The 115343-nt window shown below is 60.4% G+C and carries 73 protein-coding genes and 1 tRNA gene (2 of these 74 only partly in view); 42 read left to right on the top strand and 32 right to left on the bottom strand.

Annotated elements, in window-relative coordinates:
• The 3 genes from ACKPCU_RS17850 to ACKPCU_RS17840 form a co-directional block, all read left to right on the top strand.
• On the top strand, positions 1–497 hold the 3' portion of the coding sequence (locus tag ACKPCU_RS17850) for a putative bifunctional diguanylate cyclase/phosphodiesterase (protein ID WP_321348763.1). Its footprint begins 1780 nt before the window's first position; 497 of the gene's 2277 nt are visible here — the last part of the coding sequence; its start codon lies off the left edge, out of view; its stop codon occupies positions 495–497.
• Between the two features lie 118 nt (positions 498–615).
• Entirely contained in the window at positions 616–1257 is a 642-nt protein-coding gene (locus ACKPCU_RS17845; RefSeq protein WP_321348762.1) for an MBL fold metallo-hydrolase, read from the top strand.
• A gap of 66 nt (positions 1258–1323) precedes the next feature.
• On the top strand, positions 1324–1977 hold the full coding sequence (locus ACKPCU_RS17840) for an OmpA family protein (protein ID WP_104738890.1): 654 nt from the start codon (positions 1324–1326) through the stop codon (positions 1975–1977).
• A gap of 415 nt (positions 1978–2392) precedes the next feature.
• Here the strand turns inward: ACKPCU_RS17840 and ACKPCU_RS17835 are convergent, their stop codons facing one another.
• From ACKPCU_RS17835 to ACKPCU_RS17825, 3 genes are read right to left on the bottom strand one after another with little or no spacing between them, the layout of a single operon-like run.
• Positions 2393–3316: an acyltransferase gene (locus ACKPCU_RS17835; RefSeq protein WP_321348761.1), complete on the bottom strand. Its 924-nt coding sequence runs from the start codon at positions 3314–3316 to the stop codon at positions 2393–2395.
• A gap of 46 nt (positions 3317–3362) precedes the next feature.
• A complete protein-coding gene (gene pta, locus ACKPCU_RS17830; protein WP_321351888.1) occupies positions 3363–5498 on the bottom strand; it encodes a phosphate acetyltransferase in 2136 nt (711 codons plus the stop codon).
• Positions 5499–5500: 2 nt separating this feature from the next.
• Complete coding sequence (locus ACKPCU_RS17825) at positions 5501–6700, bottom strand: acetate/propionate family kinase (protein WP_104738888.1); 1200 nt, start codon at positions 6698–6700, stop codon at positions 5501–5503.
• A 164-nt stretch (positions 6701–6864) separates the two neighbouring features.
• Between ACKPCU_RS17825 and ACKPCU_RS17820 the strand changes: the two genes are divergently transcribed.
• The 3 genes from ACKPCU_RS17820 to ACKPCU_RS17810 all read left to right on the top strand — a co-directional run bounded on the left by ACKPCU_RS17820 (position 6865) and on the right by ACKPCU_RS17810 (position 9446).
• A complete protein-coding gene (locus ACKPCU_RS17820) occupies positions 6865–7350 on the top strand; it encodes an FKBP-type peptidyl-prolyl cis-trans isomerase (protein ID WP_321348758.1) in 486 nt (161 codons plus the stop codon).
• 316 nt (positions 7351–7666) lie between these two features.
• The gene (locus ACKPCU_RS17815) at positions 7667–8254 is read left to right on the top strand and encodes a TetR/AcrR family transcriptional regulator (RefSeq protein ID WP_104738946.1); all 588 of its coding nucleotides are present in this window, start codon (positions 7667–7669) and stop codon (positions 8252–8254) included.
• An 82-nt stretch (positions 8255–8336) separates the two neighbouring features.
• Positions 8337–9446: an NADH:flavin oxidoreductase gene (locus ACKPCU_RS17810; protein ID WP_321348756.1), complete on the top strand. Its 1110-nt coding sequence runs from the start codon at positions 8337–8339 to the stop codon at positions 9444–9446.
• 54 nt (positions 9447–9500) lie between these two features.
• Here ACKPCU_RS17810 and ACKPCU_RS17805 read toward each other — a convergent pair whose 3' ends face one another.
• Positions 9501–10697: a glycosyltransferase family 4 protein gene (locus tag ACKPCU_RS17805; protein ID WP_321348754.1), complete on the bottom strand. Its 1197-nt coding sequence runs from the start codon at positions 10695–10697 to the stop codon at positions 9501–9503.
• Between the two features lie 56 nt (positions 10698–10753).
• Positions 10754–11494, bottom strand: coding sequence for a sulfate transporter CysZ (gene cysZ / locus ACKPCU_RS17800; RefSeq protein WP_321348753.1), 741 nt, complete (start codon positions 11492–11494; stop codon positions 10754–10756).
• A 152-nt stretch (positions 11495–11646) separates the two neighbouring features.
• On the opposite strand from cysZ, the gene ACKPCU_RS17795 reads away from it, so the two are divergent.
• The 3 genes from ACKPCU_RS17795 (at position 11647) to ACKPCU_RS17785 (ending at position 14091) form a co-directional block, all read left to right on the top strand.
• Entirely contained in the window at positions 11647–12246 is a 600-nt protein-coding gene (locus ACKPCU_RS17795) for a peroxiredoxin (protein WP_321348751.1), read from the top strand.
• A 105-nt stretch (positions 12247–12351) separates the two neighbouring features.
• A complete protein-coding gene (trxB, locus tag ACKPCU_RS17790) occupies positions 12352–13299 on the top strand; it encodes a thioredoxin-disulfide reductase (RefSeq protein WP_104738882.1) in 948 nt (315 codons plus the stop codon).
• Between the two features lie 75 nt (positions 13300–13374).
• The gene (locus ACKPCU_RS17785) at positions 13375–14091 is read left to right on the top strand and encodes a ZIP family metal transporter (RefSeq protein WP_211287146.1); all 717 of its coding nucleotides are present in this window, start codon (positions 13375–13377) and stop codon (positions 14089–14091) included.
• A gap of 6 nt (positions 14092–14097) precedes the next feature.
• On the opposite strand, the gene ACKPCU_RS17780 is transcribed toward ACKPCU_RS17785, so the two are convergent.
• The 3 genes from ACKPCU_RS17780 to ACKPCU_RS17770 all read right to left on the bottom strand — a co-directional run bounded on the left by ACKPCU_RS17780 (position 14098) and on the right by ACKPCU_RS17770 (position 16816).
• Positions 14098–15924: an Lnb N-terminal periplasmic domain-containing protein gene (locus tag ACKPCU_RS17780; protein WP_321348746.1), complete on the bottom strand. Its 1827-nt coding sequence runs from the start codon at positions 15922–15924 to the stop codon at positions 14098–14100.
• A 134-nt stretch (positions 15925–16058) separates the two neighbouring features.
• The gene (locus tag ACKPCU_RS17775) at positions 16059–16559 is read right to left on the bottom strand and encodes a DUF3015 family protein (protein WP_104738880.1); all 501 of its coding nucleotides are present in this window, start codon (positions 16557–16559) and stop codon (positions 16059–16061) included.
• A gap of 170 nt (positions 16560–16729) precedes the next feature.
• A tRNA-Leu gene (locus ACKPCU_RS17770) sits at positions 16730–16816 on the bottom strand.
• 156 nt (positions 16817–16972) lie between these two features.
• Here ACKPCU_RS17770 and queA point away from each other — a divergent pair.
• The 5 genes from queA to secF all read left to right on the top strand — a co-directional run bounded on the left by queA (position 16973) and on the right by secF (position 22472).
• A complete protein-coding gene (queA, locus tag ACKPCU_RS17765; RefSeq protein WP_321348744.1) occupies positions 16973–18022 on the top strand; it encodes a tRNA preQ1(34) S-adenosylmethionine ribosyltransferase-isomerase QueA in 1050 nt (349 codons plus the stop codon).
• A 5-nt stretch (positions 18023–18027) separates the two neighbouring features.
• A complete protein-coding gene (gene tgt / locus ACKPCU_RS17760; RefSeq protein ID WP_321351887.1) occupies positions 18028–19149 on the top strand; it encodes a tRNA guanosine(34) transglycosylase Tgt in 1122 nt (373 codons plus the stop codon).
• Between the two features lie 135 nt (positions 19150–19284).
• Positions 19285–19617, top strand: a complete 333-nt coding sequence (yajC, locus tag ACKPCU_RS17755; RefSeq protein WP_104738877.1) for a preprotein translocase subunit YajC — start codon at positions 19285–19287, stop codon at positions 19615–19617.
• Between the two features lie 61 nt (positions 19618–19678).
• Positions 19679–21547, top strand: coding sequence for a protein translocase subunit SecD (gene secD, locus ACKPCU_RS17750; protein WP_104738876.1), 1869 nt, complete (start codon positions 19679–19681; stop codon positions 21545–21547).
• Between the two features lie 10 nt (positions 21548–21557).
• Entirely contained in the window at positions 21558–22472 is a 915-nt protein-coding gene (gene secF, locus ACKPCU_RS17745) for a protein translocase subunit SecF (RefSeq protein ID WP_170063069.1), read from the top strand.
• A gap of 250 nt (positions 22473–22722) precedes the next feature.
• On the opposite strand, the gene suhB is transcribed toward secF, so the two are convergent.
• Positions 22723–23538, bottom strand: coding sequence for a type III secretion system regulator SuhB (gene suhB / locus ACKPCU_RS17740; protein WP_104738875.1), 816 nt, complete (start codon positions 23536–23538; stop codon positions 22723–22725).
• A 135-nt stretch (positions 23539–23673) separates the two neighbouring features.
• Here suhB and trmJ point away from each other — a divergent pair, with 135 nt between their 5' ends.
• The 12 genes from trmJ (at position 23674) to der (ending at position 35649) form a co-directional block, all read left to right on the top strand.
• Positions 23674–24453, top strand: a complete 780-nt coding sequence (trmJ, locus tag ACKPCU_RS17735) for a tRNA (cytosine(32)/uridine(32)-2'-O)-methyltransferase TrmJ (RefSeq protein ID WP_104738874.1) — start codon at positions 23674–23676, stop codon at positions 24451–24453.
• A gap of 2 nt (positions 24454–24455) precedes the next feature.
• Entirely contained in the window at positions 24456–25271 is an 816-nt protein-coding gene (cysE, locus tag ACKPCU_RS17730; protein ID WP_321348738.1) for a serine O-acetyltransferase, read from the top strand.
• Between the two features lie 11 nt (positions 25272–25282).
• Positions 25283–26434, top strand: coding sequence for an IscS subfamily cysteine desulfurase (locus ACKPCU_RS17725; protein WP_104738872.1), 1152 nt, complete (start codon positions 25283–25285; stop codon positions 26432–26434).
• A gap of 112 nt (positions 26435–26546) precedes the next feature.
• Positions 26547–26972: a nucleoside-diphosphate kinase gene (gene ndk / locus ACKPCU_RS17720; RefSeq protein WP_104738871.1), complete on the top strand. Its 426-nt coding sequence runs from the start codon at positions 26547–26549 to the stop codon at positions 26970–26972.
• A gap of 39 nt (positions 26973–27011) precedes the next feature.
• Positions 27012–28169: a dual-specificity RNA methyltransferase RlmN gene (gene rlmN, locus ACKPCU_RS17715; RefSeq protein WP_104738870.1), complete on the top strand. Its 1158-nt coding sequence runs from the start codon at positions 27012–27014 to the stop codon at positions 28167–28169.
• Between the two features lie 26 nt (positions 28170–28195).
• Positions 28196–28951: a type IV pilus biogenesis/stability protein PilW gene (gene pilW / locus ACKPCU_RS17710; protein WP_104738869.1), complete on the top strand. Its 756-nt coding sequence runs from the start codon at positions 28196–28198 to the stop codon at positions 28949–28951.
• On the top strand, positions 28948–29877 hold the full coding sequence (locus tag ACKPCU_RS17705) for a RodZ domain-containing protein (RefSeq protein ID WP_321348733.1): 930 nt from the start codon (positions 28948–28950) through the stop codon (positions 29875–29877). The genes pilW and ACKPCU_RS17705 overlap by 4 nt, the downstream gene beginning before the upstream one ends.
• A gap of 14 nt (positions 29878–29891) precedes the next feature.
• Positions 29892–31004, top strand: coding sequence for a flavodoxin-dependent (E)-4-hydroxy-3-methylbut-2-enyl-diphosphate synthase (gene ispG / locus ACKPCU_RS17700; RefSeq protein WP_104738867.1), 1113 nt, complete (start codon positions 29892–29894; stop codon positions 31002–31004).
• Positions 31005–31056: 52 nt separating this feature from the next.
• Entirely contained in the window at positions 31057–32307 is a 1251-nt protein-coding gene (hisS, locus tag ACKPCU_RS17695) for a histidine--tRNA ligase (RefSeq protein ID WP_229744448.1), read from the top strand.
• A 39-nt stretch (positions 32308–32346) separates the two neighbouring features.
• On the top strand, positions 32347–32991 hold the full coding sequence (locus ACKPCU_RS17690; RefSeq protein WP_104738865.1) for a YfgM family protein: 645 nt from the start codon (positions 32347–32349) through the stop codon (positions 32989–32991).
• An 8-nt stretch (positions 32992–32999) separates the two neighbouring features.
• Positions 33000–34136: an outer membrane protein assembly factor BamB gene (gene bamB, locus ACKPCU_RS17685; protein WP_104738943.1), complete on the top strand. Its 1137-nt coding sequence runs from the start codon at positions 33000–33002 to the stop codon at positions 34134–34136.
• A gap of 91 nt (positions 34137–34227) precedes the next feature.
• Positions 34228–35649 carry a ribosome biogenesis GTPase Der gene (der, locus tag ACKPCU_RS17680; RefSeq protein ID WP_104738864.1) on the top strand — a complete coding sequence of 474 codons (1422 nt, stop codon included), beginning with the start codon at positions 34228–34230 and terminating at the stop codon, positions 35647–35649.
• Between the two features lie 52 nt (positions 35650–35701).
• Here der and ACKPCU_RS17675 read toward each other — a convergent pair whose 3' ends face one another.
• Positions 35702–36808: an alkene reductase gene (locus ACKPCU_RS17675; protein WP_321348730.1), complete on the bottom strand. Its 1107-nt coding sequence runs from the start codon at positions 36806–36808 to the stop codon at positions 35702–35704.
• Positions 36809–36925: 117 nt separating this feature from the next.
• Between ACKPCU_RS17675 and ACKPCU_RS17670 the strand changes: the two genes are divergently transcribed.
• Positions 36926–37306: a winged helix-turn-helix transcriptional regulator gene (locus ACKPCU_RS17670; protein ID WP_321348728.1), complete on the top strand. Its 381-nt coding sequence runs from the start codon at positions 36926–36928 to the stop codon at positions 37304–37306.
• 27 nt (positions 37307–37333) lie between these two features.
• Here ACKPCU_RS17670 and leuA read toward each other — a convergent pair whose 3' ends face one another.
• The 3 genes from leuA to xseA form a co-directional block, all read right to left on the bottom strand.
• Positions 37334–39004, bottom strand: coding sequence for a 2-isopropylmalate synthase (gene leuA / locus ACKPCU_RS17665; RefSeq protein WP_104738862.1), 1671 nt, complete (start codon positions 39002–39004; stop codon positions 37334–37336).
• A gap of 214 nt (positions 39005–39218) precedes the next feature.
• Entirely contained in the window at positions 39219–40061 is an 843-nt protein-coding gene (locus tag ACKPCU_RS17660; protein ID WP_321348726.1) for a peptidoglycan DD-metalloendopeptidase family protein, read from the bottom strand.
• 3 nt (positions 40062–40064) lie between these two features.
• Positions 40065–41450, bottom strand: a complete 1386-nt coding sequence (gene xseA, locus ACKPCU_RS17655) for an exodeoxyribonuclease VII large subunit (RefSeq protein WP_321348724.1) — start codon at positions 41448–41450, stop codon at positions 40065–40067.
• A 273-nt stretch (positions 41451–41723) separates the two neighbouring features.
• Here xseA and guaB point away from each other — a divergent pair, with 273 nt between their 5' ends.
• On the top strand, positions 41724–43196 hold the full coding sequence (guaB, locus tag ACKPCU_RS17650; RefSeq protein ID WP_104738859.1) for an IMP dehydrogenase: 1473 nt from the start codon (positions 41724–41726) through the stop codon (positions 43194–43196).
• A 112-nt stretch (positions 43197–43308) separates the two neighbouring features.
• The gene (gene guaA / locus ACKPCU_RS17645) at positions 43309–44889 is read left to right on the top strand and encodes a glutamine-hydrolyzing GMP synthase (protein WP_104738858.1); all 1581 of its coding nucleotides are present in this window, start codon (positions 43309–43311) and stop codon (positions 44887–44889) included.
• Positions 44890–45238: 349 nt separating this feature from the next.
• Here the strand turns inward: guaA and ACKPCU_RS17640 are convergent, their stop codons facing one another.
• From ACKPCU_RS17640 to ACKPCU_RS17615, 6 genes are all read right to left on the bottom strand, one after another.
• Positions 45239–45640: a hypothetical protein gene (locus tag ACKPCU_RS17640; RefSeq protein ID WP_104738856.1), complete on the bottom strand. Its 402-nt coding sequence runs from the start codon at positions 45638–45640 to the stop codon at positions 45239–45241.
• Positions 45621–46073 carry a hypothetical protein gene (locus tag ACKPCU_RS17635; RefSeq protein ID WP_321348718.1) on the bottom strand — a complete coding sequence of 151 codons (453 nt, stop codon included), beginning with the start codon at positions 46071–46073 and terminating at the stop codon, positions 45621–45623. Before ACKPCU_RS17635 ends, ACKPCU_RS17640 begins: the two co-directional genes overlap by 20 nt.
• A 73-nt stretch (positions 46074–46146) precedes the next feature.
• Entirely contained in the window at positions 46147–48375 is a 2229-nt protein-coding gene (locus tag ACKPCU_RS17630) for a TonB-dependent siderophore receptor (RefSeq protein ID WP_321351882.1), read from the bottom strand.
• A 390-nt stretch (positions 48376–48765) separates the two neighbouring features.
• On the bottom strand, positions 48766–49617 hold the full coding sequence (locus ACKPCU_RS17625; protein WP_321348715.1) for an AraC family transcriptional regulator: 852 nt from the start codon (positions 49615–49617) through the stop codon (positions 48766–48768).
• Between the two features lie 222 nt (positions 49618–49839).
• Complete coding sequence (locus ACKPCU_RS17620) at positions 49840–51132, bottom strand: MgtC/SapB family protein (RefSeq protein ID WP_321348713.1); 1293 nt, start codon at positions 51130–51132, stop codon at positions 49840–49842.
• A 37-nt stretch (positions 51133–51169) separates the two neighbouring features.
• Positions 51170–52447, bottom strand: a complete 1278-nt coding sequence (locus tag ACKPCU_RS17615) for an MFS transporter (RefSeq protein ID WP_321348710.1) — start codon at positions 52445–52447, stop codon at positions 51170–51172.
• Between the two features lie 107 nt (positions 52448–52554).
• Here ACKPCU_RS17615 and ACKPCU_RS17610 point away from each other — a divergent pair, with 107 nt between their 5' ends.
• On the top strand, positions 52555–53331 hold the full coding sequence (locus ACKPCU_RS17610; RefSeq protein ID WP_321348709.1) for an AraC family transcriptional regulator: 777 nt from the start codon (positions 52555–52557) through the stop codon (positions 53329–53331).
• A 112-nt stretch (positions 53332–53443) separates the two neighbouring features.
• Here ACKPCU_RS17610 and ACKPCU_RS17605 read toward each other — a convergent pair whose 3' ends face one another.
• From ACKPCU_RS17605 to ACKPCU_RS17560, 10 genes are all read right to left on the bottom strand, one after another.
• Entirely contained in the window at positions 53444–55735 is a 2292-nt protein-coding gene (locus ACKPCU_RS17605; RefSeq protein WP_321348707.1) for an excinuclease ABC subunit UvrA, read from the bottom strand.
• Positions 55728–56171, bottom strand: a complete 444-nt coding sequence (locus ACKPCU_RS17600) for a MarR family winged helix-turn-helix transcriptional regulator (protein ID WP_321348705.1) — start codon at positions 56169–56171, stop codon at positions 55728–55730. Before ACKPCU_RS17600 ends, ACKPCU_RS17605 begins: the two co-directional genes overlap by 8 nt.
• Positions 56172–56709: 538 nt before the next feature.
• Positions 56710–61707, bottom strand: coding sequence for a beta strand repeat-containing protein (locus ACKPCU_RS17595; protein ID WP_321348703.1), 4998 nt, complete (start codon positions 61705–61707; stop codon positions 56710–56712).
• A 78-nt stretch (positions 61708–61785) separates the two neighbouring features.
• The gene (locus ACKPCU_RS17590; RefSeq protein ID WP_321348701.1) at positions 61786–67410 is read right to left on the bottom strand and encodes a beta strand repeat-containing protein; all 5625 of its coding nucleotides are present in this window, start codon (positions 67408–67410) and stop codon (positions 61786–61788) included.
• A gap of 63 nt (positions 67411–67473) precedes the next feature.
• A complete protein-coding gene (locus tag ACKPCU_RS17585; protein WP_321348699.1) occupies positions 67474–72555 on the bottom strand; it encodes a beta strand repeat-containing protein in 5082 nt (1693 codons plus the stop codon).
• A gap of 80 nt (positions 72556–72635) precedes the next feature.
• Positions 72636–77978: a beta strand repeat-containing protein gene (locus ACKPCU_RS17580; RefSeq protein WP_321348697.1), complete on the bottom strand. Its 5343-nt coding sequence runs from the start codon at positions 77976–77978 to the stop codon at positions 72636–72638.
• A 78-nt stretch (positions 77979–78056) separates the two neighbouring features.
• Positions 78057–82898: a beta strand repeat-containing protein gene (locus ACKPCU_RS17575; protein ID WP_321348696.1), complete on the bottom strand. Its 4842-nt coding sequence runs from the start codon at positions 82896–82898 to the stop codon at positions 78057–78059.
• Between the two features lie 78 nt (positions 82899–82976).
• Positions 82977–87884, bottom strand: a complete 4908-nt coding sequence (locus ACKPCU_RS17570; RefSeq protein WP_321348694.1) for a beta strand repeat-containing protein — start codon at positions 87882–87884, stop codon at positions 82977–82979.
• A gap of 60 nt (positions 87885–87944) precedes the next feature.
• Positions 87945–89606: a ShlB/FhaC/HecB family hemolysin secretion/activation protein gene (locus ACKPCU_RS17565; RefSeq protein WP_321348692.1), complete on the bottom strand. Its 1662-nt coding sequence runs from the start codon at positions 89604–89606 to the stop codon at positions 87945–87947.
• Positions 89607–89717: 111 nt separating this feature from the next.
• Positions 89718–90701: a helix-turn-helix domain-containing protein gene (locus ACKPCU_RS17560; protein WP_321348690.1), complete on the bottom strand. Its 984-nt coding sequence runs from the start codon at positions 90699–90701 to the stop codon at positions 89718–89720.
• A gap of 358 nt (positions 90702–91059) precedes the next feature.
• Here ACKPCU_RS17560 and ACKPCU_RS17555 point away from each other — a divergent pair, with 358 nt between their 5' ends.
• The 12 genes from ACKPCU_RS17555 to ACKPCU_RS17500 all read left to right on the top strand — a co-directional run bounded on the left by ACKPCU_RS17555 (position 91060) and on the right by ACKPCU_RS17500 (position 110562).
• On the top strand, positions 91060–91581 hold the full coding sequence (locus tag ACKPCU_RS17555; RefSeq protein ID WP_321348688.1) for an RNA polymerase sigma factor: 522 nt from the start codon (positions 91060–91062) through the stop codon (positions 91579–91581).
• Between the two features lie 63 nt (positions 91582–91644).
• Positions 91645–92595: a FecR family protein gene (locus tag ACKPCU_RS17550; protein WP_321348686.1), complete on the top strand. Its 951-nt coding sequence runs from the start codon at positions 91645–91647 to the stop codon at positions 92593–92595.
• A gap of 279 nt (positions 92596–92874) precedes the next feature.
• Complete coding sequence (locus tag ACKPCU_RS17545) at positions 92875–95475, top strand: TonB-dependent receptor (protein ID WP_321348684.1); 2601 nt, start codon at positions 92875–92877, stop codon at positions 95473–95475.
• Between the two features lie 216 nt (positions 95476–95691).
• Positions 95692–96000, top strand: coding sequence for an iron uptake protein (locus tag ACKPCU_RS17540; protein ID WP_104737470.1), 309 nt, complete (start codon positions 95692–95694; stop codon positions 95998–96000).
• Positions 95994–97676: a PepSY-associated TM helix domain-containing protein gene (locus tag ACKPCU_RS17535; protein ID WP_321348682.1), complete on the top strand. Its 1683-nt coding sequence runs from the start codon at positions 95994–95996 to the stop codon at positions 97674–97676. The genes ACKPCU_RS17540 and ACKPCU_RS17535 overlap by 7 nt, the downstream gene beginning before the upstream one ends.
• On the top strand, positions 97669–97989 hold the full coding sequence (locus tag ACKPCU_RS17530) for a DUF3325 domain-containing protein (protein WP_321348681.1): 321 nt from the start codon (positions 97669–97671) through the stop codon (positions 97987–97989). The genes ACKPCU_RS17535 and ACKPCU_RS17530 overlap by 8 nt, the downstream gene beginning before the upstream one ends.
• 175 nt (positions 97990–98164) lie before the next feature.
• Positions 98165–99370: an efflux RND transporter periplasmic adaptor subunit gene (locus ACKPCU_RS17525; protein ID WP_321348679.1), complete on the top strand. Its 1206-nt coding sequence runs from the start codon at positions 98165–98167 to the stop codon at positions 99368–99370.
• A 9-nt stretch (positions 99371–99379) separates the two neighbouring features.
• A complete protein-coding gene (locus ACKPCU_RS17520) occupies positions 99380–102451 on the top strand; it encodes a multidrug efflux RND transporter permease subunit (protein WP_321348677.1) in 3072 nt (1023 codons plus the stop codon).
• A complete protein-coding gene (locus ACKPCU_RS17515) occupies positions 102448–105516 on the top strand; it encodes an efflux RND transporter permease subunit (RefSeq protein ID WP_321348676.1) in 3069 nt (1022 codons plus the stop codon). Before ACKPCU_RS17520 ends, ACKPCU_RS17515 begins: the two co-directional genes overlap by 4 nt.
• A 15-nt stretch (positions 105517–105531) precedes the next feature.
• Positions 105532–106953, top strand: a complete 1422-nt coding sequence (locus ACKPCU_RS17510) for an efflux transporter outer membrane subunit (RefSeq protein WP_321348675.1) — start codon at positions 105532–105534, stop codon at positions 106951–106953.
• A 134-nt stretch (positions 106954–107087) separates the two neighbouring features.
• Positions 107088–109889, top strand: coding sequence for an autotransporter family protein (locus ACKPCU_RS17505; protein WP_321348674.1), 2802 nt, complete (start codon positions 107088–107090; stop codon positions 109887–109889).
• A 58-nt stretch (positions 109890–109947) separates the two neighbouring features.
• Complete coding sequence (locus tag ACKPCU_RS17500; RefSeq protein WP_321348672.1) at positions 109948–110562, top strand: response regulator transcription factor; 615 nt, start codon at positions 109948–109950, stop codon at positions 110560–110562.
• Here the strand turns inward: ACKPCU_RS17500 and ACKPCU_RS17495 are convergent.
• From ACKPCU_RS17495 to metE, 3 genes are all read right to left on the bottom strand, one after another.
• Positions 110533–111825 carry a sensor histidine kinase gene (locus tag ACKPCU_RS17495; RefSeq protein ID WP_321348670.1) on the bottom strand — a complete coding sequence of 431 codons (1293 nt, stop codon included), beginning with the start codon at positions 111823–111825 and terminating at the stop codon, positions 110533–110535. The genes ACKPCU_RS17500 and ACKPCU_RS17495 overlap by 30 nt on opposite strands.
• A gap of 187 nt (positions 111826–112012) precedes the next feature.
• The gene (locus ACKPCU_RS17490) at positions 112013–113392 is read right to left on the bottom strand and encodes a class II fumarate hydratase (RefSeq protein ID WP_321348668.1); all 1380 of its coding nucleotides are present in this window, start codon (positions 113390–113392) and stop codon (positions 112013–112015) included.
• Between the two features lie 106 nt (positions 113393–113498).
• Positions 113499–115343 carry the 3' portion of a 5-methyltetrahydropteroyltriglutamate--homocysteine S-methyltransferase gene (gene metE, locus ACKPCU_RS17485; protein WP_321348666.1) on the bottom strand. The gene runs 438 nt beyond the window's last position, so 1845 of the gene's 2283 nt are visible here — the last part of the coding sequence; the start codon falls outside the window, past its right edge; its stop codon occupies positions 113499–113501.

The raw sequence follows: 115343 nt of genomic DNA, 5'->3' as shown, positions 1-115343 counted from the left end.
AGTTTGGGCGCGGCGACCTTGATCAGGTTCTTGCGCGCAGCCTCGCGGTCCATCAGGCACCGGCGAATCTGCTAGAGCTGGAGATCACCGAGTCGGCGCTGATCAACCAGCCTGAGCAGTTTGTCGACCTGCTGGCCCGCCTGCGCCGGCTGGGTGTGCGGCTGGCGATCGATGATTTTGGTACCGGTTATTCAAACCTGACCTATCTGCAGCGTTTTATGGTCGACAAGCTGAAGGTTGATCAGTCGTTTGTGCGGGATGTGGCACTCAACTCGCAGAACGCGGCCATCGTCCAGGCGGTGGTGCAGATGGCGTCCAGCCTGGGGCTGAAAACGACTGCTGAGGGGATTGAGGATAGCGAGACCTTCGATACCCTGCGCTCACTCGGGTGTGATCAGGCCCAGGGCTACCTGTTCTCGCCGCCGATGCCGGCGCCGGACTTTGACGGATGGGTGATGCGCAGGAGCGAAAATGGCCAGACAGGGGACTGCAGTTAGCCTAGGGTGATCCATCCGCGGCTGGCCTCCTGCGGCCTGCCTACCTATACTCTGGGTCTTGAACCCTAAGCTGGCACTGTCAGTGCAGCTTGGCCGATTTTTTGATGCTGGAAGCAAGATGACGCAAACACCCACCCTGATTCGCGAAACGTTCCCTGTTGGCCCATTGCAGTGTAACTGCACGCTGATTGGTGATCCGGTCAGCAAAAAGGCGATTGTGGTGGATCCGGGCGGGGACCATGAATTTATCGTCAAACGCCTCAATGAGCTTGGGCTCAAGCTGGTCAGCATCATTCATACCCATGCCCATCTGGACCACTTTCTGGCGTCCGGTGAACTGAAGAAGCTGACCGGTGCTACGCTGCACCTGCACAAGGAAGATCAGTTTCTCTGGGACGGTCTGGAGATGCAGTGCAAGATGTTCGGTATCCCCTACAAACCAGCCCCGGCGCCGGACCAGTGGTTGCAGGATGACGAGGAGCTGGCCTGCGGGTGTGGGGTTGCGTTGCACACGCCGGGTCATACGCCGGGTTCGATGAGTTTCTGGTTCCCCGAGGGCAAGCTGCTCATTGCTGGTGATACCCTGTTTCGCCGTGGTATCGGGCGCACCGATCTGTGGGGTGGGGACTATCGTCAGATTGAACGATCGATTCGCGAACGACTCTATACGCTTGATGAGGATGCGATTGTGGTGACCGGGCACGGGCCGGATACCCGCATCGGAGATGAGGTTCGCGAGAATCCATTTATTCGCGGCTGAGTGCCGCGTCTGGCTTGGCCTTGGGGTCGGGCGAGAGACAGAACCAACCAGAACAAGGGAATTACTATGAAAAGCCAAGGTTTGATTATTGCGGGTGCCTGTGCACTGATGATTGCCGGGTGTACCAACAACCCCTATACCGGCGAACAGCAGGCTGGCAAGTCTGCGGTTTACGGCGGGATTGGTGCACTGACTGGCGCGGCCATTGGCGCCGCCACCTCAAGCAGCGATGATCGTGCCAAGGGTGCGCTGATCGGTGCAGCCGTTGGCGGCGCAGCTGGTGGCGGTTATGGCTACTACGTCGACAAGCAGGAACAGCGCCTGCGCCAGGAGCTGACTGGCACTGGCGTGCAGGTCATCCGCAACGGCGATACCCTGCAGCTGGTCATGCCAGGCAACATTACCTTTGCATCAGGCTCGTCCGACATCTCCAGCAGCTTCTATCCGACGTTGAATTCGCTGGTCAAGGTGTTCAAGGAGTTCGACCAGAACGGCATCAACATCGTCGGTCATACCGACAGCACCGGTTCCATGGAGCTGAACATGCGCCTGTCGCGTGAGCGCGCAGCCAGTGTCGCGTCCTATCTTGCCGGCCAAGGCGTCAGTGGCGCACGCATCAGCAGCGCCGGTGTTGGCCCGAGCCAGCCGATCGCTAGCAACGAGACTGAAGCTGGTCGTGCGCAAAACCGCCGCGTCGAGATCACCCTGCGTCAGCTCTGATCACTGCAGGCGAGCCAAAAGGCCAACCGGGGTACCCGGTTGGCCTTTTTTGGTTTCTCATGGAGTCTCGCTGGGGCGGTGCGAGGTCGTTGCACCAAGAGCGTCTGCTGGATGTTCAGGACGTGGAGTGTGCACGTGTGGTTCGTCCCGTTTACGCGGGCGAGTAGCGCAGGGCTGGTGGGAAAAAGAGCGGCAGCATGTCTGAGGAGCGCAGTGACGAGTTCTGCCGCTCCCCGCCAGACCGAGCAACGCAGCGAACCCGCAGGGCCGCGTAGCCGGGTGCCCCTTGGCTCGCCGTGAAGGCGAAAGGCCTAGTGGAGACGATCACTGGAGTGGAGGCCATAGTCCGGTGACGGTGATGGAGTGTTTCTGCGCAAATTCTCGCGCAAGTGAAAGGGGCGAAAAGTTTCCTGGTTTATCGCTCCGTTGCCCGATCAGCCGGCGTCGGAAATTGCTGGTGCAGGCGCGCCAAGTGGGCATCCTTGTCGAGCCACAGCTGATTGACCCAAGCCTGGAACTCGCCGCGGAACGCTTCGTCCTCCTGGTAATTGCGGCCGAGGAATGCCGCCGGAATCGGCTTGAGTTCAAGATGCACGACCACGTGCCTGACCTTTCCGCACAGCAGGTCCCAGAAGCTCGGGTTGCCATCGGGATAGTGAATGGTGATATCCAGCAGTGAGCGCAGGTGCTCACCCATGGCATCCAGAACGAATGCGATGCCACCGGACTTGGGTTTGAGCAGGTACTTGAACGGTGACTGCTGTTGCTGGTGCTTGGCCGGCGTCAGGCGGGTGCCTTCGAGGAAGTTGAAGACCGCCACCGGGGTGGATTTGAACTTTTCGCAAGCCTTACGGGTGGTTGCCAGATCCTGTCCGGCTTTCTCCGGGTGCTTGGCCAGATAGGCCTTGCTGTAGCGTTTCATGAACGGGAAGTCGAGCGCCCACCAGCACAGGCCAATGACGGGTACCCAGATCAGCTCCTGCTTGAGGAAGAACTTGAGCATTGGCATGTGGCGGTTGAGTACGTGCTGCAGGGCCAGAATGTCGACCCAGCTCTGGTGGTTGCTGGTGACCAGGTACCAGCCGTTGTAGTCGAGCCGCTCCAGCCCCTCGATATCCCAGCGGGTGCGCCCACTGAGCGCCATCCAGCCGCTGTTACAGGTGATCCAGAATTCGGCGACGCGGATCATCACCCGGGTGCAGAAGGTGCGCAGCGCGGGTATCGGCAGCAGCTTGATCAGGGCGAAGACGAACAGAATCGGCGCGTGGATCAGGGTGTTCAGCACCAGCAGCAGGGTAGCAATGATACCGCGCACGGAAGCAGGCAGAAACGACAGCATGGGGTTGGCTCATCTAGGGGCCGCTCGCAGGCGGCCGTATTATTGGTTATTCGTTGTTGTAGGCCTGGATCGCGGTTAACGCAATGGTATAGACGATATCGTCGACCAGCGCGCCGCGTGACAGGTCGTTCACCGGTTTGCGCAGGCCTTGCAGCATAGGGCCGACGCTGACCACGTTGGCACTGCGTTGCACCGCCTTGTAGGTGGTGTTGCCGGTGTTCAGGTCAGGGAACACAAAGACCGTTGCCTGACCGGCCACCGGGCTGTCTGGCGCTTTCTGGCGACCGACGCTGGCGATGGCGGCCGCATCATACTGGAGCGGGCCGTCAAGCAACAGCCCGGGCTCGCGCTCGCGGGCCAGTCGGGTGGCTTCGCGAACCTTTTCCACCTCACTGCCACTGCCGGAGCGGCCGGTCGAGTAGCTGATCATTGCCACCCGCGCCGGGATGCCGAAGGCCTCTGCCGAGCGAGCACTCTGGATAGCGATCTCAGCCAGATCCTCAGCGCTGGGCTCCGGGTTGACTGCGCAGTCGCCGTAGACCAACACCTGCTCGGGCAGCAGCATGAAGAAGACCGACGACACCAGGTTGTAGCCGGGCGCGGTCTTGATCAACTGGAATGCCGGACGAATCGTATTGGCGGTGGTGTGGATGGCGCCGGAAACCAGTCCGTCCACTTCATCCAGTGCCAGCATCATGGTGCCGAGCACGACGTTGTCTTCCAACTGCTGCAGCGCCATCGGCTCGTTCAGGCCCTTGCCTTCGCGCAGTTTGACCATGGGCGCGACGTAACGCTCGCGCGCCTCGTCCGGGTCGATGATCTGCAGGCCTTCCGGCAGGCTGATGTGCTGGGCGCGGGCGACGGCTTCAACCGCCTCGCGCTTGGCGAGCAGGATGCAGTTGGCGATTCCGCGGCGTTGACAGATGGCGGCCGCCTGCACGGTGCGGGGCTCGTCGCCTTCGGGCAAGACGATGGTCTTGGCTGCGTGCTGGGCCTGGCGCACCAGTTCGTAGCGGAAGGCTGGCGGCGACATGCGCTTCTCACGCGGGGTATCACAGCGTTTGGCCAGCCACAGGTGGTCGATGTGGCTGGCAACAAAATCGGTCACCTTGTCGGCGCGCTCGCGGTCATCAATCGGGATCTCGCGGTTCATGCGGTCGAGTTGGGTCGCGGTGGCGAAGGTATCGGTCGGTACGCCCAGAATCGGCAGGCCCTGATCCAGCGCCGGTTGGCACAGCTGGATGACGCGCGGGTTGGGTTCAAAGCCACCGGTCAGCAGCAGGCCTGCCAGTGGCGTGCCAGACAGCGCCGCCAGTGAGCTGGCGATGATGATGTCGTCGCGGTCGCCGGGGGTGACGATCAGGGCGCCGGGGCGCAGCAGATGAATGATGTTGGGTACGGTGCGGGAGCATAGCGCCATCTCCATCACTCGGCGTTGCTGCATCTCGCCGGCGTGGAAAGTAGTGGCCTTGAGCAGGTCGGCGATGTCGGCAGTGCGTGGCGCGTTCAGTTCATCCTGCCAGGGCACACAGCCAATCAGGCGGAAGTCGTCGGTATCCAGTCGGCTGGAAGCATCGCGCAGGCTTTGGGCGAAGTCCTTCAGCGTGCTCTTCAGTGTAGGTCGATCTGGGATGTCCGCAGTCGTCTCTGGCGCCAGCGCCTTGACCTTGTTGATGATCACGCCAAGCACTTTCGGGTGTTTTGGGCCACCGAAGGTCTGGGCATTGATCTCGATACGGTCGGCCAGTGCGGTGAAGTCGTCGCCGTCGGGGGCCGTGACCAGAATGACGTCGGCGTCGAGGCTCTTAGCCAGTTGCTGATTGATCTGCGTGGCGTAGCTGCTTTGTCGGGTCGGCACCATGCCCTCGATCACGACCACATCGGCACCTTCGGCGGCCTGCTGATATCGACTGACTATTTCCTCCAGCACTTCATCGAACTCGCCCATGGCCAACTGGTGCTCGACCTGCGTCAACGAGATGGCGGGCGGCGGCGCGAGGCCGAGGGTGCGACTGATTAGCTCGGTCGAGCGCTCGGGGCCTTCGTCGCCCGGATGCGGCTGGGCAATAGGCTTGAGAAAGTGCACCTTCAGGCCGGTGCGCTCAAGCGCGCGAATCAGGCCCAGGCTGGTTGAGGTCAGGCCGACGCCGAAGCCGGTCGGGGCGACAAAAAAGGTATGCAGGCTCATGCCGTTTGGCTCCTTGGCTGTGTTTCCAGCAGGGCGAGGCTCTCGTCGGCGATCTGGCGCTCCTCATCGGTGGGGATCACCATTACTGCTGCAGAGCCTGCCGCCTCGATGCGGCCAGCTTCGCCGCGCGGCAGACTGCTGTTGCGATCCGGGTCGATCTGCAGGCCGAGAACAGCTAGGTGTTTGAGGGTCAGGGCGCGGGTCAGCGCGGAGTTCTCGCCAATGCCGCCGGTAAAGATCAGCCCGTCGATCCGCGGCAGAGCGACCGACAGGCCGGCCAGCGACCGTGCGAGGCGGTAGCAAAACACTTCGATCGCCAGCTGGGCGCCGCTGTGACCGTCGGCGCGCGCCTGCTCCAGTTCGCGCATGTCGTTCGACAGCCCGGACAGGCCCAGCAGTCCGCTCTCGCGGTTGAGCAACCGCTCAATGCGGCTCAGGTCCCAGCCGAGGGTACGGGCCAAGTGCGCGTGCAGATTGGGGTCAACGTCGCCGCTGCGGGTCCCCATGACCAGACCTTCAAGGGGGGTCAGGCCCATGCTCGTGTCCATGCTGCGTCCATCCAGCACAGCACAGCTGGAGCAGCCATTGCCGAGGTGAGCGGTCAGCCAGGCACCGTTGCCTTTGCCGAGACCGGTCAACAGACCGGCCTGATCACTGACATATTTGTGGCTGGTGCCGTGGAAGCCGTAACGGCGCACGCCATGCACGGCATACAGCTCATCGGGCAAGGCATAGCGGAAGGCATGCGGCGGCATGCTCTGATGAAACGCGGTATCAAATACGGCAACCTGCGGGGTCTGCGGCCGCAGTTGCATGGCGGCACGGATACCGGTCAGGTTGGCCGGGTTATGCAGCGGTGCCAGTGGGGCATTGGCTTCAATACCGGCGATAATCTCGTCATTCAGCAGCTGCGCAGAGGTGAAGCGCTCGCCGCCATGGACCACGCGGTGACCGATCGCGCTCAGGGGGTGGTCCAGGTGGCGCTCGAGCATTGGCAGTAGCGCGTTAAGGGCATCCAGGTGGGTTGCGTTTGGCAGCTCACCGCACTGACCGTCAGAGGTGGAATAGCAGGCCTGGGAGGTGTTCAGCCGCTCGGCGATGGCGTCGAACAGCGCGCCTGATGTGTTTTCACGGCGCAGTGCCAGTTTGATGGAGGAGCTGCCTCCATTGATGACCAGGACCAGTCGGTTTGTCATGGGATTGTGCGAGTTCCTTTCAGCCGGATGTCCTCTATGGACCGCCGGATATCGATTGCGTTCTGCTATCTTCCGGTGACCCACTGGTCGGGTCAAGCCGTGCGTTTCGTGGCTATAACGCGTACACTTGAGCCTCTTATACCCTCAATCACAGGAAAGAGATTATGCAGATTGCCGCCAACAAGGCCGTGTCCATCGACTACACCCTGACCAATGACGATGGCGAAGTGCTGGATTCGTCCGTCGGTGGCGCGCCGCTGGTCTACCTGCACGGTGCCGGCAATATCATTCCGGGTCTGGAAAAGGCGCTGGAAGGTAAAGCCGCTGGCGACGATGTCAAAGTGACTGTCGATCCGGAAGAAGCCTATGGCGAGTTCAACGCCGAGCTGATCGCCGTGCTGGGCCGCAACATGTTCGAAGGTGTCGATGAGCTGGAAGTGGGCATGCAGTTCCACGCCTCCGGCCCGGATGGCAGCATGCAGATTGTGACCATCAAGGCGCTGGAAGGTGATGAAGTCACCGTCGACGGCAACCACCCGCTGGCTGGCGAGCGCCTGACCTTCGACGTGAAGGTTGTTGCGGTACGTGACGCCAACGAAGAAGAAATCGCCCATGGTCATGTCCATGGCGAAGGCGGTCACGACCACTAAGTGGTTGGCAGCGCTGGAAGAACCGGGCCTTGGCCCGGTTTTTTTATGGCCTTTGCACTATTCGGCGGTGCGCGTCAGGGTAGCCGCAGTCGGTTCGGTTAGCTGAGATTGCCACCGGCCAGCCCCGGCGCTTGAGCGAGACCCACATCAGGTTGATAGCGAATACAGCCTGGCCGTATCCAGGCTCCCTTGAAAGGCAGAGAAGGCGAAACGTCGCGGCGCGGATCTGTTCGCGTCTGATCGGCCATTATCAGCATTATCTATAGTGGTGATTTTTGTCTATCAGGCAAAGTTGACCGGTCGTATAGTGCTCGCCATGAACACTATTCAAGACAAGCGCGCCCGTATTCTCGCCTCTGGCACCAGTGTGATGTTGCGTAAAGGCTATAACGGTACCGGCGTGCAGGAAATCACCCAGGGCGCTGGTGTACCCAAGGGGTCTTTCTATCACTACTTTGAGAGTAAGGAAGACTTTGCAATCCAGGCGCTGCACTACTACTACACCCCGCGCATTGAGCGCTTCGCCGATGCATTGAGCACGCCTCAGCTGTCGCCGCGCGAGCGGGTTTTGCGTTGCTACCGAGATCTGGTGGGGTATTTCGCCAATCAGGAGCAGCCAAGCCATCAGTGTTTCATTGGCAGCCTCTGTCATGAGATGGCGGAGGAAAGCCAGCCTATCGGCTACGCTGCCAGTGCCATTTTGCAGCGCTCGAACCAGGTTCTGGCCGACTGCCTGGCTGAAGCGCAGGCGGCGAGTGAGATTGCGTCTGATCAGAATCCGGCAGAACTGGCCGGATTTATCAGTGCCGCCTGGGAAGGTGCTCTGTTGCGCATGAAGGCGGATCGTCAGATCGGTCCCTTGCGCGTGTTCATTCAGCAGCTGGAGCGTTTGCTGCAGCCTTGAAAACCATTCAATAACGACAAGACGACTGGTCAGCTTGCAGGTTGGCAGTCGTTCTGGTCAGTCCCCGTTCAGGAGATTATGTATGTCCACAGCCGTAACCCCGCTGTTCAAGCCCTTCACGCTGGGCAACCTGGCACTGTCCAACCGCATCGTGATGGCGCCGATGACCCGTAACTTCTCGCCCAAGGGCGTGCCGAATCAGGCAGTGGTCGATTACTACCGTCGCCGTGCCGAATCCGGTGTGGGCCTGATCATTACCGAAGGCACCGTGGTTGATCACGTGGCGGCCAACGGCTATCCGAACGTGCCCCACTTCTATGGTGAAGACGCGTTGGCGGGTTGGAAGCAGGTTGTTGATGCAGTGCACGCCGCCGGTGGCAAGATTGCACCGCAGCTGTGGCACGTCGGCAACGTCCGTCGCCTCGGCACCGAGCCGAACGGTGATGTGCCCGGCTACGGCCCGATGGAAAAGCAGAAAGATGGCAAGGTGCTGGTCAAGGGTATGACTCAGCAGGATATCGATGACGTGGTTGCGGCCTTTGCGAAGGCAGCCAAGGATGCCAAGGACGTTGGCTTTGACGCCATTGAACTGCACGGTGCCCACGGTTATCTGATTGATCAGTTCTTCTGGGAAGGCACCAACCAGCGCGAAGATCAGTACGGCGGCAGCATGGAGAACCGTGGTCGCTTCGCTGTTGAGATCATCAAGGCCGTGCGTGCCGCTGTTGGTGCCGACTACCCGATCATCTTCCGCTTCTCCCAGTGGAAGCAGCAGGACTACACCGCACGTCTGGCGCCGACCCCTGAATTGCTGGAGCAGTTCCTGACACCGCTGTCTGACGCTGGCGTGGACATCTTCCATTGTTCACAGCGGCGCTTCTGGGAGCCGGAGTTCGAAAGCTCCGAGCTGAATCTGGCTGGCTGGACCCGCAAGATTACTGGCAAGCCCTGCATTACCGTTGGCAGCGTGGGCCTGGACGGCGAGTTCCTGCAATTCATGGTCAACACCGACAAGGTTGCTCAGACCGCCAACATCGACGGCCTGCTGGAGCGTCTGGATGCGGATGAGTTTGACCTGGTTGCTGTTGGCCGTGCGCTGCTGGTAGACCCGCAGTGGGCTGACAAGGTGCGCGAAGGTCGCTTTGAAGACATTGCCCCGTTCAGCCGCGACGCGCTCAAGACGCTGGTCTGAGTCGCTTAGGGTCAGGTGTCGCACTCGAAGCGGCACCTGATCCCGGGCGCCCGGCTACTTGCTCGGAACCGCTTGTACCAGCGCAGGCTGCCGTCCGGCGGCCTGCACCAGGTAACGCTCGAAACGCGCTACCACACTACTCCAGTCCAGCTGGCAGGCCCGATGACGGGCATGCAGACGAATGCTGCGGCGACCTTCCTGATCCGCCGTCAACCAGCGCAGGTTCTCGATAAACACCCGGTCGTGCGCGGGCGGCGCAAGGCTGCCGCTGTATCGGTCCTGAATATGCTGATGCGCCGCGGCAGTATCGAAGGCACATACCGCCAACCCCGATGCCATTGCCTCGGTGACGACATTGCCGAAGGTCTCGGTCAGGCTGGGGAAGACAAAAATATCGGCGCTGGCATAGGCGCGCGCCAGTGGGGCGCCAGTAAGTGGCCCGGTGAAAATGGCGTCGGGTAGCCGCTTGCGCAGGTCATCCTGGGCTGGGCCGTCACCGACAATGACCAGATGCAGCTGTGGTGAACCGCTGCTGGCCTTGAGCTGTTCCCAGGCCGCTACCAGCAGGTCCGGGTTCTTCTCAGGTGACAGTCGGCCAACGTGCAGCAGCACCAGATCATCCTTGCCCGCTCCCCATTCAGCGCGTAGCTCGCAGTCGCGGTGGGTTGGGTGAAAGCGCTCACAGTCCACCCCGCGACCGAGCAGGCCGAGGTTGTGCAAGCCAAGTCGGCTTAGCTCTCGCTGCTGGGTGGTGCTGGCTACCAGCGTTGTCAGCGTCTGATTGTGAAACCAGCGCAGGTAGCGCATGGCGGGCTCGTGCAACAGGCCGAGATGAAAGTGGTCGCTGTACTGCTGAAAGTTGGTGTGGAAGCCGCTGATAACGGGAATGCCCATGCGCCGGGCGGTGCGCAGAGCAGACCAGCCGAGCGGGCCCTCCGTCGCCAGATAGACCGCGTCCGGGCGCTCCTTGCGCCACAGACGAGCCAGCGCCCGGCCTGCGGGGAGCCCCCACTGCAGATTGCTATAACCTGGAATCGGCAGGCCGCGAACCCGGCGTTCGAGCAGGTTGTCCTGGTGGCTGCTGCCGGGTTGCTCGTCCCCCATCGCCGGGCGGATCAGTTGCAACTGGTGCTGGCGTGCCAGCAGGCCTCGGCACAGTTGGCCCAGGGTGTTGGCGACGCCGTTGATCTGTGGCGGGTAGGTTTCGGTGACCAGCGCGAAGCGGCGGCCAGGGGAAGGAAGAGTGATCATGTTCCGAGTATGGGGCTCGGGCATGATCGGCGTGTTACATCGTTGTGACGCTTTTGTTAACTGCGCTGCTGGCGTTCGCGCACCCACAGCAGGGTTGAGCCGGCAACCGCCGCCGGCATCACCAGCAGATTCAGCAGCGGTATCAGCATGCCGACGTAGACCGGCAGGCCGAAGCCTAGCGACAGGCTGCGGCGGCTCTGCATCCAGCGCAGCATGTCGCGGAAGCCAACCTTGTCATTGTCGGCCTGGTAGTCGACATACTGGACGGCCATCATCCAGACGCCAAAGGCGAGCAGCAGCGGCGATGCAACCAGGTTGACCACCGGGATCAGTGACAGTAGCAGCAATGCGGCCATGCGCGGCAGGTAATAGGCGAGTTTGCGCAGCTCGCGGCCGACACTGTGCGGAACGACAGCGATGATGTCCTTCCAGCCGGTCGATGGACTGACTTCACCGCGCTCCTGCTCAGCGACTTTCTCTGCCAGAAAGCCGTAGAACGGGGAGGCGATGATATTGGCCAGTACGCTGAAGCCGAAAAACAGGATCAGCAGCACCACCAGAGCGAACATCGGCCACAGCAACCACTCGACGAAGGCAGCCCAGTCGGGCAGCTGCGGCATGAGTCTTGCCATCAACAGGCTGAACTGCTGGATACCCCAGCCAATCAGCGCGGCGAACAGTAGCAGGTTGGCGATCAGCGGAATGACCACAAAGCGCCGCAGTCCTGGCCGCTTGATTGCCTGCCAGCCCTCCTTGAGGTAGTCGGGGCCGCGCAGTACATCCGTTACTTGCTTCATTGTTGCTGGTCCTGATGGAAGAGTTTCTTGCAGAAATGTGCAGTGCTTCGGCGGGTACTATAGAGGTAAACTATTTGGCTGATACAGTCTTTGCAATTTCCACTTGTTTCAGGTCGCTATAAGCTGCGGCCTGTATTGCTCTGGAGGGTTGGATGAGCGTTCTGGTCAATCGTTCCGCGCCGGATTTCGTTGCCCCGGCGGTATTGGCTGATGGCAGCATTGTTGATCACTTTGATTTCTCAACGCTGCGCGGCAAATACGTAGTGGTGTTTTTCTGGCCGCTGGATTTCACCTTCGTCTGCCCCTCGGAGATCATTGCCCATAATAATCGCATGGACAAGTTCCGGGCGCTGGGCGTCGAGGTTGTCGGCGTTTCGGTGGATTCGCAGTATACCCACTACGCTTGGCGCAACACGCCGGTTGAGAAGGGCGGGATTGGTCCCGTCGAGTTCACCATGGTGGCAGACGTCAAACACGAGATTACCCGGGCCTACGGCGTCGAGCACGATGAGGGTGTCGCACTGCGCGCCTCCTTCCTGATTGATCGCGATGGCGTTGTCCAGCATCAGGTGGTGAACAACCTGGCGCTAGGCCGCGAAGTTGATGAAATGATTCGTTTGATCGAAGCGCTGCAGTTCACCGAAGAGCACGGTGAAGTCTGCCCGGCGGGTTGGCGCAAGGGCCAGAAAGGCATGCAGGAAAGCGCCGAAGGTGTTGCCCGTTACCTGGCCGAGCACGCCGCCGAGCTTTGATCCGCTGACTGGTTTTGGGGCAGTCGCCGTTTTTCAGGGTTCCCCTTACCCTCGGCTGCCCGTTTTATTCTTGCCGCCAGCTTGCTGGCGAAACTGGAGGTTTACATGTCTGAAGTGCGTCACATTCGCCTGATCATCCTGGGCTCCGGCCCTGCGGGCTACAGCGCTGCCGTTTACGCTGCGCGCGCCAACCTCAACCCGGTGCTGATTACCGGTATGCAGATGGGCGGGCAACTGACCACCACGACAGAAGTGGACAACTGGCCGGGCGACGTTGCCGGGGTTCAGGGGCCGGAGCTGATGGAGCGTATGCGTCAGCATGCCGAGCGCTTTGAAACTGAGGTCGTGTTCGACCACATCAACAAGGTCGATCTAAGCCAGCGTCCGTTCACCCTCTGGGGCGACAGCGGAGAGTACAAGTGTGACGCGCTGATCATTGCCACTGGTGCCTCTGCCCGCTACATTGGTCTGCCTTCGGAAGAGGCCTTCATGGGCAAGGGTGTCTCCGCCTGTGCAACTTGTGACGGTTTCTTTTATCGTAATCAGGAAGTCGCCGTCATCGGTGGTGGCAATACCGCCGTTGAAGAAGCGCTGTATCTGGCTAACATCGCCAGCAAGGTGACCCTGGTACATCGCCGCGATACCTTCCGCGCCGAGAAAATCCTGATCGACAAGCTGATGGCCCGCGTTGCCGAGGGCAAGATCGAACTGAAGCTCAATGCCACGCTGGATGAAGTGTTGGGTGACGACAGCGGTGTGACCGGCATGCGCATCGCGCTGAACGCGGGCGGCACTGAAGATATCGCTCTGGCTGGTGTGTTTGTTGCTATCGGCCATACCCCGAACACCGGGCTGTTCGAAGGGCAGCTGGACATGAAAGATGGCTATCTGAAGATCAAGAGCGGCACCGAGGGTAATGCCACTCAAACCAACATTCCGGGCGTCTTTGCGGCGGGTGATGTGGCTGACCACATTTATCGTCAGGCCATCACCTCAGCCGGCGCTGGCTGTATGGCGGCGCTGGACGCAGAGCGCTTCCTCGACGAAATGTAACGACTCCGGCACTATGGAAACCCCGCTTCGGCGGGGTTTTTTATTGAGTGTCAGGTATCCGGCAGGGAGGCACGTTTGACAGATTGGCTGATGGTAATCGGGTTGACCTTGCTGGCTGGTATGGCAATGCCGGCAGGGGCGTTGCTGGCGGGGTTGGAGCGGGTGCGGCCCAACTGGCTGGATCGGGAGCTGCGTCACGGCATTATTGCCTTTGGTGGTGGCGCGCTGCTATCGGCAGTAGCGCTGGTGCTGGTGCCGGAGGGCATCGCGAAGGTGAATACCCTGGTCTCGGCCAGCTGTTTTGTCGCCGGCGGGCTCGCCTTTATGTGGTTGGATATCACCCTTTATCGCAACAAGACGCCAGCCAGCCAGATGGCAGCGATGCTCTCCGACTTTGTGCCTGAGTCCATTGCCTTGGGCGCGGCCTTTGCCGCTGGCGGTAATGGTGGGGTGCTGCTGGCCTGCCTGATGGCGCTGCAGAATCTGCCCGAAGGCTTCAATGCCAGCCGGGAGCTGCAGGCCAGTACTGACTACCGTACCCTGCGCATTGCCAAGGGCTTCGCTCTGGTGGCGTTGCTGGGGCCGTTATGTGGCCTGCTCGGTTTTGGCTGGCTGTCGGCTTATCCTGAAGCCGTGGCAGTGGTGATGCTGTTTGCCGCTGGAGGGATATGCTATTCGGTGTTTCAGGATATCGCCCCGCAGGCGAAGCTGGAACGCCGTTGGGGGCCGCCGATGGGCGCGGTGCTTGGGTTTGTATTGGGCATGATCGGGCACCAACTGACGATGGGTTAAGACCGACTACCAGTACCAGCCAAGGCCAATGCTCAGTTCCTCGCCGCGATTACGTGCGTAGCTTAAGCGCACATCCTGGGTTGCTGACAGTCGATTCCTCAGCTCCAGCCGTCCGGTGGTGTAATCTCCACTGCCGTTCACGAGGTATCGCTGTTCCAGTCGCAGCAGCGCTGAAAAGCTGGCGCGGTGGTAGGTGAATCTGCCAGCCAACCTGGCGAACGCGGGGCCTTCCCCTTGCACGCTTTCCTGCAGTGCGCCCCCTGCGTAAAAGGTGGCGGCGGTGTTATTGCCAAGCGGGAGGTTCAGGCCACGGTCGGCTTGCAGCCGTGTCGTCAGGCAGCTATTGCAGTCCAGTCGATTCTGTTCCCAGCCGAATTTCAGGTTCCACGCGACCCCCTTGTCTCCGGGTAAACCGGTGAGTCCGGGGCTGATGCTCTCAATGCTGATGGCGTCCAATTGTTGCAGCCGCACCTGTCCATTGCTTGCTGTGAGCTGCAAGTCGAACATGCTCAGTCCGCCACCGCGCACGTGGCCCGCTTCGTTATCCAGTGGGTCGTAGTAAGCGGGGCGAACGCGGATGCCTGCTTGGGCGTCCTGCTGGGTGCTGTGCTGCAGGCTCAACTGGAACCAGCCCGGTGGACGGCCTAGGTGGGGTGGGGTGTGGTCGGAGGGTTTGAACTCTGCGTTCCCGGGCGGCAATTGGTAGCGCATCGCCAGAGCCCGGCGATGCGCCGCGTTCGCCGGGTCTTCGGCGCCAGCTTCCGCATCACGAATGTACTGATAGTAGTCAAGGAGTGTGTCGAGGACGCGATGCTGGACATCAATCGGTTGGCCGGTAAACCGCGGGTCCTCAAGTGACACAGTCTCGACGGCGATGCGCTCGAACAGCTGCTGCTCGCTCGGGCTGAGCTGCTGATAGCGATCATACAAACGAGACTGCCGGGACGGCAGGTATCTGACGTCGGTGAGTACCGGCTGGCCATCGATTTCAGCCGTTGACAATGATTGCACCAGACTTTGCGGGATTGTCCAGGGACGCCACTGCTGCAGCAGCGGCGTGTCGCTGGATATGTCGACCAGCTCCGCCATCCTGAATGCGCAGTTTCGTCTGAAGAAGTAGTAGGTATAACGTTTTCCAAGCACTTCCCAGGCGTGCTTAACCACCATTTGGGTGGCATCCTCGGACAACGTCAGTTGGTACTCCCAGAGATCGCGAAGTTCGTTTTCGCCATAATTGTGGTTGTGGAAGTAGAAGTTGATGTGGCTGAAGCCACCATCGTAGCCGCCAAAGATGCCTTTGAATATGTAACTGACGGGATCGTCCCCGTCGCCGACGATGGCGCCGTAGTTGACGCTTTCATCCATCAGATCGCTGTGGGCTTCACTGTCTTTGAAGTTGAACTTGAGTAGCGTGTGGCCGTAGTAGGAGGCCGGGTTGGCCAGGTAACCGGTGGCGTAGATGATGCTTACCGACTCGACGGTATTATCGCGCGTCCATTGTTCCAGCGCCGGGCACTGTACCCCGGACGGTACGGTCAAGGCCGACCCAAGGCGCTGTTGTAGCCACCGAGTACGGGCCGGAAATCGACAGCTGGCATGTGTGTCAGGGCCCTTCGGCTGCATCTGCAGGGCGGTAACGGTGGCAGTCAGTTCGGCCAGTGGCGAGTCGTGGCCACTGGGCGACAGAAAAAACTCAGGGCTTTTTATTGCGCTGCGTGCGCTTGCTCCCGGCAGGTTGCCCGTTTCATAGTGAAGCAGCTTCAACCATTGGGGGTCGTTGGCCAGGCTCTGTAGCGAGGCGTTCCGGTCTTCGGTGCCGGCAAGAAGTTGCACACACCATCCAAGGCTCATGGCGATGAGCACTAGCCGCACTGATATCACGCGGACCTCGTTGAGGAAGCAGATTTCGGGGAGGGGGAAACAGGGTGCTGCCGTTCCTTTGGGGTTACGGCAGCAGGTGACTGGTGTTAGGCCGAGCAGCTCATGCTGACCGCGGAGTCCATTGCTTCGTAGAAGCCGGCGGCCTTCTCGGTGTGGCTGAGGGACTCGAAGCCCTCGGTGGCGACCTGGCCTGCCATGTTTGCACGGGTGCGTTGGATGGCGGCGGCCTGACGGCTGGAGTCGCACTCCATGATGCCCATCAGGGCTGTCAGGTGCTCACCTGAGCCCTTGGCGGTTTCTTCTGCCAGGGTTTCATAGGTGTCATTGATGAACAGCGCAGCTTTCATGTTCTTGCCTGAACAGGTTTCCGGGCTCATCGTTGCTGAGGTTACTGCTGTGGTACCAATATCCCAGATCACGTTGGAGGTGACGGCGGCCCAATGGGTTTCGGGGAATAGTGCAGCGCCAATGCCGCAGTCGACGAAGGGATTAGGGCCAGAACCCGGGGCTTTGTTTTGGGCCATGGACGGAGTGGTGGCGCCGCAGAGAGCCAGCAGGGCGATTGCAGCCAGAGCTTTTCTTTTCATTATCAAATCATCCTGATTTCAATTTTTATAGCGCGTGCGTATAAGCAGGCTGAATGAATATATTGAAATCACCTTGGCGGCGTAAAGCACTTTGATATCAGATCGCTAATATTTTGCTTTTGTCTAATAGGAGGGGAGGGGTCAGCCTGGCAGTGGGCTGAAGAAAAAGATGGTGCCCCGAGGGAGAATCGAACTCCCACTCTGTCACCAGAAACGGATTTTGAATCCGCCGCGTCTACCAATTCCGCCATCGGGGCAATGCAAGTGCGTACGAGCGTACGCTGGCTGGCGCGGAGTATACGGAGCACAGGTGGCCGAGGTCAATCCTGCAGACGGTTGTTGTGGATCGCGGCAGCGGCGGATTTCGGCTACTATAGCGGCCTTTCCCCTGCAACTCCGGACTTCCTTCCTGCATGCGTCTCAGTGATTTTCATTTTGAGCTGCCTGACGAGCTGATTGCGCGCCATCCGCTGGCGGAGCGTCGTGGCAGTCGTCTGCTTTGTCTTGATGGGCCGACCGGCCAACTGGCTCATCGCCAGTTCGTCGATCTGCTCGAGTACTTGCGCCCCGGCGATCTGATGGTATTCAACAATACCCGGGTTATTCCGGCGCGCCTGTTTGGCCGCAAGCAAACCGGCGGGGTGCTGGAGGTGCTGGTTGAGCGGGTGCTGGACGAGTATCGCGTGCTGGCACATATCCGCGCCAGCAAGTCGCCCAAGGCCGGCAGCCGGATTTTGATTGATGGCGGTGCCGAAGCCGAAATGGTCGCTCGCCATGATGCACTGTTTGAATTGCGCTTTGCCGAGCCTGTTTTGCCACTGTTGCAGCGGGTCGGCCATATGCCGCTGCCGCCTTATATTGACCGGCCGGACGATGAGGCCGACCGCGAGCGCTATCAGACCGTTTATGCCAAGCGCGAGGGGGCCGTTGCCGCACCGACCGCAGGGTTGCATTTTGATCGCGCGCTGCTGGATGCCATCGCTAAACTGGGTGTCGACACGGCGGAAGTTACCCTGCACGTTGGTGCCGGCACCTTCCAGCCAGTGCGGGTCGAGAAGATCGAAGAGCATGTCATGCATCAGGAGTGGCTGGAGGTCACGCCTGAGGTGGTGGCTGCCGTAGAGGCGTGCAAGGCGCGTGGTGAGCGGGTGATTGCGGTGGGTACTACCAGCGTGCGCTCGCTCGAATCGGCCGCTCGTGATGGTGTGCTCAAGCCGTTCAGCGGTGATACCGATATCTTTCTCTACCCGGGCAAGCCTTTCCACGTAGTCGACGCGTTGATCACCAACTTCCACCTGCCCGAATCAACCCTGCTGATGCTGGTGTCGGCCTTTGCCGGCTACCCGGAAACCATGGCGGCCTATCACGCCGCCGTGGCCGAAAAGTACCGTTTTTTCAGTTACGGTGATGCCATGTTCATCACCCGCAATCCGGCCCCAACCGGCCCTGAGGTATCGTCATGAGTCATATGTCCTTTGAACTGCTTGCCACCGACGGCAAGGCGCGTCGCGGGCGCCTGACTTTCCCGCGTGGGGTGGTCGAGACGCCTGCCTTTATGCCGGTCGGAACCTACGGCACGGTGAAGGGCATGTTGCCGCGTGATATCGAAGCCATCGGTGCCCAGATTATTCTCGGGAACACCTTCCACCTGTGGCTGCGTCCCGGTACCGAGGTCATTAGCAAGCACGGTGATCTGCACGACTTCATGCAATGGCAGGGGCCAATCCTGACCGACTCTGGCGGCTTCCAGGTTTTCAGTTTGGGGGCCATGCGCAAGATCAAGGAGGAGGGGGTCTACTTCTCTTCACCGGTCGATGGCGCCAAGGTGTTCATGGGGCCGGAAGAGTCCATGCAGGTGCAGCGCGCGCTGGGGTCGGATATCGTCATGATCTTTGACGAGTGCACGCCCTATCCGGCGGATCTGGATACCGCTCGCCGCTCGATGGAATTGTCGCTGCGTTGGGCCAAGCGCTCAAAACAGGCGCATGGCGACAACCCGGCGGCGCTGTTCGGGATTATTCAGGGCGGCATGCACGAGGAGCTGCGCCTGCGCTCACTGGAAGGGCTCAGTGAAATCGGCTTCGATGGTCTGGCCATCGGCGGCTTGTCGGTCGGTGAGCCGAAAGAGGAGATGATCCGTGTGCTGGATTTTCTGCCGGGTCACATGCCGCCGGAAAAACCCCGTTACCTGATGGGTGTAGGCAAGCCGGAAGATCTGGTGGAAGGTGTTCGCCGCGGCGTGGACATGTTCGATTGTGTGATGCCCAGCCGCAATGCGCGCAACGGCCATCTGTTTACCGAGACGGGCGTTATCAAGATCCGCAACGCGGTGCATCGTCACGACGAGTCACCGCTGGATCCGGCCTGTGACTGTTACACCTGTCAGCACTTTTCCCGCGCCTACCTGCATCATCTGGACAAGTGCGGCGAAATGCTTGGCAGTATGCTCAATACCATCCATAACCTGCGGCATTATCAGCGGCTTATGGCAGGTTTGCGCGGTGCCATCCAACAGGGTACATTGACCGCCTTTGTGGAAAACTTCTACGCCAAACTGGACCGGCCAGTACCGCCGCTAGAGGCCAGCTGACCGGTTTATTGATCGCTCTCGCTGGCTGTACAAGCAGAGGGCATGAAGTACTGATCGGCATGCCCCTTCAGTCTTGAACGATGGCCGAAGCGCCCCCATAACCGATTTTTCGCAGTTCAATAACAGGAGCGTCACATGAGCTTTTTCATTCCCGCCGCCATGGCACAGTCTGCAGGCGGAGCCGCACCGGCGGGTACCGGTTTTGAGTGGATCTTTCTGGTCGGGTTCGTGGTCATCTTCTATCTGATGATCTGGCGTCCGCAGGCCAAACGTGCCAAAGAGCACAAGAATCTGCTGGCGGGTCTGTCTACCGGTGATGAAGTGGTTACCGGCGGCGGCATTCTGGGCAAGGTCAAGAAAGTAACTGACGAGTTCGTTGTTCTGGAAGTTGGCGATAGCCAGGAGCTGAAATTCCAGAAAGGCTCTATCGTCGCAGTGCTGCCCAAGGGCACACTGAAAGCCATCTAAACTCCTCGCAGACCCCGTTCCGGGCGCCCATCAGGCGCCCGGACTGCTATCAGGCCCTGATATGCTCAATCGTTACCCCCTCTGGAAATACCTGCTGATCGTGACCGTGCTTGCACTGGGCCTGATCTATGCAATGCCTAACCTATACCCGGACGATCCTGCTATTCAGATCTCCGGCGCCAGTTCCACCCTGGTTATCGAACAGTCTGACCTTGATCGCATTGAACAGGCGCTGGCTGCGGCCAATCTGCCGACCAAGGGCACTGAGTTGGGCGCCAATGGTCGCTCTGGTCTGGTGCGTCTGGTTAATCGCAGCGATCAACTGAAGGCGCAGGATGTCGTCCGTGATGCGCTAGGTACGCGCTACGTTGTCGCGCAGAACCTGGCGCAGACCACACCGGACTGGCTGTCGGCTATTGGTGCTGGCCCCATGACGTTGGGTCTGGATCTGTCGGGCGGCGTGCACTTTCTGCTGCAGGTCGACATGGACAAGGCGATCGAGTCGCGCGTCAATGTCTACCAGAGTGAGCTTCGTGGCCTGATGCGCAGTGAGGGGATTCGTTATCGCAGTTTGCCGACGCAGGGCAATATGCTGCAGTTCGGCTTTGCTGACGAGGAGCAGCGCAGCGAAGCCCGTCGCCTGATCGTCGGCAAGTATAACCAGTTTGTGACTACCAACGCTGAGCTCAAGGATCAGGCCGTACTGCAACTGACACTGTCTGATGCCGAGATTGCGGCGATCCGTGACTATGCGGTACAGCAGAACCTGACCACGGTGCGTAACCGGGTCAATGAGCTGGGTGTTGCCGAGCCGCTGGTCCAGCGTCAGGGTGCCAATCGCATTGTGGTTGAGCTGCCGGGTGTGCAGGATACCGCAGAGGCCAAGCGGGTTTTGGGCAAGACTGCCAACCTTGAGTTCCGTCTGGCGGCAGAGCCGGACGCCCCGCGTGCGACCACAGAGACGTTCGCCTTCCGCAGTGCCGAAGGGCGCACCGCCGACGTCGAGCGCAGCATCATCATTACCGGTGACCAAGTCACCGACGCCCGTTCCAACTATGACGAGAACGGCCGCCCGCAGGTCAATATCAATCTCGACAGCCATGGCGGCGAGCTGATGAACCGTGCGACCCGCAGCAACATCGGTCGCGGTATGGCAGTGCTCTTTATCGAGCAGCGGCAGGTCAACCGCAAGGTTATGCAGGAAGTCGACGGTGTGATGCAGGAAGTCGAGATTCCGGCCTTTGTCGAAGAAAAGTCGATCATCAGTCTGGCTACCATCCAGAGTGCACTGGGCAACCAGTTCCGCATCACCGGTCTGGACTCGCCGGCTGAGGCTTCCGAGCTGGCGCTGCTGCTGCGCGCCGGTGGTCTGGCCGCGCCGATGCACTTCGTTGAAGAGCGCACCATCGGTCCGAGCCTGGGGGCAGAAAATATCGCCAAGGGTGTGACCGCGACTCAGGTCGGCTTTGCCCTGGTGCTGGTGTTTATGGTGCTGGTCTACCGTGCCTTTGGTGTCTTTGCCGGTATTGCTCTCAGCTTCAACCTGGTGCTGTTGCTGGCGCTGATGTCATTGCTGGGTGCGACGCTGACCCTGCCCGGCATCGCCGGTATTGTACTGACGCTCGGTATGGCGGTGGACGCCAATGTGCTGATTTTCTCCCGCATCAAGGAGGAGGTCGCCAATGGCATATCGCCCCAGCGCGCGGTGCACGAAGGTTTTGATAAGGCCTTCTCGGCGATCGTTGACGGTAACCTGACAACCTTGCTGGTGGGTGTGATTCTGTTTGCCATGGGTTCAGGCCCAATCAAGGGCTTCGCCGTCACGCTGTCGCTGGGGATTCTGACCTCCATGTTCAGTGCGATCATGGTGACTCGCGCAATGGTCAATTTGGCCGTTGGCGGTCGCGACATCAAAAAGCTGTGGCTGTGAGGAATCACCGATGAATATTCGTAAAACCATTAATTTCCTCCGCCTGCGCAAAATGTTCTTTGTTGTTGCTGTTGCGCTGATGCTGGCGTCGATCGGCAGTCTCGCGGTCAAGCAGTTGAACCTTGGTCTCGATTTCACCGGTGGTGCACTGGTGGAGCTGAACTACAGTGAGGCAGCTGATCTGGAGGCCATTCGCGCCACGCTGCGCGAGAACGGCTGGGGTGATGCGGTGGTGCAGAACTTCGGCGCCTCGACCGACGTGCTGATTCGCTTGCCCAGCGATGATCCGAACCTGGGTAACCAGGTTGCGCAGATGATCAAGACGGCCGATGGCAGCGATGTCTCGGTCAAGCGGGTTGAGTTTATCGGCCCGCAGGTCGGCGAAGAACTGCGCGATCAGGGCGGCCTGGGCATGCTGGTCGCCATTGGCGGCATCCTGCTCTACGTTTCGCTGCGGTTCCAGATGAAGTTTGCGGTGGCGGCGATCCTGGCGCTGGTGCACGACGTTATCTTTACGCTCGGGGTCTTCTCGTTCTTCAAGATTTCCTTCGATCTGACGGTGCTGGCGGCCGTGTTGGCGGTCATTGGCTACTCGTTGAACGACACCATCGTCGTGTTCGACCGGATTCGGGAGAACATGCGGCTGATGCGGCAGACTGAGCTGACCGACATCATCAACATTTCTACCACTCAGACGCTGGGCCGGACCCTCGCTACGTCGTTCTCGACCATTCTGGTGCTGCTGGCGCTGTTCTGGTTTGGGGGGGAGAACATTCACGGCTTTGCCACGGCGCTGCTGATCGGCGTCGGCGTGGGCACCTACTCTTCGATCTATATCGCGGGTGGTCTGCTGGTGACCATGAAGCTCACTCGGGATGACCTGATCCCGCCGCAGGTGGAAGAAGCGGTCGACGATCGGCCCTAGGCGTCGGCTTCGCCGGCGCAGCGGCAAGCCTCAAGAGGTAAGCTTCAAGCCGCAAGCTACAAGCTGCAAGAAAACCCGCGTCGGAACTGAATCCGGCGCGGGTTTTTTGGTTTTGGTTTTGGCTTGAAGCTTATGGCTTGTAGCTTGAAACGTAAAAAAAGAGGCCCACACCGGTCAGGATGTGGGCCTCTTTGGTTTGCCCTGCACGGCCAGCTTGCCGCTTGAGGCTTACAGCCTTGTCGCTTGCTGCTTACATCTTCATTGCGGGTGTCAAATGCGGCTGAATGGCAGTCAGTACGGCCTTGAAGCATTTCGGGTTGCCCGCGACGATATGGCCCTTGTCGAGGAAGTGGTGGCCGCCGCTGAAGTCGCTGACCAGGCCGCCGGCTTCCTGAATCAGTAGGGCGCCTGCCGCCATGTCCCATTCGGCCAGGCCGAACTCCCAGAAGGCATCGAAGCGGCCCGCGGCAACATAAGCCAGATCCAGGCTGGCTGCGCCGGCGCGGCGGATGCCTGCGGTCTGGCCGACCAGGCTGCGGAACATGCCCAGATAGTTGTCCAGTGAGTCGATCTGATTTGCCCGGAATGGGAAGCCGGTACCGAGCAGGGCGCCATCCAGCGACTTGCGGGTGCTGACGCGCAGGCGGCGGCCGTTCAGGGCTGCGCCACGGCCGCGGCTGGCGGTGAATTCTTCCTGGCGAATCGGGTCGAGGACGACGGCGTGCTCGATGCGTCCCTTGACGCGGCAGGCGATGCTGACTGCAAAGTGCGGCACACCACGAACGAAGTTGGTGGTGCCGTCCAGCGGGTCAATGATCCAGACGGTGTCGGCACCGTCGCCGTGGCCCGGCTGGAAGCCGCTTTCTTCGGCCTGGATGCTGTGATCGGGATAGGCCTTGCGCAGTTGGCTGATGATCGCCTGCTCGGCGGCGCGGTCGACTTCCGAAACATAATCGCGCGCGTCCTTTTCGTCCACGGCGAGCACATCGAGGCGTTCCATGGAACGGTAAATGAGCTCTCCTGCGCTGCGCGCGGCACGCAGGGCGATGTTCAGCATAGGCTGCATATGGGGTATGTCTCTGTCGGAAGATGAAAAGCCGGACATTGTAGCAGAGTTAAAAATGAACAGAAATGCATCATGGCTATCGCGTCTTAGCTTTTGTAAGATGCAGGGTCCCATTTTTGGCTTGAAGGTGTCGCTGTGTTGAAGAACGTGCGTGTGGTGTTGGTCAACACCAGTCATCCTGGCAACATCGGCGGCGCGGCGCGGGCCATGAAAAACATGGGGCTGACCCAGTTGGTGTTGGTCGACCCCGAGCGCTTCCCCGACCCGGATGCCGTCTCGCGCGCATCCGGTGCCGATGATGTGCTGACCGGCGCTCGAATTGTCGCGACCCTGGAAGAGGCTATCGCTGACTGCTCGCTGGTGCTCGGCACCAGCGCCCGGGATCGCCGTATTCCCTGGCCGGTGCTGGATCCGCGCGAGTCCGCTGACAAGGTGCTGGATCAACTGGCACAGCTGCCGGACGCGCAGGTCGCGCTGGTGTTCGGGCGCGAGGACTCGGGTCTGACCACCGACGAGCTGCAGCGCTGCCAGTATCACGTACACATCCCTTCTATGCCGGACTTCAGCTCGCTGAACCTGGCTGCTGCGGTGCAGGTGCTGGCCTATGAGCTGCGAATGCAAAGTCTGCAGCGCGAAGGTGCGCCGACCAAGATGCACAAGGTCGAAACCACGGCAGTGTTTAACGAGATTCCGGCGACGGCGGGGGAGCTGGAGCAGTTTTATCAGCATCTGGAGCAGGTGCTGGTTGAAATTGGCTTCCATGACCCTCAGAAACCACGGCAGTTGATGCCGCGTTTGCGTCGCCTTTACGGGCGGGTGCACCTCAACCGGATGGAAATGAACATCCTGCGCGGGATCCTGACCGAAACCCAGAAGGCCGTCGGCGTCAAAGCAGCCGGCGAGCGGAGAACCTAACCATGTTTGATCGCATGAAAGAAGATATCGCCAGTGTATTCCACCGTGATCCTGCCGCGCGCAACACGCGGGAAGTGCTGACCTGTTATCCCGGCTTGCATGCGGTCTGGTTGCATCGCGCTTCGCATGCGTTGTGGGTTCGGCGGGCTTTTCTGCTGGCCCGCATGTTGTCGCATTTTGCGCGCTGGCTGACGGGGATCGAGATTCACCCTGGTGCGAAGATTGGGCGTCGGTTCTTTATTGATCACGGTTTCGGTGTGGTGATTGGTGAAACCACCGAGATTGGCAACGACGTGACGCTGTATCAGGGCGTGACGCTGGGTGGTACCAGTTGGGATCAGGGTAAGCGCCATCCGACGCTGGAAGACGGCGTTGTGGTCGGTGCCGGCGCCAAGGTGCTGGGGCCGTTTACTGTGGGCGCCGGAGCAAAAATCGGCTCCAATGCTGTGGTGACCAAGGCAGTGCCTGCCGGCGCCACCGCGGTCGGTATTCCGGGGCGAATCATTCCGAAGGATCCGGAGCCGTCGGCTGAAAGCGAGCAGCAGGCTAACCGTCAGGCCATGGCGGAAAAACTCGGCTTTGATGCCTATGGTGTCAGCCGCGATATGCCGGACCCGGTGGCGCGTGCAATTGGGCAGATGCTGGACCACATGCACGCCGTGGATAGTCGTCTTGAGGGTATGTGCAAGGCGTTGAGCGAGTTGGGTAGTGACTATTGCGCCAAAGAGCTGCCCGCGCTCGGTGGTGAGGATTTTGAATTGCTCAAGGATGATGAAACTGACGCGGTGGCTACTGATGCTGCAGCTGAAAAGCCTTGATGGAGTTGTTGATGAATCAGCCGATTTACCTGGATTACGCCGCTACCACGCCGGTTGATCCGCAGGTCGCCGAAAAGATGGTTGCCTGTTTGACCATGGACGGCAACTTCGCCAACCCTGCTTCGCGCTCTCATGTTTACGGCTGGAAGGCGGAGGAGGCGGTTGAGCATGGCCGGCGTCAGGTGGCGGACCTGGTCGGTGCCGACCCGCGTGAGATTGTCTGGACTTCCGGCGCCACAGAATCGAACAACCTGGCGATCAAGGGAATGGCGCACGCCCTGCAAGATAAGGGGCGGCATCTGGTCACCTGCAAGATCGAGCACAAGGCGGTTATTGACTGCTTCAAGCAGCTCGAGCAAGAAGGGTTCGAGGTGACCTGGCTGGAGCCAGGTCCGGGCGGATTCATCGCGCCCGAGCAGTTGCAGGCGGCTTTGCGTGAAGACACCGTGCTGGTGTCGCTGATGCACGTCAATAACGAAATTGGCACGGTCAATGATATTCAGGCCCTGGGTGAGATTGCACATGCGGGCGGGGCGGTATTCCACGTTGACGCGGCCCAGTCGACAGGCAAGCTGGCAATTGACCTGAGGGTACTGCCGGTCGATCTGATGTCATTCAGCGCACACAAGACCTACGGCCCCAAGGGTGTTGGTGCACTGTTTGTGCGACGTACCCTGATGCCGAAGCCGCAGGCGCAGATGCATGGTGGTGGGCACGAGCGCGGCCTGCGTTCCGGCACCCTGGCGACTCACCAGATCGTTGGTATGGGTGAAGCCTTTGAGTTGGCTGGCAAGCTGATGAAAGGTGAGAATGCGCGGGTTTCCGCGTTGCGTGACGCGCTACTCAACGGCCTGGCCGGTCTGGACGGCGTCAGTCTCAATGGCAGTGCCGATCAGCGGGTACCGCACAACCTCAATCTGGCGTTCGCCGGTGTTGACGGCGAGCTGCTGTTGCTCGCGCTCAAGGATCTGGCGTTGTCGACGGGCTCCGCCTGCACCTCTGCCGCGGTCGAGCCCTCTTATGTGCTGCGCGGGATTGGCTTGAGCGACGAACTGGCACACAGCTCCATCCGTCTGTCGCTTGGCCGTTTTACCTCTGAACAGGATGTCCAGCGGGCGGCTGAGATCATCTGTCAGGTGGTAACCCGCCTGCGTGCTAGCTGACGGTATACCGTCAGCTACGCTGCTGTTATCTATTTGTCTTTAACCTGCGTATAATCCGCAGGTTAACCATCTTTTGTAATTTTATTCTGTAACTACCTCTCTGGAGAGTTTTATGGCCGTTGAACGTACCCTGTCCATCATCAAGCCCGATGCCGTTGCCAAAAATGTCATTGGTCAGATCCTGACCCGCTTCGAGCAGGCTGGTCTGCGCGTTGTTGCAGCCAAGATGGTTCAGCTGTCCCAGGCCGATGCCGAAGGTTTCTACGCCGAGCACAAAGAGCGTCCTTTCTTCAAGGATCTGGTTGGCTTCATGACCTCCGGCCCGGTTGTTGTTCAGGTTCTGGAAGGTGAAGGTGCGGTTCTGAAAAACCGTGAGCTGATGGGCGCTACCAACCCGAAAGAAGCCGATGCCGGTACTATCCGCGCAGACTTCGCCGAGTCCATCGATGCCAACGCTGTTCACGGCTCCGACTCCACCACTTCCGCTGCACGCGAAGTGGCTTACTTCTTCGCCGAAACCGAACTCTGCCCGCGCTAAGGCCGGGTCGGGTTTGCTCAACCTAGTGATGTGATCGCCATGACCGATACCACCAGCAAGACCAATCTGCTGGGTCTGACACAGCAGAAACTGGAAGCTTTCTTCGAAGGATTGGGAGAGAAGCGTTTTCGTGCCGGCCAGGTCATGAAATGGATGCATCACTATGGCGTGGACAACTTCGATGACATGACCAATATCGGCAAGGCCCTGCGCGAGAAGCTCAAGGCCACCGCCGAGATTCGTGGTCCCGAAGTAGTCAGCGAGGATATTTCCCGTGACGGCACACGCAAGTGGGTCGTCCGGGTTGCCTCGGGCAGTTGCGTTGAGACGGTGTACATTCCGCAGAACGGGCGCGGCACCCTGTGTGTCTCCTCTCAGGCGGGTTGTGCGCTGGACTGCAGCTTCTGTTCGACCGGCAAGCAGGGCTTCAACAGCGACCTGACCGTGGCCGAAATCATTGGCCAGGTGTGGATCGCCAGCAAGTCCTTTGGTTCTGTTCCTGCGACCGCCGATCGTGCCGTCACCAACGTGGTGATGATGGGCATGGGTGAGCCGCTGCTTAATTACGACAACGTTGTGGATGCCATGACGTTGATGATGGACGACCTGGGCTACGGCATTTCCAAACGCAAGGTGACCCTGTCCACCTCTGGCGTCGTGCCGATGATCAACAAGCTGGCGGAGCAGATGGATGTTGCCCTGGCACTATCGCTGCACGCGCCGAACAACGCGCTGCGCAATCAGTTGGTACCGCTGAACAAGAAGTACCCGCTGGAGGTGCTGTTGCCGGCCTGCAAGAACTACATCGCCGGCCTCGGCGAGAAACGCTCGCTGACGGTCGAGTACACCTTGCTCAAGGGCGTGAACGACCAGCCCGAGCATGCTGCCGAGATGATCGAGCTGCTGCGCGATATCCCGTGCAAAATCAACCTGATTCCGTTCAACCCGTTCCCGCACTCCGGTTACGAGCGGCCAAGCAATAACGCGATTCGCCGTTTTCAGGACATGTTGCATCAGGCAGGCTATAACGTCACGGTGCGAACGACACGCGGTGAAGATATTGACGCCGCCTGCGGGCAACTGGTCGGGCAGGTGATGGATCGCACCCGCCGCAGTGAACGCTATATCGCCGTACGCCAGCTCGCCGCTGACGCAACGGAAGCCGCTCCAGTATCAACGCGGCACAACGCAGGTTAACCACTCAGGCCGGAAAGGATGTTGACATGAGCAAGCCAAGCGCCGCGATTTTGATTCTTTGTCTGCTGCTGGCGGGCTGTGTCAGTACTGGCCAGACCGGCCGTAAAGTCGACCCCGAGGCCGCGCGCGACGCCTATGTTCAGTTGGCTATCGGCTACCTGCAAAAAGGTGAGACAGAGCGGGCCAAGCATCCGCTGAGTGAAGCACTGAAGCTGGATCCGCGCTCGGCGTCGGCGCATATGGTGCTGGCCCTGGTATTCCAGCAGGAAGGCGAGTTCTCCGCCGCCGAGCAGCACTTCCGCTCGGCGCTGTCCAGTGACCCGAACAACGCCAGGCTCCTTAACAACTACGGCGCTTTCCTGCTTGATCGTGAGCGTTATCAGGAGGCGCTGGAGTATTTCAACAAGGCTGCGGCCGATACGCTTTATAGCGAACGTTCCCGGGTGTTTGAAAACATGGGGATCGCGTATTTGCGGATGGGCAACACGGACGCCGCCCGGGAAAACCTGGAGCGGTCGCTGCGCCTGAATAACCGTCAGCCACGCGCCCTGCTTGAGCTGGCTCAGCTTGAGTTCAACAGTGGCGACTTCGTTCCAGCCTGGAATCACTTCCGCCGTTTTGATCAACTGTCAGAGCAGAATGCAACCAGTCTGTGGCTTGGTGTGCGGCTGGCACGCCGATTCGAAGATCACAGCAAGGCTGCCAGCTACGCGCTGCAGCTCAAACGTCTTTATCCCAACAGTCCTGAAGCCAAAGCGCTTATGGAGTCCGAAAAGTCATGAGTTCCGAGCGTCATGATGCTGCTGCAGACATGGCAGAACCCCGTGCCCTGCGTAATCCTGGTGAGTCCCTGCGTGAGGCGCGTGAAGCCCGCCAGCTGAGCACGGCTGAGGTGGGGTTGGAACTGAAGATATCGCGTCAAGCGGTAGAGCACATTGAGTCGGGCCAGTTTGACCGGCTGCCCGGTGACACCTTTACGCGCGGCTATATCCGGAGCTATGCGCGGCTGATGGGGCTCGACGCTAACCGGCTGGCGCTTGAGTTTGATCGCTATCGTGGTATCGAGGCGCGGGAGCGTCCGGTCAGTTCAATTGCGCGGGTGAATTTGCCGAGCGGGTCCGGCCGCTCCGTCATGCGCTGGTCCACGTTGCTGATGGTGGTAGCGTTGGTTGCTTCAGCGCTCTGGTGGTACGAGTCCAGCCGCCCGGAGTCTGAGCCGTTGACGCCGATGGAGGGCCTGGAGTCCGAACTGCTGCTTGATGACGTCGAGGTGGATGCCATGACGCTGCCAGAGGCCATTGCCGACCAGACTGACGGCATTCCGGCAGACCTGATGCCGCCGCAAGAGCAGGCGGACGCGGGCCCCGACGCAGACGCGGGTGAAGCCGACGTCGCAGCCGCCGACGCTGAGGCGCCGGCCGCAGCGCAGGCCGCTTCTGTTGTTGCTGAGCCCACTACTTCTGTCGGTGGCGGCCTGCAGTTGAGCGTTGCTGCGGACTGCTGGGTGCAGGTCAGTGCTGCTGGCGGTGGGGTGCTGCATAGCGGGCTACTGCGTGCAGGTCAGTCACTGGATATTCCCCATGAAGGCGCTTTGAGCCTGGTGATTGGCGACCGCAGCGCGGTGACGTCCATCCGATTTAAAGGCAATCCCGTAACACTGCCGCCGCAGAGCCAGTCAGGTGTCGTCCGACTGCGCCTGGGCGAGTAAGAGGTCAGACAGTTATGCAGCATGAGTCGCCGGTAAAACGTCGTGTCTCCCGGCAGATAAAGGTTGGTTCGGTACTGGTGGGTGGTGATGCCCCCATATCGGTACAGAGCATGACCAATACCGAAACCTGTGATGTTGCCGCTACCGTCGAGCAGATCCGTCGGCTGGAAGCGGTCGGAGCCGATATCGTGCGGGTCTCTGTGCCGAGCATGGAGGCTGCCGAGGCCTTCGGTGAAATCCGCAAGCAGGTTGGTATTGCACTGGTCGCCGATATTCACTTCGACTACAAGATTGCCCTGCGGGTTGCTGATCTTGGGGTCGACTGCCTACGCATCAACCCCGGCAATATTGGTCGTGAAGATCGTGTTAAAGCGGTGGTCGATGCAGCCCGCCACAATGGCATCCCGATTCGCATCGGGGTCAACGCCGGCTCGCTGGAAAAGGATCTGCAGAAGAAATACGGCGAGCCAACCCCGGCGGCGCTGGTCGAGTCGGCGCTGCGTCACGTTGAGCATCTTGACCGGCTCGACTTTCAGGATTTCAAGGTCAGCGTGAAGGCGTCCGACGTCTTCATGGCGGTTGACGCCTACCGGCTGCTGGCCAAGCAGATCGAGCAGCCGTTGCATCTGGGGATCACCGAGGCGGGCGGCCTGCGCTCGGGCACCGTCAAGTCGGCGGTAGGGCTTGGCATGTTGCTGGCCGAGGGCATTGGCGACACCATCCGTATCTCGCTGGCGGCTGACCCGGTCGAGGAGATTCGTGTCGGGTTCGATATTCTGAAGTCGCTGCGCCTGCGTTCGCGCGGTATCAACTTCATTGCCTGTCCGAGCTGCTCGCGCCAGAACTTCGATGTGGTCAAAACCATGAACGAGCTGGAGGCGCGCCTCGACGACGTGCTGACGCCGATGGATGTTGCGGTCATTGGCTGTGTCGTCAATGGACCGGGCGAAGCCAAGGAGGCCGATATCGGCCTGACGGGTGGTACGCCGAACAACCTGATCTATCAGGACGGCAAGCCGGATCAGAAAGTAGATAATGCCGAGCTGGTCGACCGACTGGAAAAAATGATTCGAGATAAAGTGGCTGCCAAACAAGCGCTGGATGCCAACACCATCGCCCGCGGTTGAGCGGCCAGGTAATAGGAAAGAGACTTTGAAGACCCTGCAAGCCGTTCGCGGCATGAACGACGTTCTGCCTGAAGACAGCGCCCTGTGGCAATACTTTGAACGCACCGTATCAGACCTGCTGACCAGCTACGGTTATCAGCAGGTGCGTATGCCGATTGTCGAACCGACCGAGCTGTTCAAACGCTCCATCGGTGAAGTGACCGACATCGTCGAAAAGGAAATGTACACCTTCGAGGATCGCAATGGTGACTCGCTTACCCTGCGTCCGGAAGGCACCGCAGGCTGCGTGCGCGCGATGCTGCAGCATGGCCTGCTCGGCGGCGGTGTTGCCCAAAAGGTCTGGTACAACGGCCCGATGTTCCGTCACGAGCGCCCGCAGAAGGGCCGCTACCGCCAATTTCATCAGATCGGCGTGGAAACCTTCAATCTTGCTGGCCCGGATATCGACGCTGAACTGATCGTACTGTCCTGGCGCCTCTGGCAGCGTCTGGGTATCAGCGATGCGGTCAAACTGGAGCTGAACAGCCTTGGCAGCTCGGAAGACCGTGCCCGCTATCGCGATGACCTGGTTGCCTATCTGCAGGCGCGCTTTGATCAGCTTGATGAAGACAGCCAGCGTCGCCTGGCCAGTAATCCGCTGCGTATCCTTGACAGTAAGGTGCCGGAGACGCAGGCGCTGCTGACGGACGCGCCGAAGCTGGCCGACTATCTGAACGACGAAGCGCGCGCTCACTTTGACGGGTTGCGTGCCTTGCTGGACGAAGTCGGCATTCCCTATGTAATCAATCCAAAGCTGGTGCGCGGGCTGGACTACTACGGCCTGACGGTGTTCGAATGGGTCACCGATCAGTTGGGTGCCCAGGGTACGGTCTGTGCCGGTGGCCGGTACGATGGGCTGGTTACCCAGCTTGGTGGTAAGCCTGCCCCGGCGGTTGGCTTTGCCATGGGCATTGAACGGCTATTGTTGCTGATCGAAACGCTCGAGCGCGTGCCCGCTGAACTGGCTCGTCAGGTGGATGTCTATCTGGTCACGCTGGGGGAGACGGCGGTAAAAGCCGGCTTGCGCTTGGCCGAGCAACTGCGTGACGCGCTGCCGTCGCTGCGGTTGGTCGTGCACGCCGGGGGTGGCAGCTTCAAGAGTCAGTTCAAGAAGGCTGACAAATCTGGTGCCCTTTACGCGCTGGTGTTGGGAGAAGACGAAGTGGCTGCGCAGCAGATTGGCTTCAAGCCGCTGCGCAGTGGCGAGGAACAGGAAACCTTGAGCTGGCAGGATGTGCCGGCTCGACTGGCAGAGATTATCTGAGCGGCACTGGCCGTCTCTGGTTTGGCTAAGGAGTGAAGGGTGGCTTACGAGACAGAAGAAGAACAGGTAGAGAAGCTGAAGGAACTCTGGCAGCGCCACGGTGTGCCGCTGCTGACCGGGGTGGCCATCGCTCTGGCAGGGGTATTCGGCTGGCAAGCCTGGCAGAACTACCAGCAGGGGCAGGCGCAGGGCGCCTCCACGCTCTATCAGACCATGCTGGAGTCGGTACTCGGTAGCGACTCCGAGGCTTCACGCGCACGCGCTGCGGAACTCGCAGCGCAGCTGCGCGAGGATTACCCCAGTTCCCGTTACGCCGACTATGCGGCGCTGATGCAAGCGCGGCTGGCCGTAGAGGCCCGCGATTATCCGGTTGCCGAAAAGAGTCTGCGAGAATTGGTTGATACCACCAAGGATGCGGCTCTGCAGGAAGTGGCGCGTCAGCGTCTGGCTCGCGTGTTGGCTCAGCAGGAGCGCGCCGAGGAAGGCTTGGCACTGTTTGCTGCGCCGGTTGAAGGTTCCGAGCTGAAGGCGAGCCGCGAAGAAGTGCGTGGTGATCTGTTACTTGGTCTGGGTCGCAAGTCCGAAGCCCGTGCTGCCTACCAGGCGGCGATCGAGGCGCTGGAGGATGCATCCTCACGCCCGCAGTTGCAATTGAAGTTGGACGATCTGGCGGAGGAAGCCTAGTGAAAGTGATGTCACGTTATCTGGTACTGGGGCTTACAGCCGCTCTGATGGTTGGTTGTGGCAGCTCCGGCAAGAAGGAACTGCCACCGGCCGAGCTGGAAAAATTCGACGCTGAAGTTCAACTGGACCGCGTCTGGAAGCGCAACATCGGTGTTGGTCAGGGCGAATTGTTCAACAACCTGACGCCCGCCCTTGATGGTCTTACGCTCTACGCGGCTGACGCCAAGGGGCGCGTTGTTGCGCTGAACCGCGAAGACGGCGACGAAAAGTGGGAAGTCAAACTGAAGGCGCCGCTTTCCGGTGCTGTTGGTGCCGGCGGTGGTCTGGTCATCGTCGGTACGCTCGACGGCCAGGTAATTGCGCTGGACGAGACTGACGGTAGCGAGAAGTGGCGCGCGCAGGCGTCCAGCGAAGTGCTGGCCCCGCCGCAGACCAATGGTGACGTCGTCGTCGTGCAGACGCAGGACGACAAGCTGGTTGCGCTGGACATCAGCAGCGGCGAACGCCGCTGGATTTACGAGTCGTCATTGCCGGTGTTGACCGTGCGTGGCCACAGCACTCCGATTGTCGATGTGCGTCAGGTGTTTGCTGGCCTGGCCAGCGGCAAGGTCGTTGCGCTGGCAGCCGATACCGGTATCCCGCTGTGGGAGCAGCGTATTGCTCAACCCAAGGGCCGCTCCGAACTTGAGCGCATGGTGGATATCGACGGTCAACTGGTGCTGGATGATGAGCGTCTTTACGTCGTCTCCTACCAGGGTAATGTCGCCGCACTGGACGCCCAGTCAGGTCGCCCGCTGTGGCAGCACCCGGCGTCCAGCTATGTTGGTCCGGGCGTTGGTTTCGGTAGCGTCTACGTCAGCGAGGCGGATGGCACCGTGCAGGCGCTGGACGCTGGCAGTGCCCGTGAGCTCTGGAGCAATGAGTCGCTGGCCCGCCGTCAGCTGACGGCGCCGGTAGCGTTCAGCAACTACGTTGCCGTCGGTGACTTCGCAGGTTACCTGCACCTGCTGGCTCAGACCGATGGCCGTATGGCCGGTCGCGTCAAGGTTGATGGCGACGGCTTGCGTGCCAGCCCGCTGGTGATTGGTGATCTGCTGTTCGTCTACGGTAACAGCGGCGATCTGGCAGCCTACAAGCTGAAGTAAGCCGAAAAGCGGTTATACTTTCCCGGCCGTTACACAGTCAGGTGTAACGGCCGTTTTGTTTTTTTGCACAGCATCTGTGCGCGGAGTAATCATGGTTCCTGTCATCGCTCTGGTGGGGCGGCCGAACGTCGGCAAATCCACCCTGTTCAATCGTCTGACCAAGAGTCGTGACGCCATCGTGGCCGATGTCTCCGGCCTGACCCGTGACCGTCAGTACGGTGAGGCGGTCTGGCAGGGCAAGCCTTATATTGTGGTCGATACCGGTGGTATCACCGGCGACGAGCAGGGTCTTGATCTGATGATGGCCGGTCAGTCATTGCAGGCCATCGAAGAGGCCGACGCCGTGCTGTTTCTGGTTGATGCGCGCGCTGGCCGTACCGCCGGTGATGAACAGATTGCCGAGCACCTGCGCAAACGCAACAAGCACACCTACCTGATCGCCAACAAGATCGACGGCGCTGACCCGGATGCGATCCTTGGCGAGTTTGCCACCTTGGGGCTCGGTCAGCCGCTGGGGATTGCCGCCGCGCACGGTCGTAATATCAACCCGATGCTGGATGCGGTGCTCAATGACGAGAGCCTGCAAGTCAGCGGCGAAGAAGGGCGCGTCGTTGAGCCAATCGGTACCAAGATTGCGATCATCGGTCGGCCGAACGTCGGCAAGTCGACGCTGGTCAACCGCATGCTCGGTGAAGACCGGGTGGTGGTATTTGATCAGGCCGGTACCACCCGCGACAGCATCTACATCCCCTACGAGCGTTTCGAAAAGCCCTACACGTTGATTGATACCGCCGGGGTGCGTCGCCGTGGCAAGGTGTTCGAGGCCATCGAGAAGTTCTCGGTGATCAAGACCCTGCAGGCAATCCAGGACGCCAACGTGGTGATCTTTGTCGTCGATGCCCGCGAGGGGATTGTCGAGCAGGATCTACACCTTTTGGGCTTCGTGCTGGAAGCCGGCCGTGCGCTGGTCATTGCTGTCAACAAGTGGGACGGCATGGCGCAGGAAGAGAAGGAATACGTCAAAACGGAACTGGAGCGCCGGTTGATTTTCGCCCAGTTCGCCGACATTCACTTTATTTCTGCGCTGCATGGCAGTGGCGTCGGTCTGCTCTACAAGTCAGTGGATCAGGCCTATCAGGCGGCGATGACCAAAATTCCGACCCGTCGGATGACCGAGATTCTGGAAGACGCGGTGAGCGAACACCAGCCGCCTATGGTCAATGGTCGCCGTATCAAGCTGCGCTATGCCCATCTCGGTGGGTCCAACCCGCCGATTATCGTGGTCCACGGCAATCAGGTCGATTCGGTGCCGCGCTCCTATACCCGTTATCTGGAGAACACCTTCCGCAAGGTGCTACGCCTGACCGGCACGCCGATCCGCGTTGAGTACAAGGGCAGTGATAACCCCTATGCCGATCGCAAGAACACGCTGACCGAGCGTCAGGTGAACAAGAAGCGTCGTCTGATGAGTCACAACAAGAAGATGAAGAAAAAGAGCAAGGACAAACGCTGATCCTGCTCAAACAAAAAAGCCGGCATCACGCCGGCTTTTTTGTGTCCGCTGCTCAGGCTTCCAATGCCGGGTAGTCGGTGTAGCCCTCGGCGCCGCCGCCGTACAGCGTGCGCGGGTTGACCTGATTGAGCGGCGCACCAGCCTGCAGCCGTGCGACCAGATCCGGGTTGGCGATATAGGGACGGCCGAATGCAGCAAACTGCGCCAGACCGCTCTCGAGCGCGCTGGAAGCGCTTTCGCCATCCAGACCGCCGGCGAGGATGAAGTCGCCTTTGTAGACCTTGCGCAGCGCGGCCAGCAGTTCGTCGAAGCCTTCGTAGCTGCCACCTGCCCAGTCCGGCTTGTTGACGTGAACATAGGCCAAACCACGGCTGTTCAGTTGCTCCAGCAGGTAGCTGAAGGTTTCCAGCGGGTTGGCGTCCTCAACACCGTTGAAGGTGCCGAGCGGAGAAATGCGGATGCCAACGATGCCGGCGTCGCCTGCCGCGGCGACCACTGCATCGACGACTTCGAGTACCAGGCGGGCGCGGTTTTCGACGCTGCCGCCATACGCATCGGTGCGCTGGTTGCTGTTGGAGCAGAGGAACTGGTCGAGCAGGTAGCCGTTGGCAGCGTGAATCTCTACGCCGTCAAAGCCGGCCTGCAGTGCGTTGCGGGTTGCCTGTGCGTAGGTTTCCACCACCTGCGGCAGCTCGGCGGTTTCCAGCGCGCGGGGGGTAGAGGCGGCTGCCTTGTGATGGCTGCCATCGGGTTCCTGCACGTAGACGTCCGCTTTGGCGGCAATGGCAGAGGGGGCGACCGGTGCCTGACCGTTGGGCTGAATCAGGGTGTGGGAGATGCGGCCGACGTGCCACAGCTGCAGGAAGATGCGGCCACCGGCGTTGTGCACAGACTCGGTGACAGCCTTCCAGCCTTCAATCTGTTCGGGGCTGTGAATGCCGGGCGTCCAGGCGTAGCCCTGTGCTTCGGGGCTGATTTGCACTCCTTCGCTGATGATCAGACCGGCGTTGGCGCGTTGGGTGTAGTACTCGACGTTCAGAGCGTGGGGTAGATTGCCGGGCTGAGCAGCGCGTTGGCGGGTCAGCGGGGCCATTACGACGCGGTTCGGCAGATCTAGGCTGCCGAGGCGAGCGGGTTGAAACAGGGTATCGCTGGACATGGGTGTCTCCCGGATTCAGTCATCGGTGAATTACCAATGCCGGTCATTATGGGGGTGGCATTCTTTTTCGCAAGTACGTACGATTTTGGCAGTCACTTACCAAAAGGTAATCATCAGATGACCGAAGAGCAGTTACGCATCGCCGAGAGCAAGCGATTGGTGCGCGGCGACAAGACCTACTCGACGCCCATCGAAGTCACGCTGGATGTGATCGGCGGCAAGTGGAAGGCTGTGTTGGCTTATCACATCATTCAGGGGCCGCAGCGGTTTTCGGAGTTAAAGCGTTTGGTGCCGGGTATTACCGAGAAGATGCTGACCCAGCAGTTGCGTGAGCTGGAGCGCGACGGAGTGGTGAGTCGCACGGTGTTTGCCGAGGTGCCGCCGCGGGTCGAGTACCGTATTACCGAGCACGGTGCGAGTTTGCAGCCGGTGCTGGCGGCGATGTGCAGTTGGGGCAGGGAGCACTGGCAGCAGAGCGCTGCCAGTGCAAATGACTAATCTGCGGGGCGGGCGCCCCGCAGGTCCTCAGGCGGCTTGCGCCTCGGCCTGACGCAGTGCTCGGTTGAGGGCGCTGAACAGGGCGCGGAAGCTGGCGGTAGTCAGGTTCTCGTCGATACCCAGACCGTGTACCGGGCGACCGCCGTCCAGGCGGACTTCAACGTAGGCTGCGGCCTTGGCATTGGTGCCGGAGCCGATGGCGTGCTCGTGGTAGTCCATGATTTCCAGACCCACTGGCAGGCCGGCTACCAGGGCTTCCAGCGGGCCTTTGCCCAGTCCGCGCCAATGCAGGGTGTTGCCCTGATTGAGCACTTCCACATCGACGGCGCTGGTGCCGTTCTCTTCCTGCAGGCGATGACGGATCAGCGCATACGGGCTGGTCGCCTGGAGGTATTCCTTCTCCAACAAGCCGTGAATCTGTGCAGCGGTCAGTTCCAGACCGAGGCGATCGGTTTCACCCTGAACCACCTGGCTGAACTCGATCTGCATGCGACGCGGCAGGCTGATGCCGTACTCCTGCTCCAGCAAATACGTAATGCCGCCCTTGCCTGACTGGCTGTTGACTCGGATGACCGCCTCGTAGCTACGGCCAATGTCCGCCGGGTCGATCGGCAGGTAGGGGACTTCCCAGATGCCGTTCGGATCTTGCTGGCTGAAACCCTTGCGGATTGCGTCCTGATGCGAACCGGAGAAGGCGGTATGGACCAGGTCGCCGACGTACGGGTGACGCGGATGCACCGGCAACTGGTTGCATTCTTCTACGACCTTGCGCACGGCGTCGATGTCGGAGAAGTCCAGCCCTGGATGCAGGCCCTGGGTGTACATATTCAGCGCCACGTTGACCAGGTCGACGTTACCAGTGCGCTCACCGTTGCCGAACAGGCAGCCTTCGACGCGGTCTGCACCAGCCATCAGGCCCAGCTCGGTCGCCGCGACGCCGGTGCCACGGTCGTTGTGAGTGTGCAGGCTGACCAGCACGCTGTCGCGGCGGCTGATATGGCGGCAGAACCACTCGATCTGGTCGGCATAAATGTTCGGGGTGGATACCTCTACGGTCGCCGGCAGATTGAGGATTACCTTGTTTTCAGGCGTCGGTTCCCAGACATCCAGCACCGCATCACAGACTTGCACCGCGAAGTCCAGCTCGGTGGAGGTGAAGATTTCCGGCGAGTACTGGAAGGTCCACTCGGTCTCGGGCTGCTTGGCAGCCAGCTCCTTGATCAGCTTGGCGGCGTTGACGGCAATGTCGGTCACGCCCTGCTTGTCTTGCTTGAAGACAATGCGACGGAAGCTCGGCGCGGTGGCGTTGTAGACGTGAATGATGGCCTTTTTGGCGCCTCGGACAGATTCGAAGGTGCGTTCGATCAGGTCGGCACGGGCCTGGGTCAGCACCTGAATGGTGACGTCATCCGGGATATGGCCATCCTCGATCAGCGTGCGCACGAAATCGAAATCAGTCTGGGAGGCAGAGGGGAAGGCCACCTCAATCTGCTTCAGGCCCACGGCGACCAGTGTCTTGAAGAAGCGCAGCTTGCGCGCCGGGTCCATTGGCTCGATCAGTGACTGGTTACCGTCGCGCAGATCAGAGCTGCACCAGACCGGTACTTCGGTGATGGTGCGGCTGGGCCACTGGCGATCAGGAATGTCGATCGGCTGGAATGCGCGGTACTTGCTTGACGGGTCTTTGAGCATGCTCATGGTGTTGATTTCCCTGGGCTGGCCGGCCTCTCGTGAAGGCCTGAGGCAGTAACAGATAAGAGTTCGTTGCAGTAAACGGTAATGGCTGCGATGTTGCGTTGCAACAAGTTGAAAAAAAATGGCAGGAATCACCTTTTTGGTGATAAATGTTGGGTTTTATTGCCCCTGCGGGGCGATTTCTGCCGAATGTTTGCGCAGCGGTTTCAGAGCGACATCAAGGTTGATAAGTGCCGATGAAAATCGCCGGGTCGACCCGGCTGCCATTCAGACTGACGTTCCAGTGCAGGTGAGGCCCAGTGGCGCGACCGGTCGACCCGACCTTGCCGAGCACGCCACCGCGAGGGATTTCCTGCCCCACGTCGACATCAATGGCAGAGAGGTGGCAGAACATGCTGATCAGCCCCTGGCCGTGGTCTACAAAAACGGTCTTGCCATTGAAGAAGTAGTCGCCTACCAGAATCACTTCGCCAGCGGCTGGGGCCTTGATCGGCGTGCCGGTGCTGGCGGCAAAGTCGAGTCCGGAGTGCGGGTTGCGTTCCTCGCCATTAAAGAACCGTCGCAGGCCGAAGGCACTGGACTGGCGACCGGGCACCGGGCGATCAAACAGCAGGTTGCTGGGCTGACGCGGGCTGAATCGGGCGTAGGCATCGGTTTGTTCTTGCAGTTCACGCTGGATGCGCGCCAGCTGCGCCGGATCCGGATTGACCTGGCTGCGGTTTTTCAGCGTGATGTGCTGCTGTGCGTACTCACGTGGGCCGACGGTGAAACCCAGTTGGCGTCCGTCTGCCAGTTCGATGTGCTGTTGGCCGGTTGGTACGTCCAGGCCAAGCCCGACGATGGCAATCCAGCGCTGACCGTCTTCGCGAATGGTCAGCAGCGGCTTGCCCTGAAAGGTTGCGCGCGGCGCGTCGGCTTGTTCTGGCAGGGCGACCACGGCAACGCCGCCGGGCACGGGTTTATTGAGCAGGCGGGTGATAAAACCGTCGGCCAGCGCCGGCAGGCTGAGTCCGGCCAGCAGCAGCGCTACCAGCGGGCGGCGTAGTTGATTCAGGAACATGGATCAATCCAGCAATGACAAGGTGTGGGGTTCGTCTTTCACTACTTCTACCGCCAGCGTGCCGTCGTGCAGTCGGGCGTTCAGGCGCTGGCCCGGGCGGGTATCGCTAGCACTGCGTACAGCCTTGCCCTGCTGGTCGAGCAGAATGCTGTAGCCGCGGCCAAGGGTGGCCAGCGGACTGACCAGATGCAGTGCCTGCACCTGCTGCTGCAGGCGCGTATGCGCGTGCTTAAGTTGTTGCTGCATGGCCCGCGGCAAGCGCTGGTCCAGCTGTTGCCATTGTTCGTGCAGGCGCTGCAATCGGCGGCCCGGGTGCTGGGTGTTGAGCCGCGTTTGCAGGTACTGCAGGCGATCGGCACGCTGACGAAGACGGTTGTCGACCGCGCGCCGCAGGCGCATTTCCAGTTCGTCCAGCCGCTGTGCCTGCTGGGCCAGACGTTCGCCAGGATGCCGCAGGCGTCGACGCAGCCCGTCCAGCTGCAGGCGTGCTCGGCTCAGGCGCTCGTTCAGCCGTTGTTGCAGGCGACGCTGCAGCTGCTCGATCTGGCGCAGCAGGGCCAGTCGATCCGGGCTGAGCAGTTCCGCCGCAGCAGACGGGGTGGGTGCGCGCACATTGGCAACAAAGTCGCTGATGGAAAAGTCGGTTTCGTGGCCGACCGCACTGATGGTTGGCGTCTGGCAGGCGGCGAGGGCGCGGGCGACGCTTTCCTCGTTGAACGGCCAGAGGTCTTCCAGTGACCCGCCGCCGCGGCTGAGGATGATGGCATCAAACCTGGCCCGGTCGGCGCGCTCCAGCGCCTTGACCAGTTGCGGTGCGGCTTCGCGCCCTTGTACCGCAGCCGGGACGATCACCAGTTCGATAAAAGGTGCTCGGCGGCCGAACACGCTGATGATGTCGCGCACGGCAGCACCACTCGGCGAGGTGATGACGCCAATGCGGGTGGGGTGGCCCGGCAGTGGGCGCTTGCGCTCGCTGTCGAACAGGCCCTCGGCCTGCAGCTTGGCTTTCAGCGCGTCGAATGCCTGACGCAGTGCGCCGTCACCGGCGGCCTCGACACTGTCGACGATCAACTGATAGTCGCCGCGGCCCTCGTACAGGCTGACCCGGCCACGGGCACGGACCTGCTGGCCGTCACGCATCGCCAATCGCACCCGGGCGGCGTTCTGACGGAACAGGGCACAGCGAATCTGTGCCCGGTCGTCCTTCAGGGTGAAGTACATGTGGCCGGAACTGGGGCGCGACAGATTGGATAGCTCGCCCTCGACCCAGATGCGTGGAAAAACGTCTTCCAACAGTTGCCGGGCGCGGGCATTGAGTTGGCTGACGCTGAGCACATCCGGCTCGGCGGTGAGCTTCTTAAATAGGTGATCGTCGTTCATGGGGGGCATTCTAGCAGGCTGTTGAACATCTAACTGCATTGCCATTGCTACCCTAAACGCAGTATCAGAATGCGCATTTACTTGATGGAGATTTTGCGTCGTCGTCTGCTTTTGCCTTGCATTGGCCGCTTCGCCTATGGTTTCCAGGCGTCTGCCAAGCCATCTGCCGGGCAGCGCGCCGCAGCTGATGTGTGCGGTGATTTAGCATGCTGAATCCAATTGAGTGTGACCGGGGGGATAGGTATAATGGCGCGCTTCCATTTTCCCGCTCGGGAGCCTGCTATGCTGCGTATTCGCCAAGAAGCACTTACCTTTGATGACGTTCTCCTGGTGCCCGGATACTCCGAGGTCCTGCCCAAGGACGTGAGTCTCAAGACCCGTCTGACCCGTCGTATCGAACTGAACATCCCGCTGCTGTCCGCCGCGATGGACACCGTCACCGAAGCCCGTCTGGCGATTGCCATGGCGCAGGAAGGTGGCATGGGCATCATTCACAAAAACATGACCGTCGAGCAGCAGGCCGCCGAAGTCCGCAAGGTCAAGAAGTTCGAGTCCGGCGTTGTCCGTGACCCGATCACCATCGATGCCAGCGCAACCGTTGCCGAGCTGATCGAGCTGACCCGTCAGAACAACATCTCCGGGGTGCCGGTGCTGTCCAATGGCGACCTCGTTGGTATCGTCACCGCCCGCGATATTCGCTTTGAAACCCGCATGAACGCGCTGGTCAGCGACGTGATGACGCCGAAGGAAAAGCTGGTAACTGTCAAAGAAGGCGTTGCTGCTACAGAAGTACGTCAGCTGCTGCATACTCACCGTATCGAGAAAGTGCTGATCGTGGATGATGCGTTCCGTCTGCAGGGCATGATGACCGTGAAGGACATCGAAAAGGCCCGGGCCTATCCGAACGCCGCCAAGGACGATCAGGGTCGTCTGCTGGTTGGCGCAGCTGTTGGCACCGGCCCCGAGACCCCGGCGCGGGTTGAGGCGCTCGCCGCTGCTGGCGTTGACGTGATCATTGTGGATACTGCACACGGCCACTCCAAGGGCGTGATTGATCGCGTGAGCTGGGTCAAACAGAACTTCCCGGATATTCAAGTGATCGGCGGTAACATCGCCACCGGCACAGCCGCCAAGGCACTGGCCGACGCGGGTGCGGATGCGGTCAAGGTGGGCATTGGCCCAGGGTCGATCTGCACTACCCGGATTGTTGCCGGTGTCGGTGTACCGCAAATGTCTGCGATTGCCGACGTAGCTGCCGCGCTGGAAGGCACCGGTGTACCGCTGATCGCGGACGGTGGTATCCGCTTCTCCGGTGACCTGGCCAAGGCCATTGCCGCTGGCGCATCGGTTGTGATGATGGGCTCCATGTTCGCCGGTACCGAAGAAGCGCCGGGCGAAGTCGAACTGTTCCAGGGCCGCTCCTACAAGGCCTACCGCGGCATGGGCTCGCTGGGTGCGATGGCCAACGCCGGTGGTGGTTCCGCCGACCGTTACTTCCAGGACTCCGCAGCGGGCGCCGAGAAGCTGGTGCCGGAAGGCATCGAAGGCCGCGTACCCTACAAGGGCGCGTTGTCAGCCATCATCCATCAATTGATGGGCGGCCTGCGAGCCTCGATGGGGTATACCGGTTCCAGCTCCATCGACGAGATGCGTACCCAGCCCGAGTTTGTTCGTATTACCGGTGCCGGCATGAGTGAATCGCACGTACACGATGTGCAGATCACCAAGGAAGCGCCGAACTATCGAGTGGGTTGAGCGTAGCTCAACCCATCAGCGGCAAGCTGAAAGCCTCAAGCTGCAAGCAGCACGGTGTGCGCTTGTCGCTTGCAGCTTCGGGTTTGCCGCTTACTTTCTCTGAGGAAATTCCATGTCCCTGCAAGATATCCATGCGCACCGCATCCTGATTCTGGACTTCGGTTCCCAGTACACCCAGCTCATCGCCCGTCGGGTACGTGAGATCGGTGTTTACTGCGAGATCCACCCCTGGGACATGAGTGCCGAGGACATCAACGCCTTTGCGCCGCGCGGTATCATCCTTGCCGGTGGTCCGGAGTCGGTTCACGCAGCTGACAGCCCGCGCGCGCCGCAGGCCGTATTCGACCTGAATGTCCCGCTGTTTGGCATCTGCTACGGCATGCAGACCATGTCCGAGCAGTTGGGCGGCAAGGTCGAAGGGTCGAATGTTCGCGAATTCGGTTATGCCCGTGTCGATGTGGTCGGCAAGGGTCGCCTGCTCGATGGTATTGAAGACCACGTCGACGCCGACGGTGTGTTTGGTCTGGATGTCTGGATGAGCCACGGCGACAAGGTCACCACGATTCCTGAAGGCTTCCACGTACTGGCCAGCACCCCGAGCTGCCCGATCGCTGCAATGGCCGACGACGAGCGCGGCTACTACGGTGTGCAGTTCCACCCGGAAGTGACCCACACCAAGCAGGGCGGCCGCATTCTGTCGCGCTTCGTGCTCGAGATCTGCGGCTGTGAAGCGCTGTGGACGCCGGCCAACATCGTTGAAGATGCCATCGCCACGGTGCGTGCACAGGTTGGCGACTCCAAGGTGCTACTGGGCCTGTCTGGCGGCGTTGATTCCTCAGTGGTTGCAGCACTGCTGCACAAGGCGATTGGTGATCAGCTGACCTGTGTCTTTGTCGACAACGGTCTGCTGCGCCATCAGGAAGGCGATCAGGTCATGGCCATGTTTGCCGAAAACATGGGCGTCAAGGTCATCCGTGTTGATGCCGAAGACCTGTTCCTCGGCCGTCTGGCCGGTGTCGCCGATCCGGAAGAGAAGCGTAAGATCATCGGCCGCACCTTTATCGAGGTTTTCGACACCGAAGCGACCAAGCTGCAGGATGTGAAGTTCCTCGCCCAGGGCACCATCTACCCGGACGTGATCGAGTCGGCTGGCGCCAAGACTGGCAAGGCCCACGTGATCAAGTCGCACCACAACGTCGGCGGCCTGCCGGACGACATGGCTTTTGAACTGGTCGAGCCGTTGCGCGAACTGTTCAAGGACGAGGTCCGCAAGATCGGTCTGGAACTGGGGCTGCCCTACGACATGGTCTACCGTCACCCGTTCCCGGGTCCGGGGCTGGGTGTGCGCATCCTCGGTGAAGTGAAGAAGGAGTACGCTGACCTGCTGCGTCTGGCGGATCACATCTTTATTCAGGAGCTGCACAACTTCGACTGGTACCACAAGACCAGCCAGGCCTTCGTCGTGTTCCAGCCGGTCAAGTCGGTTGGTGTGGTAGGTGATGGCCGTCGCTACGCCTGGGTGGTTGCCCTGCGTGCGGTAGAAACCATCGACTTCATGACCGCTCGCTGGGCTCACCTGCCGTACGAGCTGCTGGAGAAGGTCTCCAACCGCATCATCAACGAAATCGAAGGCATCTCCCGCGTCACCTACGACGTCTCAAGCAAGCCGCCGGCGACCATCGAGTGGGAGTGATTCCACCTCGCTCGTTGTCAGAAGAAGGTGCCCAATCGGGCGCCTTTTTTGTTTCAGCACATCTGTTGATGCGCGCTATTCCAGCGCCACAAGTCCCCCGTACAGCGCATGTTGGCGTGCTACAGGTCGGTAATCAGGGCTGAGAGTGCGAAAGATCGTGCAGCATTACGTTTTAATTGCAGCTAACAGTGATATCGCGAAGCAGGTCTCCTCGGGAAAGCTGGTTTTTGCGGCTTTCCTGCCACTTCGCGGGCCCGCCGGTGAAAAGCGGGCCAGTGCTAAAGAGGTGTCTGTTCGGGCAAGTCTCAGGCGCTGGACAAGCCGCGTGAGAAGCGCCGTTTGTGAGCGGTCATGGGGATGGCGTTGCATTACGTGAAAGCAGCTCTTTGGCCATCTCTATTGCCTGCTCATGTGATCTTGCAAGAATAAGTGGGTAGCCCCAGAACTTGGCAAATACGGTAGCAAAGGCCTTGAAACCAAGACGTTTTGCCGAGCTGGGTTCGACTAGAATCATGGCCAGAACCAGCCTGCGTAATTCAGCCTTGTGCTTTTTCATCCAGAGTGCAGTGCGCTTCTTGTCTTCCGGTGAGTGCTCGTGGTCTTCAGCGGGTGCGGTGTCGCTCAAGATGACGAAGGGCTCGCCGCGCCGCAAATTCGCCTCGAACTCTTCGAAGTCCTTCTGGTGATCATGTCCGGGTTCTTGCGTAAGATTCATCCAGACCAACGGGAAGTCAGAGCTGTTCATCGTCATGGTCGTTTCCTGTTTCTTTGATGTGACGCCAGGTGGCGGCAATGGCGAACACGCCCGGCAATGTAATGAAGAATACGGCCGAAAAGGCAACGTACCAGCCGTCACGCATTCCGTCGGAGATTCCCCCGAGGGTATTCAGCGCCACAAGCAGGCTGCCGAGAATGAACGTCGCCCAGTGAGACTTTTGGGTTCCGATCAGTGCGAGCAGCATAGTGACGATCCAGCACCCGTAGAACGCGGGAAAAACCCACAGTACTCCGGGGTCAAACGTAATCGCCGGTGTTGCTCCTTGTGCTCTCACATAATCGTTTATGTAAAAGAACAACTGGAAGGTGACAAACAGCACGGCACCTACGGCTGTCGTTAGCCAGAACAAGGCGACCTTGCTTGAGGTGTTCGTGGCCAGGTTTGGTGCTGGGGGCTGAAGGGGCATAAGCGCTTTCTCCATGGTTGATGGTTGTACGGCAGAGGTTTTCCCTGTGCTGAAATGTTCGCCTGAGAGCAAATCAATACCTGTAGTTCAGCGTCACCATCACATTGCGTGGTGCGCCGTAACCCACGGTGTCGTAATCGCCCTTCTGCAATGCGTACTCCTTGTCGAAAACGTTGTTGACGTTGACCGCCACGTTGGTCTGATCGGTGATCGCGTAACGCCCCATTAGTGACGCTATGGCATAAGAATCCTGTTCTCCGCCCAAGGTGCTAGTGCCTGTATTGGCGGCCTTGTAGAAGCGGCTTTGCCATTGGACGCCTGCGCCCAGCGTCAACTTGCTCCACTGTCCGGGCAACTGATAGGTGTTGAAAAGCTGAGCGGTGGTGCGCGGTAGCTGCGCGTTCAGACGGGCGCCATCGCCATCTTGTGCCGTGAAATGGGCGATACCGGCGTAGATATTCCAGCCGCGCGCCAGCTCACCCTGAACATCCAGCTCAATACCGCGCGATTTCGTCCCATCGGTGCCCTGGTAAGCCTGTGCACCGGCTGGTGTATAGGTTCCTGCAACCATCTGTGCTGCGTTGTCCAGCTCGGTCTCGAATAAGGCAACCGACGCATTCAGACGCCCTTCCATATAGGCCCCTTTGAGGCCAATTTCCGTGGTCTTTCCCTTTGTCGGTGTGAGCACGTTGCCGCTGCTGTCGCGATAGTCGGTTTGCGGATTGAATATCCTTGTGTAGCTCACGTAGAGCGAATAGATCCTGTCGATGTCGTAAACCAAGCCGGCATACGGGGTGAACTCACTGCTCTTTTTGTAGTGCAACGACGAGCTGCCGGCGACGTCGTCGATTTCGTAGCTGCTGACGCGGGCGCCGATTATGAGTTTCAGAGGCTCAGCCAGCGAGAATCGGGCTGCGCTATAGACTCCGTTTTGCTTGATTCGGGTGCTGGTTGGTATCGACGGCATGGCATCGAAGTTCGGGCGCGGAAACGCTGGGCTTAGTTCATAAACATTGATCGGCACAAGGCCTGCGTAGAACGGGGCGATATCCGCCTGGCTGGCCTTGCGGCGCGAACTTGTCGCCCCCACCACCAGTTCGTGCTGTCGACCCAGTAGCTTGAAGGGGCCGCTGGCCATGACGTCGAAGGTGTTTTGACGGCTGTGGCCCTCGGACGCCAGTGCGACCGGGTAGGCCCCGTTGGGATAGGTGCCCAGCCCGGTAGCGCGGTCGGGACGACCGACCAGACCGAGCAGTTCGGCATCGTATTCGGTACGGTACTGATTCGCCACGGCCCGAAGCTCCCAGCCATTGGCGAAACGGTGCTCAATCTCGGCAAACGCTGTCTTGAGGGTGTTGTCCCAATAGCTCCAGTCCTGTGCATAGTTCTTGGAGCGTGAATACTCTGCCTGTGTACCGTCGCTGAACCAGAGCGGCAAACCGCCCCAGGTGGAGCCCTTCGGTGTGATGTCCTGGTAGTCGTAGCCGAGGCTCACCGTTGTATCTGAGGTTAGGTCTGCTTCGATGATGCCGTAGAACGACTGCCTCTTGGGTTTGTAGCCGTCGAGATACGAGTGTCCATCCTGGTACGTGCCCACCAACCGCGCACGGATGCGGCCGTCATCGGTCAATGGCGTCGAGATGTCGCCCATGCTCCGGTAGTTGTCCCAACTCCCAGCACCAAGCGAAGCCGCTGCCGAGAAGTCACGGGTCGGCCGTTTGCGCACCAGATTGATAGCGGCTGAGGGATTACCGGTACCCGTCAGCAGGCCGGAGCCGCCGCGTACTACTTCGACACGGTCATAGAACGCCGTATCGAGAGAGCCGATTCCGCTCCCGTTGACGATGTTGCCGACTACGGTGGGGATGCCGTCGTACTGAATGTTGTTGATTAAGAAACCACGGGAATAGAAACTCGTGCGCTCGCTGTCGGACTGGTAGGACTCGACGCCCGTGGTGTTCTCCAGCACTTCCTGCACCGAATTCAACTGCTGATCATCCATGCGCTGGCGGGTGATCACCGTTACCGCCTGCGGGGTTTCCCGCAGGGACAGCGGCAGGTGCGTCGCAGCGGCCGTCTCGCCCGTGGTGTAGGAACCGGTATCTTCGGTGGTTGCTCTATCACTCTGGCCGGTTACGGCAATAGCCGGCAAGGCTATTTCTCCCTGAGCTGCCCCGGTTTTGGTTTGGATCTGCGTTGGCTCAGCGGCGTTTGCGCCCTGCGCGCCAATGAAAACTGCTGCCGCAATAGCTGAGCCGAGCAGGGTGCGGGGCGCGCTCCTGGTGGTTGTTAGTTTCGACATCAATAATACTCATTTGCATTTGAATGCCGTATTTAACAATGAAGGCAAAGAGGCGTCATGGCGAAATCAGGCCAGATTGTTATTCATTTAGGCCAATCGCAACGCTGTTCGCCGACGTGGCTGTAGTGAATAGGATGCTTGGAGAGTCTTGCTCGGCGGCTTTTTCTCAGCGTGAGCACACGCCGCCTAATGGTGGTTTGCTGCGCTCTGGCCAAGCGCTCCGTTAATGTTGGCAGTTGCAGGCTGCCGAGGCGGGCTTGGTTCCCGACGCGGAGTCGGCCTTTACCATCAACAGAGCTGTGCGACATGCCGGCGACATCGCCAGCCTAAGGAAAGATGATTAACGCCGGGAGGGGGACGACGTTTTCGAGCTAGCACTGCAAAGTGCGATCAGGGCGAGACGTCATCGGGGAGCATGATGCCGGGCACCGAAGCAAGCTCCGCGCCGCCCATACGATCCGAGAGATAGCGTGCCGGAGGCTTGCCCACCGCCTTGCGGAACATGGTGACGAACCCGCTGGCGTTTTCGTATCCCAGTTCCAAAGCTACCGTTTGCACGCTTTCACCCTTGGTCAAACGTTGAAGCGCAAGAATCACATGCAGCTGCCGACGCCAGCGCCCGAAGCTCATGCCTATCTCATGCAGCAGAAGCCGGCTCATGCTTCGCTCGCTCATGCCTATGCGGATAGCCCAATCGGCCTTGGCGGTCTTGTCCGAGGGATCGGCCAGCATCATTTCTACGAGGTTGCGCAGTCGTGGGTCGCGCGGCATGGGCAGATGCAGGTCTTCCACCGGCGCTGCCGCCAACTCATCGAGCAATGTGGCAATCAAACGGTCTTCCCGTCCGCCCAGTGCGTAAAGCTCAGGAAAGCCGGCCACTTTCACCAGCAACTCACGTAGCAGTGGCGATACCGAAATGGTGCAACAGGTTTTCGGAAGGTCTGGTGCGGCGTCTGGCTCGACGAACAGGCAATAACATTCCGTTTCACCTGCCCCTCGCGCCGCATGCGGTAAGTCTCCCGGTATCCATATGGCGCATTGCGGCGGCACGATCCAGACGCCGTCTTCAATTTCGCAATTGAGGATGCCGCGTAGGGAGTAGATCAACTGCGCCTTGCGGTGTTGGTGCTTCGCGTTTTCCCAGTCATTTGTTACCGATGTGGCACTCAGGGCCACCACCGGTCGCGAGACGCTGTCGATGTCCCTTGGCACCGTCACATCGGTGATTGCAATGCTCGACATGGTGTCTCGTAGCACCTCGGACGGAAGATGGGAGTTTGGCCTAAATGGAAAATAGTATGATCAACTTGTTCAATACCGTCTAGCCATACTGCCGTTGAGGTCGCTTGACCATGCTGGTCATTTTTGCGCTCGACGCTAGGGGTTTTCTTTTGCTCGCGCATAACGCCGTAGCCAGCAAGTTGAACGGGCCATGCCCGCCAGGAGCGCTGTTAGCTCCACGCCTCAGCTCATGACTGCCTGCAGCCAGGCGGCCAGTACCCCTGCGCCGACGGCGATGACCATGGGAATGGCCACCCTGAGTCCCAGGCTGCGGGTGCCGAATATCAGTGCCATCGCTGCCTTGATCAGGCTGTTACTGAGGGCCGCCAGCAGTATGGCGATGACCGCGGTTTCCTGATCCAGTGAACCCAGAGACAAGCGGGCGATGGCCAGGGTGATCGCGTCCACATCTACAAGGCCGGATACCACCGACAACATCAGTACGCCCTTGTCGCCCAGCCATTGCGTGAGTAGTTCGGCTAGCAGCAGAATCGCCGTCAATAGCGCGCCGAACATCAGCGCCGAACTGAGATCCAGCGGGTTCTTGTTAAGTGTGGGCTGCTCCGTGGTGAGTGTGTCTCGATGCTGATACCAGATCAGCAGGGCTGGGATATAAATAAACAGTACGGTGATCAGTACCGGCCCCAGCAGAACGGGCAGCAGTGCCTGATTCAGCAGCGTGCAATACACCAGAATGCGCGGGAACATGGTGCCACAGGCAATGAGAATGCCTGCAGCCAACTGCGGGCTCAGCTCGTCGGCCGAACGTGACGCCTTGGCATAGTGCAGGGTCAGCGCGGTGGAAGAGCTGAGTCCGGCAAACAGGCTGGTGAACAGAATACCTTTGGCAGTCCCTGCAACACGGACGGCAAAGTAGCCGATGAACGAGATCATGGCGATCAGCACCACCATGATCCAGATGTTGTACGGATTCAGCGCTTCGCCAGGCCCGAAGCCTCTGTTGGGCAGCAGTGGCAACATAACCACGGTAATCAGCAGCAGTTTCAGGCCGGCATCCAGCTCTTTTTCCTGCAGGCGGTTGAGCAGGCCGTGAATCTCCTCGCGATTGTCGAGAATGATTGCGGTGATGACGGCGGCGGCCGCCGCCAGCGCGGGTGAGATGGCAATCGTCACTGCGCCGTAACTGAAGGTCAGCAGCAGGCAAATCAGGTTGGTGATGCTGAAGGTGTTTTGCTGACGCGCCTGATGACTGAAGGCCACCAGGGTAATGGCAGTCAGTGACAGTATCGCTGCCGGCAGCACCCAGATGGTTATCTCCTCTGCCAGCAAGGCGCTGATGCCCCCAAACAGTCCCACCAGGGCAAAGGTGCGAACGCCGGCAATGCGCTCGCCCGCCTTTCTGTTGCGTGCCTGCCAGCCCCGCTGAATGCCGATCACGGCACCCAGCAGCAGGGCTATCCCCAAGTGCAGAGCCTGCTGATTACTCAGCAGAAAATCGTTTACGATCCCGTTCATCTCATCCCGTTGTCATGGCTAGCTGTCTAGCGACAGACTAATCCTTTCGGCAGCACGCAACTACCCGGTCGCTGCAGCTATTGCCCGGTTGCAGAGTGCGGCCCGCATGACGATGCCCGAGTAAGGGCTTTGAATCGCCTGGCATTGATCGTAACGGGCCTCGATCATATCCATTGGAAAATACTTTGAGCATGAGCCGATCCAGGCCAAGCGTAAGCGCTGTGAGCATGCTGCATGTCAGGAGCAGAATATCCAACCGCTGGCCCAGGCCGGCCATGACCAGGCCTAGTCCGAGGAGCACATAGTAGAGCATGCTCAGAATGGCACCTGCGGTGCCAAGCCGGTTGGCGTAGTTCCTCAACGCACCGGCAAGAATATTTGGGATGGCCATGGCGTAGCCCAGGGCAATAACGGCCATGCCGATCAGAAAGGCCGGGCTGAACGAAAGCACGTACGTGAGGACCGCGCCAATGGCCAGCAACAGAACGCCAAGGGTGATCAGTTGTCTGGCGCTGCTACCACGCCGCAACAGCAGCGAATTTGTGAATGCACCAAGAAGCGAGGCGGCAGCAAGAACAAGGCCGCTTTCTCCGAAGCCAAGCCAATGGCTGTCTAACTGCTCAAAAAGGAATGGGCCAAGTTGGTAGTAGCCAAACATGGCGAGGTTGAAGAGCGCGATCAGCGCAGCACTGCTCCAGATTGTCGGGTCTTTCAGCATGTCGCGCAGCGTTTGCTGAAAGTGTGCGGGCTGAACATTGTGCGGCCGGGTTTCGGGCCAGAAGACAGCGCTCAAGCTAACCAGGGCGATAGCCAGCAGAGCCAGGCCGGCGAACACGCCTTGAAGGCCCGCGTGAAACGCCAGCACCTGGCCGAGCAACATGCCGATGGCTGGACTGACCGCCAGTGCCATGCCGAGAAGGGAGAACACGCGGGCAAGACCAGCGCCACGATAGCTGTCGCGCAACGACGTCTGCGTGACGATTGAACCTGCCGCCGCCCCGAAAGCCGAGATGAATCGGGCGATCAGAAGCTGTGCAAAACTGTCGGCCAACATCGCCCACCCGCAACCAAGGGTGTAGCACACCAACCCGGCAAGCAGCGCGGGGCGGCGGCCGACAATATCGCAAAGTCGGCCCCAACTGACGACGCCGAAAGCGAAAGCAACAAACCAGAGTGAGAGGGGTTGCGCTGCCTCCTCGGGGGTGATGCGATAGCTGACTACAATCTGCGGCAGCGCCGGGCTGTAAATGGTTTCTACGACCTGAGGGAAGCTCAGCAGTAAAATGACGAGTACAAGAGGGGGACGACGAAGCATGATAGAGCCCGGATGCTGTGTGTGTCCGGTACTTTAGGGAGTAGACGGTGCGGGGATTACAAGGATAATGACAATAAATATTCAAAGTCGGACACGCTGGATAATCCATGGCCTGGTTGTTCCCCTCGGACCACTTCAATGCTGAGCAACAGGCTCAACCAGTCGTGGGCATCGCTTCACGTCTCGTACAACACGACTCGGGCTGGCATCGCCATGGACGCGGTCAGCTTCTGTTCGCCGTCGCCGGTTCGATCCGGATCAATCTGCCCAACGCAACCTCAATTCTGCCGCCGATCCGAGTTGCATGGATCCCGTCGGGTATCCCGCATCAGGTCACGATCCGCAGTGAGGTGGACTATCGCTCAATCTATCTCGACGAGACGCGGATCGCTTCGCCCCTCGACGGGGTAACCATCTTGGCGATGACGCCTCTGCTGCGAGAGGTGTTCGAGCGGATTAGCCTCCAGCCTTTCGATACGGACTGGTCACAGGGAGCTGCGCGCAATTTGCTGGCGGTTTGCCTTGATGAATTGGCGACGGCACGACATGAACCCATGTTGCTGAGGGTCCCATCCGACCCGCGTTTGGCACAGCTGGATAGTGAAGTGCTTCCACCCGAATTGGAGGCACTGTCACACAAGGTTGGTGCAACCGCGCGGACAATCTCCCGTATCTTTCGTCGTGAGACCGGCATGAGCTATCAGGTCTGGCGGCAAAATTGGCGCCTCTTGCGGGCAGTGGATCTGCTCGTTTCGGGCTTGAGTATCAGCCTTGTGGCATCTGAACTTGGCTTTGCCAGCGACAGCGCCTTTATCGCGTTCTTTCGGCAGATGACGGGTGAAACCCCGAGACGTTACCTGCTCAGGGAAGGGAGCAGCAGATGAGCGCCTGCAATGCAGCGTAAGCGTCCTTACAGCAACAGGTGCGCATGAATGGCCAAACAGGTTTGTAAGCGCTAGCCCAAGGCGCTGGCGCTTACAAACCACTATTCACAAGTCAGGCAAGGCAGACGGAGTGTGAGGGCTGGTTTTTTAAATACGCACAAAGAAACGGGCCGATCACGGATTTTGGTTCTGTCTGCAGACCTGCAGGTCCCCCCTGATAAATGATGTGGCCACCGTATTTCCCTGCGCCCGGCCCCATTTCAATGACATGGTCAGCGGCTGCGATCATATCCAGATTGTGTTCGACGATGATGAGTGTGATCCCTTGCTCGACGAGGGTGCCGAATAGCTGTATCAGGCGCTCTATGTCTTGGGTGTGAAGACCCGATGTGGGCTCATCAAATACGTATATCTGGCCACTGAGCCCCAGTTCCTTTGCCAGCTTCAGCCGCTGCCGCTCCCCCCCTGACAAGGTCGAAAGGCGCTGTCCTATCTGCAGGTATCCCAACCCCACCTGCTCCATTCGTGCCATCGTTTCCCTGATCTCTGGGTTGCCATCAAACAGCCGTCGAACATCGGGCGCACGCATGCGCATAACCTGATCGATGGGGTACCCTTTGGCCCGAATAGCACGGGCCTCAGCGTTATAACCCGAGCCGCCGCACACGTCGCACACCGATTCAACGGTGTCCAGAAAGGCCAGATCAGTGCGTACTACACCGCGACCTTTACAAGTCGGGCATGCCCCGGCAGCGTTGTTGCTAAACAAGCCAACAGGTTTGCCGCTCTGGCGGGCGAAGACGCGGCGAATCTCGCCTAGTGCGCCCAGGTAGCTGGCTGGCGTCGAGCGGGATGAACCACGAAGCTCCGTCTGGTCGATCACAACCACATCGGGGCGAAGCACCGGTAAAATTCGGTTTGTGAGCGTCGACTTGCCGGAACCCGCGACGCCAGCGACAACGGTTATGGCCCCCAGCGGGATGTCGGTAGACAGATCCTGTACGTTAAACATGGATTGGTGTCTGATGTTGATCCAGCCTGATGGGGTGCGGGGCGTCATATTGATCCGATGCTGCTTGCGAAAGCCCCGCCCAGTTGCTGTTTCTGCGTCTCGCAGCCCTGCCACCGTGCCTTGGTAGACAACTTCCCCGCCTGATTGGCCAGCCTGTGGCCCCATGTCGATCACCTGATCTACGATGCATATCAGGTCAGGGTCGTGCTCAACCAAAAGGACGCTGTTGCCTTTGTCCCGCAAGCGTATAAGCAGCTCCCCCAAGTGCTTAACGTCACGTGCGTGCAATCCGACACTGGGTTCATCGAAGATATAAGCGATCCCGGCCAGGCTGCTACCAAGGTGGCGCACCATCTTTATTCGCTGTGATTCGCCGCCTGACAAGCCCGAGGTTCCTCGGTCCAGGCTGAGATAATCGAGGCCGATATCGATCATGCTGGCCAGCTTCTCTGTCATCGACGACAGAACTGGCTGCATTTCCGGTTCGCTGATGCCACTTACAAAATCCAGTAAGTCGCTTGCCTCCATCGCGGCGCAGTCGGCGATGTTGTGCTCCCCGATCCGACAGGCAAGCACTGTCGGATTAAGGCGACCGCCCTTGCAGGCGGGGCAGGGGCCGCTTATTGTCACGCGCGCCAGTGCCTCGCGTTCTACCGTTGAAAGTTCGCTGTCTTCGCGTTCCAGAAATGAACGGCGCAGGCGGGGTAACACCCCCTCATACGTCGTTGTTTTTGGCCAACCCGGTTTAGGCGCTGTTACTGGCGTGCCTTCTTCAATGGTCAGGCGCTGCCATTGCTCATCGGTATAACGCTCAAGCGGCTTGGTCGTATCAAAGAAACCTGAGAGGGCATAGCGCTTCCAGCGCCACGAAGAGGGTTCGAATCCAGGGAAGCGAATCGCGCCGTCGTCCAGCGAGCGCGTGCGATCAAACAAGGCATTCTCGTCTATCGTTCGAACCGTTCCCAACCCCTGACACTGTGGACACATGCCATGGGGGGTGTTGAACGAGAACAGGCTGGATTCGCCGATGTGAGGTTTCCCTATGCGCGAAAAGAGCAGGCGCAGCAGCGCGTAAATTTCGGTCACAGTGCCGACGGTTGAACGGGCATTGCCACCCAGCCTGCGTTGGTCGATCACGATCGAAGCCGGTACGTTCTCGATACGATCAACATCCGGCTGGCCAAAGTGAGGAAGACGGTTGCGGACGAAGGTTGAATACGTTTCAGCCAGTTGCCGCTGGGATTCTGCGGCGATCGTATCGAACAGCAGCGAGGATTTGCCTGAGCCCGAGAGACCGGTAAAGGCGACAATCTGATGTGTCGGGATGTCGAGGGTCACATTCTTCAGGTTATTGGTTCTGGCTCGCACCACACGAATGGGCCGTTCAGTCATGCCCAATATCCTCCATTTGCAATCCGCTGACTGCTTTGCGGCAGAGTTCGGCGAAGATAGCCTGCTCTCCACTCGTCATGACTGAGGCGACCAACTGTGCCGCACCCTGCCGCTGCATGGCTGCCCGCTTCATGAAAGCTACTCCCTGCTCGCTTAACCGCGTCGCCTGGGCGCGACGGTCAGTGTCGTCTGCCATCTGCTCCACCAGTGCTAAATCCTTGAGCACACGCAGCGCCTTGGAGAGTTGGGTTCGAGAAATCCCGAGACGCTTGCTAATGACAGACGGACGTAACGCCCCGTTAACACGCAGTATTTCCAGAACATCATATTGAGCCCAGGTTATGGCTTCCGGTGTATAGCGGTTGCGGCGAGCGACCAGCTCGCATTGCAGAAGTGACAGGGCGCTTTCTATCTCTGAAGTTTTTTCAGGGTTCATGCTTGAGTTCTTTATGGTTTCCTTTTGGAAATCATATTTTGATTTTTTCCGCCAATCAACCCGGTTTATTGGGGGAAATGATTGCCGAAGTTGATATTTAGGCGCGCAATTGACTGTTCGCTGCAAGACTGCTTTTTTGGTTAGGGTTGTCGCCCCGTCTGGGCATTCCAGCCTCGTTGGCGTAGGCATCCTCATCTACTAGGCCGGGTTGCATCATAAGTCCGATGTACAAACGGCCGCGGGTTTCGCTAAGAGCATCGCAACAAGCGGCGGGTATGCTTCGCGCGGAATCACATTAACCGCAAGGCTATCGACTGGCTTGTCAGCCCTCGCGGCGATGGCCATGAAAGTGTGTGGGGATATGTGGGTAGTGGTCGAACCGTGTTTGGAGAAGAGGGGACCGCCTTTTTCTGCGCAATGGTTCTGCAATAACGGAGCGATTTGCGTCAGCAACAGGGGCCAACTGAGTTGTAAATGGTGCGCTGCGGTTGTGGCAACCAAGGGTATCGGCCCGTAATCGGGCCGATACCCTTGCCGTTTACTGTCCGGAGGCTGTCAGGCGCAGGGCATCGTCGTCGATACTGAGCAGGTAGTCAGCTTCACCCGGTGCACTCAACCGCCGTGGTTGAGGCGGCTGACTAACGACGGCCGACTGGACGTCATCGGTCTGGGCAAAGCCCAGCAGGCTGGCGATGACCTCGCTGGGGGCAATCAACCGATAGTTGCCTGCGTCAGCACCGGTCAGTGAGGCATCCACCAGCACGCGGTTCTCGCCCGGGGTGAGGCTGGCGAACAGACCGCTGAGCTGCAGCGCAACGTCATCACCGCTGATGGTGCCGTTGAGCACGCCTTCGAGGGTCGCCGCGAGCGAGCTGTCGAACAGCTTGTCCAGGGCGTGGACGTCGGCGGTGATGGTCTTGCGGTCGATGTTGGCCGTGGTGCTGCTGTTGGTGGTGAGCACATAGTTGCCGGCATCGCCGCCACCGAGCGAACCGCTGACGTCAACCTGTTTGCCATCGCCGGCGGTCTTGTTGGCAAAGGCGCCGGTGGTGTTGAACTGCAGATCATCGCCGCTGATTACGCCGTCCAGGGTGCCGTGGGTATTGGCGTAGGTGCTGCCGTCGTAGGTCTTGCCGTCGGCGCTGATGTTGCCGGTGATGCCCTTGCGCTCGATGGTCAGGGTGCCGTCGACAAAGGTCAGCTCGTAGTTGCCGTCGGTGCCACTGGCGGTCAGCGTGTAGCTGCCGGCGTTGGTGCCTTTACCACCGCTGGTGGTGACGCCGGTGAGTACGCTTTGATCTTCGCCGTTAACTAGGCCATCGACAGTAAAGCCGCTGACGCTTTGTTCAGTACCGTTGTAGGTCGTGGTACCGCTATTGGCGGTGACCCTGGCTTGCGCCTTATTGATGGTCAGTTTGCCGTCGACAAAGCTCAGCTCGTAATTGCCATCAGAGCCGCTTGCAGTCAGGGTGTAGCTACCCGCGTTGGTGCCTTTGCCACCGCTGGTGGTGACACCGCTGAGCACACTGGCATCCTCGCCGTTAACTAGGCCATCGGCGGTAAAGCCATCAACACTCTGCTCGGTACCGTTGTAGGTAGTAGTGCCGCTATTGGCGGTGACCGTGGCTTGGGCTTTGTTGATGGTCAGTGCGCCGTCGACAAAGGTCAGCTCGTAGTTGCCGTCGCTGCCGCTGGCAGTCAGCGTGTAGGTGCCGGCGTTGGTGCCCTTGCCGCCGCTGGTGGTCACGCCGGTGAGCACACTGGCATCCTCGCCGTTAACCAGCCCATCGACAGTAAAGCCGCTGACGCTTTGCTCGGTGCCGTTGTAGGTCGTGGTACCGCTGTTGGCAGTGACGGTGGCCTGGGCCTTGTTGATGGTGAGGGTGCCGTCGACAAAGGTCAGCTCGTAGTTGCCGTCGCTGCCGCTGGCAGTCAGCGTGTAGCTACCGGCGTTGGTGCCTTTACCGCCGCTGGTGGTGACGCCAGTGAGTACACTAGCCTCTTCGCCGTTGACCAATCCGTCGACAGTAAAGCCGCTGACGCTCTGCTCGGTGCCGTTATAGGTGGTACTGCCGCTGTTGGCGGTGACGGTGGCCTGGGCCTTGCTGATGGTCAGGGTGCCGTTGGTGGTGATCAGGTCGTAGCCCTGTTGATCGGAGTACAAACCGCTAATATCTACGGCATAGCTGCCCGCGTTGCGTCCACCGCCGCTGGCTTGGCCAAAGATGTGATCAGCATCGTACGCGCCGACGGCACTCCAGGTGCCGGACTGGTCAGTGCCGTTGTAGGTGGTGGCGCTGTCGCCGGTGACTTCAAGGGCGGTCAAAAAACGGCGCAGCAGCGGGGCGGTATAGCCTTCGTAGATACGCCAGATGGTGCCCGTGCCGCCTTGGACATCTATATCCCAGCCAGTAAAGCTGTCGGTATTCATCATCTGCGCGCTGGTCAGGCCGGTGGTGCCGGTGGAGATGCCGTTACTCACCGCGCTGGTTTGACCGCTGGTGTCGGTGTTCCAGTAGCTGTCAATGAAGCTGCCGGATATGTTGATTCCAGCCAGCCCGCCGACGTAACTACCGCCCTCAACGCTGCCGGTGGCATAGGCGTTGTTGATGTATCCGAAGTAGTTACTTCCGATCAGCCCGCCGACTTCTTGACTGCCCACAACGCTGCCGGTGGCATAGGCGTTGCTCATGGTTCCCGATTGGTTGAATCCGACCAGCCCGCCGACGTAACTACCGCCCTCAACGCTGCCGGTGGCATAGGCGTTGTTGATGTATCCGAAGTAGTTACTTCCGATCAGCCCGCCGACTTCTTGACTGCCCACAACGCTGCCGGTGGCATAGGCGTTGCTCATGGTTCCCGATTGGTTGAATCCGACCAGCCCGCCGACGTAACTACCGCCCTCAACGCTGCCGGTGGCATAGGCGTTGCTGATGTTTCCATAGTGGTATCCAGCCAGCCCGCCGACGTAACTACCGCCCACAACGCTGCCACCCACCAGACCAATATCGCGGATCACGCTGTCGCCGTCGGTGCGGCCGAACAAACCAATGTAGTCCTCACCACTGCGGTTGATGGTGAGGCCATTGATAACATGGCCCAGGCCGTCAAAGCTGCCGGTATAGCGGTTGGCTTTGTTTCCAATGGGTACAAACCCCGCGCCGCCATTCCAGCTTGGGGTAGCGGAGGCGTCGATATGATTGCCCAACAGGTAGTTAGCCGCGAGATTGTTGCGCATGGCCTGCAGCTGCTCGACGTTCTGGATCACGGTATAGTGCGCCGGGCGGTTGGTGGCGTCGATGGTGCCGGTGGGCAGGTCGTTTTTGTTGAATACCCGGTTGCCGGCCAGCGCGCGCAGGTAGGGGGTGGTCTGATTGTCGGCATTGGCCCAGGTGCCGGCAAAATCGAAACCGCTGAAGTTGGCGGCATCGAACATCTGCGCGGTGGTGAGGCCGGGGGTGCCGTCACCGCTGCCGTCACCTACCGCACTGGCCTGGCCGCTGGTTTCGGTGTTCCAGTAGCTGTTGGTGACGGTGCCGCCATCTTTATTGCTTCCAACCAGCCCTCCGACGTTGCCAAAGCCCTTAACGCTGCCGGTGGCATAAGCGTTGGTGATTGTTCCCGCTTCGTTGTCTCCGGCCAGCCCGCCGACTCTGTCACCGCCCTTAACACTGCCGGTGGCATAGACGTTGCTGATGGTTCCCGATTGGTTGAATCCGACCAGCCCGCCGATTCTTGCATAGCCCTCAACGCTGCCGGTGGCATAGGCGTTGTTAATGGTTCCCGATTGGTTGAATCCGACCAGCCCGCCGACTTGATTAATACTGCCCTTAACGCTGCCGGTGGCATAGGCGTTGCTGATGATGCCTGAGTTGACTCCCACCAGCCCGCCGACATGGGCACGGCCGGAGATGCTGCCACCCACTAGGCCAATATCGCGGATCACGCTGCCGCTGGCGGTAGCTCCGAACAAGCCAACAAAATCCGTACTACTGCGGTCGATGGTGAGGTTGCTTAGGGTGTGGCCCAGGCCGTTGAACGTGCCTGTGAATCGATCACTCCCACCCACTGGCTGCCAATTGCTGATACTGCCCAGGTCAATATTACTGCCCACAGCGTAGTTGGCAGCCAAGTCGCTGTTCATGGCTTGCAGCGCTGCAGCATCGTTGACCACGATGTAGTTGATTACACTGCCGGTCGAGCCTTTTTGGGTGGTGAAGTTGTTGCCGCTTTGCAGATTGATGGGGGCGTTGATGTGGTAGTCCGCCGTGCCGCCATCGGTAGTGGCTTGGCCGTATTGCAAGGCGACTTTGCCGTTTGCACCTTGGGCGGTGATGGCGGCGTTGATGTTGATGTCGTTATGAGCGTTCAGCGTCAGCGTGGTGTCGGCATTCCAGGTAACGGCGGCATCAACGTAGATATCGCCGTTTTCTGTACCGCCATCGACAGTCGCCAGTCTGATGTTGCTGTCTTCCAGATTGGCGCTGAGGGTAGCAGCACCAATGCCGCTGTCGGTCAGGGCGTCGCTGCCGGCGTTGATGGTGAAGTCGGTCGGGTCGATCAGCCATTCGCCGGTGCTGCCGTTGTTGGCCTTGGTAGTGACCTGGGTGCCACCGGCGATTTTGACGTGGGCGCCGGAGGTGTCGATAAAGCCGCCGTCGCCGCTGTCCGGGGCAGAGGCATCCAGCGTGCCGGCGACATTGACGGTGCCGCCGCTAAAACCACCCTTGAGCACAATGGTGCCGCTCTGGTTGTCCAGGGTTTGTGCTTCGACGATGCCGGTGTTGTTGACCACGGTTTGCAGCAGGGCGTTGGTGGCGTTGGCGGTCATGATGACTTGGCCGCCGTTGGCGCGAACCAGCTGGTGGTTCTCCACCAGTGCATTCAGGGTGCCTTCATCCACGGTCACGTTCAGCAGGCCATCACCGGCAAAGTCCAGGGTGATTTTGTCGCCAGCCGCCAGCGCCACCGTGCCCTGATTGGCTTGGATAATGCCGTGGTTACTGACTTGTCCACCCAGCAGGGCGACTGCGCCCTGCTCGGCATTGAGGCTGCCGTGGTTGATCACTGCGGCGTTGTTGCCGTCACCCTGAAACTGGTAATTGCCGTCGTTAAAGTCCTGGTCAGACAGGCTCAGGGTTGAGGCCACCAGCGCACCGACGTTGACCGCGGCACCCTCGCCGAACAGTACGCCGTTGGGGTTGACCAGAAAGACCTTGCCGTTGGCGTTGAGGTTGCCGTAGATCGCCGAGGCGTCTTCACCAATCACGCGATTCAGCGCTACCGAGTTGCTGCCCGGCTGGTAGAAGTTGACCGTATTACCCGCACCAATATCGAAGCTGTCCCAATTGGTGATCAGCTTGTCGCTGTTCTGCTGCACGTTCAGGCTGTTGCCATCCTGACTGATGCTGCCGGAGCCGCCGACGATATTGCCGCCGGTGGGTAGCTCTGCGGCGTGCAGACTGACCGAGATCAGGCTGATGGCGACCGCGAGGGCGGTGGGGGCAAAACGAGGTTGGTTGGCCGAACGGATCATGTGAAGCACCTTTGGTGTTTAACCGTCCGCTGCGAGGTGCAGCGGCGCTATTCAGTAAGTTATAAAAGTCAGGCAGGTTTAGCGGCTGGCCATTGGCAGATGCAGGGCATCGTCGTCGACTTCTTGCTGATATTCCTCATCGCCCGGTTCGTTCAACTGGGGTGGTTGTGGTCGCTGACTGTCCATGGCTGCCAGGTAATCAGCGCTCTGAACAAAGCCCAGCAGTCTGGCAATGACCTCGCTGGGGGCAATCAACCGGTAGTTGCCCGCGTCAGCGCCGGTCAGTGCCGCCTCAACCAGTACACGGTTCTCGCCCGGGGTGAGGCTGGTGAACAGGCCGCTTAGCTGCAGCGCAACGTCATCGCCGCTGATGGTGCCGTTCAACACGCCTTCGAGGGTTGCTGCGAAGGAGCCGTCGAACAGTTTGTCCAGAGCGCGGACGTCGGCGGTGATGGTCTTGCGGTCGATAGTCAGGGTGCCGTCGAAAAAGGTCAGCTCGTAGTTGCCGTCGCTGCCGCTGGCAGCCAGCGTGTAGCTACCGGCATTGGTGCCTTTACCGCCGCTGGTAGTGACACCGGTGAGCACACTGGCATCCTCGCCGTTGACCAACCCGTCGACAGTAAAGCCGCTGATGCTTTGCTCGGTACCGTTATAGGTGGTGGTACCGCTGTTGGCGGTGACGGTGGCCAGGGCCTTGTTGATGGTCAGTTTGCCGTCGACAAAGGTCAGCTCGTAGTTGCCATCGCTGCCGCTGGCGGTCAGCGTGTAGCTGCCCGCATTGGTGCCCTTGCCACCGTTGGTGGTCACCCCAGTCAGTACGCTTTGATTTTCACCATTAACCAGCCCCTCGACAGTAAAGCCGCTCACGCTCTGTTCGGTGCCGTTGTAGGTGGTGGTGCCGCTGTTGGCGGTGACGGTGGCCTGGGCTTTGTTGATAGTCAGGGTTCCGTCGACGAAGGTCAGTTCGTAGTTACCATCGGCGCCGCTGGCAGTCAGCGTGTAGCTACCGGCGTTGGTGCCCTTGCCGCCGCTGGTGGTGACGCCGGTGAGTACACTGGCATCTTCGTCGTTAACCAGCCCCTCGACGGTAAAACCGCTGACGCTTTGTTCGGTGCCGTTGTAGGTTGTGGTACCGCTATTGGCGGTGACGGTGGCCTGGGCCTTGTTGATGGTCAGTTTGCCGTCGACAAAGGTCAGCTCGTAGTTGCCGTCGGTGCCACTGGCGGTTAATTCGTAGCTGCCAGCGTTAGTGCCCTTGCCGCCGTTGGTGGTCACGCCGCTGAGCACACTGGCATCCTCGCCGTTGACCAGCCCCTCGACAGTAAAGCCACTGACGCTCTGCTCGTTACCGTTATAGGTAGTGGTACCGCTATTGGCGGTGACGGTGGCCTGGGCCTTATTGATGGTCAGTGCGCCGTCGACAAAGGTCAGCTCGTAGTTGCCGTCGCTGCCGCTGGCGGTCAGCGTGTAGCTACCGGCATTGGTGCCCTTGCCGCCGCTGGTGCTAACGCCACTGAGTACACTGGCATCTTCGCCGTTAACCAGCCCCTCGACGGTAAAACCGCTCACGCTCTGTTCGGTGCCGTTGTAGGTGGTGGTGCCGCTGTTGGCGGTGACGGTGGCCTGGGCTTTGTTGATGGTCAGGGTACCGTCGACAAAGCTCAGCTCGTAGTTGCCGTCGCTGCCGCTGGCGGTCAGCGTGTAGCTGCCGGCATTGGTGCCCTTGCCACCGTTGGTGGTCACCCCAGTCAGTACGCTTTGATTTTCACCATTAACCAGCCCCTCGACAGTAAAGCCGCTCACGCTCTGTTCGGTGCCGTTGTAGGTCGTGGTACCGCTATTGGCGGTGACGGTGGCCTGGGCTTTGTTGATAGTCAGGGTTCCGTCGACGAAGGTCAGCTCGTAGTTGCCATCGCTGCCGCTGGCGGTCAGCGTGTAGCTACCGGCATTGGTGCCTTTGCCGCCGCTGGTGGTGACGCCGGTGAGTACGCTTTGATCTTCTCCATTGACCAAGCCATCAACAGTAAAACCGCTAACGCTTTGCTCGCTACCGTTATAGGTGGTGGTGCCGCTGTTGGCGGTGACGGTGGCCTGGGCCTTGTTAATGGTCAGGGTGCCGTCGACGAAGGTCAGCTCGTAGTTGCCATCGCTGCCGCTGGCGGTCAGCGTATAGCTACCGGCATTGGTGCCTTTGCCACCGCTGGTAGTGACGTCGCTAAGTACGCTTTGATCTTCGCCGTTGACCAACCCATCCACGGTAAAGCCGCTGATGCTCTGCTCGGTGCCGTTATAGGTGGTGGTGTTGCTGTTGGCGGTGACAGTGGCTTGGGCCTTGTTGATGGTCAGGGTGCCGTCGACAAAGGTCAGCTCGTAGTTGCCGTCACTGCCGCTGGCGGTCAGCGTGTAGCTGCCGGCGTTGGTGCCCTTACCGCCGCTGGTAGTGACCCCGCTAAGTACGCTTTGATCTTCTCCGTTGACTAGCCCGTCAACAGTAAAGCCACTGACGCTCTGCTCGCTACCGTTATAGGTGGTGGTGCCGCTGTTGGCGGTGACGGTGGCCTGGGCCTTGTTGATGGTCAGGGTGCCGTCGACGAAGCTCAGTTCGTAGTTGCCATCGCTGCCGCTGGCGGTCAGCGTATAGCTACCGGCATTGGTGCCTTTGCCACCGCTGGTAGTGACGTCGCTAAGTACGCTTTGATCTTCGCCGTTGACCAACCCATCCACGGTAAAGCCGCTGATGCTCTGCTCGGTGCCGTTATAGGTGGTGGTGTTGCTGTTGGCGGTGACAGTGGCTTGGGCCTTGTTAATGGTCAGGGTGCCGCTACCTGTGGTGATCAGGTCGTAGCCCTGCTGACCGGAGTACAGACCGCTCAGGTCGAGAGCATAGGTGCCCGCGTTTTTACCGCCGGTGGGATTCCCTAGGACCAACGCGGCGTCATAGGGCGTATTGGCGCTCCAACTGCCACTTTGCTCGCTGCCGTTGTAGGTCACTGTGGTGTCTTGAGTACTGACTTCAAGGGCTGTCAGAAAACTGCGCAGCAGAGGTGCGGTATGCCCTTCATAGAGACGCCAGACGCTATCGGTGCCGCCCTCAGCATTAATATCCCAACCAGCAAAGGTGTCGAGCTGTTGAAGCTCGGCAGGTGTCTTCATGGCGCTATAGTCGTCCAGCCCAAGCAGAATACCCGAGGCCAGGTTAGTTTCGGCTTTGCCATTGATCAGGCCGCTGGCATAGCTTCGGCTGATGGTAGCGTTGACTTTGTTGTAACCCACCAGTCCGCCGATGAAACTATCACTCGTGACCGAGCCGGTGGCATAGCTTTGGGAAATGCTAATGTTGTACTCGTATGGACTGGATCTAGCGTTTACGCCTGCTAGGCCACCCACGTTTTTTTTGCCTATGACCATGCCGGTAGCATAGTTCTGGGAAGAGGTACCATCATTGAAGCCCACAAGCCCGCCGACGTTGTTTTCCCCTGTAACGGTGCCGGTAGCGTAGCTCTGAGTAATGTTGCCACCAACGTCTTTGATTTCTTCTATCTCGCTGGTGGTATTGTTAGTGAGGTCTCTCAGGTTGCTGTTGCCTCCCACTAGCCCACCTACGTCGTTCACGCCGGTGACCGCACCGGTAGCGTAGCTCTGGGAAATCTTGCTGGTGAAGCCTAGATAGCCCGCTAGGCCACCAACTTGGTCTATCCCGCTGACCATGCCGGTGGCATAGCTCTGGGCGACGGTGCCATTGGTGTAGCCCACTAGTCCGCCGACTTGGTTTTTTCCATTGACCATGCCAGTGGCGTAGCTTTGGCTGATTTTGTAAGTGTTGTAACCGACTAGCCCACCAACCAAGGATGCACCATTGACCGAGCTGGTGGCATGGCTTTGGGTGATGCTGCCATTGTTGATGCCCGCCAGCCCGCCGACGTTCATACCTGATAAGGCCGCTTGAATATTGTCGGCTGGCTGCCCGTCGGCTAGTACCGTGCCTGAGACCGTGCCAGAAACATAGCTCTGGATGATCTCACCTTTGTTTTGACCTACCAGCCCACCGACAGCAAAGGCTCCGGCTACATTGGCGTCGACTAGCCCAATGCTGCGGATAACACTGTCGCTGCCCGTAGTTCGAAACAGGCCAACCTGACTTTCATCAGCGCGGTTGATGGTCAGGTTGTTGATGGTATGGCCGAGGCCGTTCATCGTTCCGGTAAAAACGGGTTCCGATCCGGAAGGGGTGAAGGTGTCGTAGTACCCAATAGGGTTAAAGCCTTTGCCGCTGTTCCAGTTCCGGGTCTCACTGGCGTCAATGTTGGTTGCCAAAGCGTAATGGCCATCGAGCGCTGTGTTTATGTTCTGCAGTTGAGCGATGGAGTGGATCAGGGTGAAATTCTGGCCATTTACACTGAACGCGCCGCCGCTGCCGGCAGTAAAACTGATCGGCGCATTCATCTGATAATGACTGCCACCATAATTCAGGGCAACGCCGCCGCCACTGTTCTCCACGGTGATGGGCGCATTGATCAGGATATTGTTGTCAGCGCTCAGGCTTAGTGTGGTGTTCGCATTCCAGCTCACAGCGGCATCGACGTGTATATCGCCAGCGTCGGTTCCCGCTTCAATGGTCGCCAGCGTAATGTTGCTGTCTTCCAGATTGGCGCTGAGGGTGGCAGCACCAATGCCGCTGTCGGTTTGCGGGTCGCTGCTGTCAGTAATGTAAAAATCGGTCGGGTCGATCAGCCATTCGCCGGTGCTGCCGTTGTTGGCCTTGGTAGTGACCTGGGTGCCGCCAGCGATTTTGACGTGGGCGCCGGAGGTGTCGATAAAGCCGCCGTCGCCGCTGTCCGGCGCTGACGCATCCAGTGTGCCGGCGACATTGACCGTGCCGCCGTTAAAGCCGCCCTTGAGCACAATGGTGCCGCTCTGGTTGTCCAGGGTTTGTGCTTCGATGATGCCGGTGTTGTTGACCACGGTTTGCAGCAGCGCGTTGGTGGCGCTGGCGGTCATCACCACATGACCGCCGTTGGCACGAACCAGTTGGTGGTTCTCCACCAGTGCATTCAGGGTGCCTTCATCCACGGTAACGTTCAGCAGGCCGTCACCGGCAAAGTCCAGGGTGATTTTGTCGCCAGCCGCCAGCGCCACGGTGCCCTGATTCGCCTGGATAATGCCGTGGTTTCTGACTTGCCCACCCAGCAGGGCGACCGCGCCGCCGTCGGCAGTGATGCTGCCACGGTTGATCACGGCGGCGTTATTGCCGTCACCGCTGAACTGGTAATTGCCGTCGTTAAAGTCCTGATCAGACAAACTCAGGGTCGAGGCCACCAGCGCACCGACGTTGACCGCGGCACCCTCGCCAAACAACACACCGTTGGGGTTGACCAGAAAGACCTTGCCGTTGGCATTGAGGTTACCGTAGATCGCCGAGGCGTCTTCACCAATCACGCGATTCAGCGCCACCGAGTTGCTGCCCGGCTGGTAGAAGTTGACCGTATTACCCGCACCAATGTCGAAGCTGTCCCAATTGGTGATCAGCTTGTCGCTGTTCTGCTGCACGTTCAGGCTGTTGCCATCCTGACTGATGCTGCCGGAACCGCCGACGATGTTGCCGCCGGTGGGTAGATCAGCGGCGTGCAGGCTGACCGAGATCAGGCTGATGGCGACCGCGAGGGCGGTGGGGGCGAAGTTGGGGGTTCTGGCTGTGCGGTTCATATACGGTCCCTTAATTACTCAGTACGCCGTTGCGAAGGGCAGCGGCGTTTCAATCAAGCCATCTCAGCGGCTGGCCATGGGCAGATGCAGGGCATCGTCGTCGACGTCAAGCTGATAGCCCGTGTCGCCCGGCGCACTGAGTCCGCGCTGCTCTGGTGGCTGACTAACGAGGGCTGACTGGATGTCATCGGTCTGGGCAAAGCCCAGCAGGCTGGCAGTTACCGAGTCCGGGGCGACCAGTTGGTAGTTGCCTGCGTCAGCGCCGGTCAGTGAGGCATCCACCAGAACGCGGTTCTCGCCCGGCTTGAGGCTGGCGAACAGACCGCTGAGCTGCAGCGCAACGTCATCGCCGCTGATGGTGCCGTTGAGCACGCCTTCCAGCGTCGCGGCCAGGGAGCCGTCGAACAGCTTGTCCAGGGCGCGGATGTCGGCGGTGATGGTTTTGCGGTCGATGGTCAGGGCACCGTCGACAAAGGTCAGCTCGTAATTGCCGTCGCTGCCGCTGGCGGTCAATACGTAGGTGCCAGCGTTGGTGCCCGTGCCGCCGCTGGTGGTGACACCGGTGAGCACACTAGCCTCTTCGCCGTTGACCAACCCGTCGACAGTAAAGCCGCTGACGCTTTGCTCGGTGCCGTTGTAGGTCGTGGTACCGCTGTTGGCGGTGACGGTGGCCTGCGCTTTGTTGATGGTCAGAGTGCCGTCGACAAAGGTCAGCTCGTAGTTGCCGTCAGCGCCGCTGGCAGTCAGCGTGTAGGTGCCGGCGTTGGTGCCCTTGCCGCCGCTGGTGGTGACGCCGGTGAGCACACTAGCCTCTTCGCCGTTAACCAGCCCCTCGACGGTAAAACCGCTCACGCTCTGTTCGGTGCCGTTGTAGGTGGTGGTGCCGCTGTTGGCGGTGACGGTGGCCTGGGCCTTGTTGATGGTCAGTTTGCCGTCGACAAAGCTCAGCTCGTAATTGCCGTCGGTGCCGCGGGCGGTTAACACGTAGTTGCCGGCGTTGGTGCCTTTGCCGCCGCTGGTGGTGACGCCACTGAGTACACTGGCCTCTTCGCCGTTGACCAATCCGTCGACAGTAAAGCCGCTGACGCTCTGTTCGGTGCCGTTGTAGGTGGTGGTGCCGCTGTTGGCGGTGACGGTGGCCTGGGCTTTGTTGATGGTCAGGGTGCCGTCGACAAAGGTCAGCTCGTAGTTGCCGTCGGCGCCGCTGGCGGTCAGCGTATAGCTGCCGGCGTTGGTGCCTTTACCGCCGCTGGTGGTGATGCCGGTGAGTACACTGGCCTCTTCGCCGTTGACCAATCCGTCGACAGTAAAGCCGCTGACGCTCTGCTCGGTGCCGTTGTAGGTCGTGGTACTGCTGTTGGCGGTGACGGTGGCCTGGGCCTTGTTGATGGTCAGGGTGCCGTCGACAAAGGTCAGCTCGTAGTTATCGGCGCTGCCGCCACCGACCGTGAGCACATAACTACCGGCGTTGGTGCCCTTGCCACCACTGGTGGTCACGCCAGTCAGTACGCTTTCATTTTCACCGTTAACCAGCCCATCGACGGTAAAGCCGCTGACGCTTTGTTCGGTACCGTTATAGGTGGTGGTGCCGCTGTTGGCGGTGACGGTGGCTTGAGCCTTATTGATGGTCAGGGTGCCGTCGACATAGGTCAGCTCGTAGTTGTCGGCGCTGCCACCGCCGACCTTGAGCACATAGCTACCGGCGTTGGTGCCCTTGCCTCCACTGGTATTGACGCCGGTCACCACGCTTTGATCTTCGCCGTTGACCAGGCCGTCGACGGTAAAGCCACTGATGCTCTGCTCTGTGCCGTTATAGGTGGTGGTGCCGCTGTTGGCCGTCACGGTGGCTTGCGCCTTGTTGATGGTGAGGGCGCCGTCGACAAAGGTCAGCTCGTAGTTATCGGCATTGCCGCCACCGACCGTGAAGACATAGCTACCGGCGTTGGTGCCTTTGCCGCCGCTGGTGGTGACACCGGTCACCACGCTTTCATCTTCACCGTTAACCAGCCCATCAACAGTAAAGCCACTGACACTCTGCTCGGTGCCGTTATAGGTGGTGGTGCCGCTGTTGGCCGTCACGGTGGCTTGCGCCTTGTTGATGGCCAGGGTGCCGTCGACATAGGTCAGCTCGTAGTTATCGGCGCTGCCGCCGCTGACCGTGAGCACATAGCTACCGGCGTTGGTACCCTTGCCGCCGCTGGTGGTGACACCGGTCACCACGCTTTCATCTTCACCGTTGACTAGGCCGTCAACAGTAAAGCCACTGACGCTTTGCTCGGTGCCGTTATAGGTGGTGGTACCGCTGTTGGCGGTGACGGTGGCCTGCGCCTTGTTGATGGTCAGAGTGCCATTGCTGACAACCAGGTCATAGCCCTGCTGGCTGGAGTAAAGCCCCCCTAGATCCAGCTCATAGCTACCGACATTTTTCTTGCCAACGATCTCATTGCCCAAGAGCAGATCGGCGTCGTACTCGGCGCTGGCCGTCCACTGTCCGGTCTGCACCAACCCGTTGTAGGTGACCGTGGTATTGCCGCCGTCAATGGTAAGTGGTGTCAAAAAGCTGCGCAGCAGCGGGGTAGTGGAGCCATCGTAGATTCGCCATACGCTGCCGGTCCCGCCATCGGCGTCGATCGTTGAGCCCCAGGCGGTGCTGAAGCTGTCGAGATCCATCATTTGGGCAGTCGTCAGACTGGTCGTGCCGTCACTGGAGCCCGATCCGACGCCAGCCAATAGCGGGTTTTTGTCTTGATTGAAAAAGGATACGGTGATGGCCGCATCACTCTTGCCCACCAGAGCACCGACGTCGCTGGTGTTGGCCTGGACGGTGCCGGTGGCGTAGCCGGCATTGATGCTCAATGGATTAAAAAATCGCTCGCTATGTTGGCCGACCAGGCCCCCGACATAGGTGTCGCCGACTACATTCCCGGTCGCATAGATATTAGTGACCTTTAATGAGTTCCAGCCGATCAGGCCGCCAATCGAGTTACCAGAACCGACGACATCACCGGTGGCATAGGAGTTGGCGAGGTCATACTGACCGGGGTTGCCTCCAGAAAAACCACCAAGCAGCCCTCCTACGCCATTCCAGCCTGTCACCTTGCCGGCGGCATAGGTTCCGTAGATTTTAGAACCGGTTGTCCCTACCAGGCCGCCAACCCAATTTTGGCCTGTCACATCACCCAATGCGAATGAGTTTCTGATGTCACCAGCGTTAACTCGCCCTGCCAACCCGCCGACTTCACTGCCGGTGGCGCTAACGGTGACGTCGGCCCAAGAGTCACGGATGATTGGCGCAAACGCCGCTTGCCCAATCAGGCCACCGACGGTATCGCCTCGCCCGCTGACCGTGCCAGTTGCATAGGACTGGTAGAAGTCAGAGCCACTGTACCCAGCGAGAGCGCCGACAAGTGTTCGCCCGACTATGTTCACATCCACCAGTCCCACGCCATGGATGGCTGAGTCTTTATCGGTTACACCGAATAATCCTACGTGTGCCGAAGTGGGCCGAAAAATGTGGAGATCCCGAATGATGTGGCCCTGACCGGAGAAGTTGGCCGAGAATCTGTTGTATTGGCCACCTATTGGCACAAAGCCGGCACCGCCAGCCCAGTTGACTGTTCCACTCGCATCGATATCGTTAGCGAGAGTGAAGCTCTTGTCTATCAAAAGGCGAGATGTGACACCCTGTAGACCAAAAATATCGGTTAGCTGGTACGGATTGTTCTTGGAGCCGTCGCCGCCAATTGAGCGAAGAAAGTATGCTTTCCCCCGGTGTAAGTCGTCCGTTACGTCCATTTGGAAGTCACGTGCGTAAAACGCTGGCAGTGTTGCGCCCAACTGGCTCCAAGAACCGCTTTGCAGATTAAAGGTGCCGACGTTCACCGCGCCGTCAGCGCTGATATTGCCACCGGCGTTGAGGGTCAGGCCGCCGTTGCTGGAGGTGATGGCCTGGTTGATATGGATGTCGTTGTGGGCGTTCAGGCTGAGGGTGTGGTCGGCGTTCCAGCTCACTGCGCCGTTGACGTACATATCACCGGCTTCGGTGCCGTCGTCGACAGTCGCCAAGGTGACATTGCTGTCTTCCAGATTGGCGCTAAGGGTTGCAGCACCAATGCCGCTGTCGGTTTGTGGGTCACTGCTGTCAGTAATGTAAAAATCAGTGGGGTCGACCAGCCATTCGCCGGTGCTGCCGTTGTTGGCTTTGGTGGTGACCCGTGTGCCATCGGCAATCTTGACGTGGGCGCCGGAGGTGTCGATAAAGCCGCCGTCGCCGCTGTCCGGGGCTGAGGCATCCAGTGTGCCGGCTACATTCACCGTGCCGCCGTTAAAGCCGCCCTTGAGCACAATGGTGCCGCTCTGGTTGTCCAGGGTTTGCGCCTCAATCACCCCGGTGTTGTTGACCACCGTTTGCAGCAGGGCGTTGGTGGCGTTGGCGGTCATCACCACATGACCGCCGTTGGCACGAACCAGTTGGTGGTTCTCCACCAGTGCATTCAGGGTGCCTTCATCCACGGTAACGTTCAGCAGGCCATCGCCGGCAAAGTCCAGGGTGATTTTGTCGCCAGCCGCCAGCGCCACCGTGCCCTGATTGGCTTGGATAATGCCGTGGTTACTGACCTGCCCGCCGAGCAGGGCGACCGCGCCGCCGTCGGCAGTGATGCTGCCGCGGTTGATGACTGCGGCGTTGTTGCCGTCACCCTGAAACTGGTAATTGCCGTCGTTAAAGTCCTGGTCAGACAGGCTCAGGGTTGAGGCCACCAGCGCACCGACGTTGACCGCCGCACCCTCGCCGAACAGCACGCCGTTGGGGTTGACCAGAAAGACCTTGCCGTTGGCATTGAGGTTGCCGTAAATCGCCGAGGCGTCTTCACCAATCACCCGGTTCAACGCCACCGAGTTGCTGCCCGGCTGGTAGAAGTTGACCGTATTACCCGCACCAATATCGAAACTGTCCCAATTGGTGATCAGCTTGTCGCTGTTCTGCTGCACGTTCAGGCTGTTGCCATCCTGGCTGATGCTGCCGGAGCCGCCGACGATATTGCCGCCGGTCGGTAGGTCGGCGGCGTGCAGGTGGGCGGCGCTCAGGCTGATGGCGATGGCCAGGGCGGTGGGGGCGAAGTTGGGGCGTTTGGATGAACAGCTCATGTGAAATCCCTTTGGTGTTTAACCGGCCGCTGCGAGGCGCAGCGGCGCTTTCCGGTAAGGCTTGGACGTATCAGCTAGGTTTAGCGGCTGGCCATGGGCAGATGCAGGGCATCGTCGTCGACATCAAGCTGATAGCCCGTGTCGCCCGGCGCACTGAGTCCGCGCTGCTCTGGTGGCTGGCTAACGAGGGCTGACTGGATGTCATCGGTCTGGGCAAAGCCCAGCAGGCTGGCAGTTACCGAGTCCGGGGCGACCAGTTGGTAGTTGCCCGCGTCAGCGCCGGTCAGTGAGGCATCCACCAGCACACGGTTCTCGCCCGGCATGAGGCTGGCGAACAAACCGCTGAGCTGTAGCGCAACGTCATCGCCGCTGATGGTGCCGTTGAGCACGCCTTCCAGCGTCGCGGCCAGGGAGCCGTCGAACAGCTTGTCCAGGGCGCGGATGTCGGCGGTGATGGTTTTGCGGTCGATGGTCAGGGCACCGTCGACAAAGGTCAGCTCGTAATTGCCGTCGCTGCCGCTGGCGGTCAAGACGTAGGTGCCAGCGTTGGTGCCCTTGCCGCCGTTGGTGGTCACGCCGCTGAGCACACTGGCATCCTCGCCGTTGACCAACCCGTCGACAGTAAAGCCGCTGACGCTTTGCTCGGTGCCGTTGTAGGTCGTGGTACCGCTGTTGGCGGTGACGGTGGCCTGCGCTTTGTTGATGGTCAGAGTGCCGTCGACAAAGGTCAGCTCGTAGTTGCCGTCGCTGCCGCTGGCAGTCAGCGTGTAGGTGCCGGCGTTGGTGCCCTTGCCGCCGCTGGTGGTGACGCCGGTGAGCACACTAGCCTCTTCGCCGTTAACCAATCCGTCGACAGTAAAGCCGCTGACGCTCTGCTCGGTGCCGTTGTAGGTCGTGGTACCGCTGTTGGCGGTGACGGTGGCCTGCGCTTTGTTGATGGTCAGAGTGCCGTCGACAAAGGTCAGCTCGTAGTTGCCGTCAGCGCCGCTGGCAGTCAGCGTGTAGCTACCGGCATTGGTGCCTTTACCGCCGCTGGTGGTGACACCACTGAGCACACTGGCATCCTCGCCGTTAACCAGCCCGTCGACAGTAAAGCCGCTGACGCTCTGCTCGGTGCCGTTGTAGGTCGTGGTACCGCTGTTGGCGGTAACGGTGGCCTGGGCTTTGTTGATGGTCAGGGTGCCGTCGACAAAGGTCAGCTCGTAGTTGCCGTCAGCGCCGCTGGCAGTCAGCGTGTAGGTGCCGGCGTTGGTGCCCTTGCCGCCGCTGGTGGTCACGCCGGTGAGCACACTGGCATCCTCGCCGTTAACCAGCCCATCGACAGTAAAGCCGCTGACGCTTTGCTCGGTGCCGTTGTAGGTCGTGGTACCGCTGTTGGCAGTGACGGTGGCCTGGGCCTTGTTGATGGTGAGGGTGCCGTCGACAAAGCTCAGCTCGTAGTTGCCGTCGCTGCCACTGGCAGTCAGCGTGTAGCTACCGGCGTTGGTGCCCTTACCGCCGCTGGTGGTGACGCCGGTGAGTACGCTTTGATCTTCGCCGTTAACCAAACCATCGACAGTGAAGCCGCTGGCGCTCTGCTCGGTGCCGTTATAGGTAGTGGTACCGCTATTGGCGGTGACGGTGGCCTGCGCCTTGTTGATGGTCAGTGCGCCGTCGACAAAGGTCAGCTCGTAGTTGCCGTCGCTGCCGCTGGCGGTCAGCGTGTAGGTGCCGGCGTTGGTGCCCTTGCCGCCGCTGGTGGTGACACCGCTGAGTACACTGGCATCCTCGCCGTTGACCAGCCCCTCGACAGTAAAGCCACTGACGCTCTGCTCGGTGCCGTTATAGGTGGTGGTGCCGCTGTTGGCGGTGACGGTGGCCTGGGCCTTATTAATGGTCAGGGTGCCGTCGGTGGTGATCAGGTCATAGCCCTGTTGATCGGAGTGCAGGCCTCTCATATCGATGTTGTAGGTGCCGGCGTTACGCCCGCCGCCGCTGGCCTGGCCAAAGATACGGTCAGCATCGTACTCGCCCGTGGTGCTCCAGCCGCCGGTCTGCTCGGTACCGTTGTAGGTAGTCGTTGTGGTGTCGCCGGTGACTTCAAGGGCGGTCAAAAAGTGACGCAGCAGCGGGGCGGTATAACCTTCGTAGATACGCCAGACCGTGCCCGTGCCGCCCTGTGCATCAATATCCCAGCCAGCGAAGCTGTCGGCTTGCAGCATTTGTGCGGTGGTCAGGCCGGTGGCGCCAGTTACGCTTCTTTTATTACCGCCTACTGCGCTGGTTGCGCCGCTTGTCTCGGTGTTCCAATAGGTATTGACCAAAACACCGTACAAATCACCTATTAACCCCCCTGCTCCAAAGATTGAGGAGCCGCTGACTTGTCCTGTGGCGTAGCTCTCTTCAATTCTGCCGCTCTCACCCAGGTATCCGACCAGCCCGCCAACACTTGCAACACGACCGGTTACATTAGCCGAACTGTAGCTTTGTTTGACTGAACCATGTGAAAGGCCGACCAGACCGCCGACTAGCTGTCTTCCGCCGACCCGACCGGTGATATAGCTCTGCCTGATAGACCCGTTAAGGTAGCCGACAAGCCCGCCAACCCAATCGCGCCCGGTGATAGCGGCGTTAGTCAGCCCGACATTGCTGATCTGGCCACCAACGCTTCTCCCAAACAGGCCAACGTTATATGTATCGGGGCGGTTGATGTTCAGGCCGTTGATGCTATAGCCAAGGCCGTCGAAGTCGCCGGTGTAGTGGTTAGAGCCGTCCCCAACGGGCACAAACCCCGCTCCACCGTTCCAACTCGCGGTAGCGGAGGCGTCGATATGGTTGCCAAGCAGGTAGTTGGCCGTAACGTCGTCGCGCATGGCCTGCAGCTGCTCGACGTTCTGGATGACGGTATAGAGCGCCGGGCGGTTAGTGGCGTCGATGGTGCCGGTGGGCAGGTCGTTTTTATTGAACACCCGGTTGCCGGCCAGCGCTCGCAGGTAGGGTGTGGTCTGATTGTCGGCATTGGCCCAGACGCCGTCAAAATCAAAGCCTTCAAAGTTGCTGGCGTCGAACATCTGTGCGGTAGTCAGCCCAGTCGCGCCGCTGTTGACGCCAGCGCCACTGGCTGTGGCAGCGCTGTTGGTATCGCTGTTCCAGTAGCTATTGCTAATGTAATAGCCGTTATTTCTGCCAATCAACGCGCCCACGATGGCATCGCCTGTCACGTTGCCGGTTGCGTAGCTTCTGTTGATCCCGCCATAGCTGATTTGGCCGACGAGTCCGCCAACTGCTGTTGCTCCGCTGACATTGCCGGTGGCATAGCTGTCGTAGATCGAACCAAAGATACTGCCCACCAACCCGCCGGTGCTGTCAGTCCAGGGCCCAGAACTACTGACGTTGCCGGTAGCAAGGCTTGTGTAGATTGATCCGGTCATGCCTCCGACGAGTCCGCCAACGTAGGGGCCATCGCCGACGACGTCCGCCGTTGCGTAGCTGTTGTGGATGTTACCGGTAAGTGAACCGACCAGCCCGCCTTTGTACTCGCCGGCGGTGCCTGCGAGGGAGCCGGTGAAGTAGCTATCACGGATGGTGCCGCTGAAGTGACCAGCCAATCCGGCCACCCTCGTATAGCGGCCGGTCACGGTCCCGGTGACATAACTGTTGCTGATCTCGCCAGTCGCTGACAGCGGCGTCCCGCCGTTGTAGCCATAGCCGACTATCCCTGCGACGTAACCGTTGCCGTCGATGGAGACGTTGGTCAGCCCGATGTTGCTGATTGCACTGTTGGAAGTGGCACCGAATAGTCCGATGTTATTCGAGTAGCGTCGATAAATCGTGAGCCCGTCGATCACATGGTCTTGCCCATCCAGCGAGCCCGTGAAGTAGGTCCCCAGAGTGCCAATTGGCAAGTAGCCCGCTCCGGCATTCCAGTTCGCGGTGCCGCTGGCGTCAATATCGTTGACCAGCACAAGGTGGCTATCCAGTAGGGAATGGGAAGCGAAGCCCTGCACCCCGTAGATGTCCGTCAGTTGATACGGACTCGATGCTGTGCCGTCGCCGCCAAGCGCACGAATAAAGCTGGCGTTAGCTGTATTAAGGCGAAAGTCCCGAGCAGAAAAGTCAGCCAGCGTAGCGCCCAGCTGGGTCCAGTCACCGCTTTGCAGGTTAAAGGTGCCGACGTTGACCGCGCCGTCAGCGCTGATATTGCCACCGGCGTCGAGGGTCAGGCCGCCGTTGGTGGCGGTGATGGCTTCATTGATGTGAATGTCGTTGTGGGCGTTCAGGCTGAGGGTGTGGTCGGCGCTCCAGCTCACTGCGCCGTTGACGTACATATCGCCGGGCTCGGTGCCGTCGTCGACGGTGGCTAGAGTAACGTTGTTGTCTTCCAGATTGGCGCTGAGGGTGTCGGCACCAATGCCGCTGTCGGTCAGGGCGTCGCTGCCGGCGCTGATGGTGAAGTCGGTCGGGTCGATCAGCCATTCGCCAGTGCTGCCGTTGTTGGCCTTGCTAGTGACCTGGGTGCCGCCAGCGATTTTGACGTGGGCGCCGGAGGTGTCGATAAAACCACCGTCGCCGCTGTCCGGGGCAGAGGCGTCCAGCGTGCCGGCCACATTGACCGTGCCGCCGTTAAAACCGCCCTTGAGCACGATGGTGCCGCTCTGGTTGTCCAGGGTTTGCGCCTCAATCACCCCGGTGTTGTTGACCACCGTTTGCAGCAGGGCGTTGGTGGCGTTGGCGGTCATCACCACCTGGCCGCCGTTGGCGCGAACCAGTTGGTGGTTCTCGACCAGCGCGTCGATTGTGCCTTCATCGACGGTCACGTTGAGCAGGCCGTCACCGGCAAAGTCCAGGGTGATTTTGTCGCCAGCCGCCAGCGCCACCGTGCCCTGATTGGCTTGGATAATGCCGTGGTTACTGACCTGCCCGCCGAGCAGGGCGACCGCGCCGCCGTCGGCAGTGATGCTGCCGCGGTTGATCACTGCGGCGTTGTTGCCGTCACCCTGAAACTGGTAATTGCCGTCGTTAAAGTCCTGGTCAGACAGGCTCAGGGTTGAGGCCACCAGCGCACCGACGTTGACCGCCGCACCCTCGCCGAACAGCACGCCGTTGGGGTTGACCAGAAAGACCTTGCCGTTGGCATTGAGGTTGCCGTAAATCGCCGAGGCGTCTTCACCAATCACCCGGTTCAACGCCACCGAGTTGCTGCCCGGCTGGTAGAAGTTGACCGTATTACCCGCACCAATATCGAAGCTGTCCCAGTTGGTGATCAGCCTGTCACTGTTCTGCTGCACGTTCAGGCTGTTGCCATCCTGGCTGATGCTGCCGGAGCCGCCGACGATGTTACCGCCGGTGGGCAGGTCGGCGGCGTGCAGGTGGGCGGCGCTCAGGCTGATGGCGATGGCCAGGGCGGTGGGGGCGAAGTTGGGGCGTTTGGATGAACAGCTCATGTGAAATCCCTTTGGTGTTTAACCGGCCGCTGCGAGGCGCAGCGGCGCTATTCCGTAAGTCATAGAGGTCAGGCAGGTTTAGCGGCTGGCCATGGGCAGATGCAGGGCATCGTCGTCGACGTCGAGCTGATAGCCGGTGTCGTTCGGTGCACTGAGTCCGCGCTGCTCTTGTGGCTGACTAACGAGGGCTGACTGGATGTCATCGGTCTGCACAAAGCCCCGCATGTTGGCAGTTACCGAGTCCGGGGCGACCAGTTGGTAGTTGCCTGCGTCATCACCGGTCAGTGAGGCATCCACCAGAACGCGGTTCTCGCCCGGCTTGAGGCTGGCGAACAAACCGCTGAGCTGCAGCGCAACGTCATCACCACTGATGGTGCCGTTGAGCACGCCTTCGAGGGTTGCCGCGAGGGAGCCGTCGAACAGTTTGTCCAGGGCGCGGACATCGGCGGTGATGGTTTTGCGGTCGATGGTCAGGGCACCGTCGACAAAGGTCAGCTCGTAGTTGCCGTCAGCGCCGCTGGCAGTCAGCGTGTAGGTGCCGGTGTTGGTGCCTTTGCCACCGCTGGTGGTCACGCCAGTCAGTACGCTTTGGTCTTCGCCGTTAACCAGCCCATCAACAGTAAAGCCACTGACGCTTTGCTCGGTGCCGTTGTAGGTAGCGGTGCCGCTGTTGGCAGTGACGGTGGCCTGGGCCTTGTTGATGGTGAGGGTGCCGTCGACAAAGCTCAGCTCGTAGTTGCCATCGCTGCCGCTGGCGGTCAGCGTGTAGCTGCCGGCGTTGGTGCCCTTACCGCCGCTGGTGGTGACGCCGGTGAGTACGCTTTGATCTTCGCCGTTAACCAAACCATCGACAGTAAAGCCGCTGACGCTCTGCTCGGTGCCGTTATAGGTAGTCGTGCCGCTGTTGGCCGTCACGGTGGCCTGGGCCTTGTTGATGGTGAGGGTGCCATCGACAAAGGTCAGCTCGTAGTTGCCGTCGGTGCCACTGGCGGTCAGCGTGTAGCTACCGGCATTGGTGCCCTTGCCGCCGCTGGTGCTAACGCCACTGAGTACACTGGCATCTTCGCCGTTAACCAGCCCCTCGACGGTAAAACCGCTCACGCTCTGTTCGGTGCCGTTGTAGGTGGTGGTGCCGCTGTTGGCGGTAACGGTGGCCTGGGCTTTGTTGATGGTCAGGGTGCCGTCGACAAAGGTCAGCTCGTAGTTGCCGTCGGCGCCGCTGGCGGTCAGCGTATAGCTGCCGGCGTTGGTGCCTTTACCGCCGCTAGTGCTGACGCCACTGAGTACACTGGCATCCTCGCCGTTAACCAGCCCGTCGACGGTAAAGCCACTGACGCTCTGCTCGCTACCGTTATAGGTGGTGGTGCCGCTGTTGGCGGTAACGGTGGCCTGGGCTTTGTTGATGGTCAGGGTGCCGCCATCTGTGATGATCAGGTCGTAGCCTTGCTGGTCGGAGTACAGGCCGCTCATGTCGATGTTGTAGGTGCCAGCGTTACGCCCGCCGCCTACCTGACCAAAGATACGGTCAGTATCGTACGCGCCGGTGGCACTCCAAGTGCCGGCCTGCTCGGTACCGTTGTAGGTCGTCGTTGTGGTGTCGCCGGTGACCTCAAGGGCGGTCAAAAAGTGACGCAGCAGCGGGGCGGTATAACCTTCGTAGATACGCCAGACCGTGCCCGTGCCGCCCTGTGCATCAATATCCCAGCCAGCGAAACTGTCGGCTTGCAGCATTTGTGCGGTGGTGAGGCCGGTGATTCCAGCGCTGCTGCCTATACCCACCGCGTTGGCCTGGCCGCTTGTATCGGTGTTCCAGTAGGTATTACTGACTAGATAGTAACTTCCATTAGAACCGATTACCCCGCCAATCAGGTGTGTGGTGCCGCTGACTGATCCTGTGGCGTAGCTCTCTTTAACCTCGCCGAAAATGCCAAGGTTTCCGATCAGCCCGCCGATATACGAATCACTACCGGTTACATCAGCTGTACTGTAGCTTTGTCTGAGTGAACCTTCTAAGTAGCCGGCTAGACCACCAACATTCCGTCTTCCGCTGACCCGACCGGTTACATAGCTCTCCCTGATATATCCAGAATTGAAGTAGCCAGCCGGTCCGCCAACGTAGTCGCGCCCGATGATAACGGCGTTAGTCAGCCCAACATTGCTGATCTGGCCACCGAATATCGACCCAAATAGGCCGACGTAACTCGTACTTGGGCGGTTGATGGTAAGGCCGTTGATGCTATAGCTAAGGCCATCAAAGTTGCCGGTGTAATTGTTAGTCCCGTGCCCAACGGGCACAAACCCTGCGCCACCATTCCAACTGGCGGTAGCGGAGGCGTCGATATGGTTGCCGAGCAGATAATTCGCTGACAGGTTATTGCGCATGGCCTGCAGCTGCTCGACGTTTTGGATCACGGTATAGAGCGCCGGTCGGTTGGTGGTGTCGAGGGTGCCGGCGGGCAGGTCGTTTTTATTGAACACCCGGTTGCCGGCCAGATCGCGCAGGTATGGGGTGGTCTGATTGTCGGCATTGGCCCAGGTGCCAGCAAAGTCAAAGCCGGTGAAGTTGGCGGCATCGAACATCTGCGCGGTGGTGAGGCTGGTGGTGCCGTCACCGCTGCCGTCACCTACCGCACTGGCCTGGCCGCTGGTTTCGGTGTTCCAGTAGCTGTTGGTGACGGTGCCGCCATCTTTATTGCTTCCAACCAGCCCTCCGACGTTGCCACTGCCCTTAACGCTGCCGGTGGCATAGGCGTTGCTGATGGTTGCCAAATAGTTGTATCCGGCCAGCCCGCCGATGTCGTCACTGCCCTTAACGCTGCCGGTGGCATAGGCGTTGCTAATGGTTCCCGATTCGTTGAATCCGACCAGCCCGCCAACTGAGCTGGTACCCTCTACACTGCCGGTGGCATAGGCGTTGCTGATGGTTCCTTTGTTGACTCCGACCAGCCCGCCAACGATGAAAGAACTGCCCTTAACGCTGCCGGTGGCATAGGCGCTGCTGATGGTTCCCGCTTCGTTGATTCCGACCAGCCCGCCGACGAGTCTGGTGCTCTCAACGCTGCCGGTGGCATAAGCGTTGGTGATTGTTCCCGCTTCGTTGTCTCCGGCCAGCCCGCCGACTCTGTCACCACCCTTAACACTGCCGGTGGCATAGACGTTGCTGATGGTTCCCGATTGGTTGAATCCGACCAGCCCGCCGATTCTTGCATAGCCCTCAACGCTGCCGGTGGCATAGGCGTTGCTGATGATGCCTGAGTTGACTCCCACCAGCCCGCCGACATGGTCACGGCCGGAGACGCTGCCACCCACCAGCCCGATATCGCGGACCACGCTGGCGCTGGCGGTAGCGCCGAACAAGCCAACAAAATCCGTACTACTGCGGTCGATGGTGAGGTTACTGAGAGTGTGGCCCAGGCCGTTGAACGTGCCTGTGAATCGATCACTTCCACCCACTGGCTGCCAATTGCTGATACTGCCCAGGTCAATATTACTGCCCACAGCGTAGTTGGCAGCCAAGTCGCTGTTCATGGCTTGCAGCGCCGCAGCATCGTTGACCACGATGTAGTTGATTACACTGCCGGTCGAGCCTTTTTGGGTGGTGAAGTTGTTGCCGCTTTGCAGATTGATGGGGGCGTTGATGTGGTAGTCCGCCGTGCCGCCATCGGTAGTGGCTTGGCCGTATTGCAAGGCGACTTTGCCGTTTGCACCTTGGGCGGTGATGGCGGCGTTGATGTTGATGTCGTTATGAGCGTTCAGCGTCAGCGTGGTGTCGGCATTCCAGGTAACGGCGGCATCAACGTAGATATCGCCGTTTTCTGTACCGCCATCGACAGTCGCCAGTCTGATGTTGCTGTCTTCCAGATTGGCGCTGAGGGTAGCAGCACCAATGCCGCTGTCGGTCAGGGCGTCGCTGCCGGCGTTGATGGTGAAGTCGGTCGGGTCGATCAGCCATTCGCCGGTGCTGCCGTTGTTGGCCTTGGTAGTGACCTGGGTGCCACCGGCGATTTTGACGTGGGCGCCGGAGGTGTCGATAAAGCCGCCGTCGCCGCTGTCCGGGGCAGAGGCATCCAGCGTGCCGGCGACATTGACGGTGCCGCCGCTAAAACCACCCTTGAGCACAATGGTGCCGCTCTGGTTGTCCAGGGTTTGTGCTTCGACGATGCCGGTGTTGTTGACCACGGTTTGCAGCAGGGCGTTGGTGGCGTTGGCGGTCATGATGACTTGGCCGCCGTTGGCGCGAACCAGCTGGTGGTTCTCCACCAGTGCATTCAGGGTGCCTTCATCCACGGTCACGTTCAGCAGGCCATCACCGGCAAAGTCCAGGGTGATTTTGTCGCCAGCCGCCAGCGCCACCGTGCCCTGATTGGCTTGGATAATGCCGTGGTTACTGACTTGTCCACCCAGCAGGGCGACTGCGCCCTGCTCGGCATTGAGGCTGCCGTGGTTGATCACTGCGGCGTTGTTGCCGTCACCCTGAAACTGGTAATTGCCGTCGTTAAAGTCCTGGTCAGACAGGCTCAGGGTTGAGGCCACCAGCGCACCGACGTTGACCGCGGCACCCTCGCCGAACAGTACGCCGTTGGGGTTGACCAGAAAGACCTTGCCGTTGGCGTTGAGGTTGCCGTAGATCGCCGAGGCGTCTTCACCAATCACGCGATTCAGCGCTACCGAGTTGCTGCCCGGCTGGTAGAAGTTGACCGTATTACCCGCACCAATATCGAAGCTGTCCCAATTGGTGATCAGCTTGTCGCTGTTCTGCTGCACGTTCAGGCTGTTGCCATCCTGACTGATGCTGCCGGAGCCGCCGACGATATTGCCGCCGGTGGGTAGCTCTGCGGCGTGCAGACTGACCGAGATCAGGCTGATGGCGACCGCGAGGGCGGTGGGGGCAAAACGAGGTTGGTTGGCCGAACGGATCATGTGAAGCACCTTTGGTGTTTAACCGTCCGCTGCGAGGTGCAGCGGCGCTATTCAGTAAGTCATAAAGGTCATGCAGGTTTAGCGGCTGGCCATGGGCAGATGCAGGGCATCGTCGTCGACGTCTAGCTGATAGCCGGTGTCGTTCGGTGCACTGAGTCCGCGCTGCTCTTGTGGCTGACTGTCGATAGCGGACTGGTAATCAGCGCTCTGCACAAAGCCCCGCATGTTGGCAGTTACCGAGTCCGGGGCGACCAGTTGGTAGTTGCCTGCGTCAGCACCGGTCAGTGAGGCATCCACCAGAACGCGGTTCTCGCCCGGCTTGAGGCTGGCGAACACACCGCTGAGCTGCAGCGCAACGTCATCACCACTGATGGTGCCGTTGAGCACGCCTTCGAGGGTTGCCGCGAGGGAGCCGTCGAACAGTTTGTCCAGGGCGCGGACATCGGCGGTGATGGTCTTGCGGTCGATATTGGCCGTGGTGCTGCTGTTGGTGGTGAGCACATAGTTGCTCGCATCACCGCCACCGAGTGAGCCGCTGACGGTGACCTGCTTGCCGGTGCCGACGTGCTTGTCAGCGAAGGCGCCGGTGGTGTTGAACTGCAGATCATCGCCGCTGATTACGCCGTCCAGGGTGCCGTGGGTGTTGGCGTAGGTGCTGCCGTCGTAGGTCTTGCCGTCGGCGGTGATGCTGCCGGTGATAGCCTTGCGTTCGATGGTCAGGGTGCCGTCGACGAAGGTCAGCTCGTAGTTGCCGTCAGCGCCGCTGGCGGTCAGCGTGTAGCTGCCGGCATTGGTGCCCTTGCCGCCGCTGGTGGTCACGCCAGTCAGTACGCTTTGTTCTTCGCCGTTAACCAGCCCATCAACAGTAAAGCCACTAACGCTTTGCTCGGTGCCGTTGTAGGTAGTGGTACCGCTGTTGGCGGTGACGGTGGCTTGGGCCTTGTTAATGGTCAGGGTGCCGCCACCGTTGGTGATAAGGTCGTAGCCCTGTTGATCGGAGTACAGGTTGTCCATGTCGAGGGTGTAGGAACCGGCATTCTTGCCGCGGGCGGGTTGACCGTAAATGCGCTCAGCGTCGTACTCGCCAGTGGCGCTCCAGCTGCCGCTTTGCTCGGTGCCATCATAGGTAGTGACAGTGTCTTCGCCGGTTACTTCCAGAACCGTCAGGAAACGACGCAGCAACGGCCCGGTATGGCCTTCGTAGATACGCCAGATACTGCCGGTGCCGCCCTCGGCATCGATGTCGTTGCCCCAGGTGCTGAAGGTGTCCAGTTGGGTCATCTCGGCCCAGCTTCGGCCTCCATAGTTAAAACCAACGGCATCCAGCGAGGTGCCGTCGGGGTCGGTGTTGGCGTAATACACATCGGCGAGCACGCCTTGCGTCCAGCTGCCAATCAGCCCGGCTAAGGTGTCGTTGATGATGACTGTGCTGTAACTGTTGCGGATGGCCCCATCCAGCATACCCACCAGCCCGCCAGCGGACCCCGATGCGGGATCAACGGTGACCTTGATAGTGCCGGTGGCGTAGCTGTAGTCGACGCTGCTGGTGCCGCGTGTCTGACTGGCCGAGTCGTAGATGCCCGGGCCTTGCGAGCCGATCAGACCACCGGCGATGGAGAATGCTTCAATATCCGTTGCGGCGTAGCTTTCAGTAATCTTGCCCTGGCTTGAGCCGGCCAGGCCGCCAACCACAAAGTCACCACGCACGCGGCCGGTGGCAAAGACACCATCAAGGAGTCCAAGGCTTTTGCCAACCAGAGCGCCGACAAAAGACTGGCCCTGAATGTTGACGTTGCTCAGCCCAAGGTTACGGATCTGGCTGTCGGCTGTCGTGTAGCCAAACAGCCCCACTCCGAGCTGGTCCGCACGCTGAATGGTCAGCCCGTCGACGATGTATCCCATGCCGTCCAATTGACCGCTGAAGCTGTTATTCGATACGCCCAGCGGATCAAACCCCGCACCGTCATTCCAATTGACGGTTGCGCTGGCATCAATGTGGTTGCCCAGCAGGTAGTTGGCCGCGAGATTGTCGCGCATGGCCTGCAGCTGCTCGGCATTCTGGATCACGGTGTAGAGCGCCGGGCGGTTAGTGGCGTCGATGGTGCCGGTGGGCAGGTCGTTTTTATTGAACACCCGGTTGCCGGCCAGATCGCGCAGGTAGGGGGTGGTCTGATTGTCGGCATTGGCCCAGGTGCCAGCAAAATCGAAGCCGCTGAAGTTGGCGGCATCGAACATCTGCGCGGTGGTGAGGCCGGTTACTCCAGAAGGAGATGGCTCATTGCCGACCCCGGTTGTCGTACCTGAGGTGTGGGTAACCCAGTAGGAGTCAGTGAGCGTGCCAGAGGCGTGGTTATATCCTATCAGCCCCCCCACGTATTCAGGCCCATCTGATGACGCCGTCACGACACCGGTTGCGTAAGTGTTGCTGATTGTGCCGGCGTTTTCGTTGATTCCTACCAGGCCGCCGACATAGGTGGGGACTTCACGCCCCCCGCCCGCTGCTACATTTCCGGTTGCGTAGGTGTTTTGCAATATGCCGGCATTTTTCCCGACCAAGCCCCCTGCGACGGCTTCCCGATACTTATTTTCTCCGCTTGCCGTCACGTTACCGGTTGCATAAGCGTTGATGATCGCGCCGCTGTTGTATCCCGCAAGCCCCCCGGCATAGGAGGTGCCGTCGGTCCCAGCTTCGCCTTCTGTGTCTCCGGTTGCGTAAACGTTAGTGAGCGTGCCGCTGTTGTGTCCCACGAGGCCACCGACCCAGTGGGTCGCATAGATGCCGCCTGTGGTAGATGTCGTAGCACCAGTAGCATAGGCATTGGTGATTACACCAGAGTTGCTTCCCACGAGACCGCCCGCGAAACGACGATTATAATTGCCAGCATTTGTGCTGATCACTGCGCCGGCAGCATGAGCGTTAGTGATCGCCCCAGCGTTGCTTCCGACAAGACCGCCAATGTATGTTTGAATATTATCACCGCTCGCATTGGTCTTGGTGTGTCCAGTTGCATGGGCATTGGTAATGGTGCCTGTCGTGCCATTGGCTCCCACCAGACCGCCTAAGAAGAGCTTACTGTAACGGTTCGCATTTGTTGTCACTTCTCCGGTTGCATAGGCGTTGTTAATGCTACCGCTGTTGTATCCCACAAGGCCGCCTGCGTAAGCGCTGGCAGATCCGGTGCTTCGCGCCGAGACGTTTCCGGTAGCGTAGGCATTTGAAATGGTGCCGTAGTTGTACCCTGCCAGCGCCCCGGCATAGTAATAACTATTGTTGCCGCGGACCGTGACGCCTCCCCCCGCGAGCCCAATGTCCCGGATGGTTCCGCTATTGACCCCGAACAGCCCCCAGTGCTGGGTGGTCGTGGCAGTGTTGTTGATGGCAAGGCCATTGATAACATGACCCTGGCCATCAAAGCTGCCGGTGTAATTGTTAGTCCCGTTCCCAATAGGCACAAAGCCCGCACCACCATTCCAGTTGGTGGTGCCGCTGGCGTCGATATCGTTGCTCAGCGCGAAGTGGCTGCTTAACAGGCTGCGTGAGGCGATGCCCTGCAGGCCGTAGAGATCAACAATCTGGTAGGCGTTGCCCTCGCTACCGTCACCGCCGGTGGCGCGCAGGAAGCGGGCATTGGCGGTATTGAGACGGAAGTCCTTGGCTGTGAAATCCGCAAGATTGCTGCCCAACTGGCTCCAGGCACCGCGTTGCAGGTTAAAGGTGCCGACGTTCACCGCGCCGTCAGCGCTGATATTGCCACCGGCGTTGAGGGTCAGGCCGCCGTTGGTGGCGGTGATGGCTTCATTGATATGGATGTTGTTGTGGGCGTTCAGGCTGAGGGTGTGGTCGGCGTTCCAGCTCACTGCGCCGTTGACGTACATATCACCGGCTTCGGTGCCGCCGTCGACGGTGGCCAGGGTAACGTTGTTGTTTTCCAGATTGGCGCTGAGGGTAGCAGCACCAATGCCGCTGTCAGTCAGGGCGTCGCTGCCGGCGTTGATGGTGAAATCGGTCGGGTCGATCAGCCATTCGCCGGTGGTGCCGTTGTTGGCTTTGGTGGTGACCCGAGTGCCGTCGGCAATCTTGACGTGGGCGCCGGAGGTGTCTATAAAACCGCCGTCGCCGCTGTCCGGGGCTGAGGCATCCAGTGTGCCGGCTACGTTGACCGTGCCGCCGTTAAAGCCGCCCTTGAGCACAATGGTGCCGCTCTGGTTTTCCAGCGTTTGCGCTTCAATGATGCCGGTGTTGTTGACCACGGTTTGCAGCAGGGCATTGGTGGCGTCGGCAGTCATCACCACCTGGCCGCCGTTGGCGCGAACCAGTTGGTGGTTCTCTACCAGCGCATTCAGGGTGCCTTCATCGACGGTGACGTTCAGCAGGCCATCACCGGCAAAGTCCAGGGTGATCTGGTCGCCGGCGGCCAGCGCCACGGTGCCCTGATTGGCTTGGATAATGCCGTGGTTGCTGACCTGCCCGCCGAGCAGGGCGACCGCGCCGCCGTCGGCAGTGATGCGGCCGCGGTTGATCACGGCGGCGTTATTGCCGTCACCGCTGAACTGGTAATTGCCGTCGTTAAAGTCTTCATCACTGAGGCTGAGGGTTGAGGCCACCAGCGCCCCCACGTTGACAGCCGCACCCTGACCAAACAACACCCCGTTGGGGTTGACCAGAAAGACCTTGCCGTTGGCGTTGAGGTTGCCGTAGATCGCCGAGGCGTCTTCACCAATCACCCGGTTCAACGCCACCGAGTTGCTGCCCGGCTGGTAGAAGTTGACCGTATTACCCGCACCAATATCGAAGCTGTCCCAATTGGTGATCAGCTTGTCGCTGTTCTGCTGCACGTTCAGGCTGTTGCCATCCTGACTGATGCTGCCGGAGCCGCCGACGATGTTGCCGCCGGCGGGTAGGTCGGCGGCGTGCAGGTGGGCTGCACTCAGACTGACGGCGATGGCCAGGGCGGTGGGGGCGAAGTTGGGGCGTGTGCGGGTCATGGCGGATTCCTTTCTGGCGGCTGGTGTGTGCTGTTTACCGCGTGTTGGCAGGCAGTGGACCTAGAACATCCACTGCACCTGACCCCAGAGGTAAACGTCTTCCGGTTCATCACTGGCGGCCTCTTCGCCATCCAGCGAGGTGGCTGCGGTGGCGCTGATCTGCCATTGATGATGTGGCTGCCAGTAGGCAGAAACCCCTGCGCCCTTGAGGTTGCGGTGACGATCACCGATCGCTAGCGGGTCCTTGTTGTAGGTGATTTCACCTGCTTCCAGGAAGGCACCCAGTTGCCACTGGCTGCTAAGGGCGTAGCGCAGTTCGGTACTGGCCAGCCAGCCCTCGTCGCCGGAGGCTTCGCCTTGCGGGAAGGCACGGATGCCGTAGGCACCGCCGAGGCTCATCTTCTCAACGGAGTCGAGGTTGCCGTCGGCCAGTTGACCGCGGAAATTCATGTTCAGGGTGAAGCGCGGGCTGAGGCGCTGCTGACGCAGCACGGCCAGGTTGACCTTGTGGTAGCGGCCTTCGGTGCCGTAAAAGTCGGATGCGACAGCGTAGGGGCTGTCCATCGACAGCTCGCCGTGGGTCCAGCTCAGGCGATAGCTGTTGGCGCTGCCGCCCAGCAGGTCATCACGCCAGTAGCCGTTGACCAGATCAAGGGTGACGCTGCGCAGGGTTTTCTCGCTGGCGACACCAAGCTGCTCATCTTCCAGATCGCGGTAGCGCCATTCGATGCGGCTGGATACGCCCCAGCGCCGTTGCTGCCACCAGTTCTGGCTGGCAAACACGCTGCCGGTGGCTGCTTTGCCCTTGGCGTTGAGGCTGTCGAAGTCTTTGCCCAGTTCGTATTCCAGCCAGGACAGGCTGAGGCCGACGCGGGTGTTCCACGGGCCGACTGGCAGTTCGTACTGGGTGCTCAGGTATTTTTGGTCGCCGTCGGAGACCAGCGCCTGCAGTTGCAGGCTGTCACCCAGACCGAAGGGATTGGCGACGGTGAGGCCACCGGTCAGTCGGTATTCGCCGTTGTAGGTGTTGCCATAATTGTCGAGCGACAGTTGCCCGCTCAGTGCAGGCAGGTCGTTTACGTCAATGTCCAATGCGCTGGTACCGACTTGCTCACCGCGAGACAGGCGCGAGTTGACCTGGCTGGCGGGCAGCGCATCGAGGCTCATCAAGGCGTTTTCCAGTGCGCCGGCGCGCACGCCATCACCGGCTTTCAGGCCGCGGGTGGCGTTTTGCAAAAGGCGGTCCGGCAGCTCGCTCTGGTTGTTGAGTCGAACCTGGTCGTATTTGCCTTCAACGATCTGAATCGTCAGATAGCCGTCATCGATTTCCTGCGGTGGAAGGATGGCGCGGGCGAGCAACCAGTCATGCTGGCGATACCAGGCTGTGATGCGGTCGGCCGCCTGCTGCAACTGGCCGAGGGTGAGGCCCTGGCCGGACAGATCAAGTAGCACGGCAGCCAGTTGCTCATCGCTGAACGCGGTGTTGCCCGTGAAGCGAAAGCCCAGGATGTCGACGGCCTGGCCGCCGGTGCTCTGCTCAGTTGCCGGTGGCGGCGTCAGCGTGGGGGTATCGGTCGGTGGCTCAGGTGGCAGGCCCAGTGGGCGGGTTTCCAGGTCGCGCAGTGCGCCACCGGCGGTTTCGGCGGCCTGCAGCGGGGCTGCTACAAGGCAGGAAATCAGGCCAAGGGCCTGCAGACTGGATACGGCGGCCAGTTTGTTCACGGTGTCTCCCATCCCTAGTTACGCTTTGTGTTATTTGCAAAGGGGGGAGGGTAGCAATGGGCTATCGTGGCGGCTTCCACTCAGCGCCACAACATTGAATTGAAGAGGGCTTTAGCGGGGCTCTACGACAGGGTGTTGAGCCCTGGCGACTTCACGTACTTCGCTGGGTGCCAGGCCAAAGCGGCGCTTGAAGGCTCGGTAGAACCAGGATGGGTTATTGAAGCCGGCATCATAGACGATTTCTGCCACCTTTTTATGGGCATGGGCGGGGCTGCGCAGGCACTGAAATACCCGCTCCAGGCGCAGCTCCAGTACGTAGTCGGTAAAACTCTGACCGTCTTGTTCGAACATGGCGCGAATATAGCTGGGTGATACTCCGTGCCGCTTTGCCAGCCAGCTCAGGGAGGCGTCGCCGTGCCTTGCACTGATGCGCAGGTCTGCTTTCACCGCTCGCAGTCGGGCCTGCTTAAGACCGCGATGTCGTGCCGTGATTTCAATGTCACGCGGCGCGCCCACCGAGAGCGCAGCAAGATCCAGCAGTCGGTTGGTGTCGGCGAGGATGTTGTGATCTTCCTGCCCCGGTGCCTGAACCAGCTCGATCGCACACTGGGTCAGATGGGCAAACGTTTCCGGGGCAAGCCGTGGTGACTTGCTGGTACGTTCGATATCGCCAACCAGCGGGCCGAGCAGTGAGCGCGAGAAGCAGATATTCAACATGTAGGTTTGACTGCCCTGAAACTCGATGGTGCCGGGGCGATCATTAAAGCCAAAACAGCCCGCGCCTGGGCCACACTCCACCTCACCAACGCCTTCCAGCTCAGAGCGCCAGGCCGCTCGCCCGGCCGGGTTCAGCAGGAGGGCGAAGTCATCGTTGCCGTCCTGAATCTGCCGTGAGCGACGCTTGACGGTAAGGGGCGAAGTCTTCACCAGCGCGATAGAGATGCCGGGCAGCAGGCGAATGCGGGTCTCTATCTCTGGCGCTTTGCCGCGGGGCAGCGAGACATCAATATTGGCCATCGCCGCGTAGATATCCTGGGAGGCCTCAAGGCGCTCTGTCAGCGGATAATCTGCAGTAGAAAATGTGATGTAAGCCATGTTGCGAGTCGACCTCTTCCTGAGTCGCAGAGTAGCGCTTTTCCTGGTTGGAATTTAGTGTCAAACCCGCTTCTGCGACTAGGGACTGCTTTGTTTTTGTACGCACGGCTGTGTACGGATGATTACGCCTGCTGGGGGATTATAACCCTGGCGTGGCCGCTCGTGCGCGGGCTGTCTTGGTATCGATTTACAGTAACAATGCTACCGCTGCAATGACGCTGGTTCGCGCTTGAGGCAGCGATAGCGGCAGGCAGTCTGGCCTGCCGACCCGACTGCGCCGGGCGGCGTGGTTTTGATGCTGTTCGTCGTTAATAAAAATGATTATCATTGGCGCGTAGTCTGCGAATCGAGCTTGCCAGTGACCAGTTCCAATCTAGATCGCGTTTTTATCTGTCAGCGCGCACCGTTGCTGCGCACGCTGCTGAAGATGGTGAAAAATGCCAGCATCGCTGAGGAGCTGGTGCAGGAGACGTATATACGAGTGGCGCGCAGTCAGCGTGACCAACCTATCGAGTACCTTGAGCCCTTTCTCTTTCAAACCGGTCGTAACCTGGCGCTGGACCACCTGCGCCGTGAGCGTATGCAGTCGCGCACCATGCTGGATGATGTGCCTCATGAGGTGGTCGAGGCGGTACCTGCGCCGGCCTCTTCAAGCGAGGACAGTCTGCACGCGGTGCGGCTGTTGCAGCGGTTGGGGACGGCCGTTGAGCAACTGAGCGAACGCCAGCAGCGGATTTTCATTCTCAGTCGATTGCATGGCAAAGGCGCGGCGCAGATTGCCGATGAGCTTGGAGTGTCCGCCAGTACGGTGCAGAAAGAGCTGAAGCTGATCATGGCGATCTGCATCACGCTCATCGAACGTCTTTCTCCGCCGGAATGAGTGGCTTTCGCTTGAGGCCGTGTTCCGCCAGAATGAATGCCCGCCCAACCAGAGACTTGCCCGATGCCTGAGCCGCACGGCCCGCAGACAGACAATGACGCGCCGATGAGTGAGGCGCTGGATTGGCTGTTGGCGCTTGAGTCTGCCGATGAGGCGTGCCGTGCGCGGTTCCAGGCATGGCTCGCGGCCTCGCCTGAGCATGCCGCTGCGTTTGAGCGGGCGCAGCGCAGTTGGCAGTCGCCGTTACTGGGTGTGGCCGCGCAGCGGCTGGACACGGCAAGGCAGGCTGCGGTGGTGCGTCCCCGTCGGTTGCGGCGGTATCTGGCGGTCGCTGCCTCGGTGTTGCTGTTGCTGACGGTCACTGTGCAGAGTGACATGCTGCTGGATCTGCGCGCCGATCATGTTACGGCGGTTGGCCAGCGGCAGAGCCTCGACCTGCCTGACGGCTCGCGCGTCACGTTGAACACCGACAGTGCCTTTTCCAGCCAGATGGATGGCAAGCGTCGGGTTGCCAACCTGTTGCGTGGTGAAGCCTATTTTGACGTCACGCCGGACCACAGCAGACCTTTTGAGGTCAACGCCGGGCCAATTCAGGTGTCGGTACTGGGTACCGCTTTTGCCGTGCGCTATCAGGGGGATGAGGCCTGGGTGAGCGTCGAGCATGGTGCCGTTGAGGTCCATGCGCGGCGTGATGGTGCGCGGATTCAGCTGGAAGATGGCGACAGCATTCGCATCGGGCCTGATGGCATCGGCCAGCGCGAGCGCGGCGGTTCGGCAGATCGGTTTGCCTGGGTGCAGGGGAGGCTGGTGTTTGATGATCAGCCCCTAGGCGAGGTGCTGGCCGAGCTGCGGCGTTATTACCCAGGCTGGATCGTCAGTGCCGATCCACGGCTGAACGGGGTACGCGTGACCGGCAACTATCGGCTGAACGACCCGCTGAGCGTGGTGCGTTCGCTGGCGCAGGTAACCTCAGCCACCCTGCATGAGTATCCGGCTTTGCTGGTATTGAACTGAGCGGCTGGAGGCAAGAGACCGGGTTCATCAGGGATTTTCGGGGTGAACCGTCTCCTGCGGCCTACCGTTTCGTGCGTGCTCCGTTGTTGTTTCAGCCTTTCGCCTTGGCGGCGAGCCAAGGGGGAGCTGTCTTGGCGCAGCAGTCCGGCACGTCATCCCGGTATTCCACGAAGAAACAAAAATAGTTTTACGCGTTGCGGCAACTCGTTCGTCTCGTCTGAATGTAATGCAAACCATTCGCATTAATTGGCTATCCACATTCCAGCAAAGAGACTATCGATGACTGTTCATACCCGGCGCTCGCTGTCCCGGACCCTGTCTGCCACAGGTCTATCGCTTCTGGCTGTTTCCCTGTCCTGCACTCTGGCCCCGCAGGCCTTCGCCGCGGACGCCGTTGTTCTGGCGCGCGCGGAGCATCAGGCCAACTACCGCTTTGTCATTCCCTCACAGCCGCTGGTAGCAGCTCTTAACGCTTTTAGTGAGACCACCGGCTGGCAGGTTGGTCTGCAGGCGGAGCTGGCAGGGGCGTTGCAATCGCGGGGGATTACCGGGCGGATGTCGGCCCAGCGGGCGCTGGAGCGGATGCTGGAGGGTACTGGCCTGACTTACCAGAGCGTGGGTGAGCGCAGTGTGGTTTTGGTCAGTGCCGAGCAGACCAGTGAGCTGCAGCCGATCACGGTGACGGCAACGCGCCACGTTCGTGAACTTGATGACGTGCCTGTCGTGGTGAGCGTGCTGGACCGGGACCAGCTGGATCAGCGGAACGTCAACGATATCAAGGACCTGGTGCGCAACGAGCCGGGTGTGTCTGTGGGCGGCAGCGGTCAGCGGTCTGGGATCACCGGTTACAATATCCGCGGTATTGATGGTGATCGGGTGCTGACGCAGGTGGATGGCGTGGAAGTGCCCAACAGCTTTTTCAATGGCCCGTATGCCAATACGCAGCGCAACTACGTTGATCCGGAGATTGTGAAGCGGGTGGAAATTCTCCGCGGTCCGGCATCGGCGCTGTACGGCAGCAGCGCCATCGGTGGCGCCGTGAGTTACTTTACGCTCGACCCGGAAGACATCATCAAGCCCGGACGAGATACTGGCGCCCGGCTCAAGGCCGGTTACAGCTCGGCCGATGACAGTTGGCTGACCTCGGGAACCGTGGCAGCGCGCCAGGGTGACGTTGATGTGCTGCTGCACCTGTCCCAGCGCAATGGGCACGAGACCGAATCCTACGGCAACACTGGTGGCATCGGCCTCGACCGCACCGAAGCCAACCCCGAAGATGTGCGTACCACCAATATTCTGGCCAAGCTGGGCTGGGACTACAGCGACAATGGTCATCTGCAGTTCACTTACGAGCACTACAAGGATGACCGCGACACCAATCAATTGAGCGCGGTGGGTGGGCCCTACAACGCCGGCAGCGGTTTTGGCTACTATGAGTCGCGTGAAGGAAACGACACCATCAGCCGTGAGCGGTTCGGTCTGACTCACACGCTGATGCTCGACAGCCTACTGGCGGACAACCTGAAGTGGAGCCTGAACTACCAGCTGGCGAAGACCGACCAGAATACGGCTGAGCATTACGTGCCGAAGAACTTCATGACCGGTGCGCCGACGCGGGATGTGATGCGCTATCGCGACACGACCTACAAGGATCGCCAGTGGTTTCTGGACGGCCAGCTCGACAAGGCTTTCAGCGTCGGTCACAGCGAGCACCTGCTGACCTATGGCTTCTCAGCCAGGCATCAGGAAGTGACCGGCCTGCGCACCGGTTACGGCATTTGCCTGCAGGCGCTGAGCTCCAGCTGCGCGGCGGTCGGTGACATCAGCACCAGTTCCTCCGATACCTTGACGCCTCAAAGCGATTTTCCCGACCCGACCATTGAGGTCTACAGCCTGTTTCTGCAGGACGAAATTCGCTGGAACAACTGGACCTTCCTGCCGGGGCTTCGCTACGACCGCACCCAGCTGTCACCCGAGTTGACGGAGCAGTTTCTGGCCACTGTCGGTAGCGCTGGCGTGTCCGAGTTTAATGATCAGGATCGCGTCTGGCACCGGGTGTCACCGAAGTTGGGCGCAACGTATGCCTTCAACGACAGCTACAGCCTGTTTGCTCAGTACGCCGAGGGCTTCCGCACGCCGACGGCCAAAGCGCTCTTCGGTCGTTTCGAGAACCTGGCTGGCGGCTACACGGTAGAGCCAAACCCGGACCTGGAACCGGAAAAGAGCCGTGGGCTGGAAGTGGGGCTGCGTACCCGCTCCGCACTGGGTAGCTTTGATCTGGCGCTGTTCTACAACCGCTATCGCGACTTTATCGACGAGAATGCACTGACGCCCGGCTACACCAGCGACAGCTTCCAGAGCCAGAATATCGCCCACGCCAGTATCCGTGGTGCAGAGGTCAAGGGGCGACTGAATCTGGATCAGATTGGCGCCATGTCCGGTCTATACGCAGAGGGTTCTGTGGCCTATGCCCGCGGGCGCAACGACGATACCGGCGCGCCGCTGAACAGCATCAATCCGCTCACTGGCGTATTTTCCCTGGGGTATGAGCAGGAGCGCTTTGGCGGCGAGCTGAGCTGGACTCTGGTCAAGCGCAAGACGCGCATTGATGAGTCGAGCCTCAATGTCCCAGATGGTACAACCAGCCAGTTTGCTACCCCTGGTTTCGGCCTGCTTGATCTGACTGGCCACTACCGCATCACCGACGATCTGATGCTCAACGCCGGGCTCTATAACCTGACCGACAAGAAGTACTGGCTGTGGGATGACCTGCGTGGCTACGACAGCGTCGGGGAGGCCAGCGTTACCAGCCCGGCCAATCTGGATCGCCTGACTCAGCCCGGCCGTAACTTCGCTGTCAATCTGGTCTGGGATATCTGATCAGCCGCTGTGCGCTGGCGGGGCGGGGAGCGTTATGTGGCCTCGCCGTCAGCGCGGCGGTCTGTTTGCATATTGTAATGATAATAACTATCATTCTCCGCTTTGGCGCGGGCCCTGCCTGGGCTCGGTTCAACTGTGCATGATCTGCTGTGCTGAGGCAGACGCGCTAACGCGGTGAGTGCTTATGTCGTTTTCTTTCGTTTGGGGTGTGTTCGCATGACAGCCGTCTCCGCGCCTCATATTGTGTCCCGGGTGGTCGCTGCCATCTTTGGTTCCTACGCCTTTATCTGGGGCGTTATTTCCCTGGGTGTGGTGAGCTTGAGTGCCATCGGCGTCGACTTTCACAGTGCCGAGCTGAGCATGCTGCTGCTCGGAGTGCTGCTCTATATCGCGCTCTTTATCTGGGTGTTCTCAATCAAGAGCCTGCTGCGGATCTGGCTGGTGCTGGGGCTCGGTGCGGCTCTAATGTTATCGGCAGCCTGGTTGCTGCAGCCCTTGCTGCTTTGCCAGGAGGCCACATGCTGAACCACTTCCGTCTCTCCATGGCCTGGGTACACACCTGGTTCGGGCTGGTGCTTGGCTTTGTGCTGATGGTGGCTTTCTTCTTTGGTTCGCTGTCGGTGTTTGACCGCGAGATCGACCGCTGGGCGGTGCCAGCAACCCGTTTTGCGCCGCAGCCTATGCCTTCCTACGATCATCTGCTGGCCGATGTGTATGCCCGCCTCAAGCCGGATCCGGTCGATATGGCGGCGACGGCCAAACGGGTCGTCGGCGAGCTGCCAGCGGCCGATACCATGCCGTTGGTATCGTTGTTTGCCTACACCACGCACCGTGATCCGGTGCTGCTGATCGGCGGCGAGTTTGGCATTCCGAATCAGCCGAAGAATCCCGCCGACGATCATTTGCATGTGCATGGTCGGGCGACGGTGGATCCGCGCACCGGTGAGTTTCTGCCGGATGACGCTCTGAAGATCGGCAGTGACTGGTTTTACCCGCTGCATTACAGCCTGAATCTGAACTGGATGCGGCTGGGAATTTACGTGGTCGGTCTGGCGGGGCTGGCGATGCTGGTGGCGCTGGTCACCGGGGTAATAATGCATCGCAAGGTATTCCGCGAGTTTTTTACCTTCCGTCCGAACAAGCGCCTCCAGCGCAGCGCGTTGGATCTGCACAATATGACCGGTGTGGTTGCGCTGCCTTTTCACTTCTTTTTTGCCTTTACCGGGGTGCTGATCTTTGCCGGGTTTTACTATTTCCCGGTGACGCACACCTTGCTCAAGCCACTGCACGATCAGCATGAAGTGCTGGAGGCGGCGGATACCGGCCTGCCCCACGATGAGGCTGGCGTTCCCGCGCCGCTGGCGTCAGTGGACGCCATGGTGGCCGAGGCAAAACGCATCTGGGCCGAGCGCGACATGGCAGGAGAGGTCGGCTTTCTGACCATCAAGCATCTCGGTGACGCCAACGGGTATGTGAGCATTTACCGCGCTGGCAGCGACCGGGTCGCGCTGGTCGGCGAGGGCATTCATTTCAAGGCGAGTACCGGTGAACTGCTGCGTGAGGATCCGCCACGCAGCCCGGTGGAGAGCATTGCGCAGTTTCTGACCGGTCTGCATCTGCAGCACTTCGAGCATTGGGCCTTGCGCTGGCTGTATGTGTTGGGTGGCTTGCTGGGCTGTGTCTGTATCGCCACGGGGTTTGTGTTTTTTGTCGAGAAGCGCAAGCAGGATCACGCCCGTCGAGGGCTGCAGGGTAGCCGTATCGTTGACGCACTGGCGGTCACGACGGTGACGGGTATGGTGCTGGCAGCGGTCGCCATGCTGGTGGCAAACCGGGTGCTGCCGGAGGCAATGGCCGGCAAGGGCGAGTGGGAGAAAGCGGTGTTTTGGGGTGTGTGGGTGCTAGCCCTGTTGCATGCAAGCTGGCGCAGCTCACCGGTTGCCAGGGCTTGGCGCAATCCCGCCTGGGCTGAGCAATGCTGGTTGCTGGTGGCGCTGTCGGTTGCCGCGGTGCTGCTGAACTGGATCACAACGGGAGACCACCTGCTCAAGACTGTGCTGATCGAACCCTACTGGCCGGTTGCCGGCGTTGATCTCAGCTTGCTTGGCTGCGCGGCACTGGCGGCGTGCTGTGCGCGTAAACTGGCGAAGCCGAAAACGGTTTCGGCCGCGGCGCGGGGTGCGGAGGTGGTGTATGACTGACACGCTCTGGTTAGTCTGCGCGGCGCTGCTGATGCTGCTGGCAACCTGCTGGCTGGCGCTGTCGCTGCAAAGCCACTGGCGTCAGGTGTTTGCCCGGACTGATGCGACGCCTGCGACCAAACGCCTGCGCGTTGCTGGCTGGACTGCGCTGTTGCTGTCTGCACTGTGCTGCCTGAAGGCGGATCACCCGTCGATGGCTGTGCTGGTCTGGTTCACCCTCTTCTCTGCGGCAGCCATGACAACCAGCATGCTGCTTAGCTATCGCCCGCTCTGGCTGCGTCTGGTCTGCCTGCCATTGTTGCGCCTGTCCTGAACCACGGATAGCACCGGACATGTTTCAGGCAACGGCACTGAGGCTGTTCCGGTGTTTGGTCAGAAGTTGGTAAAAGTATGTAAATTCGCTACTTCCATGGGCTGATCTTCCCTACAGTCTGGCATTCGAAGCAGCGGTTTACGCTGTAGCTGTTCAGTTAACGGATTACACGCCCATGCCTCTCCCGCAATCGTCCCGTTCCCTTCGCAACCGGTTACTGCTGGCCGCAGCCATCCTTGCGGCCGGCACCCTCACCTGGTACCAGTTTGGCGGCGACGCCGACAGCGCCAAGCCCGACAATCTGCGGCGTATGGGCTGGGATGCGCCTGCTGTGGTTCGGGTCGAACCGGCGGAGCTGGGGCAGCTGGACGTGCGGATCAAGTCGATCGGGACCGTCACACCGCTCAATACTGTCATGGTGCAGAGCCGGGTTAGTGGTGTGTTGGACAAGGTGGTGTTCGAGGAGGGCGCACGGGTGGAGCAGGGTGACCTGCTGGCCGAGATCGACCCTTCGTCCTATCGCGCCCAGCTGGATCAGGCTGAAGGCCAGTTGCAGCAGGACATCGCCAAGCTGGAGAATGCCCGCGCTGATTTGGCGTTGTATGAGCAGCTCTGGGAACAGGACTCCATTGCTCGCCAGAAACTGAGCGCCCAGCGCGCGCTGGTGCAGGAATTGCTCGGCACGGTCCGTGCTGATCAGGCGCGGGTTGATGATGCTCGTCTGCAGCTATCCTGGACGCGGATCACCGCGCCGTTGTCTGGCCGGCTCGGTCTGCGCAAGGTTGATCAGGGCAATCTGGTGACCGGCAGCGAAGCCGAGGGGCTGGTCAGCATCACCCAGACTCAGCCGATTGCGGTCAACTTTACCGTGCCGGAGGTAGACGTACCGGCGCTGCGCGAGGCGCGTCGCGGTGAAGCGGCGTTGAAAGTTGAGGTACTTGATCGCACTGAACAACGGGTGCTGGCCACCGGCGAGCTGACCACCCTCGACAATCAGATTGATACCAGCACGGGCACGCTGCGGGTACGGGCCCAGTTCGCCAACGACGACGAGGCGCTGTTCCCCAACCAGTTCGTTAACGTGCATCTGCGGTTGAAGACGCTGGACGCGGTGGTGACCATTCCTTCCGATGCCGTGCAATTTGGGACTGAGCGCAGCTATGTCTATGTTGTACAGAACGACAAGGCCTATGTGCGCAATGTAGTGCTGGGCGCCGCCACGGACGGCCGCGTAGCGGTCACCGAGGGGCTGGAGCCGGGCGAATTGGTGGTGCTGGAAGGGCTGGATCGGCTGCGTGACGGCAAAGAGGTCAATATTCCCGATGGTGACGCTGGCTCATCGGTGAATGCCGAGCGCCGCAGCCCGCCGCCGGCCAACTGAGGCGGGGTGATGAAAGGTCTCTCGACTCCCTTCATTCTGCGCCCGGTAGCGACCTCGCTGCTGATGCTGGCGTTTCTAATCGCCGGCCTGGTTTCCTGGCGGTTGCTGCCGGTCGCTGCGCTGCCGCAGGTGGATTACCCGATCATTCAGGTGTTTACCTTTCAGCCGGGTGCCGGGCCGGAGGTAACGGCGCGCACCATCACCGCACCGCTGGAACGCTACCTCGGGCAGATTCCGGGCCTGAAGCAGATGTCCTCGACCAGCTCCGGCGGGGCGTCGGTGATTACCCTGCAGTTTGATCTTGGCGAAGATCTGGGCGTTGCCGAGCAGGAAGTGCAGGCGGCAATGAATACCGCCGACAGCCTGCTGCCGAATGATCTGCCGACGCCGCCGATCTACCGCAAGGTCAACCCGGCGGACGCGCCAATTCTGACCTTGGCGATTACCTCCGACAGCCTGCCGCTGCCAGAGGTGCACGACCTTGTCGACACCCGGATGGCGCAGAAACTGGCGCAGATTTCTGGTGTTGGTCTGGTTAGCCTGGCCGGTGGTCAGCGGCCAGCGGTGCGGGTGCTGGTCAACCCGATGGCGCTGGCGTCCTACGGGCTGAGTCTTGATCAGGTGCGCCAAAGCATTGCCGCCACCAACGTCAACCAGCCCAAGGGCAGTTTCGACGGCCCGACCCGCAACACCATGCTCGATGCCAACGATCAGATTCGCTCGGTCGAGGATTACCGCAAGCTGATCCTCACCTGGCAGGACGGTGCACCGCTGCGGCTCGGTGACGTTGCCACTATCATCGACGGTGCCGAAGACCGTTTTCTGGCTGCCTGGGCCAACGGCCAGCCGGCGGTGCTGCTGAATGTCCAGCGTCAGCCGGGCGCCAACGTGATCGAGGTCACCGACCGGGTGCGCGAGTTGCTGCCGCAGCTGGCCGGCACCTTGCCTTCGGCGGTGGATGTCACTGTGTTGACCGACCGCACCCACAGCATTCGCGCCTCGGTACGTGACACCCAGAAGGAACTGCTGTTTGCGGTCGCGCTGGTGGTATTGGTCACGTTCGTCTTCCTGCGCAGCATTCCGGCGACCATCATCCCCAGCATCGCGGTACCGCTGTCGCTGGTCGGCACCTTTGCCTTCATGTACCTGATGGACTTCTCGGTCAACAACCTGACCCTGATGGCGCTGACCATTGCCACCGGCTTTGTGGTGGATGACGCCATCGTCATGCTGGAGAACGTGGCACGGCACCGGGAGATGGGCGAAACGCCGATGCAGGCGGCGCTCAAGGGCGCGGGCGAGATCGGTTTTACCCTGATGTCGCTGACCTTCTCGTTGGTCGCGGTGCTGATTCCGCTGTTGTTCATGCCGGATGTGGTGGGGCGGCTGTTCCACGAGTTTGCCATCACGCTGGCGGTGGCCATCGTCATCTCGCTGGTGGTGTCGCTGACGCTGACGCCGATGATGTGCGCGCGCATGCTCAGCACGCCGCCGCAGGAGAAGTCCGACGGTTTGCTGCATGGGGTGATTGAGCGCTACGGCCGCGCGCTGGACTGGGTGCTCGACCGCCAGACGCCGGCGCTGCTGGTGATGCTCGGCACCATCGTTTTGACCGGGTTGCTTTACCTCGCCGTCGACAAGGACTTCTTTCCGGTGCAGGACAGCAACGTCATCCAGGTGGTGACCGAAGGCCCGCAGGACATTTCCTTCACCGCGATGGCCGAGCGTCAGCAGCAATTGGCGCAGGCCCTGTTGCAGGACCCGGGCATCGAGAGTCTGTCGTCATTCATCGGCGTGGACGGTGTCAACGTGACGGTTAACAGCGGGCGAATTCTGATCAACCTGCCGCCGCACGATCAGCGCGACGAGAGCCTGTTCGAGGTGATGGCGCGGCTGCGTGAGCGGGCGGCGAGCGTCGACGGTATCAGCGCCTGGTTCCAGCCGGTGCAGGAGCTGACCATCGAAGACCGGGTCAGCCGCACCCAGTACCAGTTCAGTCTGACCAGCCTCGACAGTGACGCGCTGCATGAGTGGGTGCCGCAGATGGTCGCCGCACTCAACGCCCGCCCGGAGCTGAGCGATGTGGCGGCGGATCTGCAACAGCGCGGTATGCAGGCTTATGTCGACATTGACCGTGACGCCGCAGCGCGGTTCGGGCTGGATGTGACCGACGTGGCCAACACCCTCTACAACGCCTTCGGCCAGCGCCAGATCGCGACCCTGTTCACCCAGTCCAACCAGTACCGGGTGATTATGGAGGTCGACCCGCAATTCGCTGGTGACCCGGACAGTCTGCGGCGGCTGTTCATCACCACGGCGGACGGTGACTCGATACCGCTGGCCAGCGTGGCGCGGGTGCAACAGCGTACGGCAGCACTGCTGATCAATCATCAGGGCCAGTTTCCGGCAACGACGGTGTCGTTCAACCTGGCGACCGGTGCCTCGCTGGGCGAAGCGGTTCAGGCGATTGAGCAGGTGCAGCAGGAACTGGGCTTGCCGGTGACCATCGAACTGCGTTTTCAGGGTGCGGCTGAAGCCTTCCGGGCATCGCTCGGCAACACCTTGTGGCTGATTCTGGCAGCGGTACTGACCATGTATATCGTGCTGGGTGTGCTCTATGAGAGCACTATCCACCCGGTCACCATTCTCTCTACGCTGCCGTCGGCGGCGGTTGGCGCGCTGCTGGCGCTGTTGCTCACCGGCCGGGCGCTGGACATGATCTCGGTGGTTGGCATCGTGCTGTTGATCGGTCTGGTAAAAAAGAACGGCATCATGATGGTCGATTTTGCGCTGGAGGCGCAGCGCAATCAGGGGATGACGCCGCGCGAGGCGATTCATCGGGCAGCACTGCTGCGTTTCCGGCCTATCTTGATGACCACGCTGGCAGCGCTGTTTGGCGCACTGCCGCTGATGCTGGCGAGCGGGTCGGGCGCCGAGTTGCGCCAGCCACTGGGTGTGGTGATGGTGGGTGGCCTGCTGGTCAGCCAGCTCCTGACCCTGTTTACCACGCCAGTGGTCTATCTGTTCTTCGACCGTCTGGCCGGCAAGCCGACGGCGCAGCCGGTTGAGGCGCTGGAGTGAACACGGGGTTTCTGCAGCGCCCGATCGGGCTGACGTTAGCCGCCGTGGCGCTGGTGCTGTCCGGTCTGCTGTGCTGGCGGCTGCTGCCGGTCGCGCCGTTGCCGCAGCTGGATGTGCCGGTGATCGTGGTGACAGCCAGCTTGCCCGGAGCCAGCCCGGAGAGCATGGCAACCACAGTAGCAACGCCGCTGGAGCGGGCGTTGGGCGCCATTTCCGGGGTAACCGGCATTTCCTCCAACAGCAGTCAGGGCGCGGCGCAGATTGCGCTGACATTCGAACTGGACCGTGACCTGAACGAAGCGGCCCGGGAGGTGCAGGCGGCAATCAATGCTGTGCGTGGCGACTTGCCTGCGGGTATGCCCGGCAATCCGCAGTACCTCAAGATTGACCCTTCGCAGGCGCCCATCATGGGGCTGGCGCTGAGCTCGCCGAACCTGTCGCCGAGCGCACTGTACGACATCGGCTCGACCATTCTGGCGCAGAAGCTGGCGCAGATTTCCGGGGTGGGCGAGGTCAGCGTGGATGGCGCGTCGCTGCCGGCAGTTCGCGTGCAGCTCGATGCCGGTGCACTGCTGCATTACGGTATTGCCCTGGACGAGGTACGCAGCGCCATCGCCAACAGCAATGCGTTGCGCCCGCTTGGGGTGATCGAGCAGGGCGAGCACCGCTGGCAGGTGCAGACCAGCGATTCGCTGCGCACCGCGGCGGCCTACCGTCAGCTGGTGATCCGCTACAAGGATGGCGCGGTGGTGCGCCTCGGTGATGTCGCCAGGGTCACCGACTCGGTGGAAGACCGCTACAGCAGCGGCTTTCATAATGAGCGCCAGGCGGTGGTGCTGAGTATCAGCCGGCAGAGCGGTGCCAATATCGTCGAGACCATCGACAACATCTATGCGCGGCTGCCGCAACTGATCAACCTGTTGCCCGAAGACGCGCAGCTGTCGGTGGTGATGGATCGCTCACCGGTGATTCGCGCCACCCTGCGTGAGGCGCAGATTTCCCTGCTGCTGGCGACACTGCTGGTGGTCGCCGTGGTCTGGTTGTTCCTTGGCAGCCTGCGGGCGGCGCTGATTCCGTCGGCGGCGATTCCGGTGTCACTGATTGGCAGCTTTGTGGTCATGTATTTCTTTGGCTTCTCGCTCAACAACCTGTCGCTGATGGCGCTGATCGTCGGTGCTGGCCTGGTGGTGGATGACGCCATTGTGGTGCTGGAGAACGTCCAGCGGCACATGGGCAACGGCCTGTCGCCGCTGGACGCCGCAGCGCGCAGTGCCCGTGAGCTGCGCTTTACCCTGATTGCCATGACGCTGGCACTGGCGGTGGTGTTTGCCTCGATCCTGTTGCTGGGTGGCTTGATCCGCCAGCTGTTCGAGGAATTTTCCATCACTCTGGTGGCGGCCATGCTGATCTCGCTGCTGGTATCGCTGACGCTGACGCCCAGCCTGTGCGCGCTGTGGCTGAAACCCACGCCGGCCGGGCACAAGCAGGATGATAGGGACTCCCTGTTTGCCAGACTGCGTCGCGGCTACGACCGTTCGCTGAACTGGACACTCAACCACCGACCGCTGGCGCTACTGGTGCTGCTGGCGGCGATCGGCAGCAGTGTCTGGCTGGCGGCAAACCTGCCGGAAGAAGCGCTGCCGCAGCAGGATTCGGGGCAGATTCGCGGCTTTCTGCGCGGTGATGATGGTATGTCGTTCCAGATTATGCAGCCAAAGATCGAAGCCTATCGGCAGTACATTCTGGCCGACCCGGCGGTCGCCGACCTGACTGGCACCAGCGGCGGCAGTGGTGGTCTGACTAACGCCCAGCTGACCATTCGGCTCAAACCGCTGGCCGAACGCAAGGTGTCCGCTCAGGCGGTGGTCGATCGCCTGCGCGCCAACGCACCCGCAGTGCCGGGTGTGTTGATGATGCTGATGGTCGATCAGGATCTGCATTTCCGCCCGCCGTATCGGCACAGCGAATACGAGGTACTGCTGCGCTCGGACTCGCTGGCGCAGCTGAAGGTGTGGTCGCGCAAGGTCGCCCAGGCGATGATGCAGAGCCCGCTGCTGGTGGATGTGGATTCGATGGACGGCGACGAGACCCGTCAGGTGGTGCTCGATATCGACCGCGAAGCCGCCCGACGTCTCGGCGTCGACATGCAGACCATCGCCTCGACCCTGAATAACTCCTTCTCTCAACGTCAGGTTGCCACCCTGTACGACGAGCTAAACCAGTATCGGGTGGTGATGGAGCTGGACTCGCGCTACACCGAGCGCCCTGAAGTTCTGGCCCAGCTCGAGGTCATGGGCTCGGATGGGCAGCGGGTGCCGCTCTCCAGCTTCGCCACCTGGGGCTATGGCATGGCCGAAGACCGCGTGCGCCACGAAGGGCAGTTTGCCTCAATGGGCGTGGGGTATGCGCTGGCGCCGGGCGTCACCGAGGCGCAGGCCAAGGAGGCCATCGCGCAGATTCTCAACGAGGTAATGCTGCCGAGCGATGTGCATGAGGCACCGCCGTCGGCCAACGATTTTGGCGCTGCGTTAGAGCCGTGGATCTTTGTTGCCGTGCTGCTGGCGGTGTATCTGGTGCTCGGTGTGCTTTACGAGAGTACGCTGCATCCGCTGACCATTCTCTCGACCCTGCCGCCGGCCGGGCTGGGCGCGCTGCTGGCGCTCAAGTTCGGCGGCCAGAGTCTGAGTCTGATCGCCATGCTTGGGCTGTTCCTGTTGATCGGTATCGTGATGAAGAACGCCATCATGATGATCGACTTCGCGCTGGAGCTGCAGCGCCGCGAAGGGCTCAATCCGCAGCAGAGCATTCACCGTGCCGCGCTGCTGCGCCTGCGACCGATTCTGATGACCAACCTCGCTGGTATGCTCGGCGCGGTGCCGTTGATCATGGGCTTTGGTGAGGGGGCGGAAATGCGCCGCCCGCTGGGGATCACCATTTTTGGTGGCTTGGCGCTGAGCCAATTGCTGACGCTGTACACCACGCCGGCGGTCTATCTGTATCTGGAAAACCTGCGTCAGCGCGTGTTGCGCCGTGGCGCAGCCGAACCTTCCTCACCTTCAACCTGATCGGGGCTGTTACCGATGAAGCTCTCCCTGCTGTCTACCTCTGTTGTTCTGGCCACTGCGCTGATTGGCGGCTGTACGCTCGGCCCGGATTACCGGGTGCCGACCACGGTCGAGCCCTCAGCGCTGCGCTATGACCAGGGCTGGCAGCCGATGCCGGCGCAGAGCTGGGCAGCCAGCGGCCGTTGGTGGGAGGTTTTCGGTGACGCCGAGCTGAATGCATTGATCGAGGAAGCCAATCAGCGCAACCAGACGCTGGCACAGGCCGAGGCGCGTTATCGCGCAGCATTGGCGCAGCGCAGGCTGAGCACCGGCGAATACAGCCCAACCCTGAGCGCGGCGCTGGATACCGCACGCAGCGGCGGCAGTGAAGTCAGCACCGGGACCCGCAGCAGCGCGCAGCTGGGTATCAGTTGGGAGCTGGATCTGTGGGGGCGGGTGCGCCGTCAGGTCGAATCCGATACCGCTGCGCTGGAAGCCAGTGCGGCGGATCTGGCCGCCGCCCGGCTGTCGATTCAGTCGGCCGTGATCAACAGCTACATCAATCTGCGCGCCCAAGACCTGCAGTATCGGCTGCTGGAGCAGACGCTGGCGTCCTCAGCCCGTTCGGCCCAGCTGACGCGCAACCAGTACGACGCCGGCATCGTCTCCCGCGCCGACGTGATTCAGGCCGAAACTCAGCTGCAGTCACTGCGCAGTGACCTGTACGACCTGCAGAATCAGCGGGCCTTGGAGCAAAACACCATTGCCGCGCTGCTGGGCCGTGCACCGATCGAATTGCAGCTGGAGGTGGTCGAGGCGCTGCCCGCGGTGCCGCCGATTCCGGCGCAACTGCCAGCGGAGCTGATTGCCCGCCGCCCGGATGTGGTCTCTGCCGAGCGCGGCGTCGCAGCAGCCAACGCCGATATCGGCGTCGCCATCACCGCCTGGTTGCCAACCCTGACGCTGGGCGGCAGCGCTGGTGTCAACGGCAGTTCGATCAGCGATCTGTGGGATGCGCCAGTGCGGGTCTGGTCGGTTGGACCGAGTCTGGCGCAAACCCTGTTTGACGGCGGCCGACGCAGTGCTGCCCGAGACGCTGCCCTGGCGCGTTACGACGAACAGGTCGCCGCCTACCGCCAGACCGTACTCGACGCGCTGGCCGATGTGGAAAATGCGCTGGCGACCACTGCAATTTTGCGCGAGAAAGCCGTGCAGCAGGATCGGCTGGTTGAGCTGGCCGAGGAGAACGAACGGGTAATCACCAATCGCTACCAGTCCGGTCTGGTTTCCTATCTGGAGGTGTCGATTGCCCAGAACACGACACTCAGCGCCAAACGTGGACGCATTAGTGTCACCAGCGCCCAGCTTTCCGCGGCTGCCGAGTTGGCCTCGGCCATCGGCGGCGGCTGGCAGGTGGGCGATGATGTGGGGGATGCAGGAGAACGGAAAGCGCCGTGAGGCGCAGTTTCTGGCTCTGAGCCGGGGGCCCTGGAAAGCAGTATTGAGCGACTGGCTCACCCTTTGGGGTGAAGACCGATGGCAGCGGGAACCGCATATTCCGCGCTGGTCTTTGCTCAATCCAAGGGAATGTCATGCTGTTTTCCAATGCACGATCTGTTTTTGCCCCAGTGGCTACCTTCCGGCTCTCTGTGCTGGCTTCATCCATCCTCGCTGCTTCCTGGTCGCTGTCAGCCGCTGCAGCTCCCAACTCCTGCGCCACGTCACCGGTGACGACTTCGGTTACTGGAACGTGCTATATCGACTCCGATAACGATTCGGTCACGGTCGACAGCGGCGGCTCAATCACCGCTAACGTTAGCGGCTTCGGCGTTCGGATCGAGGGCGGCAGCCCGGGTCTTATCAGCGGGGTTACGCTGACCAACTCTGGCGCCATTGAGGGGACTGGCTCCAATGGTTACGGTGTCTATGCGACCGCGCCGTTGGGCCTGAATATCGTCAACAACAACGGTGCCAGTATCACCAGCGCTCAGTCGTTCGGCCTCGTCATCGACAATAATTCTGGCGTCAACACCAGCGCATCTATCACCAACGACGGCCTGATTTCGGGGGTGCACGGGATTAGTGTCGATGGTAGTTCGGGGGCTCGGGCGCAGCTGTCGCTGACTAACTCGGGCACGGTCCAGGGCTCGGGCGGCTGGGGTATTCAGACCGGTTTCACGGACATCTCGCTGCTTTCCAATACTGGGGTAGTGACCTCAGACAGCACACTTGCAACGGTTCATCTCAGATTTCAGTCGACGTTGAGCAACTTCGCTAACGGTTCAGCAGGGCTGATTGAAAACACCGCATCCAATGGCCGGGCGTTTTGGTCCGAGGGCAGCGATGTCGGCAGTTTTGTCAACGACGGTACCCTGCGTAATTCGTCTTCCGTGATGCCGACCGTCCACATCGTTTCCGGGACATTAGGTGGTTTGACCAACAATGGTTTGATTCGGAACCAGGGTAACGCTGAAGCGCTTTATATTGCGCCAATGGTGGCGTCTGCCGGCAGTACGGTTGTGCGTAATAACGCAGGCGCCACTATCTCCAGCCAGCAACGTGCGGTAATGATTACCAACGCGGCGGACCTGGGCAATTTCATTAACGCAGGCAGTATCATCGGCAACTTCAGCGTCGGCACCAGCAACTCGCTCAGAACGCTGACCATTGGCGGTAACGAGTCTGCGCTGTTCAATGGCATGGTGGATCTGGTCAGCACCGGTGCGGCTGGCGTTGATGGTGGTGATCTGGCGTTCGCCACTGGCAGTCGCTATGCGATGCTCGGGGATCAGCATTTTCGGGTGCGTAACTTCAACCTGGATGGCGGGACCCTCATTCTGGACCCGCGCGCGTCCAATCGCACCGTGGGGACCGCTGCAACGGTTTCGCTACCGACCATCAGCGGCAACCTGATTGGTGCCGGCGGTCAGCTGGAAGTGGTTGTGGTCAACAACACCACCTATGGGCAGCTTGCGGTTGAAGGTGATGTGGATCTGACCGATAGCAACCTGGCCGTCAACGTTCAGGCCAACGGCTTGCTCAGCGCGGGTAACCTGTTCGCCGATGTGATCTCCTCTACGGGAGCCATCACCTACGGCAATTTCAGCATCAGCGATAACTCTGCGCTGTGGGACTTCGACACGATACGCAACGCCAGCGATCTGGACCTGCGCCTGACGGCCGACAGCCAGGGTGAATCCAGCAACGCGCCCGGCAACCCGGGTGGTCCGGGCTCTCCTGGAAACACGCCCCTGCCGAACAGCGGCAACGTTATCACCGCTGCGCAAGTCAGTGGCAATACCGTGGCTCAAGGGGCCGCTCCGGTGATTCAGAGCGTTGCCGACGACTACGCGGCAAACGGCTCCACTGGCAGCTCTGAACTCGACTCCATGATTCTGGCTTTGGGTAACTACAGCACGGCGGCCGGGCTGGCCGATGGCGTGGCGACCCTAGCGCCGGCCAGTGTGCATGCTGGCAGGGAGGCTGCTCAAGCGAATCGCCGGATGCGCGAGCTGATTGGTCGCCGTGATGCCTACCTGTATGCGCTGAACCCCGAAACAGCGACAGCCGAGCCAAGCAATGTGTGGGCTCAGCCCTATGGCTCGCGGGCGCGTCAGCAGCAGCGTTCCGGTGTCGAAGGCTACGACGTTGACAGCTATGGCGTGCTGCTCGGCATGGACGGCGGTCTCGATGAAGTGACCGAGTTGGGCGTCGCCTTCGGCATCGGGCGCAGCGATATCGGCAGCAACATGCCGGTGGGCAGTTATGAGAGTGAGTTGAACAGTTATCAACTGCTTGGCTATCTCAACCGTGAATTGGGTAATGATGTGGTGCTAGGGCTGACGGCCGGGGTTGGGTATGGCCAGTACGAAACAGACCGGGATCTGTTTAACGGCTTGACCGCCCGTTCCGAGTACGACGCCTGGACTGCCAGCGCAGGGGCTGAGCTGAAAAAGCACTACGCGGTCAACGAGCAGTTCGATGTGGCGGTTCAGGTGGGTCTGAATTACGACTACACCGATGTTGATGGATACGCCGAGTCCGGTGCTGGCGCACTCAACCTGGATGTCGATGGCTCCGATTACCAGAGCCTCAATGTCGAAGTCGGTACCGAGCTGGCGTACGATCTTGGCGAGGGCTGGATGCTGTTTGGTCAGGCCGGTGTGAGCTACGACACGTTGGCCGAGCAGGCGAAGCTTGATGCGGTGCTGGTGGGCACTGGCGATCGGTTCGCTACCCGCGGCATTGATGCCGATGCCTGGCGCTATGATGCCGGCCTGGGTGGCAAGTACGTGGTTGATAACGGAGCCGAGCTGGCAGCGTTGTATACCGTCTCCGGCCAGAGCGGGTTTGTTGAGCAGGCTGTTACGCTGAATGCACGCATGGCATTCTGAGTGACAGGGGCCGCTCCCCTTTGGGGGGCGGCCAATGGCGGCAAGGGAGAATGATGTAGTGGATTTGTTGATTGTTGATGATCACCGGCTGTTTGCCGATGCAATGCGGCATGTGTTCGCTGATCACCCGCAGATCGACGCCGTGCACCATGCTTCGGGCCATGACGAGGCGCTGCAGCAGATTGTGGCGCAAGCCGGAAACGAGCTGATCGTCCTGATGGACCTGAACCTGGGGGGCGAGTCAGGCGTCGATCTGAATAACCGCTTGCGTTCTCTCAATCCCTCCATACGTACTATTTTTTGTACAGGAGAGCAGCCAGCAAACCTCTGCCTTGATGAAGCACTGCTGCGCGCCAGTTCGTTTGTATTCAAAACCGATGCGCTGGCTGATATCCGTGCCTGCATGGACTGCGTACTGACTGGAGGACGTTATCAGTCCGCTAGCATCCGCGGTGTTCAGTCGGTCGTCGCCGAAACGCTCAAGCTGAGCGAGCGTGAGGGTGACGTGGCGAGATTATTGATGCAGGGGTTACGCAATGCCGAGATTGCAGCTCGGTTGGGGGTTACCGACAACACGGTAAAAACCCACCTCAAGAGCATTTACTCCAAGCTCGGCGCTCGCAACCGAGCCGATTGTCTGCTGCTACTGGAGAAGCTCCGCTTCCTGGACTGACTCCAGTATCCCCGGTGCATGGTGCAGCGGGATCAGTAGTGTGGTTTGCCAACTGCCTTTATCGCGGTACACCCTGAGCCGTGCACTGATGGCGCGACACATGTGTTCGATCATGATCAGTCCGTAGCCCTGCAAAGGGTGGTTCTGCCGGTTTTCGGCTCCCGTCTCTGCTGTCTCGCCCGCGCTGAAGTGCAGCTGGTAGTGATGCGTGTCTGTGCTTGTTGCGATGTGCAGGCCCTGGATTGGGGCATGGTGAACATAATTGTAGAGAATGTTCTCAATGATGCGGGCAAGCGCAAAGGCATCAGAGGTCAGTATCGCCGCCTGGTAGTTGGAGCTGATTGCCGTTTCGGGCTTGACCGTCCTGACGTCCTGTACAACCTTGGCAAGCAGGTCTGCCGGGTTGAATCGGGAGAGCCGCAGTACCTCGTCCTGTTCTTTTAGGCTCACCATGCTCAAGGCGTCGTGCAGGCCGTTCAGGGCAACCTCTGTCGCGTTCAGCGCATTGCGCGCAGCGCTGTTGTCCTGCTGCTTTTCGGCCAGCACCTCCAGATACAGCTTGGCGCTGGCCATCGGCTGACGCAGGTCGTGGCCAATGGCGGCGATCAGGTAGTCCTTTTCCAGGTTGGATGACTTCATCTTCTGAAACATGGTGCCAAGCTCAACTGACTTGATGATCAGCGCGACCTGATTTTTATGGGTTAGCAGGCTGAACATGCTGAGCGCAGCCCAGGCCATGCAGCATAGATACACCTGTGGATGCGCCAGTCCGGTCTGCAGTTGAATGTTGTATCCCAGTGACAGGAACACCGGGGTGAGAAAGGTGATGTAAATTTCCGGATAGCACCCCATGCTGATCGAGGGCATTGCGGAAATGATCACCAGCGCCAGCAATGCGATAGACAGCGTTTGCTGTGACGCGTCGGACAAAAAGACGAATGGCATGTAAGCCCAGAAGCAGCCCCAGAGAACTGACAGCAGCATGTTGACGCGATGCCATTGACGGATTGAAGGCAGCGATGTGTTGGTGGCGGTCTTGATCTTGCGTAGCGCCAGCCAGGAGCAAATGACGACGACCAGCAGGCTGGCAAACCACATGCCGCGCTGGCCGCTGCTGGCCGCGTTCTGGAAGAACAGTCCGAACAGAACAGCGGCAAGGGCCGAGGCGATCATCCTTGACCAGACTTCGTCGACGAACAGGGTGAAGCGTTGCTGCTCGATGATGTCGGCCTGGGGGTGATTATGAATAAGTCTGGACAGCATCAACAGGTGAACTCAGACGGGCGACCAGTCCATGTTAGAGCCTTGTTATAGCCCGTGCCAAGGCTTGTGGCCATCAGCTTGCCAGCGCTGTTAGCATTCTCACCGGGTCGATGAGGCAACCAGCTGACGCGGCGGACGCCAGAGTTTTATGCGGCATGCCTTGTTTAATCCCGCTGGGGGCATGCGCTCAAAGCCCCCCGTGGGTCAGTTTCGCCGGGTCCAGCAGGCGGGTCAGTTCGTCTCGACTGAGATCGGTGTTTTCCGCGGCGACATCAACAATCGGTCGACCTTCCTTGTAGGCTTGTTTGGCGATTTCGGCGGCTTTCTGGTAGCCGATGATCGGGTTCAGGGCGGTCACCAGTATCGGGTTGCGCGCCAGTGCCTGTTGCAGTCGGTCCTCGCGTACGGTGAAGCTGGCTATGGCCTTGTCGGCCAGCAGGCGAGTGACGTTGCTCAACAGGTGCAGGCTCTCCAGCAGGTTGCGGGCGACCAGTGGCAGCATGACGTTCAGCTCGAAATTGCCGGACTGGCCGGCGAGGGTGATGGTGGCGTCGTTGCCGATGACCTGGGCGGCGGCCATGGCGGCGGCTTCCGGTATCACCGGGTTGACCTTGCCCGGCATGATCGAGGAGCCGGGTTGCAGTGCCTCCAGTTCGATTTCGCCAAGCCCGGCCAGTGGCCCTGAGTTCATCCAGCGCAGGTCGTTGGCGATCTTGGTGATGCTGACGGCCAGGGTTTTCAGTTGCCCGGACAGGGCAACGGCGATGTCCTGCGAGCCGATGTGGGTGAAGAAATTGCCTGCCGGGGTAAAGGTTACGCCGGTGCTGGCGCTCAGTGCGCGGCAGAAGTGCTCGGCGAACGCGGGGTGGGCGTTGACGCCGGTGCCGACCGCGGTGCCGCCCTGGGCAAGACTGTGCAGCATCGGTTGCAGCTGCTCCAGGCGCTGGCGGTTACCTTCGATCTGATCGGCCCAGGTGTCGAGACTCTGGCTCAGGCGCACCGGCATGGCGTCCATCAGATGGGTGCGGCCGGTTTTGACATGGTGCTCAACGGTGCGAGCCTTGGCTCGGGTGACCTGCTCGAAATGCTGCAGTGCAGGCAGCAGGTCTTCATGCAGGGCCAATGCGGCGCTGATGTGGATGCTGGAGGGGATGGTGTCGTTGCTGCTTTGGCTGCAGTTGACGTGATCGTTCGGGTTGATGGTCTGGCCGCTGTGGCGGCTGGCCAGGGTGGCGAGCACTTCGTTGGCGTTCATGTTGGAACTGGTGCCGGAGCCGGTCTGAAACACATCGACCGGAAAGTGCTGCATGTAATCGTCGGTAGTCAGCAGGTCGTCAACGGCATGACAGATGGCTTTGGCCATCGGCGCGGGCAACTGGTCCAGTTCGGCGTTGGCATTGGCCGCTGCGCGCTTGGCCAGCAGCAGGGCGCGAATAAAGCGCTTGGGCATGGGTTGGCCGCTGACCGGGAAGTTGTTGACGGCGCGCTGGGTTTGGGCGGCATAGAGGGCGTCGCCCGGTACCTGCAACTCGCCCATGCTGTCTCGTTCAATACGGCTGGTGCTCATCTGCGCTACTCCCTGATCGGCTGAAACGGCTGTCTGCTTCCATGGTCAGACCACGGAAGCAGACAGGTGTTCAGCATAGCGCGTGTACGCAGCCGATGGCTGCGCGTCAGCTGGCGGCGCGCAGGGCCTGAGCCGCGGCGACCATGTTGCGCAGCGCCGGGGTCACTTCAGGCCACTGGCGGGTCTTGAGGCCGCAGTCCGGATTGACCCACAGGCGCTCGGCAGGCACGCGCTCGGCCGCCTTGCGCATCAGTTCGACCATCTGCGCCTGATCGGGAATGTTCGGCGAGTGGATGTCGTACACGCCGGGTCCGATCTCATTGGGGTACTGGAAGTGATCGAAAGCATCCAGTAGCTCCATGTCAGAGCGTGAGGTCTCGATGGTGATCACATCGGCATCCATGTTAGCGATGGCCTGAATGATGTCGTTGAACTCCGAGTAGCACATGTGGGTGTGGACCTGGGTTTCATCTGCGACGCCGTTGGCGGTGATGCGGAAGCTCTCCACCGCCCAGTCCAGATAGTCTTTCCACTCACTCTGGCGCAGCGGCAGACCTTCGCGTAGAGCGGCTTCGTCGATCTGAATGACGCTGATGCCGGCCTTCTCCAGGTCCAGTACCTCGCCGCGCATGGCCAGGGCAAGTTGCCGGCAGGAGTCGGCGCGGGGCTGGTCGTCGCGCACGAAGGACCAGTTGAGGATGGTCACCGGGCCGGTCAGCATGCCCTTCATCGGCTTGCTGGTCAGTGACTGGGCGTAGCGGCTCCACTCGACCGTGATGGGGGTGGGGCGGCTGATATCGCCGAACAGAATCGGTGGTTTGACGCAGCGCGAGCCGTACGACTGCACCCAGCCAAAGCGGCTGAAAGCATAGCCTTCGAGTTGCTCGCCAAAGTATTCGACCATGTCGTTGCGTTCGGGCTCGCCGTGCACCAGCACGTCCAGCTCCAGTGCTTCCTGCTCGCGCACGCAGTGGGCGATTTCGGCTTCCATCGCCTTGCGGTAGTCGACGGCACTCAGCTCACCTGCCTTGAACTGACGGCGCGCCTGGCGAATCTCGGCCGTCTGCGGAAAGGAGCCGATGGTGGTGGTCGGGTAGGCGGGCAATTGCAGGCGCGCCGCCTGCACTGCAGCGCGGGCGGCGTAGGGGCTGCGGCGCTCACCCAGCGCCGGCTTCAGCGCAGCGACGGCGTCACGCACCGCCGGGTTGTGCACCCGCGGCGAAGTGCGGCGGCTTTCGAGAGCCTGCCGGTTTTCAGCAAGCTCGGCTGTAACGCTGTCTCTGCCGCTGCGCAGTGCGCGGCCCAGCACACGGAGTTCGTCGAGCTTCTGCACGGCGAAGGCCAGCCAGCTGCGCACGTCAGCGTCGAGCTGATCCTCGCTGTTCAGGTCAACCGGAACATGCAGTAGCGAGCAGGAGGGTGCCAGCCACAGGCGATCACCCAGCTGCGCGGCCAGTGGCTCCAGCCAATCGAGCAACGCGGTCAGGTCGCTCTTCCAGATATTGCGGCCATTGATCACTCCGAGGGAAATGACCCGGTCTGACGGCAGGCGTTCGATCAGTTCAGCCACCTCGTTGCGGGCGTTGATGCAGTCCAGATGCACCCCGGCGACCGGCAAGCGGGCCACCAGTGGCAGGTTGTCCTGCAGTTGGCCGAAATAGCTGGTCAGCAGCAGTTTGACTTCGCTGTTTCGCAGGGTAGCGTAGCTGTATTCCAGCGCAGCCTGCTGGGTCTCGCTGAGGTCGGTCACCAGAATCGGCTCGTCGATCTGCACCCACTCCACGCCTTGTTGCGCCAGCGCTTCCAGCAGCTCGGCGTAAACCGGCAGCAGTTGCTCAAGCAGTGCCAGGGGGTTGCTGTCGTCCTTAACCTTGCCCAGGCTCAGGTAGGTGACCGGGCCGATGATCACCGGTTTGGCCTTGATGCCGGCGGTGCGGGCTTCACTCAACTG

The organism is Halopseudomonas oceani (assembly GCF_963677335.1).
Lineage (GTDB): Bacteria > Pseudomonadota > Gammaproteobacteria > Pseudomonadales > Pseudomonadaceae > Halopseudomonas > Halopseudomonas oceani.
The sequence above is the reverse complement of the archived record's forward strand: the minus strand, read 5'-3'. Positions and strand labels throughout refer to the sequence as shown.

Excerpts from the sequence above, each read along its gene's own strand:
- cysZ (WP_321348753.1), bottom strand. The coding sequence starts at position 11,494 with ATGAAGCAAGTAACGGATGTACTGCGCGGCCCCGACTACCTCAAGGAG.
- pilW (WP_104738869.1), top strand. The coding sequence starts at position 28,196 with ATGAGCAAGCCAAGCGCCGCGATTTTGATTCTTTGTCTGCTGCTGGCG.
- ACKPCU_RS17545 (WP_321348684.1), top strand. The coding sequence starts at position 92,875 with ATGACTGTTCATACCCGGCGCTCGCTGTCCCGGACCCTGTCTGCCACA.
- ACKPCU_RS17840 (WP_104738890.1), top strand. The coding sequence starts at position 1,324 with ATGAAAAGCCAAGGTTTGATTATTGCGGGTGCCTGTGCACTGATGATT.
- ACKPCU_RS17625 (WP_321348715.1), bottom strand. The coding sequence starts at position 49,617 with ATGTCGAGCATTGCAATCACCGATGTGACGGTGCCAAGGGACATCGAC.
- ACKPCU_RS17640 (WP_104738856.1), bottom strand. The coding sequence starts at position 45,640 with ATGACGATGAACAGCTCTGACTTCCCGTTGGTCTGGATGAATCTTACG.
- ACKPCU_RS17810 (WP_321348756.1), top strand. The coding sequence starts at position 8,337 with ATGTCCACAGCCGTAACCCCGCTGTTCAAGCCCTTCACGCTGGGCAAC.
- ACKPCU_RS17725 (WP_104738872.1), top strand. The coding sequence starts at position 25,283 with ATGAATCAGCCGATTTACCTGGATTACGCCGCTACCACGCCGGTTGAT.
- ACKPCU_RS17660 (WP_321348726.1), bottom strand. The coding sequence starts at position 40,061 with ATGTTCCTGAATCAACTACGCCGCCCGCTGGTAGCGCTGCTGCTGGCC.
- ACKPCU_RS17815 (WP_104738946.1), top strand. The coding sequence starts at position 7,667 with ATGAACACTATTCAAGACAAGCGCGCCCGTATTCTCGCCTCTGGCACC.
- suhB (WP_104738875.1), bottom strand. The coding sequence starts at position 23,538 with ATGCAGCCTATGCTGAACATCGCCCTGCGTGCCGCGCGCAGCGCAGGA.
- ACKPCU_RS17570 (WP_321348694.1), bottom strand. The coding sequence starts at position 87,884 with ATGACCCGCACACGCCCCAACTTCGCCCCCACCGCCCTGGCCATCGCC.
- ACKPCU_RS17825 (WP_104738888.1), bottom strand. The coding sequence starts at position 6,700 with ATGACAAACCGACTGGTCCTGGTCATCAATGGAGGCAGCTCCTCCATC.
- ACKPCU_RS17820 (WP_321348758.1), top strand. The coding sequence starts at position 6,865 with ATGCAGATTGCCGCCAACAAGGCCGTGTCCATCGACTACACCCTGACC.
- ACKPCU_RS17550 (WP_321348686.1), top strand. The coding sequence starts at position 91,645 with ATGCCTGAGCCGCACGGCCCGCAGACAGACAATGACGCGCCGATGAGT.
- guaA (WP_104738858.1), top strand. The coding sequence starts at position 43,309 with ATGTCCCTGCAAGATATCCATGCGCACCGCATCCTGATTCTGGACTTC.
- ACKPCU_RS17635 (WP_321348718.1), bottom strand. The coding sequence starts at position 46,073 with ATGCCCCTTCAGCCCCCAGCACCAAACCTGGCCACGAACACCTCAAGC.
- secF (WP_170063069.1), top strand. The coding sequence starts at position 21,558 with ATGAATATTCGTAAAACCATTAATTTCCTCCGCCTGCGCAAAATGTTC.
- ACKPCU_RS17595 (WP_321348703.1), bottom strand. The coding sequence starts at position 61,707 with ATGATCCGTTCGGCCAACCAACCTCGTTTTGCCCCCACCGCCCTCGCG.
- ndk (WP_104738871.1), top strand. The coding sequence starts at position 26,547 with ATGGCCGTTGAACGTACCCTGTCCATCATCAAGCCCGATGCCGTTGCC.
- ACKPCU_RS17585 (WP_321348699.1), bottom strand. The coding sequence starts at position 72,555 with ATGAGCTGTTCATCCAAACGCCCCAACTTCGCCCCCACCGCCCTGGCC.
- queA (WP_321348744.1), top strand. The coding sequence starts at position 16,973 with ATGCGTCTCAGTGATTTTCATTTTGAGCTGCCTGACGAGCTGATTGCG.
- ACKPCU_RS17575 (WP_321348696.1), bottom strand. The coding sequence starts at position 82,898 with ATGATCCGTTCGGCCAACCAACCTCGTTTTGCCCCCACCGCCCTCGCG.
- cysE (WP_321348738.1), top strand. The coding sequence starts at position 24,456 with ATGTTTGATCGCATGAAAGAAGATATCGCCAGTGTATTCCACCGTGAT.
- xseA (WP_321348724.1), bottom strand. The coding sequence starts at position 41,450 with ATGCCCCCCATGAACGACGATCACCTATTTAAGAAGCTCACCGCCGAG.
- rlmN (WP_104738870.1), top strand. The coding sequence starts at position 27,012 with ATGACCGATACCACCAGCAAGACCAATCTGCTGGGTCTGACACAGCAG.
- ACKPCU_RS17705 (WP_321348733.1), top strand. The coding sequence starts at position 28,948 with ATGAGTTCCGAGCGTCATGATGCTGCTGCAGACATGGCAGAACCCCGT.
- ACKPCU_RS17580 (WP_321348697.1), bottom strand. The coding sequence starts at position 77,978 with ATGAGCTGTTCATCCAAACGCCCCAACTTCGCCCCCACCGCCCTGGCC.
- leuA (WP_104738862.1), bottom strand. The coding sequence starts at position 39,004 with ATGAGCATGCTCAAAGACCCGTCAAGCAAGTACCGCGCATTCCAGCCG.
- ACKPCU_RS17605 (WP_321348707.1), bottom strand. The coding sequence starts at position 55,735 with ATGACTGAACGGCCCATTCGTGTGGTGCGAGCCAGAACCAATAACCTG.
- ACKPCU_RS17600 (WP_321348705.1), bottom strand. The coding sequence starts at position 56,171 with ATGAACCCTGAAAAAACTTCAGAGATAGAAAGCGCCCTGTCACTTCTG.
- ACKPCU_RS17670 (WP_321348728.1), top strand. The coding sequence starts at position 36,926 with ATGACCGAAGAGCAGTTACGCATCGCCGAGAGCAAGCGATTGGTGCGC.
- ACKPCU_RS17535 (WP_321348682.1), top strand. The coding sequence starts at position 95,994 with ATGCTGAACCACTTCCGTCTCTCCATGGCCTGGGTACACACCTGGTTC.
- ACKPCU_RS17490 (WP_321348668.1), bottom strand. The coding sequence starts at position 113,392 with ATGAGCACCAGCCGTATTGAACGAGACAGCATGGGCGAGTTGCAGGTA.
- ACKPCU_RS17610 (WP_321348709.1), top strand. The coding sequence starts at position 52,555 with ATGGCCTGGTTGTTCCCCTCGGACCACTTCAATGCTGAGCAACAGGCT.
- ACKPCU_RS17495 (WP_321348670.1), bottom strand. The coding sequence starts at position 111,825 with ATGCTGTCCAGACTTATTCATAATCACCCCCAGGCCGACATCATCGAG.
- bamB (WP_104738943.1), top strand. The coding sequence starts at position 33,000 with ATGTCACGTTATCTGGTACTGGGGCTTACAGCCGCTCTGATGGTTGGT.
- ACKPCU_RS17775 (WP_104738880.1), bottom strand. The coding sequence starts at position 16,559 with ATGAAAAGAAAAGCTCTGGCTGCAATCGCCCTGCTGGCTCTCTGCGGC.
- trxB (WP_104738882.1), top strand. The coding sequence starts at position 12,352 with ATGTCTGAAGTGCGTCACATTCGCCTGATCATCCTGGGCTCCGGCCCT.
- ACKPCU_RS17530 (WP_321348681.1), top strand. The coding sequence starts at position 97,669 with ATGACTGACACGCTCTGGTTAGTCTGCGCGGCGCTGCTGATGCTGCTG.
- ACKPCU_RS17520 (WP_321348677.1), top strand. The coding sequence starts at position 99,380 with ATGAAAGGTCTCTCGACTCCCTTCATTCTGCGCCCGGTAGCGACCTCG.
- ACKPCU_RS17560 (WP_321348690.1), bottom strand. The coding sequence starts at position 90,701 with ATGGCTTACATCACATTTTCTACTGCAGATTATCCGCTGACAGAGCGC.
- der (WP_104738864.1), top strand. The coding sequence starts at position 34,228 with ATGGTTCCTGTCATCGCTCTGGTGGGGCGGCCGAACGTCGGCAAATCC.
- hisS (WP_229744448.1), top strand. The coding sequence starts at position 31,057 with ATGAACGACGTTCTGCCTGAAGACAGCGCCCTGTGGCAATACTTTGAA.
- secD (WP_104738876.1), top strand. The coding sequence starts at position 19,679 with ATGCTCAATCGTTACCCCCTCTGGAAATACCTGCTGATCGTGACCGTG.
- ACKPCU_RS17845 (WP_321348762.1), top strand. The coding sequence starts at position 616 with ATGACGCAAACACCCACCCTGATTCGCGAAACGTTCCCTGTTGGCCCA.
- ACKPCU_RS17590 (WP_321348701.1), bottom strand. The coding sequence starts at position 67,410 with ATGAACCGCACAGCCAGAACCCCCAACTTCGCCCCCACCGCCCTCGCG.
- ACKPCU_RS17525 (WP_321348679.1), top strand. The coding sequence starts at position 98,165 with ATGCCTCTCCCGCAATCGTCCCGTTCCCTTCGCAACCGGTTACTGCTG.
- ispG (WP_104738867.1), top strand. The coding sequence starts at position 29,892 with ATGCAGCATGAGTCGCCGGTAAAACGTCGTGTCTCCCGGCAGATAAAG.
- ACKPCU_RS17540 (WP_104737470.1), top strand. The coding sequence starts at position 95,692 with ATGACAGCCGTCTCCGCGCCTCATATTGTGTCCCGGGTGGTCGCTGCC.
- ACKPCU_RS17835 (WP_321348761.1), bottom strand. The coding sequence starts at position 3,316 with ATGCTGTCGTTTCTGCCTGCTTCCGTGCGCGGTATCATTGCTACCCTG.
- ACKPCU_RS17510 (WP_321348675.1), top strand. The coding sequence starts at position 105,532 with ATGAAGCTCTCCCTGCTGTCTACCTCTGTTGTTCTGGCCACTGCGCTG.
- ACKPCU_RS17615 (WP_321348710.1), bottom strand. The coding sequence starts at position 52,447 with ATGCTTCGTCGTCCCCCTCTTGTACTCGTCATTTTACTGCTGAGCTTC.
- ACKPCU_RS17795 (WP_321348751.1), top strand. The coding sequence starts at position 11,647 with ATGAGCGTTCTGGTCAATCGTTCCGCGCCGGATTTCGTTGCCCCGGCG.
- ACKPCU_RS17805 (WP_321348754.1), bottom strand. The coding sequence starts at position 10,697 with ATGATCACTCTTCCTTCCCCTGGCCGCCGCTTCGCGCTGGTCACCGAA.
- yajC (WP_104738877.1), top strand. The coding sequence starts at position 19,285 with ATGAGCTTTTTCATTCCCGCCGCCATGGCACAGTCTGCAGGCGGAGCC.
- ACKPCU_RS17505 (WP_321348674.1), top strand. The coding sequence starts at position 107,088 with ATGCTGTTTTCCAATGCACGATCTGTTTTTGCCCCAGTGGCTACCTTC.
- tgt (WP_321351887.1), top strand. The coding sequence starts at position 18,028 with ATGTCCTTTGAACTGCTTGCCACCGACGGCAAGGCGCGTCGCGGGCGC.
- ACKPCU_RS17620 (WP_321348713.1), bottom strand. The coding sequence starts at position 51,132 with ATGAACGGGATCGTAAACGATTTTCTGCTGAGTAATCAGCAGGCTCTG.
- ACKPCU_RS17630 (WP_321351882.1), bottom strand. The coding sequence starts at position 48,375 with ATGTCGAAACTAACAACCACCAGGAGCGCGCCCCGCACCCTGCTCGGC.
- guaB (WP_104738859.1), top strand. The coding sequence starts at position 41,724 with ATGCTGCGTATTCGCCAAGAAGCACTTACCTTTGATGACGTTCTCCTG.
- ACKPCU_RS17675 (WP_321348730.1), bottom strand. The coding sequence starts at position 36,808 with ATGTCCAGCGATACCCTGTTTCAACCCGCTCGCCTCGGCAGCCTAGAT.